Here is a 115,343-nt window from a genome sequence, read left to right on the forward strand (position 1 = left end):
TGTGCTGGGTGATCTCGCCATCAAACGCATCGGGGATGACCCGATCCGCCAGCTCGATGAGACGCACCTCTTTGCCCTGATGGACCAGCGCCTCGACCACTTCCAGCCCGATAAAGCCGGAGCCGATCACCACGGCGCGGCGATTGTTCTTGTCTTGCACCGCCGCTTTGAGCGCCAGCCCGTCGGCCATCCGGCGCAGGCCGAATACCCCTTGCTGCTGCAAACCCGGAATGGGGGGCATCACTTCGCGGGCACCGGTGGCGATCATCAGCCGATCGTAGTGATCGGTGAAGGTGTCGCCGTTATGCTCCACCTGCAGGGTCTGGGCAGCTGCGTCAACGCTCAGCACCCGATGACCAATCTTGACCTCGATCCCCTTGGCGGCGAACTGCTCGGGGGTGAACTCGGCCATGTAGCCGGGCTCCTGAAACTCGTCACCGACGAAGTAAGGCAGGCCGCAGGCACCGAAGGAGATCACCTCGGAGGCTTCATACACCACGATTTCGGCATCCTTGGCCAGACGACGTGCCTTGGCCGCCGCACTCATACCGGCGGCTTCGCCACCGATGATCAGAATTCTCATTGTTTTTCCTCTCAATGGCGCAGGGAGGGCATGCCCTCCCTGCGGTCTATGGCGGGAAAGGGTCGCCCCTTTCCACGCGCAGATCTACCAACGACAAATCAGACGGTGGACTCTTCGCCGTCGAGACTTACTTCGTGATCGCTGTTAAACACATGCATGTCGGTCTCGCCCATCAGGCGGCTGGTGACAGTCCCTGCGGTGATGGAGCCGGAGACGTTCAGCGCGGTACGACCCATGTCGATCAGCGGCTCGATGGAGATGAGCAGACCGGCCAGCGCCACCGGGAAGTCCAGTGCGGAGAGCACGATCAGCGCGGCAAAGGTGGCGCCACCGCCAATCCCGGCCACCCCGAAGGAGCTGACGGTGATGATGGCGATCAGGGTCATGATGAAGCCGGGATCCATCGGGTTGACCCCGACGGTCGGGGCAATCATCACAGCCAGCATGGCCGGATAGATACCGGCGCAGCCGTTCTGGCCGATGGTGGAACCGAAGGAGGCGGCAAAGTTGGCGATCCCCTCAGGAATACCCAGCGACTTGGTCTGGGTCTGCACGTTCATCGGGATGGAGCCCGCGCTGGTGCGCGAGGTGAAGGCAAACGCCAGCACCGGGGTGATCTTCTTGAGGAAGCGGGCCGGGTTGATGCCGACCATGCTCACCAGCAGCAGGTGTACCGCGAACATCAGCGCGATGGCGCCGTAAGAGGCCATCACAAAGCTAAGCAGGTTGATGATGTCAGCGTAGTTGGAGCCGGAGACCACCTTGGTCATCAGCGCCAGCACACCGAACGGGGTCAGGCGCAGCACCAGAGTCACCATGCGCATCACGATGGCATGGGCCACGGCCACGAAGTGGCTGAAGCTGGCGAAGATCTCCGGCTTCTTGCGGGCAATACCGGTGGCAGAGAGGCCGATGAAGATGGAGAAGATCACCACGGCGATGGTGGAGGTCTTTCGTGCCCCGGTCATGTCGAGGAAGGGGTTGGCAGGAATGAACTCCAGCATCATCTTGGCAAATGACATGCTCTCGACGCTGCCGAGGGTGGTCTGCAGCGCGGCGCCACGGGCGCTTTCGGCGGCACCGGAGGTGAGCCCTTCGGCGGTCAGGCCGAACAGATTGGACATCAGGATGCCCGCCCCGGCGGCGATGGCGGTGGTGAAGATCAGCACGCCGATGGTCATGGCGCTGATCTTGCCCAGCGCAGTGCCGCCATTGAGCTTGAGAATGGCACCGATGATGGAGACCATGATCAGCGGGATGATGATCATCTGCAGCAACTTGACATAGCCGCCGCCCACGATATCCAGATAGTCGATGGTCTGGACAATAACCGGTGAACCGGCGCCATAGAGCAGTTGCAGCGCGGCGCCGAACAGAATACCGAGCCCCAGACCGGCAAAGACCCGGCGGGTGAAGCTCACATGTTTTTCCTGTAACCGGTAGAGAAAGAACAGCAAGATGGCGGCGATGGCCAGATTGCCGATAACGCTAAATGTCATGGTATGACTCCCCAAAAAGCGGGCTTGCGCCCGAGAAACAAGAGCAAGCGCCATGCTTGCCCTGGCAACCGTGTCAGACGGTCTGCGCCGTCGTGACAAGAACAAGGGGGTCTATCGCCCCCTTGTCACAGATTCACTGCTTCTGCTGTTTCGCTCGCATGATGTTGATGATTTCGATGTCGGTATCCAGCATCCCCTGTTTGGAGAGGCGGCCCAGATTGGCAATGGTCTCGTCCACGTCATCGGAGACGATCCCCTCGCTCTGGGGGACATGCAGGTTGTTGATGGCCATCAGCGAGGACTTCACCGCTGCCGAGGTGGAGGTGGAAACCTTCATGGAGCAGGCGCTGCCCGCGCCGTCACAGATGATGCCGGAGACATCGCCAATCATGTTGTTGATGCAGTGGCTGATCTGCTGATACTGGCCGCCCAGCAGCCAGGTGATGGCGGCACCGGAGCCCATGGCGGCGGTACTGGCGGCGCACAGCGCCGACAGCTTGTTCTGATAGGTTTTGATGTAGATGGCCACCAGATGGCTCATCACCAGCGCCCTGGTCAGCTGCTCGTCACTCGCCTTGAGGAAGCGGGCGGCGGCGACCACCGGCATGGTGGCGGCAATGCCCTGATTGCCGGAGCCCGAGTTGGACATGGCGGGCAGCATGGCGCCATCCATCCGTGCATCGGAGGCGGCGGAAGAGAGGCGCATCGCCAACGTCATCAGGTCATCGGAGAGCAGCTTGCGCTCCACCTGCTCGGTGAGGATCTTGCCGATCTGCAGGCCGTAACCCTGCAACCCTTCATCTGCCAGCGCCTGATTCATGGTGGCGGCCTCGCGGATAAAGTCGATCTCCGCCAGCGGCACTTGCAAGGCAAAATCGACGATCTCCCGCAGGGTCATGGTCGGTTTGGCGGATTTGGCGGGCTGGATCTGCACGCCGGGGGCACTGTTCTGCTCCATCAGCACCTCGCCATCCTTCTCCATCAGGATGATGCGGGTGTGGTCGGTGCAGATCACCACCCGGGCGCTGTGGCCTGCAACTTCCGCCAGCACCTCGGCGTAGAGCACGTCCGGCACATCCTTCACATCCACCACAATGCAGGGCAGCAACGCCTTGGCCGCCTCGACCTGGGCCGGGGTGAGAGTCTTGAGCACCTCCAGCCCGGCATCGGGATTACCGCCGGTGATGCCGACCGCAGCCGCCACCGGCAGACCGATCATGCCGGTACCCGGCACCCCGACCCCCATGCCGTTCTTGAACAGGTTGCCACTGACCCAGACGCTGATGCGGGTCGGATCCTGCCCCAGCAGCTTGCGGCAGTTGGCCGCCGCCAGCGCCACCGACATCGGCTCGGTGCAGCCCAGGGCGGGCACCACTTCACGCTTGAGCAGGGTAATAAAGTCGGTCCATTGTGCGTTCATCTGTGCATTCTCATCTTGGTGGCGCAATGCCTGTTCATCGCCACAGGCAACAGCATGGCAAAAAAGGGTGACCCTGGGTCAACGTCAATCTGGGAGCGCGTCGCAGAGGCGTCGCGAGAGAGGTGGCAGCCCGATGACGGCCCCATGCAAATCAACTAAATTTGATACTAATATCAATAAAATCAAATTAAGTTGCGCAGCATCGCTTTTTTCAGCGTTATTATGCCCACCTTTTAACAAAGTGCGACAATTTGTGAAGTCGCGCACAGACGGCGCGATGACTCAGAGGTGATAGCGAGCCAGCAGCTGCTGATAGGCGGGTGTCTGCTTGAATGCTTTGAGCGCAGAGGAGAACTGGATGGCCAACTGATCGTGGCCGGGTTTGTGGGTAAACGCGAGGAAGTTGCGGTTGTCGTCGGTCAACAGGCGGCTACCATTGAGCACCTGATCCTGCAGCCCCTGGGTGCGCAGCAGATACCGACCGACCCGCTCGTTGAGCACCACCCCGTCCAGCCTGCCAGCCATCATCAGGTGCAACTGCTTGATCATGTTGCCATCGCCGGTCATGGCAACCCGGATGACCCCCTTATCGGCCAGAAAATCAGGGCTGTAGGCATAGTCGGCCTGAACGCCGATCCGCAGCCCCTTGAGGTCGGAGAGTTGCTCGAATTTCACCCGGCGATCCGCCGGATAGAAGAGCACTTCGCCGCTGAAAGAGAGCGGCTCTTCGGGATAGTGGAACCACTGCTGGCGGGAGGATTCAAAGAAGACGTCGAGTACCGCATCCCCCTGCTTGAGACGAGCCTGCTGCAATACCCGCTTCCAGGGCAGTACCCTCACCTCGGTGCGATAGCCCAGTTGCAGCAACACGGCGCGGGCCAGATCGAGATCGGCCCCCACCAGTTCGTCGTTGTCGCCACGCATCACATAAGGGGGCCACAGCTCGGTCAGTATGGTCAGGGTCGGGGGCTCGTCCGCCAGCGCGCTGCCGCCCAACACCAGCGAGGCCAACAGCCAGCCGCCTTGCCACCCTCGTCGCCACATCCGCCGCCAATCCATGGGCATATCTCCATACCGCCATGGTTTGAGAGTATACAATCCGGAGGTAATAAAAAAGGAGGCCGAAGCCTCCTTGATATTCACTCTCTGAATGGCACTTACAGTGCTTTCAGGATTGCCTCGACGCTGGCCTTGGCATCGCCAAACAGCATCTGGGTATTTTCCTTGAAGAACAGCGGGTTCTGGACACCGGCGTAGCCAGTGTTCATGGAGCGCTTGAAGCCGATGACGTTCTGCGCCTTCCACACTTCCAGTACCGGCATACCGGCGATCGGGCTGCCCGGATCTTCCATCGCAGCCGGGTTGACGGTGTCGTTGGCACCGATCACCAGCACGGTGTCGGTATCGGCGAAGTCGTCGTTGATCTCGTCCATTTCAAGCACGATGTCATACGGGACTTTCGCTTCCGCCAGCAGCACGTTCATGTGGCCAGGCAGACGACCGGCAACCGGGTGAATACCGAAGCGTACCTTGACGCCGCGATCACGCAGCTTCTGGGTGATCTCGGCAACCGGATACTGAGCCTGTGCCACCGCCATACCGTAGCCCGGGGTGATGATGACGGAGCTGGAGTTCTTCAGCAGGTCAGCCACTTCCTCGGCGCTGGTTTCGCGGTATTCGCCCATCTCCTGATCAGCCGTGGAGGCCACGCCATCGGAGCCGAAGCCACCGGCGATCACGGAGATGAAGGAGCGGTTCATCGCCTTGCACATGATGTAAGAGAGGATGGCACCGGAGGAACCCACCAGGGCACCGGTGACGATCAACAGGTCATTGGAGAGCATGAAGCCCGCTGCCGCTGCCGCCCAACCGGAGTAGGAGTTCAGCATGGAGACCACTACCGGCATGTCGGCACCACCGATGGAGGCAACCAGATGCCAGCCAAAGGCGAAGGCGATCAGGGTCATCACCAGCAGAGCGAAGGTGGAGCCACCGGCGTTGACGAAGTAGACCATCAGCGCCAGAGACGCGACCACGGCCAGAAGGTTCAGCTTGTGGCGGTGCGGCAGCATCAGCGGCTTGGAGGAGATAAGACCACGCAGCTTGCCAAACGCCACCACGGAACCGGTGAAAGTCACGGCACCGATGAAGACGCCGAGGAAGATCTCGACCAGGTGGATGTTCAGCATGGCGCCGGTCAGGTGCTCGACCTGGGCAACGCTGGCTGCCTGCTCGAACGCCGCACGGGCGGCTGCCAGAGTGGCATCCAGGTTGGAACCGACGGAGACAACCACTTCAGCCGGTGCGGAGGGGTGCAGATCGATGAAGCTGTTGAAGCCCACCAGCACTGCCGCCATACCCACGAAGCTGTGCAGCACAGCCACCAGCTCGGGCATCTCGGTCATTTCGACCTTGAGCGCCAGACGCACGCCGATGGCACCACCGATCACCATGGCCAGAATGATCCAGTGAACGCCACTGGTCTCCGGGTTGAACACGGTCGCGATCAGGGCGATGGCCATACCCGCGATACCGAACAGGTTGCCATGTTTGGCCGTCTCTTGCTTCGACAGTCCCGCGAGACTGAGGATGAAGAGCACGGCGGCAACGATATAGGATGCTGTTACCAGTCCTTGAGACACGTTAAACCCCCTTAATCCTTACGGAACATCTTCAGCATGCGCTGAGTGACGGTGAAACCGCCGAAGATGTTGATACTGGCAATCAGCACGGCGACGAACGCCAGCGCGGTGACCAGGGTCGACCCTTGCCCGATCTGCAGCAGCGCACCGACCACGATAATGCCGGAGATGGCATTGGTGACCGACATCAGCGGCGTATGCAGGGCATGCGAAACGTTCCACACCACGTAGTAACCGACCACACAGGCCAGGATAAATACGGTGAAGTGGGAGAGGAAGGCAGCCGGGGCAACGGACGCAATCCAGCCGAAGGCGGCGATGCCGAGGGCACCGAACACGAACTTCTTGTTGGAGGGCTTGGCCGCTTCTTTCTTGGCGGCCGGTTTGGCGGCAGCCGGTTTCTGCGGGGCGGCAGAGACGGAGATGGCGGGCGGCGGGAAGGTCACTTCACCGGCCTGGATCACCGTCATGTTGCGCTGAACCACGTCTTCGAAGTTGATGGCAACGTTGCCGTCCTTCTCCTTGCACATCAGCTTCATCAGGTTGACCAGGTTGGTACCGTAGAGCTGGGAGGATTGGGCAGGCAGACGACCCGGCAGATCGGTGTAACCGATCACCTTGACGCCGTTGTCGGTGACATGCAGTTCACCCGGCACTGTGTATTCGCAGTTGCCGCCAGCCTGAGCGGCCATGTCCACGATGACGGAGCCCGGCTTCATGCTGTCGACCATCTCTTTGGTGATCAGCTTGGGAGCCGGCTTGCCCGGGATCAGGGCGGTGGTGATGATGATGTCCACCTCTTTGGCCTGCTGGGCAAACAGCTCCATCTCGGCCTTGATGAACTCTTCGCTCATCACCTTGGCATAACCATCGCTGGATGCGCCATCTTCGCCACCGAAGTCCAGCTTGAGGAATTCCCCACCCATGGATTCGATCTGCTCGGCCACTTCCAGACGGGTATCGAACGCACGCACGATGGCGCCGAGGGAACCGGCCGTACCGATGGCGGCCAGACCGGCGACACCGGCACCGATCACCAGCACCTTGGCAGGCGGCACTTTACCGGCTGCGGTGATTTGACCGGTGAAGAAACGACCGAACTGGTGCGCAGCTTCAACCACGGCGCGATAGCCACCGATGTTGGCCATGGAGGAGAGGGCATCGAGGGACTGGGCACGGGAGATCCGCGGCACCATGTCCATCGCCATCACATTGATGTTGCGCTCGGACAGCTTCTTGACCAGCTCAGGGTTCTGGGCAGGCCAAATGAAGCTCACCAGAGTGGCACCATCTTTAATTTGTGCGATCTCGGCATCGGTCGGCGCATTGACCTTGAAGATAAGGTCGGCTTGCCAGACATTCGGCACCACGCTGGCACCGGCAGCCTCGAAGGCGGCATCATCGAAGCTGGCCAACCGGCCTGCGCCGGACTCGATGGCGACCTCGAAGCCGAGCTTTTTCAGCTGCTCGACGGTAGCCGGGGTCGCTGCGACCCGGGTCTCACCGGCGAGACTCTCTCTCGGTATTCCAATCTGCATGACTATTCCCTGATGGTTAATAAACAATCGCTGCCCAGTGTCTCACTTCTGACGAAACAAGACATGACCAAAGTGCAGGTCCAGGGCTCTTTGTTATGAAAATCAGTAGGCTTTACCTCAACCTCCTGTCATGGTCAGGCCCCCGCTTTTCAGGCGCGAAGGTGATTAGTATCAAATTTTGGAGTTTTATTACAACCGCAGTCCCGACGGCACTCGTACAGAATTCAGCCCATCCCTGGCTACGATTAAAAAAAACAAACCAAATTAGAGGCTTATACCAGTAAAAACGGCTGAAAAAAGTGATCCAACCAGTCAAAAAAAATGTTTTACCGGCCCTCTATCTTAGCGTTTTTTGTTCTTACGAAATCCGCTTTCGTCTCACTTCTCGCAACGAAACGCTGAAAAGTAACATTTTCCCAACAAAAGCGGGGCCGCTCAGCCGCCAGATGGCGGGAGAGGGCCCCGGCAATTCAATCGTTTCGCCCGTGTGGCGCCGATTGGCGGCCCTTACCAGGCCGCTTCATAAATATGCTGGCTCTGCACCAGATCGATATCGCTGTGCTCGCCCAGACGGGTCATGCCGTGCTCCCCCAGCTTGCCGATCAGGGTATCGATACCCAGATCTTTGAGGCCGTAGTCACGCAAGCGGGTCTTGACCCCCATCCGCTCGAAGAAGTCGCGGGTCGCGGCGATGGCATCGTCGATGCGCTCCGCTTCGCTGCCGCTGCGCAGACCCCACACCCGCTCCGCGTATTGCAGCAGTTTGGCATGCTTCTGTTTGCGCTTGGCCTGCAACAGGGCGGGCAGCACCGCCGCCAGAGTCTGGGCGTGGTCGAGACCATGCAGGGCAGTCAGCTCGTGACCCAGCATGTGGGTGGCCCAATCCTGCGGCACACCGGCACCGATCAGACCGTTCAACGCCATGGTGGCGCTCCACATGATGTTGGCGCGCACCTCGTAGTTGTGCGGCTCGGCCAGCGCCTTGGGGCCCTCTTCGATCAGGGTCAGCAGCAAGCCTTCGGCAAAGCGATCCTGCACCTTGGCATTGACCGGATAGGTGAGGTACTGCTCCACGGTATGGACGAACGCATCCACCACCCCGTTCGCCACCTGACGCTCGGGCAGGGTGTAGGTGAGCACCGGATCCAGCACGGCGAAGCGCGGCATCACGAAAGGCGAGAAGAAGTGCACCTTGTCGCCACTGCTGCGACGGGTGATGACGGCCCCCATGTTCATTTCGGAACCGGTCGCCGGCAGGGTCAGCACCGAACCGAGCGGAATGGCGGAGCGCACTTCGCTGCCGACGGTCTCGAGAATGTGCCAGGGCTCTTTGGCCAGATCGTAATGTGCGGCAGCGGCGATAAACTTGGTGCCATCGAGCACGGAGCCGCCGCCGACGGCGAGCAGGAAGTCGACCCGCTCGGCACGGGCCAGCTCCACGGCGCCCATCAGGGTCTCGTAGGCCGGGTTCGGCTCGATGCCGCCAAATTCAAACAGGGTCATGCCAGCCAGTTCGCTGCGGATCTGCTCCAGCAGGCCGCTGCGTATCACGCTGCCGCCGCCGTAGGTGATCATGACGCGGGCATCGCTCGGGAGCTGCTCGCGCAGCTGGGCGATCTGCCCTTGGCCAAACAGGATTTTGGTCGGGGTATGGAGCGTAAAGTTGTTCATCGACATTGCCTTCTTCTGATAGTGAGGGCGGCCAGGCCGCGAAATCATGATTGCATTTTTCTCCAGAACCACCCTACCATCAAGACAACATCCTGCTTTATTCTTGCCTATTTCTACAAAGCAGCGAAAACCGGAACAGTCGAATCAAAGAGCGCCCATGCCAAACCGTTACAGCGACCTCGCCGCCAGAGTGACCCGCCACGTCACCGCCCCCGGCATCACCCCCTCACCGGTGGAGCAGGTGAATTTCATCTATACCACCGAGTACCACGGTCGTACCCCGGTGCTCTACCAGCCGCGGATGATCGTGATCCTGCAGGGGCACAAGGTGGGTTATCTGGCGGATCAGGTGTTTCGCTACGACCCCAACCACTACCTGCTGATGACCTTGCCGCTGCCCTGCGAGTGCGAGTGCTTCGCCTCCCCCGAGCAGCCGCTGATCGGTTTTACCATCGAGATCAACATGGTCACCCTGCAAGAGCTGCTGCTGGAGCTGGGCGATGCCCTGCCCGCTCCCGCCCCGCAGAAGAGCGGCGTCCACTCGGTGCCCCTGTCGGAGGCGATGTTCTGCGCCGCCGAGCGGCTGATCGATTTGATGGACAACCCGCTGCACGCCAAGGTGCTGGGGCCGCAGACGGTGCGGGAGATGCTGTTCCACGCCCTCACCGAAGGGGGCGGCCCGGCGCTGCAGGCGCTCGCCAATCGCCACAACCATGTGGGCCAGATCGCCCGGGTGCTGCGTATGATAGAGTCCCGTTATGCCGACAACCTCACCATGGAGGAGCTGGCGCGGGAGGTGAACATGAGCGTCTCCGCCTTTCACCACCACTTCAAGGCGGTCACTGCCACCTCGCCGTTGCAGTACATCAAGTCGTTTCGGCTGCACAAGGCGCGGATGATGATGTTGCACGACGGCATCAAGGCGGGCACTGCGGCGGCCAGAGTCGGTTACGAGAGCAACTCCCAGTTCAGCCGGGAGTACAAGCGCTTCTTCGGCAGCACGCCGACGGATCAGGCCTCCCGCTTCCGGGATGGCCAGCTGCGCATCATCGAGGGATAACAAGAGAGGGATTACCTATGCGTTCACTGCTTTGCCTGTTCACCGCTTTGCTGCTGACGGCCTGTACCGGGATTGCCGACGGCATCCGCCCCGTCACCGGCTTCCAGCTCGATCGCTATCTCGGCACCTGGTACGAAATCGCCCGCCTCGACCACAGCTTCGAGCGGGGGCTGGAGCAGGTGAGCGCCACCTACAGCCTGCGCGATGATGGCGGCGTCAAGGTGCTCAACCGCGGCAAGCAGAGCGATGGCAGCTGGCGCGAAGCCGAAGGCAAGGCCTACTTCGTCGACAAGCCAGACGAGGCGCGGCTCAAGGTGAGCTTCTTCGGCCCCTTCTACGGCGGCTACAACGTCATCGATCTCGACCCCGACTACCAGCTCTCGCTGGTGACCAGCTACAACCACGACTACCTCTGGATCCTCTCCCGCTCTCCCAATCCGCCCAAAGCGAAGGTGGATGCGCTGATTGCCAAGGCGAAGTCGCTGGGCTTTGCCACCGACCAGCTGATTTGGGTCAAGCAGACCCCCTGAACCTTCAGCGGTGGCGACCCCTTCGCCACCGCACTCACCTGCCAGTCATATTTTCCTGCCTCCGGTCTCCAGCCACCTTTTCCGCCAAATATATAGACGGCATGTTGCTTATATATTACCAAATCGAATGGGCGGTTATTTATCAGGCAGCTGAACTGCCACGCCGGTATCGCTGACATATATCGGGAAAATCATGATGAATAATCAGCATTGATGCACATGGGTACCGTGATAATAGGACTCACCATTTACCAGCGCACGATAAATCAGCAAAAATGTGGTGTCATCAGCCATGCATCTCCTCGCAAACGCTTAATTGTTGCCATCCCTGTCTGCAGATGATAAACAACTCCATCATCAAAAATTACACATAAATATTCACTTGAACGAGGTGGTTAATTGGAATGGATTAAATTGAGTGGCATCCTCATTATTTTGTTAGGATTTTATTTCAAACTCGATACCCTGGCCGTCGTGCTGGTCGCTGCCGTTACCACGGCACTGGTCTCCGGTCTCTCCATGACCGATTGCCTCTCCCTGCTGGGCGAAGCCTTTGTCTCCAACCGCATGGTGACGCTGTTTCTGCTGACCCTGCCGATGATCGGCATCTGCGAACGCTACGGCCTGAAACAGCAGGCCGTCACCCTGATCGAGCGGATCAAAAAGCTCACCCCGGGCAAGTTCATGACCCTCTATATGTTTATCCGCGAGCTGGCCGGTCTCTTCTCGGTGCGGGTACAGGGTCATACCCAGTTTATTCGTCCGCTGGTCAACCCGATGACCCAGGCAGCCGCCAGCAAGGTGCACGGGAAATTAAGCGAAGAGGACGAGGAATATATCAAGGCGCGGGTTTCGGCCACCGAAAACTACGGCAACTTCTTTGCCCAAAATACCTTCGTCGCCTCCGCCGGGGTATTGCTGATTGTCGGCACGTTCGAGTCGCTGGGATATAACGTCTCCGCCGTCGATATTGCCAAGGCCTCCATGCCGATTGCCATCATTACCCTGTTCATGGTCGCCGCCTCCAATATGTGGTTTGACCGTCAGATGGCCAATAAATATGCATCTAGCAACAGCAAGGGAGGTCAACAGTAATGGCTGCACTGATCCCCAATATGCTCGAATTCTTCTATGTGCTGATCGGCGTCATCCTGTTCAGCAGCGCCTGGCGCGTCCTGCGTGACGGCAACCACCCGGCTCGAGTCGGCACCGCCCTGTTCTGGACCATCCTCGGGGTACTGTTCGCCTTCGGCAGCTATATCCCCAACATGATCAACGGGATGCTGATCCTCGCCATGGGAGTCATCACCCTGCTCAAGCAGGTTAAGATCGGCAAGCTGGAGCAGGCGAGCGAGGAGGAGTCCCAGCGCCACGCCAACCGCATTGGCAACCGGATCTTCCTGCCCTGCGTGTTGCTGGCTCTGCTGGCGGTAGTGATCGCCCAGTTCACGCCGCTCGGCGGTCAGGTCGGTATCGGTCTGGCAGCGGTGATCGCCTTCGTCATCACGGTACTGCTGACCCGCGCCACCCCCTCCACCGTGGTGGGCGACTCGGACCGGATGATCCAGCAAGTGGGCATCACCGGCATCCTGCCCCAGTTGCTGGCCGCCCTCGGGGTGATCTTCAACACGTCCGGCGTCGGTGACGTCATCTCCCACGGGATCTCCACCGTGGTGCCGATGGGCAGCCCCTTCGTCGGGGTGGTGGCCTACTGCCTCGGCATGATGGTCTTCACCATGATCATGGGCAACGCCTACGCCGCCTTCACCGTCATCACCGCGGGGATCGGCATTCCCTTCGTGGTCGCGCAAGGGGGTGATCCGGTGATCGCCGGTGCGCTGGCGATGACCGCCGGTTTCTGCGGCACCCTGATGACCCCCATGGCCGCCAACTTCAATGCTCTGCCCGCCGCCCTGCTGGAGATGAAGGATCTCAACAAGGTGATCAAGGTGCAGGTGCCAATGGCGCTGACGCTGGTGCTGATCCATATCGCCCTCATGTACTACTGGGCATTTTGAGAATTCGGGAGACGATGATGAAAGTTCTGATTACCGGTTTTGACCCCTTCGGCGGCGAGCCCATCAACCCGGCGTGGGAGGCGGTGAAGCGCCTGCCAGACACTATTCTGGATGCCACCGTGATCAAGGCGCAGATCCCCACCGTATTCGGCAAGTCGGCTACCCTGCTGGCGGCGCTGATGCACCAGCACCAGCCGGATGTGGTGATCAACGTCGGTCAGGCGGGCGGTCGCTTCGCCATTACCCCGGAGCGGGTCGCCATCAACCTCGACGACGCCCGCATCCCCGACAACGAGTTGCAGCAACCCATCGATGAAGTGATTCAGGCCGATGGCGCTCCGGCCTACTTCTCCCGCCTGCCCATCAAGGGGATGGTGCAGCGCATCAAGGAGAACGGCATTCCGGCTGCGGTCTCCAACACCGCGGGCACCTTCGTCTGCAACCACATCATGTATCAGCTGCACTACCTGATCGAAAAAGAGTTCCCGGCGGTGCGCGGCGGCTTTATCCACGTTCCCTACATCACCGAGCAGGTAGCGGACAAGGTGAACCAGCCCTGCCTCGCCATGAGCGAGATCACCCGTGCGCTGGCGCTGGCCATCGAGGCGGTGGTACTGCAGCAGGATGGTGACATCAAGGTCGTGGGCGGCGAGATCTCATGAGCCTCGGCCAGCCACGCCCGCTGTTCGTCTATGGCAGTCTGATGGATGGGCTGTTCAACTACCGCCGCTATCTGGCCGCTCATGTGAGCCAGCCGCCACGACGCGCCCGGGTGCGCGGCGCCCTCTATCACCTGCAGCACAAGGGCTATCCGGCCCTGCTGCAAGGTGATGACTGGGTCTATGGCGAGCTGTTTGTGCTGGACGACTTCCCCGCCGCCATCGCGGCGCTGGACGAGATGGAGAACTTCCACGGCGAGGATGATCCCCAGAGCGAATATCTGCGCCAGCTGATCGAGGTGGAGCTCTTCGACCCGGCGCAGCGGCGTTATGTCGGCCAGCAGCCGGCCTACCACTACCGCTACGTGGTGCAGCACGACCCCCAGTGGCAGCAGGGCAAGCACTACCTGCCCGACGGCAACTGGCGCGCCTTCCATCTGGCGCAGCTGGAGAGCGCCGCCTGACGGCCACCGGCAATAACAAAGGGCAGCCCGCGGGCTGCCCTTTCTGTTGCTGGAGTGGCGGGATGATCAGAGCCGGAAGCGACCGATCTCCTGCTCCAGCCGCTCGGTCAGCGACTTGAGCTCGGCCGCCTGCGCCGCCTCGTTGCCCGCCTGCTCGGCCAACTCTTGCGAGACGTGGCGGATATTCTCGGTATTGCGGCTGATCTCGCCGGTCACCGAGGTCTGCTCCTCCGCCGCCGCCGCGATCTGGGTCGCCATGTCGCTGATAGAGCCGATCGCCTCGTTGATCCGGCCAAGGCTCAGGTTGGCGGCTTCCGCATCCTCCACACTGGTGCCCGCCAGCTGACGGCTGGTCTCCATGCCACCCACCGCGCGACGGGTGGTCTGCTGCAGGGTCTCGATCATCTGCTGGATCTCGTCGGTGGAGTCGTGGGTGCGGCGCGACAACACCCGCACCTCGTCCGCCACCACCGCAAAGCCACGGCCCTGCTCACCGGCCCGCGCCGCCTCGATGGCGGCGTTGAGCGCCAGCAGGTTGGTCTGCTCGGCGATACCGCTGATGGTGGCCAGGATGCCGCTGATCTTCTGGGCATGGCTGTCGAGCTCGTTGATGATCTGGCTGGCATCGGCCACTTCGTCCGCCAGACCGGTAATGCTGCGCTGACTCTGGCCGACCTGGGATTGCCCGGCGACCGCCAATGCGACCGCCTCGGTGGCGGTGGTGGCGGCAAACTCGGCGTTGCCGGCGATCTCCTGGGTGGCGGAGGCCATCTCGGTCACCGCTGTCGCTACCATCACGATCTCGTCCTGCTGCTGACGCACCCGCTGACTGCGGGCCTGCGCCCCGGCCGCCTGGGTGCGGGACTGGGCCGCCAGCTCGACGGCCACATCCCGCAACCGGCTGACGATGCCGTGCAGCCGCGCCACGAACTGGTTGAAGTTCTGGGCCAGCTGACCCACCTCATCCTTGCTGTGGGTGTTGATGTGAACGGTGAGATCCCCCTCGCCGTGGGCGATGTCGTGCAGGGCGTGCGCCACCCGACCGAGATCGGCGAACAGATATTTGAAGGTGGCGGTGAGCAGGGCGCTGAACACCAGCATCAGCACCAGCGTCAGCCCCACCAGCTCCCACAGCAGGCTGCTGAGCGGCGCCTCCAGCACATCGCGATACATCACCATGGCCAGCAGCCAGTCGGTGCCCGCTACCGGTTGTACTGCCAGCAGCACGTCGCGCCCGTCGAGGGTGGCAGCGTGCAGCTCGCTGTTTTCACGGCCCCACTGCTGGAAAGTGGCGGCAGAGAGTCCCGGCGCCAGCTCGGCGATGGGCTTGAGCGCCAGATCCTTCTGCGGATGGCCGACGATGAGGCCGCTGCTGTCGAGCAGCATGGCGTAACCCTCACCCTGCACCTTCATCGCCAGTACTTCGTCGATCAGCTTGTCGAGCGCCAGATTGGCCCCCACGGCACCGACCAGCTCCCCCTGATGGCGCACCGGCTCGGAGAGGGTGACCACCAGCTTCTGCATGGTGACGCTGACATAGGGGGCAGTGACGATCAGCTGACCCGCCTTCACCGCATCCTGATACCAGGGGCGCTCGCGCGGGTCATAGTTGCCGGTGTTGAGGGAGGGATCCTGCCGGGTCATCACCCCCTGCGCGGAGCCAAAATAGGTGAGGCCGAAGCCGCCCGAGGTGTAGGCCTGCTTCAGGTGCGGCACCAGCTCGGCTTGGGGGTTATCGCTGATCAGGTTGACCAGCGCATGGACTGTGTTCTTGCGATCCGCCATCCATTCGCCGATCGCAACCGAGTAGGCGTGACCATAGTTGACCGCCTCGCTCTGGATGGCGCTCATGGTGCGGGATTTGAGGGTGTGAAAGGCAACGATGCCGAGCAGTGATGCCATCAGCAGCACCACGCCAAGACTGGTGGCCAGCAGCTTGCCGCGCAGAGAGAGGGTCATGACGACGAATCCTTGTTGTTGTGTCAGGCAGGGAAAAGCCTGATGTATCAAAGGCTATCGGCCGCAACATGAACAGACTTTAGTGAATCTGTATATTTTTACATCCATCAACAACAGGGATGGCTATCAGAAGTTGGTTGCTCGCTATTCCATGCTACCGAGCGGCAGAACAATCAGGAGGAGAAACAGAGGGGCGGGAGGGACAGAGGGCGAACGCCGGAGATGCGAAAGGCCAGCTCAATGAGCTGGCCTTTCTGAAAATGGCAGGGGCGGCAGGACTCGAACCCGCAACCATCGGTTTTGGAGACCGCTGTTCTACCAATTGGAACTACGCCCCTGCAACAAACGAGGCGTAGTATACAAAGTGGAGATCAAAGGTAAAGGCTTTTTTCACACTTTTAATGCGATTGCACAAATCCCGAACAAGTTGCGGTTGTTTGTGCAGCAAAGCGGGATAACTTGCTGTATTTGCAGCCCTGCCGGGGTAGGAATGGGACATAAATGGGGGTAGGGTGAAATCAGGTACCGGGAGGCCACTTATGCTCAATTACCGATTGCTCCAACAACTGGCGCCCCTCAACTTCAGGGATGAACGCAAGACAGAGTCCCTGCCCGCCTATCTTGAACGGGTCGCACCGCTGGTGCCCTTTATTCCTGAAAATGTGCTTTCCCAGTGGATTTACCGTCATTGGCGCGGTTTTGAGTCCAACTGGAGCTTTATCGATCTCGCCAGCCATCAGTTCACCTGTGAAAGCTGGCCCACCGCGCAACTGGTGGGTCAGGTGGACTCCCGCCACATGGAGGTGATCGAGCGCTGGGGCGAGATGCTGCGCAGCAATCGCTATGTGCGCCGCTCCTGGCTCGGCGAGAAGATGCTGAGCGAAGGCACCTGGCCCGAACCTGTCATCGTGCTGGCGCCCGCTGAGGGGTGCAGTTACCCGAACGGGCAACCGCTGCCGCAACCCTACTGCCTGCTGGAAGGGCACCACAGACTCGGTTATTTGCGTGCCATGGCCCGCGATGGGGAATCGCTGCAAGAAACGCATAGGGTGTGGATTTGTCGTCCCGTTCCCGCCACTTAAACGTTTTTCATGCTGAAATTGGCATCAGAAATAAAATTTTGACAATTAAAAAACCGGCCCTATAATCTGTCCGGTTTTGAAAAAGGTCGGGACGAAACGATGCAGTTTTTGATTCAGAAAACAGCCTTGCAGACGGGTGGTGCGCACCAGAGCGGCCCCGTTGTTTTCGGTTCCCACCCCAAGGATCCCCAGTTATTTTTAAAAAAAGCCCCTGTTTCAGGGGCTTTTTTTTTGTGCCCGAAAAACCTCCAATGATGTCAAAGGGAATGCAGACGATGACCAATCCACTCTATAAGAAACATGTCATCTCCATTTCGGACCTGACCCGGTCAGAAATGGAACTGGTAGTCTCAACCGCACAACGGTTGAAGGCTGAACCTGACACCAGCCTGTTGAAAGACAAGCTGGTTGCCAGCTGCTTCTTCGAAGCCTCCACCCGCACCCGCCTCTCGTTCGAGACCGCGGTACAGCGCCTCGGCGGCAACATCATCGGCTTCGCCGACGGTGGCAACACCAGCGCCAAGAAAGGCGAGACCCTGGCTGACTCCATCAAGATCATCGGCTCCTACTCGGATGCGGTGGTGATGCGCCACCCGAAAGAGGGCGCGGCCCGTCTGGCTGCCGAGTTTTCCCGCGTGCCGGTCATCAACGGCGGCGACGGCTCCAACCAGCATCCGAGCCAGACCCTGCTCGACTTGTTCACCATCCATGAGACCCAGGGTCGTCTGGACAACCTCAACGTCGCCTTCGTCGGTGACCTGAAATATGGCCGCACCGTGCACTCGCTGGCCCAGGCGCTTAGCCTGTTCAACTGCCGCTTCTTCTTCATCTCCCCGGAAGCGCTGGCGATGCCGGACTACATCTGTGAAGAGCTGGAAGAGAAAGGCATCCCGTTCAGCGTCCACCAGACCATGGAAGAGGTGATGCCTGAGCTGGACATCCTCTACATGACCCGCGTCCAGAAAGAGCGCTTCGACGAGACCGAATACAAGCACATGGCCGCCAAATTCGTGCTGGAGCTGGCGACCCTGGAAGGGGCCAAGCCCACCATGAAGATCCTGCATCCCCTGCCCCGCGTCGACGAGATCGATGTGGCGGTCGACAAGACCCCCCACGCTTGCTACTTCCAGCAGGCGGAGAACGGGGTCTATGCACGCCAGGCGCTGCTGGCACTGGTACTGAACGAAACTGTCTGAGCTTAGGGGAATATCATGTCTGACAAGAACCAACTGCAAGTCGAAGCCATCCGTCACGGCTCCGTCATCGATCACATCCCCGCTGGCCAGGGCATCAAGATCCTCAAGCTGTTCCAGCTGGTTGAAACCCAGGAGCGGATCACCGTCGGCTTCAACCTGAAATCCGGCGCGCTGGGCAAAAAGGATCTCATCAAGATTGAGAACACCCGCCTGACCGAGCAGCAGGCCAACCAGCTGGCGCTGTTCGCCCCGAAAGCGACCGTCAACATCATCGAAGACTTCAATGTGGTGAAGAAGCACCAGCTGGAGCTGCCGGAGTTCATCGCCGGGGTGTTCCACTGCCCCAACTCCAACTGCATCTCCCACAACGAGCCGGTGGACAGCTACTTCCGGGTGCGCGAAGTGAAAGGCGTGGTGCGGATGAAGTGCAAATATTGCGAGAAGTCCTTCACTCAGGACATCGTCAGTGAGCGTGACTAATATCTGATTGGGCCCTGCGGGGCCCATTTTTGAACCCTGTCACATCACCGAATTTCCAGTCAGCTATAATTTGCCATCCCAAGATGGTAATGCCCGTTCATTCCCTGCATATAGATGGATTATCAGTGTTTTTGCCTGATAACTGACAGCTATGGCAGATATCGCGCGTTTACCTCCGGTCATCGTCAAAGGAATTCGCCGTGGTCAAAACCCTCAGTCGTCCCGTTGCCCAAGAGCCCGATCTGGCCCAGCTGGATGCCTGTCGCCAGATCATCGGTCAGCACTGCTACAGCACCCAGGAAGAGATCCGTCGCGAGCTGTCAGAGCGCGGCTTTGCCGACATTAGCCAATCCACCATCTCCCGCCTGCTGCGCCGCCTCGGCGTGGCCAAGGCGCAGAATGCCAACGGCAAGAAGGTCTACACCCTGGTAGACGATCAGCTGGAGCCTGCAGGCAGCACCCGCTCGATCCACGACATGGTGCGCGAAGTGGTGCACAACCAGCAGATGGTGCTGATCCACACCACTCCGGGGGCCGCTACCGTGGTGGCCCGCCTGCTGGATCGCAACGCCAGTCCCGAGATCATGGGCGCCGTCGCGGGCAATGACGTGGTGCTGGTCGCGCCGCGCCACATCAGCCGCACCCGTCAGGCCCACGCTGCCGTGGTGCGCACGCTGGCGCAGGCCCGCTAAGCTCTCTCCCCCAAATGTATTGAGGCGACCCGCGGGTCGCCTTTTTGTTGCCTGCTATTTTGTGCCCATCACTTCTTGCGCCCATAAAAAACGGGAGCCCGCAGGCTCCCGTTTCATCTTGCTTGTCATACCTCAGGAGAGCACGGCCCCCAGACTCAGGCAGACCACGATCAGCACGGTCAGGATACCGAGCAGCGGAGCCACCCACTTCAGCCAGCGCACATAAGGCACCTTGGCGATGGCCAGACCACCCATGACTACGGCGGAGGTAGGGGTCACCAGGTTCACCAGACCGGAGGCAGACTGGTAAGCAGTCACCACCAGATCGCGGCCCACGTTGGCGAAGTCGGCCAGCGGCGCCATGATCGGCATGGTCAGTACAGCCAGACCGGAGGAGGACGGCACCAGGAAGGAGAGCACCACTTCCAGCACGAACATCACGTTGATAAAGACGATGGTGGAGAGGCCGGTCACGATCCCTTCTGCACTGTGCAAAATGGTGTGAGTGATCATGCCGTTGTCCATCACTACCACGATACCGCGGGCGATACCGATGATCAGCGCCACACCCAGCAGGTCGCGGGCACCGTCGATAAAGTTGGAGGTCAGCTCCTCTTCGCTCATGCGGGAGATGATACCGACGATGATGGCGGCAGCCAGGAACACGCCGGAGATCTGCGCCATCCACCAGCCCAGCACGGCCACCCCGTAGATCATCACGGCGAAGGCGGCGACGAAGATACCCAGCACGATTTTACGGGTCAGGGTGAACTCCAGCATCTGGTCGCTCTTGTTGCCAAGGAAGTGGGCACGGTTCTCTTCCCACTTGTCAGCCACCAGAGATTTGCTCGGATCGCTGCGCACCATCTTGGCGTAACGCATGACGTAGGCAACACAGAGCAGCCAACCGGCGACCAGCATGGCGACGCGCAGCCAGATACCATCGGTGAAGGAGATACCGGCGGCGTTGGCCGCGATAACAGTAGCAAACGGGTTGATGGTGGAACCGAGAGTACCGATACCGGCGCCAAGCAATACGGTTGCCGCCGCTACCACAGGGTCAAAGCGCGCGGCCATCATCACCGGCACCAGCAGGGTGTAGAAAGGCAGCGACTCTTCGGCCATGCCGTAGATGGTGCCACCTGCGGCGAACAGCGCCATCAGGATCGGGATCATCCACTCTTCCCGGCCGCGCAGGCGGTCGGTCACACGTTCAATACCGGCATCGATGGCACCGGTCTTGGTCACAATGCCAAGAAAACCACCGATGATCAGGATAAAGAGGGAGACGTCGATGGCGCCTGCCTCATAGGTGTCGTGGTTGTAGAGGCCATCGATAGGTGCCAGCAGCACGTCGACGATCCCCTGGGGATTCCCCTCCACCAGTTTGTAGGTACCCGCCACCGGCACTTCTTTGCCGAGGGCTTCGTTCATGGTCATTTCATATTTGCCGGCCGGCACTATCCAGCTCAGGGCGGCCACCAGGGCGATCAGCACAAACAGTATCGTGTAGGCTGACGGGAACTTGAATTTGGTCATGGTCCAGCTTCCTTCTGTGGGTGTGGTATCCATGCAGGCTGCGGGTCGTAGGGTTAGAGGTATTATGCCGCTGTCACATGGTCGAAAAGCCGGGGGTCGCCCCCCGGCACCACTACTGCGACCTTAGTCGCCCAGCGTAGCAACCATCACTGCCTTGATGGTGTGCATCCGGTTTTCGGCCTCGTCGAACACGATGCTGTGCTCGGATTCGAACACGTCCTCGGTTACTTCCAGGCCTTTCATGCCATATTTGTCAGCCACTTCCTTGCCCATGGTGGTCTCGTCGTTGTGGAACGCCGGCAGGCAGTGCATGAACTTCACATCAGGATTCTTGGTGGCGTTGATGACATCCATGTTGACCTGATACGGGGTCATCAGTTTGACGCGCTGATCCCAGGCCTCTTTCGCTTCACCCATGGAAACCCAAACGTCGGTGTAGAGGAAGTCGGTACCCAGCACACCTTCTTTGACGTCTTCGGTCAGGGTGATGCGCGCGCCAGTCTCTTCGGCGATCAGGCGGCACTTGGCAACCAGCTCCTCTTCCGGCCAGAACGCTTTCGGAGCGACCAGACGGATGTCCATGCCCATTTTGGCGGCACCGACCATCAGGGAGTTACCCATATTGTTGCGGGCATCACCCAGGTAGGCGAACTTGATTTGATCCAGACGCTTGCCCTTGCCGTGCTCCAGCATGGTCATGAAGTCGGCCAGGATCTGGGTCGGGTGGAATTCGTTGGTCAGACCGTTCCAGACCGGGACACCGGCGTAGGCGCCCAGCTCTTCGACGATCTCCTGACCGTAGCCGCGGTATTCGATACCGTCATACATGCGACCCAGTACACGGGCGGTGTCCTTCATGGACTCCTTGTGACCGATCTGGGAACCGCTCGGGCCAAGGTAGGAGACTTGCGCACCCTGGTCGAAGGCCGCGACTTCAAACGCACAGCGGGTGCGGGTGGAAGTCTTCTCGAAGATCAGGGCAATGTTTTTGCCGGTCAGGTGTTTGCGCTCGTAGCCACCGTATTTGGCTTTTTTCAGGTCGATGGCCAGGTCAATCATGTATTGGATTTCGCGCGGGGTGAAGTCCAGCAGTTTCAGGAAGTTACGGTTACGCAGATTAAAAGCCATGATGAGTTCTCTCTATATTTGTTTCAGACCAATTCGGGCAGTAGTGTTGACTACGCATTCTCAGTACAAATTTCGGTAATTACGCATTCACGGTGCGGGTGGCGACGATATTGGTGCCGGCTTCACCCTTGAGGATGGCAAGACCATCTTCCAGCGAGCCGATCCCGACCATGCCGCCGGTCGCTTTGACAAATTCACAAGAGGCTTCGACTTTCGGTCCCATGGAGCCTGCATCGAATTTGACCCCGGCCAGCTCGTCCGGGCTGGTGACCCGCAGCGGGTGCTGGGTCGGCTTGCCCCAATCCAGATAGACGGCATCGGCGTCGGTCAGGATCAGCAGGGCGTCGGCCTTGATCTGCTTGGCCAGATAGGCGGCAGACATGTCTTTGTCGATCACAGCTTCGATGCCGGTCAGGCTCTGGCCATCCCAAGTCACAGGAATGCCGCCACCACCGGTACAGATGATGAGGTGGCCCTGGGCAATCAGGGTTTCGATGGCGTCGCCTTCAACGATGCGCTGGGGCAGCGGGGACGGCACTACACGGCGGAAGAACTTGCCGTCAGCCTTGACCACCCAGTGCTTCTCGGTCGCCAGGGCACGGGCTTCCGCTTCTTCATAGACGGGGCCGATAAATTTGGTCGGATTGGCAAAGGCCGGATCCTTGGGATCAACCTGCACCTGAGTCAGCAGCGCAGTGACGTTGCGGCTCGGCATCAGGTTTTTCAGCTCCTGGATCAGCATGTAGCCGATCATGCCTTGGGACTCGGCACCCAACACATCCAGCGGATAGGGGGATACCTTGGTGTAGGCGCTGTTTTGCAGGGCCAGCAGGCCGACTTGCGGACCGTTGCCATGCACCAGCACCACGTTGTACTCCTGAGCGATCAGGGCGATGGTTTTGGCAGCAGTGGCGATGTTCTTGCGCTGGATATCCGCTTCCAGTGGCTCACCACGACGGAGCAGAGCATTGCCGCCCAGAGCGACGACGACAGTTGGTTTTTTCATAGTGGTTAATCTCGATTTTGGGTCTGTGTGGCGCCAGCCTCTGCCAGCGCCACGCCGTCTCATCAGATGCTGTCGCGTTCCATCGGGCAGCTCATGCAGCGGGCGCCGCCGCGGCCACGGCCCAGTTCATCACCCGGAATGGAGAGAACTGTGATACCGGCCTTGTCATATTTCTCGTTGGTGTAGGTATTGCGCTCGTAACCCACCACCACGCCGGGACGTACGGTCAGCACGTTGTTGGCGTCGTTCCACTGCTCGCGTTCGGCTTCGAAGCTGTCACCGCCAGTGGTGATGATCTTCAGCTGATCCACGCCCAGCGCTTTCTCGATAGCGGTGACGAAGTAACCCTCTTCCTTGATGTTCATGCCAGTGGCGCCGCCCGGAGTCAGGCTCCAGCACTGCACGTCCTTGCGGATCACTTCCGGATAAACGGAGAAGGTATCGACATCCATATGGGTCATGACGGTATCCAGGTGCATGCAGCTGCGGTGTTTCGGCAGTTCCATGGCGATGACCTGTTTGGCCTGACCGTGTTTGAACAGGCTGCGAGCCAGGTGCTCGACCCCTTGCGGAGTGGTGCGCTCGGACATGCCAATCAGCACGGCGCCGCGGCCGATAACCAGTACGTCACCACCCTCGATGGTGGAGTTGTCGTAGTCACGCTCCTCGTCACCGAAGTACTTGATGAAGTCCTGACCGGCAAACATCGGGTGCCAGCGGTAGATGGCCTTCACATGGTTGGTTTCGCGGCGACGAGCCTGTTTGGCCATCGGGTTGATGGAGACGCCACCGTAAACCCAGCAGGAAGTGTCACGGGTGAAGAGGTGGTTGGGCAGCGGCTCGATGATGAAGTCGGTCGGTGCATGCATACCCACTACCATGTTGACGCCGTGATAAGGCATCTCGGAGTAAGTCAGGCCACCGGAGAGAATGCGGGCCAGCTCGCGGTGCGGCATGTCTGCCAGGAAGCAACGCACGTCGTTGGCAAAAGAAGAACCGAGGCGGTAGTCGGAGACCTGATGTTGCAGCAGCCAAGTTTTGGCTTCCGGCACATCCAGAGTCTCGGCCAGCAGATTGGTCAGCAGGAAAACTTCGACATTCTGATCGCGCAGTACCTGAGCGAATTTGTCGTGCTCCTGACCGGCGCGTTCAACTGACAGGACGTCATCGAACAGCAGATCCTGGCAGTTGGAAGGAGTCAGACGCTTCAGACTGAGGTTGGGGCGGTGCAACATGACACGGCGCAATTGGCCAACTTCAGAACCTACATAAAATTTGCTCATGATTATATTCCGTCTAGCAGTGGTCCCTGCGAGTGATTGAATAGATTCCTTCTATTCATGCTCGTGGCTAAGGCGGGATATTCTTTATGTAGGGTACTCGGCTTATGTTCTATCCTGCCCTTGCCTTTCGATGCCGAGGTTAGACCTGCGAACCAATACAAACTTAGACATTGATCACATTCACTCAGAACTGAATATATTCACCGTTCAATCTATGACCCCGGTAGCAAATTGCACATTTCCCACACAGAACACACTGAATAGCCATGCACAACCACCCCACTATATTTCAGGTTGATTCAATTTTTATTCATGCATGCTCACTGGGAAGATTAAATTAAAAAAACAAAACCCGTTAAAAATCATAATAATAAATGGTTTTTAAAATAAAATTTGAATATTACTCCCTGTGTATTGAATACATCGGCGTGACAAGAGGAACTCGGGGGAAATAAATACTCAGATCGAGCACACTCACTGCATAAATCTTTTCTTGTCCCAGATCATGGCATTGATGCCAACCCCATCAGGCAAGGCCTCATCAGCCATCACCTCGTTGTGCAGTTCAACTTAATATGCACAAAGTCCGCATCGAGGCTGGCAACCAGCCTCGTCAGTCACCACAACGCCTTTTGATACTTTTTTCATTAATTGAATTTATTCGTCCCACCTTGCGCTGGCGCCAACCTCGACTTAACTCAGAAAGTGATCCAGATCACACTGAAATGGCACTACCAAGGAGTTGTTATGAAGATGAAACCAATGCTGTTGCTCGCGACTTTGCTGCTCTCTGCGCTCCCGACCTTCATCCAAGCTGAAGGAGCCCCTGCCATGCCCATGGTGGTATGCCATGTCGACCAGGCCCCCCAGATGCTGGTGCCTGACTATGTCTGCCGCTGGCATGGAGGCAGCGTTCATTACTAATCGACACAACGAGAGGAGCATCACTCCTCTCGCCTTGTGATGAGGCTGGCCCCTCCTATACTGAAATCAGCGGTTTTCTTATGGATAGGGGAACGTCATGATCTTGTTGGTCGGTGGAGAGAAGGGGGGGAGTGGCAAGAGCTGCCTGGCACAAAATCTGGCGGTCTACCTCAGATCCCAATTTCAGGGGGAGGTGTTACTGGTCGATTGCGACCCGCAGCGCACCACCTCTGACTGGATTCAGGAGCGCAACGACAACCCGGAGCTGCCACAAATCAACTGCGTTCAGCTTTATGGCAACATTCGCAACGACCTGCTCAGCCTGAAAAACCGCTACGACTACGTCATCGTCGATTGCGGCGGACAGGACAACCGGGCACTGCGCTCCACCATGGCTGTCGCCACCCACGCCCTGATCCCCTTGCGCCCGAAACGCCGCGACCTCAAGACCCTGCCCCATATGGAAGATCTCATCACCACTTGCAAGATGGTCAATCCGACGCTCAATGCCGCTGTAGTGCTGACCCAGTGCCCCGCCCTGCCCAATCAGGTAAAACGCATTCTGGAGGCGAAAGAGGTCTGCGCCTCATTCGGTGTCGATGTGCTGAACGCCATCACCTATGGCCGTAACGTCTACGACGACAGCGAAGAGAAGGGGCTGTCGGTGATGGAGATCGAGCCGGATGGCAAATCCGCCGAAGAGATCCGGGCCATCGCCAAAGAGTTCCTGCAAGTGGGGGTGTGAGATGGGTCTGGCCGATCTGAAGAAAAAGCACCAGCTGCATCACCAGAAGAAGTTCACCGTCGACGAATTTATCGAAGATGCGGAGTTCTACGCCAAGGGCAAACCCAAGGTGGTCAGCCTTGAACTGAGCCTGCATCGTGATGAAGCCCTGTCGGCGCTGGCCTTTATCGAGAGTGGCGAGCATCTGAGGCCCAGCTACAAGAAGGCTACCTTCTCCATGAGCACGGTGGCCATCGACGAGCTGGGCAATCTGACCCAGCAAGATGGCATGAACAAATCCCTGTTGCTGCGCCTCTTTACCCACTACTTCTCCTCGCTCACCCCGGAAGAGCGCCAGACCATCTATGAGCGACTCAACCAGCGCTCATAATTTCTCCATTCAGCCGCTCTTTTTGTGCCTCGCCAACCCATCCCGAATGACCATCATCAGACTGCAGAATCTATTTCCAAAGTAACCAAAAAGCCGTGTAAGAGATCTGCCATTCCATATGTAAGCCAACAGCCGAAAAGATCCTCGAGATAATCGGAAGACAGGATCTTAAAATATGAAGATGACACACTTAACATTATGTTTATAAATGAATAAATCGAAACACACCGCTTTCGGAAAAGCTAATGACAAAAACGTTTTCCAATCTGACGTTGTCGCCGGTAAGAAAATCCTTATAGTTACTCATGCACGGACGCAATGAAGTCGGTCAGGAAGACTGGCTGCCAGGGTTGGGCAAATGGACTCACCACAGGATGTGGTAAAGGACACCTCCCAGGACGGAGAAAGTGCGACGGGACAGGATGACTCGTCAGGCCAAGATGGCTAAAGGACACCCCAAAGGATTGGGAAGGGGAAACCTAAAGGAAGAGGTAAACAGTCAGGGATTGCAGGGAGCAACTTCGTTCAAGGATATGAGCGATACGACTACCGGGGGCGACGCAAGTCGCCCCCATCTTTTTATCTGCGTTTCACCTGTAGTGGTCAACTAAATCCGGACACTTGGTTAGGCCGAACCTCGGCTTTTGCTGGCGGTATCCCGTCATTGTGTTGATGTGGACGCCGCCAGTTGTAGTAAACCATCAGGTAATAACTGATATCCCGCTTTGCTTCCCGCAGACCCATGTACCCCGTTGCCGGGAGCCACTCTGACTTCAGGCTTCTGAACAATCGCTCCATCGGTGCGTTATCCCAGCAATTACCACACCGACTCATGCTCTGGGTCATGCGATAGCGCCACAGTCGTTGCCGAAATGCCCGGCTGCCATATTGGCTGCCTTGGTCAGAGTGAAACAGCACGCCAGATGGGCAACCCCGTTGCTGATAGACCATCTCCAGCGCTTTTATTGCCAATTCTGCATCTGGTTTGTCAGACATCGCCCAGCCCACGACCCGCCGGGTATGCAGGTCGAGCACTGCGGCCAGGTAATGCCAGTGACCACCGGCCCAGACGTAAGTGATATCGCCACACCACACCTGATTGGGTTGCTGGACATCAAATTCGCGGGCCAGCAGATTGGGAATATCCGGTCGTTCAGACTGTGCCACCTTATAACGGTGTGCGCCCAGCTGCCTGGATGCCAGCCCGGCTTCCTTCATCAGGTTACGTACTTTGAATCGACCAATCTGATACCCCAACTCCCGCATCATCGACATCAAGGTGCGGCTGCCTGCCGAGCCTCGGCTCTCTTTGAACAACCGGCGCAACTCGCTGCGTTGCTGTATCCGCTCACGGTTAATCGTCCGCTTGCGAGCCAGATAGTCGTAAAAACAGGATGTTGGAACATCGAAAGCGCAGCAGACCAGGGTAATGGGGGCTTGCTCTCTTAATTGGTCTATCAGCGCGTACGTGTGAACTCGTCCGTCATCAAGAGAGCCGTAGCCTAATGGGATGGTCTGCTCCATCTACCCCGCTATGCTGAAGCCAGCATCAAGGAGGCTGATCATGACCCAATCTCAGATTTACATTTATGGCATCGATTTAGGCAAAAACTGGTTTCACCTGGTAGCGATGGATCGCATGGGGCATGTATTGACCAAGCAAAAGCTCACTCGTTCACAACTGAAACAGTTCATCAGCACGACCCCACCCTGTCGGGTTGCCTTCGAGGCATGTCCTGGTTCGCAATACTGGGGACGACTGTTTCAACAGGCGGGGTTCGAGCCCAAGATTATTCCCGCTCAATTTGTTAAGCCCTACCTCAAATCGAACAAGAATGACTTCAACGATGCCACCGCCATTGCCGAGGCTGGTAGCAGAGGCACTATGCGCTGTGTCCCGTTGAAATCTCATGAACAGTTGGCATTGCAGGCGACTCATCGAGTCCGTCAACGTTTCATCATCGAACGTACCGCCACGGTCAATCAGATGAGAGCGTTGCTGCTGGAATATGGGCTCACCGTACCGGTGGGCAGAAAAGTCTTCGAACGCGCCCTACCGGCGATCCTTGAAGATGCCGAGAATGGCTTGCCTGATTTTATCCGCGCCCTGGTATTGCGCCTGAGAGAACGGTGGCAACAGCTGGATATTCAGATTGATGAGATGAGCCTCATGCTCGGGCAAGCCTCAAGCGCATCGAGTTTGTGCCAAAAAGTCAGCACCGTCCCCGGCATTGGACCGATTGTCTCAACCGCGTTAATTGCCGCGATTGGCAATGGTTCACAATTCAAGAAAGCCCGCGATCTTTCAGCCTGGTTGGGGCTGGTTCCCAGACAATATTCAACGGGTGGCAAATCCTCGCTCGGCGGGATCAGTAAGCGTGGCAATAACTATTTGAGGCAAATGGTTATTCAGGGCGCCAAAGCGCTGAAAATTCACATGAAGCGTGACAAATCATCGTTAGGCGAATGGGTCGCCAGGCTGGAGGTCGGCCATCACCATCATGTGGTCCTTATCGCCCTGGCCAACAAGATAATGCGAATTTGCTGGAAAGTACTGACATCCGGCAGGGATTACCGACCATATCCCAACGCAAGCGCAGCCGTTTAACAGATAGAACTCATACCAGGTTTTGCGAGCCAAAAACAGATGACAGAAGCGTTCACCCCACGACGTTGCAGCCTGGCTAAAAAAGCAGTCTCTCGTGACTGGTAGCTTTATTAGGACGACGACGTGCGGATCCCATCAAGGCCAGAGCCGGAAAACGGCTCACAGACAGGCCGGATACATTGACGCAAACGACTTCTGGAAATCAGTTCACGCTTGCAGATAAGGAGCAGACCATACATTTTTTAGAATGTCCTTTTCGCGCTCGAGCCGATGGATGCGGGCTTCCAGCTCCTGGATTTTCTGCTGCTCCGGGGTCAGCGCTTTGCTGATAGGCGTGGTGCCGGTTCGTTCGGATTGCAGTTGCTGAACCCAGCGGCGAAGTATGGTTTCACCGACATCCAGTGAACGGCTGGCTTCGGGGACAGAATATCCCTGGTCGAGCACCAGGGATGCGGCTTCGAGTTTGAATTCGGCAGTAAATGAGCGACGTAATCTTGTCATTGAACACCTCAGGTCATGGTGGCGACTCTACCACCTAAAATGGTGTCCGGGATGATTAGACCACTACAACCGTCCCCTTGCTTACCTCAGTCCACCACCTTCTTGTCAGACCCTTCCCGACCCGCAGCTTAAGCAAAAATACAAATGAGAAGGGCGCCACGATGGCGCCCCTTTCTGTTTTCTGATCGGCAAACAAGCTTATATCACGCGAGAGAACTGTTGCTGGCGTGCCTTGTTGCGCAAGTACACGTCGAAACACATGCAGATATTGCGGATCAGCAACTGCCCCGTGGAGGAGACCTCCAGGCCATCCTCCGTCATACGCACCAGTCCATCGTTGATGAAGGTCTGCAGCAACTTGAGATCGTCGGCAAAATACTCTCTGAAATTGAGACCGTGCGCCTGCTCGACAGACGCAAAGTTCAGATGGAAATCACAGATAAGCCGCTTGATCACCTCACGGCGGATCAGGTCATCCTGATTGAGCGAGCAGCCTTTCCACTGGGCATGACCCAGCTCTGCAACCTGTGCGTAATATGCCTTGAGCTCTTTCTGGTTCTGGGAGTAGGCATCACCGATCATGCTGATGGAGGAGACACCCAGCCCCAGCAGATCGCAATCACCTTGAGTGGTATAGCCCTGGAAGTTGCGGTGCAGCTTGCCCTCGCGCTGCGCCACCGCCAGTTCGTCATCGGGTTTGGCAAAATGGTCCATGCCGATGAACTGGTAACCCTGACCGGTGAGGAAGGCGATGGTGTCCTGCAGCATGGCCAGCTTCTCCTGCGGCGCAGGCATATCCACCTCTTTCAACTTGCGCTGGGCGGCAAAGCGACTCGGCAGATGGGCATAGTTGAAGATGGAGAGGCGCGCCGGATCGGTCTTGAGCACCTCTTCCAGCGTATGGTGGAAGCTGGCACGATCCTGATGCGGCAGGCCATAGATAAGGTCGAGGTTGGTCGAACGGAAACCCAGTTCTCTGGCCCGTTCCAACATGGCTTTAATAAAGTCGTTGTCCTGCTCGCGGTTGACTGCGACCTGTACATCCTTGTTAAAGTCCTGCACCCCGAGGCTGATGCGGTTGAAGCCGACATCTCGCAGCACATCCAGCATGGTAATGGCAATCTCGCGCGGATCGACCTCGATGCTGAACTCCCCCTCTTCGGCGAAATGGAAGTGCTCACGCAGCATGGCCATCAGACGGCGCGTTTGCGCTTCATCCAGATAGGTGGGAGTACCGCCCCCCCAGTGCAGCTGGGTAACCAGACGATGCTTGAAGAGCGGGGCTTGCGCCTTGATCTCCTGCTCTAGGTAGTCGAGGTACTCGTCAGCCTTGTGCTGATGACGGGTAATGACCTTGTTGCAGCCGCAGTAGTAGCAGAGTTTGTGACAGAAAGGGATATGCACGTAGAGCGACAGATTGCGCTCGGGATACTGGCCGGCAGCGCGGACAAAATCCGAATAGCCGAAGCTCTCGTTGAACTCCAGCGCAGTGGGATAAGAGGTGTATCGCGGGCCACTGTAGTTATATTTTTCGATCAGGGCCTGATCCCACACAATCTGTTCTGCTTGCACGCTCGCTTCCTCTCTTGTTGTTATTGTTGGCTCACCGACCTAACTGAAAATCCTTCAGTTGGGCCACATCCTTGAGGATCTGAGCCTCCAGCTCGGCCTCGTAGCCGCTGCGTTCGAGATCCATCTTCATCACTTCATTGCGTTTAAGTGCGCGTCTGGCCTCATGCGTCGGCATATCTTTCACCTTCTCATACAGCCCGTACAGACCCGGAAACTCGGCAGCGAACGCTCGCCCCCCCTTGATCTGCAACGCATCCAGCAGATTGGTCAGCCGAATGGCGCCTTCGGAGTAATCGCACTGCCCCTCCTGCACCGCATGGGCAATGACCCGCACGCTCTCCAGAATTCGCTCATTGCGAGCAGTTATCGCCTGCCACTGCATCGCTTGCTGCCGTCTCAGTCTGGCCATCAGTATGCCTGCATAGATGGCCAACCCTGACAAAATCAGGCCGCCCAACAGGGCGGCCAGCATCCATCCACTCATCACTTTTTCTTCGGCTCAGGCTTGGGTTCCGGCTTGAAATCGACCTGGTTGAAACGATCCCACAACTCCTCTTCGGAGGCCGGCTTTTGCTCGTCGAACTCGGCGTCATCGCCATCATCAAACGGCAGCTCGTCATCTTCATCATCGTCGTTATCGATGATGCCCAGCTCATCCATCAGCTCCTTATAACGGTCGACGCGCTGATCAACCCAGGCCTGCTCGGCCGCATCCAAGGTTTCACCGGCATCAAGACGATCCAGCAGATCATTCAAGCGATCATCGTTTTCGATGGAGGCCAGCTCCTGCTCGGGCGTCATCACCAGCTGCTTCTCTTTCACTGCCTTGGGTACTGCCGGCTTTTTCTGTTTGTCATCCACCACCAGTACTACCGGCTTGCGGGAACCGATACGCGGATCTTTGGACTGGCTGTTGCCAGACTTGTTGTTCGACTGTTCAACTTGCTGACGAGAACCAGCCTTCAGGCCCTTGCGCTTGGCAGCCCGTTTACGCTCACGACCTTCCTGAGCACTGACATCAGATTCTTTGCGCTTGCCAGTAGGCTTGCGAGTGGGTTGTTTGGCAGACATGAATGGCTAACTCCGAAAAATAACTGGATTGACCCGTACCCGGGATGATCTCACCCGGTGGGATACGATGCGAGGAACAGTAAGGCTGGAACAAGAGCAGGATCCGCACCAATCCGGCCCAATCAGGCCACTGAACACCGCAGGATCGGTATCCTCTGGGCATGTTGCTGGTATTTTGACACAGAATGGCTAATCGGGTTAATGACCCAAAAGAAAAAAGGCAGCCGAAGCTGCCTTGATATGTTCATGCGGGCGCCATCCTGAATGGCAAAACAATCTGTTTCGTCCTCTCCGTGACAACTTGTCGCCGCAGCATATCGTTGTGTGGTCATCCTGACCTTGTATTGGTCGTTCCTGAATGTGCGTGTGCCTGTTTGACCCGTCGCGACCGCATCCTGCCATCGTGCCGGGGAGTCTGCATCCCGCAACCCCATCCCGTTCCGGAGATGGTCACCATCCTGATACTTCAAATCCCTTGCCAGCTCATGCGAGCCCATGGCATCCCGCCACGCCAGCCATCCTCTGCTCACAACATCCTGTTGTGAAACCACCACCCAATCCGTGGGTGAATCCATTGAGCCTACTGTATCAACTCTATAAAACGGCTCAATCCACCCAAAAGATTCTCAACATCTCGAAAAATATCAATATTCACATAATCAATTGATAAGTAATGAATATTTAATATTTTATGCAATTTTATGAGCCTTGGCCTGCCTTGAGAATGGGAGATCTCTTACAGAACGGGGGGATTAAACCGAGAATTATCTGAAAACCATAAAAACAACGGGGAGCAAAGGCTCCCCGTTTCAAATCGAATCGACCGTATCGACTATATCAGTGCAGACCCGCCACATATTTGGAGAGGGCTTCGATATCCTGATCAGTCAGTTTCTTGGCAACGTCCCGCATCATGCCATTCGGATCGTTGTCACGTGTCCCGGCACGGAATGCGGTGAGCTGAGCCTTGATATAGGCAGGATGCTGGCCGGACAGGCTTGGATACTTCGCCTGTTCGACACCCGAGCCACGGGGGCCATGGCAAGCCGTACAGGCTGCCAGACCGCGACTCATGTCACCGCCCATATAGAGTGCCTTGCCCGCGTCGACCACGTCGTCAGGGACCGCGACCGGGGTAACCTTCAGGCCGGAGAAGTAAGCCGCCAGGTCATCCATGTCCTGTTCCGACAAAGGTAACGCCATCGGCCCCATCACTGGCGCAACCCGGCCAATTTGACCAGAAGCGGCAGCCTTCAGTTCAACTAACTGCTTTTTGATATATGATGCGTGCTGACCAGCAATTTTGGGGTACATATCAACCAGGCTGTTTCCGTCCGGTCCATGACAAGCCGCACAAACGGCAGCCTTGGTCTGTCCCGCAGCGGCATCGCCCTTGGCTTGTGCCATCCCCGTTACGCCAACCATCAGAGCAAGAGTAATGACTAGGTTCTTCATGGCGTTCCAACTTTTCGTTATTAGGCTTCCAGATCCCATGCCGCTGAAGGCATGTTAAAATAAACGCGTTTAAGCGACGCTATTTTACACCATTTTACAAAAAAGTAACTCTATAACCCTCTATCTCCATGGGGAATTTACGTTGGATACACAAACTCTGAATTTCAATAAGGTGCATTTTGTGACCAGCGCACCCGACATCCGTCACCTGCCAAATGATGGGGGTGTCGAGATCGCGTTTGCCGGCCGTTCCAACGCCGGTAAGTCATCTGCATTGAACACCTTAACCAAACACAAGAACCTGGCGCGTACCAGTAAGACACCGGGTCGTACCCAGCTGATCAACCTGTTTGAGCTGGAACCGGGCAAGCGTCTGGTCGACTTGCCGGGTTATGGTTATGCGCAAGTTCCGCTGGAAATGAAGCTCAAGTGGCAAAAGTCACTGGCAGAGTATCTGCAGCGCCGTGAGTCATTGAAAGGCCTGGTGATCCTGATGGACATCCGCCACCCGCTCAAAGATACCGACATGAACATGCTGGAGTGGAGCTCACACCGTCAGTTGCCCGTCATGCTGTTGCTGACCAAGGCTGACAAACTGAGTCCGGGTCCGCGCAACAACCAGGTGATCAAGGTGCGCCAGGCCGTTGCCAACCTAGGCTCCCAGATCCAGGTTGAAGCGTTCTCCTCCCTCACCAACATCGGTGTGGAGAAGCTGGCGCAAACCCTGAGCGAATGGTACGTCAGTGGTGACGATACCGACCTGCTGGACGCTGACGAACAGCAACCTGTCGAGGAGTAATCCACTCCTCGCTTTCCTTGCAATTGGCGGAGCACTCCTCCGCTGATTGAAAGGGTTTCAGATTGCCGCTTTCACCTGCCTCACGACAAACACCCCGCATTCGCCTCCCCAGTTATATCCATTACCGCTTACAGTTCATATAGATAGATCGTTAATTCATTGTGGGAATTAACTTAAGGAGGCGTTGATAGCGTTTTCAAATCTTTTCTTTCAAAACGAACCAGAATTACAAAAAGAGACCAAAATGAAATTTAATTACAAGATCTAACCGAGAGGGATAAAAATGAGGCCGGACGACAGTGATGCCATCCAGCCTGAAATAATAAGTTCAAAAAATTGGGAAGAAGCTGAATCTTGAGTACCAGACGACAGGTATTCCTCAAGAATCAGCCTCATTCTATCAAATACATCGCCAATTTAAAGCATTTACTCTAAATACCGCGCATAAAAAAACACCCCGACGAGAACCTCATCGGGGCAGCTATTCAGCCACATTCAATTACGTGAAATAAAAGGTCTGAAAGATAGAACATCTTACCTCTGTACCCTACGCAGACAACTGTACAGCAAAGCAGCAGAAAGTGAAAGTAATTTATGTAATTTAGTTTCACAACTTATTGCTTAAGAAAAAATCTTTTATTTTCATGCAGATAAAAAAATCCCCAGTACGAATACCGGGGAGTTATAAAGGTGACTAGCTAGCACTTCCTCAACTATCTAGTTAGTCAGCGCCATTCCAAAGTAGTTCCGCTACAAAACAAAAAAACTTTGAAAAATCAGAGATAGATAGCACCATCCTCAGCAAACTCTTGTTCTTCAATGAGTTTTTCAGCCATGTCTTCAATATCAAAGCGCACGCTTTCGAAGGCCCTGACGATGTCATCCTCCCTCGTCAGCGCCAGACCGGTCATTTTCTCCAGTCGCCGCTGGCTGATGTAACAATCTATCAGTGCCCCCATCTGCTGGGCGGGAAAGCGAACCCGCTGTTCGCCAGCCTGCCACTCCATCAGATCGGGAAACAGAATACCTTGGTTCATATCACCCCCAAGTTACGCTTCAATTCTCTCAATACCTGTTTAGTCCCGGGACGAATTCCGCGCCACACGGTAAACGCTTCGGCGGCCTGTTCCACCAGCATGCCGAGTCCATCCATGGTTTGGCGGGCTCCCTGCTGTTTGGCCCAACTAATAAACGCCGTATCCGATGAGCCATACATCATGTCGTAGATGGCAATATCGGTGTGGATCAGGGCGGGAGCCAACGGCGGCAGCTCCCCTTGCAGGCTGGCGGAGGTAGAGTTGATGACGAGATCGAACGGCCCTGCCAGCTGCTCATAGGTCTGGGCGGTCACGGGCCCCAGATCGCAGAATTCGGCAGCCAGCTGCTGCGCTTTTGCGTGGGTGCGGTTGGTGACCACCAGCTCGCTCGGCAGCTCGGCCAGCAGCGGCGCCAATGCACCGCGAGCCGCCCCGCCGGCACCCAGCAGCAGGATCCGGCTATCCGCCAGCGTCACACCATGAGACTTGAGATCGGCAACCAATCCGGCGCCATCGGTATTATCCCCCAGCAACACGCCATCATCGGTCAGCTTGATGGTATTGACCGCGCCCGCCCGCTTGGCCCTCGGGCTCAACCGATCGACCAGGGTAAATGCCTGCTCCTTGAAGGGAACGGTGACATTGCACCCCTTGCCCCCTTGGGCAAAAAAGGCCCGCAGGGCGTGGGCAAACTCGTCGACGGCGGGTTCAGCCAGCCCATACTCCAGCTCTTGCTGGGTCTGTCTGGCAAACAGGGTATGAATGAAGGGGGACTTGCTGTGGCGCACCGGGTGGCCAAAAACCAGATAACGATCCATCAAAGAGTTCCATCAGAGGGCAATATTCTGATTTAACGGGTTTTCGCACTCGGGAACAAGCCGAATATCGGCCAGCAAAAAGGGGCCATCATGGCCCCTCGAGTCACAGCCACTCTCGCGGTGTGAGGTAATCGGTGTAGAGCAAGGCTTCAGGAGTGCCCGCTTCCGGCTGCCAGTCATACTCCCAACGTGCCAGCGGTGGCATCGACATCAGGATCGACTCGGTACGTCCGCCGGTCTGCAGCCCGAACAGGGTGCCCCGGTCATACACCAGATTGAACTCCACATAACGACCGCGACGATAGAGCTGGAACTCCCGCTCCCGCTCGCCATAGGGCAGCGCCCTGCGTCGTTCGATGATCGGCAGGTAGGCATCGAGATATCCCCGACCGACCGCCTGCATAAAGGCAAAGCAGTCGGCAAAAGGCCAGCGATTCAGATCGTCGAAGAAGAGGCCGCCTACCCCCCGTGTCTCATTGCGATGCTTGAGGAAGAAGTAGCGATCGCACCAGGATTTGAACTCGGGGTAGATCTCATCACCGAACGGCAGGCAGAGATCACGGGAGACCTGATGCCAGTGCTGCACATCCTCGGCAAATGGGTAGAAGGGCGTCAAATCGAAGCCACCGCCAAACCACCAGATCGGCTCTTCGCCTTCCTTCTCGGCGATGAAGAAACGGACGTTAGCGTGGCTGGTCGGCACATAGGGGTTGTGCGGATGGATCACCAGCGATACTCCCATCGCCTCGAACTTGCGACCGGCCAACTCGGGGCGATGTGCTGTAGCAGAGGCAGGCATGGCATCGCCATAGACATGGGAGAAGTTGACGCCCCCCTGCTCGATCACCGCGCCATGGCGCAGCACGCGGGTACGACCGCCGCCACCGCCTTCACGGCTCCAGGCATCTTCCACAAAGTGTCCACTGCCGTCGGCCTGCTCCAGACCACGGCAGATCTCGTCCTGCAACTGCAACAGGAAGGCCTTGACCTGGGCCACATCCGGTTTGCTCATCTTGTCTCCAGTCAGGCAGGATCGTGAACGCCCTGTCCATTTTTATAGTTGAATCAATCCGCTGAGCGGTGAGCTCACCGCTCAGCGGATTGAGGATGACGTATCCGCCCGCTCAGGAGGGGCGAATAATGGCGCCGGTACGGGCGTCCTTGATCTCGGATGGGTTGGCTTGACCACCCACTTCACCGGGCAGGATATAGGCCAGCTTGCTTGCCAGCCGCTCACCAATATCGGCGACCCGACGGGCGGGCTCCTCACCGGTAAGGTTGGCGCTGGTAGAGACCAGCGGCTTGCCAAAGGCGCGGCACAACGCCTGCACCTGAGGATGAGCGGTCACGCGCACAGCCAGGGTCTCGAACTGCCCAGTCAGCCAGGCCGGCGTCGTCGCGCGGGCAGGCATGATCCAGGTAAAAGGGCCGGGCCAGCTGGCTTCAACCCGAGCCAACTGCTCACCGCCAAGCTGACTCAGATCGATGTAATCCTGCAATTGCGCCATGTCGGCGGCAATCAGGATCAGCCCCTTCTCCACCGGACGCTGCTTGATGGCCAGCAGTCGCTGCACCGCAGCTTCGGAGTCGGGATCACAACCCAGACCAAACACGGCCTCAGTCGCATAAGCAATCACCCCTTCCAGCTGGAGGGCGGCGACTGCCTGTTCAAATTCATTTGGCATAGGAAAAATGCGGCAGCCAGGCTGCCGCCTCGTCACTTAGTAGCAAGTTGAATTCGTACGGCGGCGACCATGACAAAGTGACGTTTTGCTGTAGCACAGGAAAAATACGACACATCCGGATCGCCACCCGTTCACTTACTTGAGTTGAGCCTGCAGGGCGGCATCCTTGGCCATCACCTCTTCGGCATTCTTCTGGCGTTCGGCCCGAACCTTGGCCGCCAGTTCATCATCGGCTACTGCCAGCATCTGGGCTGCCAGATAACCTGCGTTCTTGGCACCGGCTTTGCCGATCGCCACGGTCGCCACCGGTACACCACCCGGCATCTGCACGGTGGAGAGCAGTGCATCCAGCCCCTTGAGCGGGCCGCCATCGATGGGCACCCCAATCACGGGACGAGTCGTGATGCCGGCTACGGCACCCGCCAGATGCGCCGCCAGACCGGCAGCACAGATAAAGACCTTGCAGCCACGGGCCTCGGCATCGGTCACATACTGATGGGTCGCAGCCGGCGTGCGGTGCGCGGAGGTGACTTTGACTTCCACTGCGATATCAAATGACTTGAGCACCTCAAGGGTGGTCTGCATCACGGGGAAATCAGAATCAGAGCCCATCAATACGGCAACAAAGGGTTTAATCATGGTGGGAATTTCCTTACTCCAAGTGGGGGGTTGAAGTTCGCCGAAAACGTTTCAATCCGGTTGCGGCGGCGGGATTATACCTGCTCACTTTGGTGGCCGCATTTCTTTTGCGGACAGACCCAACGCAGCGTTCCCCTCACTTTTTTCTCAACCATGATGCCCCAGCCGCACGCGGGACAAGGCATGGGGATCGGCTTGTCGTTCACCACGTATTTGCAATGGGGATAGCCATCACAGGAGTAAAACTGCTTGCCGTAGCGGGAGGTGCGGCTCACCAGATGACCCTTGCCACACTCGGGGCAGAGGATCTGGGTATCGTCGCTCTCCTGCAGGGATTCGATATGCTGACAGGCCGGATATTGGGTGCAACCGACAAACAGACCGTAACGCCCCTTCTTGATCGCCAGCGGCTGTCCGCAATCGGGACAGGCAGAGCCTTCGAGCACCTTTTCGATGTCACGGCCAGATGGCGTCAGGGAGCGAATGTAATCACAGGCAGGATAGGCAGAACAGCCGAGAAAAGGGCCATGTTTGCCCTGGCGGATCACCAGCTCGGCCCCGCACTGCGGGCACGGCTCGCGCTCGAAGGCATGTTCGTGGGCTGAAAAGAGATGATGATCGATTTTTGACATGGGCCGCGCCTTGAAATCCAGATGGTCTGAATTCTACCAGCGCGGCACCGGACTGTCAGTGAATGACGCCGTCTGACTCATCAAACACCAGCTCTTCCATCTGCTGGTAGGCATTTTCACTGCCCGGTACGTTGAACAGCACCATCATGACCACCCACTTCAGGTCATCCAGCTCGATATCCGGCTTGTCCAACTCGAGCAGACGCTCGATACAGATCTCGCGAGTTTCGGCATTCAGCACCTGGGCCTGTTCCAGAAAGAGCAGGAAGCCGCGGCACTCGGTGCTGAGGCGTGCCAGCTCTTGCGGGGCATAGATACGCATCGAGCCTTGCGCGCTGGCGGTGACATAGACCTCCCGCTCGCTATCGTGCAGATTGGCCAGCCGCTCCAGCCAATCGAGCGCCTTGTCGATTTCGGCTTTATCGAAACCGGCCCGGCTCAGCTCGTCGGTGAGCTCATCCTGCTCGACCATCACATCTGCATCGCTGTGGATGTAGGTCTCGAAAAGGTACATCAATACATCAAACATGATTCGCCCTCCTCGCTCTGACGTATCCACCGGCTACCGCCATCACTGCACCGGCCAGCTCCAGCTCTACCAACCTGCCCAATACCACTTCGACAGGAAGCTGGGCCCGCTCGGCAACGGTATCCACGCTCGTGGTCTCATAATCTACGTTATCCAACAAATCGGCATAAGGCAATTCGCTATTATGCGGTTGCTCAGATGATGTAACCGACGGATGTGGCCGTGTGACCCACTCTGGCAGCTCTTCCACTATATCGGCCGCACTCAGCACAAGTTTGGCTTCCTGCTGAATTAATCTGTTGCACCCTATCGCCTGGGCATTTTGCGGGGCGCCAGGAACCGCAAACACGTCGCGCCCCTGCTCCAGCGCATAGCGGGCGGTGATCAGCGAACCGCTCTGCTCGGTCGCCTCCACCACCAGGGTTCCCAGCGACAGACCACTGATAATACGGTTGCGACGCGGAAAATGTTCAGCCAACGGCCCTTTGTCAGGCGCCAGCTCGGAGATAAGCAAACCACCCTTTTCCAGAATCTGGCCAGCCAGCCCCTGATGACGTTTGGGATAGAGGCTATCAAGACCCGAGCCCAGCACGGCGAGGGTGATACCGCCAGCAGCCAGCGCCTGCTGATGGCAGACGCCATCGATACCAAGCGCAAGGCCCGAGGTGATGGCCAACCCGCACCCAACCAGCTCGCTACAGAGACGGGAAGCATTATCCTTGCCTGCGTAGGTGGGATGGCGCGTCCCCACCATCGCCAGCTGAGGCAGTGACAAGGCGGCGAGATCACCACGACAGTAGAGCAATAAGGGGGCAGCGGGGATCTCCCGCAGCAAAGAGGGGTAAACCGGGTGATCTTGCGGAATAAGGACGTTGCCAGGCAAAGCGGCCCAAACCAGGCTCTGCTCGACAAGCGGCGAGGGCCAACGCAGTTGCTTGATCTGCTCTGACGATAGCCCCATGCCATGCAGTTGCGCTTCATCGCACTGGAACAGGGCATCAATGCTTCCCCCAACCCGCTCCAGCAGGCGGGTTGCGGTCACCGGACCGATACCGGTAACCGCATCAAGGGTTAACCAGAGCGCCAGACGCTCGTCGGGGTAGCTCACGTCAGAAGTGAGTGACCTGATAACCCGAACTCACCATGTCGTTACTCTGCATGATGAGGCCGTAACTCACCTTGTCATACACCTTGAACAACATGACGCGGGCAATCGCTTCGGAAGGCAGTGGTGCCTTGTTATTGCTGCTATAAAACACCTTGTTGTAGACCGACGAGAACTCCTTGTACTGCACATCGCCATTTTTGGTCACCAAGGCAGCACCGGGCCGCCTGACATCCAGCACATCCCCGGCGACCAGTTGATCACGGCCACCCCGATTGATCAGCACCACATCAAACTTGCCACCGCCTCGGGTCTTGTTCGGCAAGTCGATGATATAACCCGGTGTGATAGCGGGTGCCGCCTTCGGCGTGAAGACGGCGGGCATGTTCTCCTGAGCGGGCAGCGACATCACCTTGTCGCCCTGCAGCACCTCCCGCTGATTATGAGTCAGCGTCACTTCGGTCCGGTCACCATCAAGACGCGCAACGGCCCGTACCACACCGGCAAAGATGGCCTCCTGGCCAAGTTGTTCACCGGTTTCACGATCCTTGTAGACCACCCCTGGGTGATAGATGCCATACATCTGGCCCGGTGTCAGGGAGCCCTGTACATAGAGAGTGTCCCCCTCCAGCATGCCGATATGTTTCTGGTCCGAGCCCAGCAGATAAGGCAGGGTTTTCTGCTGCTGGCTGTCTGCCAGAATATGGTCGGTTTGCAAGAAGGGGCCGATCTCGCTGATGGGCAGGGTCGGAATGGGGTTGGCCTTGTTCTCGTAACGGGTTTTCGGACCGAGACGGATAACTTGCTTGCCCCCCTGCATCGCCTTGCCGAGCCGGGGTTCACCATTGACCCAGCTCAGGTGCAGCACATCACCGGGGTAGATCCAGTGAGGATTGGCAATCTGCGGATTGATGTTCCAGAGCCGGGGCCACAGCCAGGGCTCGGAGAGATACTTGCCGGAGATATCCCACAGGGTGTCGCCTTTTTGCACCACATAGCTTTCGGGATAGCCCGCTTTTAGCCTCAGCTGGTCGGCCAGAGCGGAGTGGCTCACGGTCACCAGCAGGCAGGCGAGGATGGTTTGCTTCAGATACATAACACTCCCTGTTACTTCTGCACGCAAAGTGTTGCTGTTTTTTGTCGGCGTAAATGACTAGAATTACGCCAATATTGACTGCATTTATACGAAACTAAAGAAAAAACTATGGCCATTCTAGATGTATTGCGTTTTCCCGATGAACGCCTGCGCACTGTCGCAGCCCCTGTCGAGACCTTTACACCCGAGTTACAACAGATTGTAGATGATATGTTCGAAACCATGTATGCGGAGGAAGGCATTGGCCTGGCCGCGACTCAGGTCGACGTTCATCAACGCATCATAGTGATCGATGTCTCTGAAAACCGTGAAGATCCTCTGGTATTGATCAATCCGGAGATCATCGAGCAGTGCGGCAGCACCGGCATCGAAGAGGGTTGCCTCTCCGTGCCCGGCAGTCGTGCTCTGGTGCCACGCGCCGAACAGGTCAAAATCCGCGCCCTGGATCGCAACGGCAAGCCGTTCGAGCTGGAAGCCGACGATCTGCTCGCCATCTGCATCCAGCATGAGATGGATCATCTGGTCGGCAAGCTGTTTGTGGATTACTTGTCCCCGCTCAAGCGCCAGCGCATTCGCCAGAAGCTGGAAAAGATGGCCCGTGAAGATCGCAAAGTCCTCTGAGGATCTGCCCCATTGAATAAGCTGAAACTGATTTTTGCCGGTACTCCCGACTTCGCCGCCCGTCACCTGGCGGCGTTGTTGTCTTCCGACCACGAGGTCGTTGCCGTCTATACCCAGCCGGACAAACCCGCCGGTCGTGGTCAGAAGCTCACTGCCAGCCCGGTCAAAGAGCTGGCCCTGACCCACAATCTGCCGGTCTATCAACCGGCAACCCTGCGCAAAGAAGAGGCGCAAGCCGAACTGGCTGCTCTGGGTGCCGACCTGATGGTGGTGGTGGCCTATGGCCTGATCCTGCCCAAGGTGGTACTCGATACCCCGCGGCTGGGCTGCATCAACGTCCATGGCTCCCTGTTGCCCCGCTGGCGCGGTGCCGCACCGATCCAGCGCTCTATCTGGGCGGGCGATGCCGAAACCGGCGTCACCATCATGCAGATGGATGTGGGACTGGATACCGGCGCCATGATCCGCAAGGTAAGCTGCCCCATCGCCGCCGACGAGACCTCCTCCAGCCTCTATGACAAGCTGGCCGAGCTGGGCCCGCAGGCACTGGTCGACACCATCAATGCCATGGCCGTCGGTGAAACCGCTGCCGAGGCGCAAGATGATGCCCAGGCCAACTACGCCGAAAAGCTCTCCAAGGAAGAGGCCCGCATCGACTGGTCGATGGAGGCTGTTGCCATCGAACGCTGCATCCGTTCGTTCAACCCCTGGCCCATCAGCTGGTTTGAAGTGGCTGACCAGACGATCAAGGTATGGCAAGCCGCAGTGGTGGACAGTGACCACGGCCAGCCCGCCGGCACCCTGCTCAAGGCCGACAAACAGGGGATCGACATCGCCACCGGCAAAGGGGTACTGCGCCTGCTGACCCTGCAACCGCCCGGCAAGAAGGCCATGTCCGTTTCGGATCTGCTCAACTCTCGCCGCGACTGGTTTGAACCCGGCACGCAATTGAATTGAACTGAATTGACACAAGCGGGGCCCAGGCCCCGACTTGCGCATCTAAGGTAACTCTATGAAAACACGTGCACAGGCCGCTCTCGTTATTCAACAGGTGCTGGATCAGGGTCAATCCCTCTCCGCTGTTCTGCCTGCTGCCCAGGAGAAGGTCGCGCCTCGCGATCGCGCTCTCCTGCAAGAACTCTGCTACGGCACCCTGCGCTGGCTGCCCCGCCTCGATGCGGCAGTCAACGAGATGATGGACAAGCCGCTCAAGAACAAGAGCCGCATTTTCCACTACCTGATCCTGGTCGGTCTCTATCAGCTCATCTACACCCGCATTCCGGCTCACGCCGCGGTGGCCGAGACCGTCAACGCCGTCAAACTGCTCAAGGGCACCTCCCTGCGTGGCCTCATCAACGGCGTGCTGCGCAACTTCCAGCGCAGCGCCGAAGTCATTCTGCTGCGCATCGACCGCGTCCCCAGCATTCGCCTCGGTCATCCGGAGTGGCTCACCAAGCGCCTGCGTCAGGCCTATCACGATGAGTGGGAATTCATCATGGAGGCCAACAACCAGCGCCCCCCCATGTGGATCCGCAACAATAGCCAGCGCCAGAGCCGCGATGCCATGCTGGCTCGCATGGCCGAAATCGGCATCAATGCCGTGGCCGGTGAAGAGGGCGAGGATTGCATCCTGCTGGAGCGTCCCTGTGACGTGACCAAGCTGCCCGGCTTCGAAGTGGGTGACTGCTCGGTACAGGATGGTGCCGCACAACAGGCTGCGGCACTGCTCGACCCGCAACCGGGCGAGTGGGTGCTGGATGCCTGCGCCGCCCCCGGCGGCAAGACCGCCCACCTGCTGGAGCGTCAACCCAAGCTGGCCGGCGTAGTCGCCGTCGATGCCGACGAGAACCGCCTCAAGCGGGTGCAGGAGAACCTGGATCGCATCGGCCTGAATGCCAAAGTGATCCACGGCGATGCCGCGGCACCGGAACAGTGGTGGCCGGAGGGTCAGTTCGATCGCATCCTGCTGGATGCCCCCTGCTCCGCCACCGGCGTGATCCGCCGCCATCCCGACATCAAGTGGCTGCGCCGGGATCAGGACATTCGCGAGCTGGCCGAACTGCAACGTCGTATTCTCAATGCCCTCTGGGGCAAGCTGAAGAGCGGCGGCACCCTGCTCTACGCCACCTGCTCCGTATTGCCGGAAGAGAACCGCGAGCAGATCCGCGCCTTCCTTGCGGCGACCAAAGATGCCAAATTGGTGCCATTGCACGAACAGGACACCCCGGACTGCCCGGGTCGCCAGTTCCTGCCGGGTGAAGCCGAGATGGATGGCTTCTACTACGCCAAACTGTTCAAGCTGTGAGTCTGGCCAGCTTCTCCCGGGGTAGCCGCCATGCTGGCGGCACGCCCCTTTACTGCATCAACGTGAGTAGACGTTCCCTATGAAGATCATCATTTTGGGAGCCGGCCAGGTCGGCGGCACCCTGGCCGAGAACCTGGCCGGGGAGAACAACGACATCACCATCGTCGATACCGACAGCGAACGGCTGCGCGAGCTGCAGGACAAGTTTGACCTGCGGGTGGTCAACGGTCACGGCGCCCACCCCAGGGTGCTGCGCGAAGCGGGGGCCCAGGATGCCGACATGCTGGTTGCCGTCACCAACAGTGACGAGACCAACATGATCGCCTGTCAGGTGGCCTACTCCCTGTTCAACACCCCGAACAAGGTGGCGCGGATCCGCTCGCCCGCCTATCTGACCGAGCGGGATCGTCTGTTCCTGCCGGAATCGGTGCCGGTGGATCACCTGATCGCGCCGGAACAGCTGGTGACCGACTATGTACGTCGCCTGATCGAGTATCCGGGTGCCCTGCAGGTGGTTGATTTTGCAGGTGGTCGTGTCGGTCTGGTCGCGGTCAAGGCCTACTACGGCGGCCCGCTGGTGGGCAATGCCCTCTCCACCCTGCGCGAGCACATGCCCAACATCGAGACTCGTGTAGCGGCCATCTTCCGTCAGGGCCGTCCGATCCGTCCGCAAGGCACCACCATCATCGAAGCGGATGACGAGGTCTTCTTCGTTGCCGCCGCGGGCCATATCCGCGCCGTGATGTCGGAGCTGCAGCGCCTCGAGAGCCCTTACCGCCGTATCATGATCGTCGGTGGCGGCAACATTGGCGCCGGCCTCGCCCGCCAGCTGGAGAAGCGTTACAGCGTCAAGCTGATCGAGCGCAACCAGAAGCGGGCGGAGCAGCTCTCCGAACTGCTGGAGAACACCATCGTCTTCTGCGGCGATGCGGCGGATCAGGAGTTGCTGGCAGAGGAGCACATCGATCAGATCGACGTCTTCATCGCCGTGACCAACGAGGACGAGGCCAACATCATGTCGGCGCTGCTCGCCAAGAAGATGGGCGCCAAGAAGACCATGGTGCTGATCCAGCGCGGCGCCTACGTCGATCTGGTGCAGGGTGGTTCCATCGATATCGCCATCTCGCCGCAGCAAGCCACCATCTCGGCGCTGTTGACCCACGTGCGCCGGGCCGATATCGCCAACGTCTACAGCCTGCGCCGCGGTGCGGCCGAGGCGATCGAGGCGATCGCCCACGGCGACGAGAACACCTCCAAGGTGGTCGGCAAGACGGTGGGCGAACTCAAGCTGCCGCCGGGCACCACCATCGGTGCCGTGGTACGCGGGGATGAGGTGCTTATCGCCCACGATCGCACCAAGATCCAGCAGGATGACCACGTGGTCATGTTCCTGGTGGACAAGAAGTACATCCCGGAAGTGGAGCGGCTGTTCCAGCCAAGCCCCTTCTTCCTGTAACGTCTTCATGCGCACAGGCTGTCAAACCAGACCCGGCTCAGCTCCTCCAAGGGGATGGTCCGGGTCTTTTGTTAATCAACGACCAGGTTATCGAACATGATCAAGCTGCGTCCCATTATCTTCACCCTGGGGCTGGTGCTCTCCAAGCTGGCGCTCTTCATGTGGCTGCCCACCTTGCTGGCACTGCTCACCGGGTCAGAGGGATTTGTCGAGTTTCTCAAGTCCGTGCTGATCACCCACGGCGCCGCCCTGCTCTGCCTCCACTACGGCCGCAAGGCGGAGTTTCATCTGGGGGTGCGGGAGATGTTCCTGCTCACCACCTCGGTCTGGGTGGTGGCCTGTGCCTTCGGCGCGCTGCCCTTTGTCTTCATCACCCACATCAACTTTACCGACGCCTACTTCGAGACCATGTCGGGAGTGACCACCACGGGCTCCACCGTGCTCTCCGGCCTCGACAACATGGCTCACAGCATCCTGTTGTGGCGATCCATCCTGCAGTGGCTGGGCGGGGTCGGCTTTATCGTGATGGCGGTTGCCGTACTGCCCTACCTCAACGTCGGCGGTATGAAGCTGTTCCAGACCGAGAGCTCGGACTGGTCAGACAAAAGCGCGCCGCGGGCCAAGACGGTGGCCAACAACATCGTTGTGGTCTATCTGGTGCTCTCCATGCTCTGCTTCATGGCCTACTGGGCCAGTGGCATGAACATGTTCGAGGCGATCAACCACGCCATGACCACCCTCAGTACCGGCGGTTACTCCACCTCCGATCAATCCATGTCCCACTTCTCCAACTCGGCACACTGGATTGGCACCCTGTTCATGTTCCTTGGCGGCCTGCCCTTCCTGCTCTATGTGCAGAGCCTCAACCACAGGGACTACAGCCTGTTCAAGGATGCCCAGGTGCGCGGCTTCTTCTGGCTGGTGGTGTGGGTCACCGCCATCATGACCCTCTATCTGTGGCAGCGGGATCTGTTCAGCTTTATGGATGCCCTGCGCATCAGCTGCTTCAACATCGTCTCGGTACTCACCACCACCGGCTTCGGTCTCGGTGACTTCGGCACCTGGGGCCCGCTCGCCAGCATCGTCTTCATCGTGCTGCTGGCACTCGGTGCCTGCTCAGGCTCCACTGCGGGTGGTCTGAAGATCTTCCGGGTACAGGTGGCGTTTGCCCTGTTCAGAAAGCAGATGCGTCAGCTGATGCACCCCTCCGCCGTATTCCCGCAGAAATACAACGGCCGGACGGTCAATGACGCCATCATCCGCTCGATGATCTCCTTCGTGCTGGCCTACTTCGCCATCATTCTGGTGATCGCCGCGCTGCTGGCCGCCATCGGGCTCGACCCCCTCACCTCCATCTCCAGCTCCATCACCGCCGTCGCCAACGTCGGCCCGGGCATGGGCCCGGTGGTTGGCCCCAGCACCAACTTTGCCAGCCTGCCGGAATCAGCCAAGTGGCTGTTGTCGTTTGGCATGCTGCTGGGACGGCTGGAGATCCTGACGGTCGCCGTGCTCTTCTTCCCCTCCTTCTGGCGCCAGTAACCCCTTACTGCATGTCAGCAAAAAGCCGCCGCGTTCACCCGCTGCGGCTTTTTTATCTCAAGCATTCTCACGACTTTGCTCAGCGCTTATCAGCCCACTCATCACCCATTGCCGGATGGCCTGAACGACCTCACCTAGATGGCCAGAGCGGATCACAAGCATAAAAAAACGGACCCAAACCAGAGGTTTGGGTCCGTTTATCAGTGAACCGTCAGCAGCCGCGAGGGCTACCGAGACTCAGCGCATGGCATTAACCACGGCCGGAGCGCTTGCGGTCCATCTCGGTCAGCAATTTCTTGCGGATACGGATGTTCTTCGGAGTCACTTCTACCAGTTCATCGTTGTCGATGAACTCGAGAGCCTGTTCCAGAGTCATGCGGATCGGCGGAGTCAGCACTTGGGCTTCGTCGGTACCGGAGGCACGCATGTTGGTCAGCTGTTTGCCCTTCAGGCAGTTAACAGTCAGGTCGTTGGAACGGGAGTGAATACCGATCACCTGGCCTTCGTACACTTCGGTCGCGTGACCGATGAACAGACGACCGCGGTCTTGCAGACCGAACAGGGCGTAAGTCAGGGCCTTACCGGTTGCGTTGGAGATCAGCACGCCGTTCTGACGCTCGCCGATGCTGCCACCCTTGTGCGGACCGTAATGGTCGAAGGTGTGGTACAGCAGACCGGTACCGGAGGTCATGGTCATGAACTCGGTCTGGAAACCAATCAGGCCACGGCTCGGGATCATGAAGTCAAGACGGACACGACCCTTGCCATCCGGCGTCATGTTGGTCATTTCGCCTTTACGCAGACCCAGTTGCTCCATCACGGAACCCTGGTGCGCTTCTTCAACGTCCACGGTTACGGTTTCGAACGGTTCTTGCAGAACGCCATCAACGGTACGCAGGATTACTTCCGGACGAGACACAGCCAGTTCGTAACCTTCGCGACGCATGTTTTCGATCAGGATGGAGAGGTGCAGCTCACCACGACCGGATACGCGGAATTTGTCCGGATCATCAGTCTCTTCCACGCGCAGGGCCACGTTGTGGACCAGCTCCTGGTTCAGACGCTCCAGAATGTTACGGGAGGTCACGAACTTGCCTTCTTTACCGGCGAACGGTGAGGTGTTGACCTGGAAGGTCATGTTCACGGTCGGCTCGTCAACGGAGAGCGGCGGCAGGGCTTCAACGGCACCGTTGTCACAGATGGTGTCGGAGATTTTCAGCTCGCCCAGACCGGTGATGGCGATGATGTCACCCGCTTGCGCGTCGGTAACTTCAGTACGGGACAGGCCCAGGTAACCCAGCACCTGGCCGACTTTACCGTTACGGGTTTTGCCGTCAGCACCAACGATGGTGACTTGCTGGTTGGTCTTGACGCGACCACGGGTGATACGGCCGATACCGATAACGCCGACGTAGGAGTTGTAGTCCAGCTGGGAAATCTGCATCTGGAAACCACCGTCGGCATCCGCCGCCGGGGCTTCTACGTTGTCAACGATAGCCTGGAACAGCGGCTCCATGTTCTCGGACTCGACGTCCTGATCCATGGTGGCCCAACCGTTCAGTGCAGAGGCGTAAACAACTTTGAAATCCAGCTGTTCGTCAGTCGCGCCCAGGTTGTCGAACAGGTCGAATACCTGATCCATTACCCAGTCAGGACGAGCACCCGGACGGTCAATCTTGTTGATGACCACGATCGGCTTCAGACCCTGAGCGAACGCTTTCTGGGTCACGAAACGGGTTTGCGGCATCGGGCCATCTACGGCGTCAACCAGCAGCAGCACGGAGTCAACCATGGACAGTACGCGCTCAACTTCACCACCGAAGTCGGCGTGACCCGGGGTATCAACGATGTTGATGCGGTAGTCGTTCCAGCGGATCGCAGTGTTCTTGGCGAGAATGGTGATGCCACGTTCCCGTTCCAGATCATTGGAGTCCATGATCCGTTCCTGACCTTCGCTGGTGCGATCCAGAGTACCGGATTGCTGCAGCAGCTTATCAACCAGAGTCGTTTTGCCGTGGTCAACGTGCGCAATAATCGCAATATTGCGTAAATTCTCTAACATTCTCGCCTCAAATCACCGGGTAAAATTGGGCGCTAATTGTACTCTCGCCTTTGTGATCTGCCTAGCAGAATTGCAGTTCATTCGCGCACAACAACGGATCTGGATCATAGACCTCCCTGACAAACCCTGCTTAGATGGGCGGTGGCCGTATTTTGCGCACCATTACAGCGCACCAAAACGATCCACCACTGCACTAAATTGATGCAACACGAGTCGAGAACGCCTGATTTTGGGGAGCCTCATCAGCGGGATTGCCCTGAAATCAAGCTGTCACAAACTTGGCACGATACTGGCTTATGTGAATGTGACGACGCATTCACCCAGAGAGTTTTAACACCGGAGGTTACTTAGCATGTCAGCCCAGAACGTATTGGCCCTGATCCAGGAACACGAAGTCAAGTTTGTTGATCTGCGCTTTACCGACACCAAGGGTAAAGAGCAGCATGTATCCATCCCTGCTCACCAGGTTGATGAAGATTTCTTCGAAGACGGCAAGATGTTCGATGGTTCCTCCATCGGTGGCTGGAAAGGCATCAACGAATCCGACATGGTACTGATGCCGGACGCAGCCTCCGCCAAACTGGACCCGTTCACCGAAGAGACCACGCTGAACATCGTGTGTGACGTGCTGGAGCCTGCCACCATGCAGGGTTACGACCGCGATCCGCGCTCCATCGCCAAGCGTGCAGAAGATTTCCTGAAGTCCAGCGGCATCGCTGACACCGTGCTGTTCGGGCCGGAGCCGGAATTCTTCATGTTCGACAACATCACTTTCTCCAACACCATGGGCCACAGCTTCGTGAAAATCGAATCTGAAGAAGCCGCATGGAACTCCGGCACTGCCTATGAGCATGGCAACAAGGGTCACCGTCCGTTCGTGAAAGGCGGTTACTTCCCGGTTGCGCCGGTCGACTCCTCCCAGGATATCCGCGCCGCCATGTGTCTGGTGCTGGAAGAGATGGGCCAGGTCGTTGAAGCTCACCACCACGAAGTGGCTACTGCCGGTCAGAACGAGATCGCCACCCGCTTCAACACTCTTACGCTGAAAGCGGACGAAGTGCAGGTACTGAAGTACGTGATCCACAACGTGGCCCACGCCTACAACAAGACTGTCACCTTCATGCCGAAACCCATGTTCGGTGACAACGGCTCCGGCATGCACTGCCACCAGTCTCTGGCCAAGAACGGCGTCAACCTGTTCGCTGGCGACCTGTATGGCGGCCTGTCCGAAATGGCTCTGCACTACATCGGCGGTATCATCAAGCACGCCAAGGCCATCAACGCCTTCGCCAACCCGACCACCAACTCCTACAAGCGTCTGGTTCCGGGTTATGAAGCACCGGTCATGCTGGCCTACTCTGCCCGCAACCGCTCTGCCTCCATCCGTATCCCGGTGGTACCGAGTCCGAAAGCCCGTCGTATCGAAGTACGCTTCCCTGATCCGGCAGCCAACCCGTACCTAGCCTTCGCTGCCCAGCTGATGGCCGGTCTGGACGGTATCATCAACAAGATCCATCCGGGCGATGCCATGGACAAGAACTTGTATGACCTGCCGCCGGAAGAAGCCGCAGAAGTGCCAACCGTTGCCGGTTCTCTGGACGAAGCGCTGTCCGCACTGGATGCAGACCGCGAGTTCCTGACTCGTGGTGGCGTGTTCAGCGATGACTTCATCAACTCCTATCTGGAACTGAAACAGCAGGATGTTGACCGTGTGCGCATGACCCCGCACCCGCTGGAGTTCGAACTGTACTACTCCGTCTAAGTCGGAACAGACTGCCCGTTTAAATCCGGTCAGCTTGCTTAATCGTGACAAAACCCGCCATCTGGCGGGTTTTTTCTCTGATAGGATTAAGCAAGATACCGTCAAGGAGAGATGGATGAACAACAAGCATGGCATAGGGGTGCTCACCCTCCTGTTGCTGACCTCATTCAGTGCCGATGCGGCCAAGGTTTACTCCTGGGTCGATGGCAATGGCGTCACCCACTACACGGATGCACCGCCTCCGGGCAAGAAGGCCAGGGAGGTCGATCTGCGGGTCGCACCGCTCATCAGCGGCTCACCCAACTCGGTACAGGTCGATAACTTCAACAGCCTGACCGGTGTCGACGCCAACAAGAAGAAAGAAGCCGCCAAACTGGTGATCGAACTACTCTCCCCGGAACAGGGCAGCACCTTGCGCGATAACACCGGCAACATCGTCTTTCAGGGCCAGATCAGCCCCAAACCGCCAACCCAGTATGATGTGCGCCTGACTCTGGATGGCAAAGCCGCCCCCATCGTCAGCAACAGTCTGTCGATCCGCGTCGAAAACGTCGATCGCGGCGCCCATGAAGCCCAGCTCGAGCTGCTCGCCAAAGACGGTACGATCCTTGCTAAATCTAGTGCAGTCACCTTTTACCTGCATAGAGCAAGCGTGACGCCGCCTCCCAAACCCACCCCCAAAGCGGACTAGGGGTGATATAGCGCACCGATGCGGGTAAACTCCATGCACCATATCGGTGCATAACAGGTGTGTAGCACCGTTTTAGGGAGAAACCTGTGCCAACCCGCTCGGACAACGCCAAAACACTCTTGGATAATTTGCTGACCGCCGTGATCCTGATGGATGAGCGGCTCTGCATCCAATTCGTCAACCCGGCGGCTGAACAGCTGCTCTCCCTCAGTGAGCGGCGGCTGATCGGTATCGAACTGCCCCATCTGCTGGAACATATCTCCCTCGACCTGCAACGACTGAAACAGTGCCTCATTTCAGGGCAGGGCTTTACCGACAGCGAAGTGACCCTGGTGGTGGAAGGAGAACCGCGACTGGTGGAACTGAGCGCCACCCCCATGGCCGACCACGAACAGCGTCTGCTGGTCGTGGAGCTGCGCAAGATCGACCAGCAGAAGAAGATCAGTCAGGAGCAGCAGCAGCATGCCCAGCAGCTGGCAGCCAAGGAGCTGGTGCGCGGCCTGGCCCACGAGATCAAGAACCCCCTCGGTGGCCTGCGCGGCGCGGCCCAACTGCTGCAAAAAGAGCTGCCAGACCCGGCCCTGCGCGAATATACCGGCATCATCATCGAACAGGCCGACCGGCTGCGGGTACTGGTCGATCGGCTGCTCGGCCCCCAGCGCCCCGGCCGCCACCAGATGCACAATGTCCATTCGGTGCTGGAGCAGGTACGCCGCTTGGTGGAGCTGGAGCTACCGCCCTCTGTTCGCATCGAGCGAGATTACGACCCCAGCATCCCCGAATTCGAGATGGAGCCGGATCAGCTGCAGCAGGCGTTTCTCAACATTGTGCGCAACGCCGCCGAAGCGCTGGGGGATCAGACCGGGCTTATCCGTATCAAGACCCGCACCGCGTTCCAGATCACCATCCACGGCCAGCGTTACCGGCTGGCGGCGGAGATCAAGATCATCGACAACGGCCCCGGCATTCCCGATGCCATCCGCGACACCCTGTTCTACCCGATGATCACCGGCAAGGAGGGGGGCACAGGGCTCGGCCTCTCCATCGCCCAGAACCTGATCGACCAGCACAAGGGGCGGATTGACTGCATCAGCTGGCCGGGTCACACCGAATTCACCATTTTTCTACCGCTTCGCAAGTAAGGGAACCCCATGACCGCCAAAGTGTGGATCGTCGATGACGACAGTTCTATCCGCTGGGTGCTGGAGCGCACTCTCGGCAGCGAAGGCTTCAACTGCGAGAGCTTTGCCGATGGCGAAGCGCTGCTGCACGCCCTTGAGATGCGCTCGCCCGATGTCATCCTCTCCGATATCCGGATGCCCGGTATCGACGGCCTGAGCCTGCTGGAGCAGATCCACCGCCGTCAGGCCGATCTGCCCATCATCATCATGACTGCCCACTCAGATCTCGACAGCGCGGTCAACGCCTACCAGCGTGGTGCCTTCGAGTACCTGCCCAAGCCGTTCGATATCGACGAAGCGGTGACCCTGGTGCGCCGCGCCGAGAATCACCTCAAGGAGCAGCGCACCAAGCGCAAGGCTCGCCAGCAGGAGGCCACCGCCACCCCGGAGATCATCGGTGAAGCACCGGCAATGCAGGAGGTATTCCGTGCCATCGGCCGCCTGTCGCGCTCCAGCATCTCGGTACTGATCAACGGCCAGAGCGGTACCGGCAAGGAGCTGGTCGCCCATGCGCTGCACAAGCACAGCCCGCGCGCCCACAAGAACTTCATCGCCCTCAACATGGCGGCCATCCCCAAAGATCTCATTGAATCTGAGCTGTTCGGTCACGAGAAAGGGGCTTTCACCGGCGCCAACAACATCCGTCACGGCCGCTTCGAGCAGGCCGACGGCGGCACCCTGTTCCTCGACGAGATCGGCGACATGCCGCTGGATGTGCAGACCCGGCTGCTGCGGGTATTGGCCGATGGCCAGTTCTACCGGGTCGGTGGCCACCAGCCAGTGCAGGTGGATGTGCGGATCATCGCCGCCACCCACCAGAATCTGGAGAAACGGGTCGCCGATGGCGAGTTTCGCGAGGATCTGTTCCACCGCCTCAACGTCATCCGCATCCACATCCCCGCCCTCAAAGAGCGCCGTGAGGATATCCCTCAGCTAGCCCGCCACTTCCTGCTGCGCGCCGCCAAGGAGCTGAACGTTGAGGCGAAAAGCCTGCACCCCGATACCCAGGCCTATATCAGCCGCCTACCCTGGCCGGGCAACGTGCGCCAGCTGGAGAACGTCTGCCGCTGGCTTACCGTCATGGCGTCCGGTCAGGAAGTGCTGGTCGGCGACCTGCCTGCCGAGCTGCTTACCCCCATCACCAACAGTGCCGAACCCGGTCAACCGGCGATGCCCGGCTGCTGGCAGCAGCAGTTGCAGGAGTGGGTGGCCAGCAAACTGGCGCTGGGCGAGATCGATATCCTGGCCGATGCCATGCCCCAGTTCGAGCGGATCATGCTGGAGACGGCGCTGGAACACACCCACGGCCACAAACAGGAGGCGGCACGCCTGCTTGGTTGGGGTCGCAACACCCTGACCCGCAAGCTGAAGGAACTAGATCTCTCCTGAGTCCCCGGGAAAAACGATTCCCATCACGCCCTGACAAATCACTGCCCGCAAGCACCCCGTTTAACCGTAAACGGGGTATCTTTTTTGAAAGCCCCGCCTAGAATGGCAGGCTTTCAAACCTGACTCGACGAGGGCGCCAACCATGATTGACAGATCTCTCCCCCTGACCGACCTGCACCGCCATCTGGACGGCAACATCCGCCCGCAAACCATCCTCGAGCTGGGTCGCCAACACAATATCCAGCTGCCAGCTTTTGAGCTGGGAGCGCTGCGCCCCCACGTCCAGATCGTCGATAACGAACCGAGCCTGGTCGCCTTCCTGAAGAAACTGGATTGGGGTGTGGCGGTGCTGGCCGACTATGACGCCTGCCGCCGGGTCGCCTACGAGAACGTGGAAGATCTGCTGCGCGCCGGTATCGACTATGCCGAGCTGCGTTTCAGCCCGGCCTACATGGCGATGGCCCACAAGCTGCACCCGCAGGGCGTGGTGGAAGCCATTATCGACGGCGTGGCCGCTGGCAGCCGCGACTTCAGTATCAAGGCCAACCTGATCGGCATCATGAGCCGCACCTTCGGCACCGAGCAGTGCAATCAGGAGCTGGCCGCCTGCCTGGCCCACCGCGACAAGCTGGTCGCCATCGATCTGGCCGGTGACGAGCTGGGTTTCCCGGGCACCCTCTTTACCGACCACTTCCGCAAGGTGCGCGATGCGGGCATGCACGTCACCGTACACGCCGGTGAAGCCGCTGGCCCCGAGAGCATGTGGCAAGCCATTCGCGAGCTGGGTGCCGAGCGTATTGGCCACGGCGTCAAAGCGATTCAGGATCCGGCTCTGATGGCCTATCTGGCCGAACACCGCATCGGCATCGAGTCCTGCCTCACCTCCAACATCCAGACCACCACGGTAACGAGCCTGACCGACCACCCAATCCGCCAGTTGCTGGCTGCCGGGGTGCTGGCCTGCCTCAACACCGACGATCCGGCGGTGGAAGGCATCGACCTGCCCCACGAATATGAGGTGGCCGCTCCGGCCGCTGGCATGACGTCGAGCGAAATCCGCACTGCCCAGCAGAACGGCCTGACCCTCGCCTTCCTGAGTGATAGCGATAAAGCAGCGCTGAGCGCCCGCGCCGCCAGCCGCTGATCCACACCGGCACTGCAAATAACAACGGCCCACTTCGGTGGGCCGTTTGCTTTGCAGACTTCTGATGATGGGTAAGCACTGGGCCAGCAGGCAGATAGCAGAAGGCCCAAACCATGTTTGGGCCTTTTGCTGATGGCGGTGCAGGGGAAACTACTCCCGCTCCTTGTCGCGCTCCAGCGCGCGCTCCACCAGCGGCTCGGGCAGACTCTTGGTCACCTCCACCCCCAGCTCGCGGAAACGCTCGACCTGCGCAATCAGGTTGCCACGGCCGTTGACCAGTCGCCCCATCGCCTTGTCGTAACTCTCCTGCGCCTTGTGCAGGCTGCCCCCCATCTGCTGCATCTCCTCGACAAACAGCCGCAGCTTTTCGTAGAGACGACCGGCCCGCTCGGCAATCTGGCGGGCATTCTGGTTCTGCCGCTCGTAGCGCCACAGGTTCTCGATGGTGCGCAGCGCCACCATCAGGTTGGTGGGGCTGACCAGCAGGATGTTGTTGTCGAGACCGTAACGCACCAGCGAGGGATCGGCTTCCATCGCGGTGAGGAAGGCGGGCTCCACCGCTACAAACATCAGCACATAGTCGAGAGTGCGCACCCCGGGCAACTGCTGGTAATCCTTGCGGCCCAGCTCGCGGATATGGTTGCGCACCGAGGCGACGTGCTCCTTGAGTGCCACCGCCTTCTCCAGCTCGTCATCGGCGTTGTACCAGCGCTCGTAGGCGGTCAGCGACACCTTGGCGTCGATGATGATGTCTTTCTCTTGTGGCAGATGGACGATCACATCGGGCTGGTAGCGCTTGCCCTTCTCCACCTCGATATTGACCTGGGTGTGGTACTCGTGACCCTCGCGCAGGCCGCATTCGCTGAGGATCCGCGCCAACACCACCTCACCCCAGTTGCCCTGCTGCTTGCTGTCACCCTTGAGGGCGCGGGTCAGTGCCGCCGCCTCTTCGGTCATGCGGGCATTGAGCTCGGCGAGGCGCTCCAGCTCGAACTTGAGGCTGTGGCGTTGGGCCGTCTCCTGGGCGTGAGTCTCACCCACCTGACGGCGAAAGCCCTCGAGCTGCTCTTTGAGCGGGGTGAGCAACAGATCGAGGCTGTTCTGGTTCAATTCGCGGAAGTTGCCGGAGTTTTGCTCGAAGATCCGGTTGGCAAGGTTCTCGAACTGCTGGCTGAGGCGCTGCTCCGCCTCCTGTTGCAGTTGCAGCTTCTCGGCGGCGGCCAACCGTTCGCTGCGCAGGGTCGCTTCCGCATCCTTGAGGCGGGCAGTGAGCTTGATGAGCAGGGTCTGCTGCTGATCCAGCTTCTGCTGGCCCTGCATCCGCTCATCCTGCAACTCGTCGAAGCGATCCTGCAGCGCCTGATAACGCTCCTGCGCCAGCATCAGCTCCTGAGCCTGCGCCGTGGCGGCTCGCCGCCCGATCAGCCAGCCCAGTCCGAGGGCCAGCACGGCGGCGGGCAGCAAGATCCCCCAGAGCCCGGGGTCGATCATTTGCGGCTCCGTTGGCGCAGGAACAGCTCGAGATAACGGTTAACCAGAATCCAGATCACCACGTAGATGAGATAGGCGGCCAGCACCACCCACTTGTGGGTGTTGACGCCGGTGTCGAGCTCGGCAAACTCGATATCCTTGATGCGGCAGTAGGCCCACATCAGCAGGGGAAAGACATAGAGCAGGGACGCACGCCAGAGAAATAACCACATATGTTTTCATTCAACCACGTAAAAAGACCCGCCTAGCTTACACAAGGGCAACTGCGCTTGCGATCCTGACGGCCGCTATTCTCTGGCCTGCTTCCCGAAACTTCGATAAAATTAACCCCTAATAGGTATCAGGGGCGAGCATGACTCACTATTTCCTCCGTTGGCTGACACAAGGTTGGCAAGCTTCCCGCAAGCCCGCCGTGGTTTGCCATGAAGCGCGCCCGCCGTGGGCCATCGAGGAGTCCCAGTACCTCTCCCTCTGCACCCGCTGTGGCGAGTGTTTCAAGGCCTGCCCGCGCGGTCTGCTCAAACCGGCCACCCAGGAGGAGTACGAGGGGAGCCCCATCGCTGGCACCCCGGTACTCGATCTCGCCTGCGGCCAGTGCAGCTACTGCGGCAGCTGCGCCAGAGCCTGTCCCACCGGCGCCCTCGACCTGCAACTGGGTCGACAGGTGCAGACCCGGGTGCAGATTGAAGAGAGCTGTCAGGCACGGCAGGGCTTCTACTGCCTGCTCTGTGAAGATGCCTGCCCGCAACAGGCGATCAAGGCCACGGCCGACGGCATCAACGTCAATATGGATGCCTGCAATGGCTGCGGTGCCTGCGGCCTCGCCTGCCTGCACGGCGCCATCACCCTGATCCGCCAGCCGGGCAGTCGCTAAAAACCATCTGCGTACAAAAGCAGAAGGGGCCATCAGGCCCCTTTCACATCTTGTTCGCTATCCCGCGCCCCGTCAGGCCATGGTCACAATCGTCTCTTGCTCGATACCCAGCAGGTGGCAGAGACGGTTGGGATCGCGCACCGCATCGGCCAGGGTGTACTCGCCCAGCACTTCGAGGAAGGCGTTCATAGCGCGGCGCAGAATGCCCTGAATGCGGCAGCCGCCGGAGAGTCGGCAGTTCTCGCGCTTGCAATCGACCGGACAGAGCACATGCTCCATGTCCATCACCACATCCCTCAGGTTGATAGAGACCGCAGAGCGACCGAGGCGGATGCCACCGTGCTTGCCGCGTACCGTCTCGATGTACCCCTTGATGCCAAGCTGGTGCACAATTTTGACCACGTGGTTGCGAGAGATGCCGAAGGTATCGGCCACTTCGGTAATGGTCGACAGACGATCCCCCGGCTGAACCGCCAGGAAGGTCAGGGTACGCAGGGCGTAGTCGGTAAATCGTGTCAGTTGCATGGTCGCACTTGCCTCTTACTACAAGCCAGGAATCAGGACGACAACGTTGAGCTAAGAGGCAGGAGACAACCGGTTTGCCTCTGTTTGCTCATTGGTGCGCCAGAGGGGGGGCCTGTCTCTTAATCTGAGTTGCGGAGTGACAGGTTAAGAGCAGCACAACCGGGTGTCGATGAAGATGCACATAAATCGACACTTTCTTTGATTGATCGCAAACTTGCCGGGTTAGCCCGGCGTTTACCCGCTTTATGGCGGGTAAATCTCCCGAACAGTCCCCCTCACCAAGCCCTTTCGACCAGCCGCCATATGGCCCGCGAACCGCCCCTCAATCGACCGGCAGATAGGTGGTTCAGTGAGGCTGTTTCAGCCAGTTTTTCAGCGCGACCGAGGGGATGGAGCTCTCGGAGGCGACGGCAAACGCGCCCCAGTCCACCGCGCACTGCAACGCATCCTTGATGGCCATGCCCCGCGCCAGACCGTGGATCAATCCGCCGGCGAAGGCATCCCCCGCCCCCGTGGTATCGACCACCGAGACCGGCCGGGCGGCGACCCGGATCTGCTCCTCACCGTGGATGGCGACCGCCCCCGCCTTGCCCTCGGTCAGCACCAGCCACTCGAGCTGCTCCCCCGCCAGCTGGCGGGCATGTTGCCAGGGGTCGCTCACCTCGCCGAGGTCGGAGCGGGAGGCCACCAACACATGGCAGGGACGGCGCGCTTGGCCGCCCTTGGGATACTGAGCTACCACGAAACTCTTGCCGAGCATCTGGCGCATGTAGCTGATGATGGCGGTGCCGGGATAGTTCACATAGAGGCAATCTACCCCCTCCAGCGGCAGATCGCCGGGCAGATCGGGACGCCGCGGGCGGCGCAGTATGGTGCGCTCGCCGGTGGAGTCCACCAGAATAAGCAGCTCGCCGGTCTCGCCGCCAAAGCGCTCCACATGGCTGCAATCCAGCCCGTAACCGGCCGCCTGCTCCAGCAGCCAGTCGCCGGTCTCATCCAGCCCGATGCGGGAGGCGATGGTCACCTCATGGCCCGCCCACACCAACCCGATGCCGGTGTTGGCAGCGCCACCTCCCAGCCTGCGCCCCTGATCCACATATTGCAGCCGGGCTCCGGCAACCAAGGGTTCGGAGAGGGAGAGCACATGATCACAGTTGAGATTGGCAAGCAGCAGAATGCGGGACATAGAGACCTCGGACGATGGAGATAGCCCAAAAGAGACAGGCTGAACCCCGAGTAGAGCCCAGCCTGACAGAAGAGACAACCAGCAGCGATCGGGAATCCGATCGGGATCAATAGATGGGCAGTTCCACCCCGGCCAGCAGCTCGTCGATACGCGCCTGACTCGGCTGCTGCATCACGCTCTGGATCACCTCCTTGGTGAGGTGGGGCGAGAAGGAGCTGATGAAGTCATACATGTAGTTCTGCAGCAGTATGCTCTTGCTGAAACAGATCTGCGCCGGACAGGGCTTGAACAGGTGCTCCAGATTGATGGAGACCAGCCCGGGGGCATCGGTGTCGTTGGCGACCAGTGAGGAGATGATGCCGATACCAAAGCCCAGCTCCACGTAGCGCTTGATCACGCCGGCATCCATCACCGTCATGTAGTAGCTCGGGGTGAGACCTGCCGCTTGAAACACCTCGTCCTGTACCTGACGACCGGTGGCGCCACTCTCGTAGCTGAGGATCGGGTAGTGGCAGAGTTGCTCCAGCGTTGGCTTCTTCACCTTGGCCAGCGGGTGATCCTGCGGCACCACCAGCGAGAGAGTCCAGAGGTAGGCGGGCAACGCGATCAGCTCCTTGTCGAAGCCAATCTCGTGGGCAACGATGGAGAAATCGGAGTAACCCTTGCTGATCTGCTCCTTGCTCGCCGACATCACCGGATGGAGGTGGAACGAGATCTTGGGATACTTCTTGGTGAAGTAGGTGACCGACTTGGGCAGCAGGTAGCGGGCGATGGTGTGGGTGGTGTGAATATTGAGGGTGCCCACGGTCGGGTCCAGATACTCGCGGGAGATCGCCTTGATCTTGCTCTCGATGTTGAGCATCGCCTCGGCACACTTGATGATCTCTTCCCCCACCGGCGTGATGCGGTGCAGATGCTTGCCACGGCGCTCGAAAATCCGCACCCCCAGCTCGCTCTCCAGCAGGCCAATCTGTTTGCTGACCCCCGGCTGACTGGTGAACAGCGCATCGGAAGCCACGGACACATTGAGGTTGTGGTCCCGGATCGCGATCAAATACTTCAATTGCTGTAGTTTCAAGGCGTCACACTCTCACACTGGTTTGGCTCAGACAGGTTTGGCTCAGGCCGGGACGGCAATCAAGCCAGACAAACAGGCCGCCACATGGGCGGCCAGTGTACCATCCGATCCCGACATCTCAGCGCTTGATCCTTCATTTTGCTACAAAATCTAGCATCCGAAGGGGTGGCTGACAAACCGGGCTCAGGCCGCGCCAGCCCGCAGCGGCAGGATCCCCAGAAACTGCAGCAGCCACTGCATCATGGTCGCCGAATCCACCTCCCCCTCCAGCGAGGAGAGGCTGCTCTGGTAGCGTTCGTCGGGCAACAGGCCACGGCGCCGCTCGATCAGCGCCCGGTTGTACTCCACCGAGAACTCCGGATGCCCCTGAATGGCGACGATGTGATCCCCCTGCAAAAACATGAAGTTGGGGCAAAAATCATTGCCCGCCAGCCGGGTCGCCCCCGGTGGCAGCAGGGCCACCTGATCCTGATGGCTGGCCAGAATGCGGATCTGATCCCGCGCCGGCGCCATCCAGGGCGCATCCGCCAGCATAGGGTGAACCGCCACTCCCAGCCCCCACCCCTTGGTGGACTTCACCACCTCACCACCCAGCGCTTGGGCGATCACCTGATGACCGAAACAGATCCCGGCCAGCTTGACGTCGGCATCGTGTGCCTGGCGGATCCAGGCTCGCAACGCCTGAATCCAGGGGATATCGCTGTAAGCATCGTGGCGTGAGCCGGTGATAAGCCAGGCATCGCACTCGTGCAGATCATCCGGCAATTCCCCATCAAGAGCCGACCAGACCCGAAATTCCAGTTCGGGGGCCAGGGCCGCGAAGCCCCTGATAAACATCTCGGAGTAAACGGGGCCAAAACGATCCGCCAGATCGGGATCGAGCCGGTCACAATCGAGAATTCCCAATCGCATCTGTTGTTCCTTTACAGAGTTCGCCCCCGCCAATCAACGATCGGCGGGGGCAAGAGGTTAGGCCATGAACACGCGCCAGCGCGTCACTTCATGGTCGGCATGGAGAACTCGGCACCACTGCGCAGGCTCTGGGGCCAGCGCGCCGTGACCGTCTTCATCCGGGTATAGAAACGAACCCCGTCCGGCCCGTGCATGTTGAGCGGCCCGAAGATGGAGCGCTTCCAGCCGCCAAAGCTGTGAAACGCCATCGGCACCGGAATGGGGACGTTCACCCCTACCATACCGACCTGCACCCGCGCCGTGAAGTCCCGCGCGGTGTCGCCATCGCAGGTAAATATGGCGGTGCCGTTGCCGTACTCGTGTTCGTTGATGAGCCGCAGCGCCGTCTCGTAGTCCGGCACCCGCACGATGGAGAGCACAGGGCCGAAGATCTCCTCGCGGTAGATACGCATCTCGGGCGTCACCTCGTCAAACAGGCAGCCACCGATGAAGTAACCCTCCTCATGGTTCAGGGTGCGGCCATCGACTCTCAACGTTGCCCCTTCGGCTACCCCCTGATCCACGTAGCCGCGCACCTTGGCCAGATGCTCCCGGCTGATCAGCGGCCCCATCTCGTTCTCTGGGCTCTGGCCCAGCCCCGGGCCCACCCGCAGTTTTTCCACCAGCGGCGTCAGCTTGGCCACCAGCGCATCGGCGGTCTCGTCACCCACCACCACCGCCACCGAAATGGCCATACAGCGCTCGCCAGCGGCACCATAAGCGGCCCCCATCAGGGCGGAGACCGCCTGATCGAGATCCGCATCCGGCATCACCACCATGTGGTTCTTGGCGCCGCCCAACGCCTGCACCCGCTTGCCGTGGGCAGAGGCGGTGGCATAGATGTACTGGGCGATGGGGGTAGAGCCGACAAACGACACAGCACCGACCCGCGGATCGGTCAGCAGCACATCCACCACCTCCTTGTCACCGTTCACCACGTTGAGCACGCCGTCAGGCAGACCAGCCTCCTTGAGCAGCTCGGCCATCCGCAGCGAGAGAGAGGGATCCTTCTCGGAGGGTTTGAGAATAAAGGTATTGCCGCAGGCGATGGCAACCGGGAACATCCAGAGCGGCACCATGGCCGGGAAGTTGAACGGCGTAATACCGGCGCAAACCCCGACCGGCTGCATCATCGAGTAGCTGTCTACCCCGCGGCCGACGTTGAGGGAGTGCTCCCCCTTGAGCAGATGGGGAATACCGCAGGCAAACTCCACCACTTCCAGCCCGCGGGTCAGCTCACCCTGCGCATCGGAGAAAACCTTGCCGTGCTCGCGGCTGATGAGCTGGGCCAGCTCGTCCCTGTGCTGCTCCATCAACTCCTTGAAGCGGAAAAAGACCCGGGCCCGCACCAGCGGCGGGGTTTGCGACCAGTCGGCAAAGGCCCGCTCGGCGATGGCTATCGCCTCCTGACACTCGGCGGCGCAGGAAAGCCCGACGCTCCCCTGCTGCTTGCCGCAGGCGGGATTGAAGATGGCACCTTGCCGCTCGCTACGACTCTCCTGCAGCTGGCCGTTGATGAAGTTGCTGACCCTGTATGTCATGTATCCTCCGTGATGACTGATGTCGTGGTAGCGCAGCGCTCGTCAACACGAGGCAACGCAAGGCCCCGCCAGAGCGGGGCCACCAAATGGGTTAGGGTTGGGCCTGCAGGACATCCTGCAGCAGGGTGAAGAGATCGTCGATCTGGCTGCGCTCGATGATAAGGGGTGGCGACAGGGCGATGATGTCGCCGGTCACCCGGATCAGAGCTCCCTTCTCGAAGCAGCGCACGAACACCTCGTAGGCGCGCTTGCCCGGTGCATCCGGCATGGATTCCAGCTCGATGCCCGCCACCAGCCCGTAGTTGCGCACATCCTTCACATGCTTGCAGCCCTTCAGCGAATGGGCCGCCTCCTCCCAGTAACCCGCCAGATCGGCGGCGCGGCTGAGCAGGTTCTCGTTGCGATAGATCTCGAGGGTCGCCAGCCCGGCTGCGGCGGCCACCGGGTGACCGGAGTAGGTATAACCGTGGAACAGCTCGATGGCCCCCTTGCCTGCCGCCATCATGTCGTCATAAATGTGCTTCTGCACCAGCACCGCCCCCATGGGGATGGCGCCGTTGGTGAGCCCCTTGGCGCAGGTGATCATGTCGGGGATGACATCGAACTCCTGGGCCGCAAAGGGGGAGCCGAGGCGACCGAAACCGGTGATCACCTCGTCAAAAATCAGCAGGATGCCGTGTTTGGTACAGATCTCGCGCAGCCGCTTGAGGTAGCCTTTGGGCGGCATCAGCACGCCGGTACTGCCAGCGATGGGCTCGACGATCACCGCCGCGATATTGCTGGCATCGTGCAAAAAGACGATCTTCTCCAGCTCGTCAGCCAGCGCCACATCCTCCTCAGGCAGCCCTTTGGTGAAGGCGTTTTTGGCGATGTTGAGGGTATGAGGCAGATGATCAACGCCAGTCAGCAGGGAGCCGAACCACTTGCGGTTGCCGGGAATCCCCCCCACCGAGATGCCGCCAAAGCCGACCCCATGATAGCCACGCTCGCGGCCAATCAGCCGGGTGCGGGTGCCCTGACCGCGAGCCCGCTGCCAGGCCAACGCGATTTTCAGCGCGGTATCGACCGACTCGGAACCGGAGTTGGTATAGAAGACGTGGCCAAACCCCTTGGGTGCAATCTCCACCAGCCGGTTGGCCAGCTCAAACGGCAGGGGGTGGCCCATCTGGAAAGTGGGGGCAAAATCGAGGTGGGAAATCTGTTGGGAGACCGCCTCGGCAATCTCGCGCCGACCATGGCCCGCGTTGCAACACCAGAGTCCGGCTGTGCCATCCAGTATCTTGCGGCCATCCTCTGAGTGATAATACATCCCCTCTGCCGACTTCAGGATGCGCGGCGCCGCCTTGAACTGCTGGTTGGCGGTGAACGGCATCCAGAACGCGGACATGTCGGAGGGCGTATTGATGTCGCTGATCGGTTTCATGGTCACCTCATCCTTAAGGTGTTTAGCAACTGTCGGCTGATGCCTATTAAATTAAACACCTGAATCCATAAAAAAGGGCTCGATATTGCCCTGTCTGGTGCCACCCCTAGCTAGATGCATCAACAGGGTGGTATAAGATATTTAACACAATTTTAATAATAGTAAACAGTCAAGGAGTGTCTATAGATGGATATCGGTCACCGCCTCAAGGCGGTTCGCACCAAGGCAGCCCTCTCCCAGCGCGAGCTGGCCAAGCGCTCCGGTGTGACCAACGGATTTATCTCCCAGATCGAGAAAAATCAGGTGAGCCCCTCTGTCGCCTCCCTGCGCAAGGTGCTGGAAGGCATCCCCATGTCGCTGGCCAGCTTCTTCACCGAAGAGACCGAAATGGGCACCGAAGTGATCTTCCGCGCCGCGGATATGCCGGATCTCGGCACTCATCCCATCAGCTATCGGCTGGTCGGGCACAGCCGTGCCAACCGCGCCATCGGCATGTTGCAGGAGGTGCTGCCACCGGGCGCCGACACCGGTGACGACATGCTGAGCCACGAGGGTGAAGAATGCGGTATCGTCATCAAGGGCGAAGTTGAAGTGACCGTGGGCGAGCAGCTCTACCTGCTGGGCGCCGGGGATGGCTACTACTTTGACAGCCGCACCCCCCACCGTTTTCGCAATAGCGGCGAGCAGGAGTGCGTGCTGATTTCGGCCAACACCCCCGCCAGTTTCTGACATTCAGACGCGCGTCGGCCAGGGGCCAATGTTTAATGAATTGTTACAAGATGGATTTACAAGCGGCAGGATGTTTAGCATATTGATACGCGGAAACTGACTTTTGCCGGTTCAAGGAGTGAACATGAGTGACCTGACCCTGGCCCAGTGGCAACACAAGGCCTCCCATCTGACCCTGCCCTCGCAAGCCTTTATCAACGGCAGTTATCGGGATGCCGTCAATGGCGCCACCTTCGATTGCATCAACCCGGCCAACGGCAAGCTGCTGACCAAGGTGGCGGCCTGCGATGCCGCCGATGCCGAACTGGCGGTGCAGGCCGCCCGTGCCGCTTTCGAGGACAAACGCTGGTGCGGGCTGGCCCCGAAACAGCGCAAGCAGATCATGCAGCGTTTCGCCGAGCTGATGCGCCTGAACAAGGTAGAGCTGGCGCTGCTGGAGTCGCTGGATATGGGCAAACCCATCGGCGATGCCATGGGCTATGATGCCCCCGCCGCCGCCAACTGCATCGCCTGGAACGCCGAAGCGATCGACAAGATTTACGATCAGGTCGCCCCGGTGGAGGAGTCCGCTCTGGCGCTGGTGACCCGCGAAGCGCTCGGGGTGGTTGCCGCCATCGTGCCCTGGAACTTCCCGCTGGTGATGGCCTGCTGGAAGCTGGGCCCGGCGCTCGCTACCGGCAACTCGGTCATTCTCAAGCCTTCCGAAAAATCCCCGCTGACCGCCCTGCGCATCGCGGGTCTGGCCAAGGAGGCGGGCATTCCGGACGGTGTGTTCAACGTGCTGCCGGGCTTTGGCCACACCGTGGGCGAGGCGCTGGCCATGCATATGGATGTGGACTGCATCACCTTCACCGGCTCAACCAAGATCGGCAAGCATCTGGTGCAGTGCTCCGGCAAGTCCAACCTCAAGCGCGCCTTTATGGAGTGCGGCGGCAAGAGCCCCAACATCATACTGGCGGATGCGCCGGATCTGGACGCCGCGGCCAAGAGCGCCGCTGGCGCCATCTTCTACAACCAGGGCGAGGTGTGCACCGCCGCCTCTCGCCTGCTGGTGCAAAACAGCATCAAACCGCAATTTATGGAGCGGCTGCTGGCCCATGCCCGCGAGTGGATCTCGGCCAACCCGCTCGACCCTGCCACCCGCATCGGCGCCATGGTGGATCACATCCAGATGGAGCAGGTGCTGCGCTATATCGAGATTGGCAAGCAGGAGGGAGCCAAGCTGCTGCTAGGGGGCAACCGCACCAATATGGAGAGTGGCGGCTTCTATATCGAGCCCACCATCTTTGACGACGTGACCCCCGAGATGCGCATCTTCCGCGAAGAGATCTTCGGCCCTGTGCTGGCGGTGACCGGCTTCGATACGCTGGAAGAGGCCATTGCCCTTGGCAACGACAGCGACTACGGGCTGGCGGCGGCAATCTGGACGGCGGATCTCAACAAGGCGGTGAAGGGTTCCCGCGCCCTGCGCGCCGGTACCGTGTTCGTCAACAACTGGGATGGTGGCGACATGACCATGCCGTTTGGCGGATTCAAGCAGTCCGGCAATGGCCGCGACAAGTCACTGCACGCGCTGGAGAAGTACACCGAGCTGAAAAGCACCTGGATCCAGCTGGAGTAACGCCATAAAGCAGCACTACCGGATCAAAAAGGGGGAGAAATCCCCCTTTTGCATTTTTGGCCTTCCATCACCGGCCCCAATCCTTATAATGACAAAAAAGCCAACATGTTAAATATAAAGACAAAAATGCTATTTTTTCTGGGAAGCGTACTTTTTCTGGTGATCGGTTTGCCCCTGCTGTTCTTCGTGCTGGGGCACGGCGAGGCCTACGTGACCTGGGGCCCCTGGATCTCCGCCATCGCCCTGATGTTGTGGCTGTTGATGGATGTCGACAAGATCCGCCGCGGTAAAGGCTGACCGGCCAGCCACTCGCTTCCTTCCCCTCAAACTTCGTTTATTCGCTTCTTTCCCCGCAAAAGGATCGCTACACTGATTTTTTGCGATGTTTTCCCGCATCCAACGCTTCAGTAAAGGTCATCCGCATGCCGCAACAGATCCAGCGTCAGGGCGTCATCTACGCCCTGTGCGCCTATACCCTTTGGGGCATAGCCCCCATCTATTTCAAGACCATCTCTGCCGTCCCGGCCGCCGAAATCCTGACCCACCGGATGATCTGGTCCTGCGTGCTGCTGATGGTGCTGACACTGGCAGGCCGTCAGTGGCACAAGGTGCAAGCGGTGCTGCGCCAGCCAAAAGTGCTGCTGACCCTGGCGTTTACCTCGGTCACCGTCGGCGGCAACTGGCTGCTGTTCATCTGGGCCATCAACAACGGTCACATGCTGGATGCCAGCCTCGGCTACTACATCAACCCGCTGTTCAACGTGCTGCTGGGGATGGTGTTTCTGAGCGAGAAGCTGCGCCGCCTGCAGTGGTGGGCAGTGGCGCTGGCCTTTGCCGGGGTGGCGATCCAGCTCATCGCCTTTGGCTCCTTGCCCTGGATTGCGCTGGTGCTGGCGTCGAGTTTCGCCATCTATGGTCTGGTGCGCAAAAAACTGGCCCTCGATGCCCTCACCGGTCTGCTGATCGAAACCATGATCATGCTGCCGCCAGCGGCCATCTATCTGTGGGGCTTTGCCGACAGTCCGACCAGCCATCTCACCCAGAACGACTGGCACCTCAACCTGCTGCTGATCGCTGCAGGCGCCGTCACCACAGCCCCCCTGCTCTGCTTCACCGCCGCCGCGACCCGGCTCAAGCTCTCCACCCTGGGCTTCTTCCAGTACATTGGCCCCAGCATGATGTTCATCCTCGCCGTCACCCTCTATGGCGAGGAGCTGGCGATGGACAAGCTGCTCACCTTCGCCTGCATCTGGAGCGCGCTGGTGCTGTTCAGCCTCGATGGCTTGCGCAGCGGCAGAGCCGCGCCAAGCCGGACCTGACACCTCCCCGCCCCCCTCGACCCCGGCTCATCAGCCGGGGTTCTTTTTTATGCCACCCACCCCTTCCTGACAGCGACCACCCATGCCTCAGAGCCGACGCGCCATCAACTGGTCACAACCGAGTCGCATCATCCCGCCAGAGAGCTATGCTATCCATGAACGGAGCCGAATGGAGGCAGCATGCTCAAGCACATTCACGACAGATCCCTGCTTTTTAGCCAAATTCTGGGGGTCATAGTTATTATCACGCTGATCTCCATCAGCTTTTTCGGACTTTACTCGGTCAGGAGCGCAGCCGACCAGATGGGACAGGGAAAGGACGTGGTGGCCGATATTCTGCCGCCGCCCCTCTACCTCATCGAATCCCAGTTGCAGGTCTACACCCTGCTCCATGCCAAACCGGAGGAGCGGGAGGCCCTGCTGCAAACCCTCGCTCGGCTGCAACAAGAGTTCGAGAGCCGCAACCGCTTCTGGCAAGAGAGCAATCTAAACGAGCCCCTCAGGGAGCGGCTACTGGGGGAGCAAAAAGTACAGGGAGAGCTGTTCTGGCAACTGCTCAACGCCAAGTTTGTCCCCGCGATCAAGGCGGGCGATTTGACACAGGCGGGTGCGATTGCCGCGCGTCTGCACACCCTCTATAACGCCCATCGGCTCGGGGTGGACGCCACCGTCATCAGCGGCAACCAGTATGCCGCCGAACAGATGGCCCATCTCGCCAACACCACCCGACTCTGTTACGGCCTGTTGTTGTGCGCCGCACTGCTGGGGGCCGGGCTCATCTTCTGGCTGGGACGCCCCACCCAGCAGCGACTGCTGGCCGCCGGTAAGGCCACCGCCGCCATCGCCGAAGGGGAGTTGAATCGCCCCATGCCGGAGCCGGGCCTCGACGCCATTGGCGAGCTGATCCGCCAGATTGGGGCCATGCGTGACCAGCTTGCCACCCTGGTGGAGTCGCTGCAGCGCAGCGCCAGTACGCTGGATGAGCGCGCCACCAACCTGACGTCGATGGCGCAACGGCACGCCGATGACAGTCAGGCGCAGGTCGGGGCGGCCCACCATATCGAGCAGGCCATCGAACAGCTCACCCACTCCATCGAGCAGGCGGGTAGCCAGCTGCATCAGGTTGGGGAGCAAACCCTGCAGTCCGCCACCCGCGCACAAGAAGCCACTCACGCTATTCACACCGTTGAACAGGTGATCGAGGAGCAAGCAGCGGGGGTGAAGCGGGTCTCGCGCACCATTTCGGATCTGGCCGGTCTTTCGCAGCAGATTGCCGGGCTGGCGGGCGCTATCCATGGCATTGCGGAACAGACCAATCTGCTGGCACTGAATGCCGCCATCGAAGCCGCCCGAGCGGGCGAACAGGGGCGCGGTTTTGCCGTGGTGGCCGATGAAGTGCGCTCGCTGGCGACCCGCACCGGCAGTGCCACCACCGAGATCAACACCATCATCGGCAAGATCCAGGATGTCAGCCTGCGTGCCGCCAGCGAGATGGATACCGAGCTGACCCGGGTCGAACAGGCGGTCGCCCACGCGATGACAGCAGGCCAGAGCGTCGCCCGGATAGCGCAGAGCTGCGAGGAGATCAACCAGCGCATCGCTCAGGTCGATCAGCTGATGACCGATGAAACCCGGCTGGTGCAGGGGATCCACCATCAGGTCGGCGAGATGTCGCGGCTGGCGGCCGAGGTCAACCAGAGCGCCAGTCACGCCGCCGAAGAGGCGACCATGGTCGCCCAGCACGCCCGCATCCTGACCAGGCAGACTCGTCACTTCCATCTCGACACCCCCCGCCACTGATCCGGGGCGCTGACGGGCGTCAGCGCCGCCATTTTCCTCTGCGTTGGCAAAATGGGTAGCATTGGACTCCATGAGGGAATAGGATCCGCCCCTCTAAAAAACCAACTGCAAGGATCAACTGACATGACTCGAAAATGGTCGCTCCCCATCGTGGCACTCGCGGGGGGAGCGTTACTCTGGCTAGGCAACACCTTTGGTATGAAATGGGCTCTGATGGCCCTGATCGGATTCGGATTCGGCTTCACCCTCTCCTTCAGCCGCTTCGGTATCGTCTTTGGTTGGCGCGAAATGCTGACCAAGCGCAACAGCTACTATGTGCGGGTTCACCTGCTCACCATCGCCATCGAAATTCTGCTGTTCACCTGCTTCCTCTCCTTTAGCCACGCCCTGTTTGGCGATGCCATGGTGGGCAACGTGATGGCTATCGGCATTCCCTTTATTGTCGGCGCCTTCCTGTTCGGCATCGGCATGCAGCTGGCAGGCGTCTGCGCCACCGGCACGCTCTACTGCTGTGGCGAGGGGCAACCCCGCTTCTGGCTGGTGTTGATCTGCTACGGCATCGGCACCCTCATCAGCAACCAGTTCCGCCCCGAGCTGACCGCCACCTTCTCCAGCCAGGTAGTGCTGGCCAAGGATCTGACCGGCAACATCTGGAGCGGCATGCTGCTCAACCTGGCGCTGGTTGCCGTGCTGTTCATGCTGTTTCGCAACAGCGAACTCAAGCGCACTGGCGAGCTCAAGCCCCTCTTCAGTGGCGGAAACCTGTTCTGGCGCGATGGCCGCTTCACCGTGCTGACCGGCGGCATCATCATCGCCCTGCTCAACTCTGCCGTGGTCGCCCTGCACGGCTCGGCCTGGACCATCACCGGCGCCGTCTATGACATGGCGCTACGCGGTGCCTCCCTGTTCGGCCTGTTCGAGGGGAACCCGAAACTGGCCCAGCCGCTCTTTATCAACCCCATGGTCGGCATGTTCTGGCTCGGCATTCTGGGGGCCATGCTGGCGCGCTGCCTGAGCGGTGGCGGCAACTTCGCCCCGATGCGGCTCGGCAACAGTCTGGCATCCATCATTGGCGGCCTGCTGATGGGGATGGGGGCCATGTACGCCGCCTGCAACCTCGGCGGCTTCTTCGATGGCACGGCGTCCGGCAGCCTGCACGGCTGGGTCTGGATGCTGATGGCCCTGGCTGGCAGCCTGATTGGCATTCGCCTGCGCCCGCTGTTCGGGCTCTGACGCTCAGCATCGCAGTGCACGCCATAGAAAACGGGAGGCCTGGCCTCCCGTTTTTCGTTTATCGATCCCGTCGCTCGGCTTATTGAGCGGGCTGGGACACCCCTTCCAGATTGATCTCCACCCGGCGATCCGGTGCCAGACAAGCGATCAGTTCCTGTTTGGAACGGCTGGCACAGCTGTTGCCAGTGACCGGGTTGGCTTTGCCACGACCCTCGACCCGCACCTTGTCGGCATACAAGCCTTTGGAAACCAGATAGCTGGCCACGCTCTGGGCGCGCTTCTCGGAGAGGGCCAAGTTGTAGTTGTCGGAACCGATGCGGTCGGTATAACCCACCACAGTCGCGACGCCATCTTTCGGATTGGCCGCCACAATCTGGCTAAACAGGGCATCGAGCGCCTGATTGGCCGCCGGTTTCAGGGTCGCCTTGTTGAACTCGAACAGCACATCGGAACTCAGGCTGAAGGTCTTGGGCGCCACCACAACCGCAGGGGCCGGTTCGGCAGCCGGAGCAGGCGCCGGTGCGGCAACCTCGCCCCCTTGCTGGCCGAAGCGATAGAGCATGCCGAACGAGATCAGACCGTTATCCAGCTCGATGCCGGAGCGATCGAGCGAGGTATCGCCCAGCGGCGTGGTGTACTGGTACTCCAGACGGGCAGCCCAGTCACGATCGATGGTGTATTCGGCACCCAGCGCCCCGACGAAGGCGGCACCATGCTTCTTGCCAGTCTCACTGACATTGGCGAAGCTGATTTCATTTTCAGTCCAGGCATAAGCACCACCCAGTCGACCATAAAGATCGAGCACATTGGTGGCCGGGAAGCTGATCTTCATGGTGGCCTGAATCATCTGGCCTTTGGCTTCGGTATTGAGGGTATTGCTACCAGTCCCCGCCTTGCCTTCATATTTACCGAGCCAGTCATAACCCAGCTCGAAGCCCAGATTGGGGTTGAGCTGGTAACCGGCGAACAGGCCCAGTCCCAGATCATCCGTGTTCTCGCTGGTATTGCCCAGGGATTGGGAAATCGCCTCGGCATACTCGTTGTGATCAACACCGTAATAGTTCGACCAACCGGCCTTGCCACCGACATACCAGGTATTGTCCTGAGCGGCGGCCTGCACGGCCCCGGCCGCCAGCAAACCACTGACCAATACCGCAAGCATGGATTTATTCATATGTTCGCCTCTGCAATAAGTCGTTATGGGCGCCTGAGTGCGCACTATCCCTGTGTGAAGCCGTCAGGCGGCCTCTCCGTCAATCAGGGTATCCCATCCGAACGCAGCCTCAAATGACCAAGCCACCAGGAGTGTGAGCTTGGCTACATTCTCCGCTGCAAAAACCATCGGTCATGGGGCCGCCATCTTGAAAAGAGGAGGGAGGCCTTGGCCCCCCTCCTCCGTCATTGACCCGTCAACTGGCCAGAAACAGCCGGTAGGCGGGGTCGTCGCTCACCTCTTTCCAGCCGTAACCAATCTCGTGCAGGTAGTCGTGAAAAGCCGCCACGTCCTCATCCGGCAGCTCGAAGGCGCACAGCACCCGGCCGTAGTCGGCGCCGTGGTTGCGGTAGTGGAACAGGCTGATGTTCCAGCGGCAACCGAGGGTCTCGAGAAAGCGCATCAAAGCGCCCGGCTGCTCCGGAAACTTGAAGCTGTAGAGCCGCTCGCCCAAAGGCCGGGCTGGGCGGCCGCCAATCATATAGCGCACGTGGTTCTTGGCCAGCTCACTCTCGGTCATGTTGACCACTGGATAGCCGTTGCCACCGAGCTGATCGATGATCTGGCCCAGTTCCTCGTCACCGCCGGTGAGGCGCACCGAGACGAACAGCGAGGCTTGCTCGGCATCGGCGTAGCGGTAGTTGAACTCGGTCACCATGCGGGGACCAAGCTGACGGCAGAAGTCGAGGAAGGCCCCCTTGCGCTCGGGGATGGTCACCGCCAGCATGCCCTCGCGCTTCTCGCCGATCTCGCAGCGCTCCGACACATAGCGCAGGCTGTGGAAGTTGACGTTGGCGCCGGACAGAATGGCCGCCATCCGCCCGCCCTTGACCTGCTCCCGCTCGCTGTAGGCCTTGAGGCCCGCCAGCGACAGGGCCCCCGACGGCTCAGCAATGGCGCGGCAGTCGTCGAAGATGTCTTTCAGTGCGGCGCAGATCTGGTCGTTGGAGACGGTTACCACCTCGTCCAGATACTGGTTGCAGAGGCGGAAGGTCTCCTCGCCGATGCGCCTGACCGCCACCCCGTCGGCAAACAGCGAAACGCGCTCCAGATTGACCGGTTCGCCCGCCGCCATGGCCGCCTTGAGGCAGGCTGAGCCTTCCGCCTCCACCCCGATCACCTTCACATCCGGCAGCAGCTGCTTGATATAGACCGCCACCCCGGCGGCCAGACCACCGCCCCCCACCGGCACGAATACGTGGGTGAGATGAATGTCCTGATCCAGCAGCTCCTTGCCGATGGTGCCCTGCCCCGCAATCACCTCGACGTCGTCAAACGGCGGGATCAGGGTGTAGCCCTCCAGTTCGGCGAGGCGGCGACTCTCGCCATAAGCCTCATCGAAGCTGTTGCCAAACAGCATGACGTTGCCGCCCTGACGGCGCACCGCATCGATCTTGATGTCCGGCGTGGTCTTGGGCATCACGATGATCGCCTTGATGCCGAGCTTGGCGGCAGACAGGGCGACCCCTTGGGCGTGGTTGCCCGCAGAGGCGGCGATGACGCCGTGATCTTTCTGCTCCTGAGTCAGGGTGGCGATCTTGTGATAAGCGCCACGCAGCTTGAAGGAGTGAACCGGTTGCAGATCCTCCCGCTTCAGGCTGACGTGGTTGCCGAGCCGCTCGGATAACTTTTTAAGGGTCTGCAAAGGGGTGACCCGCGCCGCCTCATAGACGGGTGAGAGCAGCACCTTGCGTAGATAATCAGCCGCAGAGACCATGGTTTATTCCCCCAGCATCGAACGATCGCGCCACACCAACCCTTTGTCGGCGCAAAGACCGACCAATCGGGTCGATTGCTCATATTTCATATTGGAATTCATCTTTATTCCCCCAGCATCGAACGATCACGCACCGCACCTTTATCGGCGCTGGTGGCAAACATGGCGTAGGCGCGCAGGGCAAAGGAGACCTGACGCTGACGATCGAGCGGCTTCCAGCCACGAGCCTCGACGGCAACGCGGCGGGCGGCCAGCACGCTGTCGGCCACCTCCAGCACCATGCTGCGGGCCGGGATATTGATACTGATGATGTCGCCATCCTCCACCAGACCTATTGTGCCGCCGGAAGCGGCCTCCGGCGAGACGTGACCGATGGAGAGACCCGAGGTACCGCCGGAGAAACGGCCGTCGGTAATCAGGGCGCACGCCTTGCCGAGGCCCATGGATTTCAGATAGGTGGTGGGGTAGAGCATCTCCTGCATGCCCGGGCCCCCTTTCGGCCCTTCGTAGCGGATCACCACCACCTCGCCCGCTTTCACTGTGCCGTCCAGAATGCCGCTCACCGCGCTCTCCTGGCTCTCGAACACCCGGGCCGGGCCACGGAAGGTGAGGTTCTCCTCATCCACCCCGGCGGTCTTGACGATAGCGCCGTTGAGCGCGAGATTGCCGGAGAGCACGGCGAGGCCGCCCTCCTGGCTGTAGGCATTTTCCAGCGAACGGATGCACCCTTCGGCACGGTCCAGATCCAGCTCCGGCCAACGGCAATCCTGACTGAACGCCTTGGTGGTGCGAATACCGGCTGGCCCGGCGCGGTAGAAGTCCACTACCTCCTGACTCGGCTGGCGGCTGACATCATACTCATTGAGCTGTTCGACGAGGGAGCAACCCAGCACAGTGCGGGTATCGCCATGCACCAGACCCGCTTTTTCCAGCTGACCCAGAATCGCTACCACGCCGCCGGCGCGGTGCACATCTTCCATATGATACTTCTGGGTAGAGGGCGCCACCTTGCACAGCTGCGGCACCTTGCGGGACATGCGGTCGATATCGGCCATGGTGAAGTCGACACCCGCCTCCTGCGCCGCCGCCAACAGGTGCAGCACGGTATTGGTGGAACCGCCCATGGCGATATCGAGCGCCATGGCGTTCTCGAACGCCGCCTTGGTGGCGATATTGCGCGGCAGGGCTGTCTCGTCATCCTGCTCATACCAGCGCTTGGCGAGCGTCACGATACGCTGACCCGCCAGCTTGAATAGCTGCTCGCGGTCGCTGTGGGTCGCCAGCATGGAGCCGTTGCCCGGCTGGGAGAGGCCGAGCGCCTCGGTCAGGCAGTTCATGGAGTTGGCGGTAAACATGCCGGAACAGGAGCCGCAGGTGGGGCAGGCGCTGCGCTCCACCTGTTCGCTCTGGGCATCGGAGACCTTGGGGTCGGCCCCCTGGATCATGGCATCCACCAGATCCAGCTTGATGATCTGATCGGAGAGCTTGGTCTTGCCTGCTTCCATCGGGCCGCCGGAGACGAAGATCACCGGGATGTTGATGCGTAGGGCGGCCATCAGCATCCCCGGGGTGATCTTGTCGCAGTTGGAGATGCAGACCATGGCATCGGCGCAGTGGGCGTTGACCATGTACTCCACCGAGTCGGCGATCAGCTCCCGCGATGGCAGCGAATAGAGCATGCCGCCGTGGCCCATGGCGATGCCGTCATCCACCGCGATGGTGTTGAACTCCTTGGCCACGCCGCCGGCGGCTTCGATCTCCCGCGCCACCAGCTGACCCAGATCCTTGAGGTGGACGTGGCCCGGCACAAACTGGGTGAAGGAGTTGACCACGGCGATGATGGGTTTGCCGAAATCCTGATCGGTCATTCCGGTGGCGCGCCACAGGGCGCGGGCCCCGGCCATGTTACGTCCGTGGGTGGTGGTGGCGGATCTCAACTTCGGCATTGTCTCTACTCCCTGAATGCCCAGCGGGCTCATTATCTTTGGAAATGAAAAAGTGACTCTCGGATCGGGAATCGATCCTGGTGAGGGCACCGCGCAGTGCCCTCACCGGAAGCGACTCGGGGAGGCATAGCGCCTCCCCTCTCTCATCAGTCGTTGACTGGGGTCAACCAGCCCCACTTGTCCTCGGTCTGGCCGTTGAACAGGCCGAAGAAGGCGTTTTGCAGCTGCTCGGTCACCGGGCCACGGCTGCCAGCGCCCACCTTCATTCGATCGACGGAGCGCACCGGGGTCACTTCGGCGGCGGTGCCGGTCATGAAGATCTCGTCCGCCACATAAAGGGCTTCGCGGGGCAGCGCCTGCTCGCGCACCTCGTAACCGAGATCACGGGCCAGCGTCATGATGGTGTCACGGGTGATGCCGGGCAGGATGGCGGCAGTAGCGGGCGGGGTAAACAGCACGCCGTTCTTCACCAGGAACAGGTTCTCCCCCGCCCCTTCGCTCAGGTAGCCGTTCACATCCAGCGCCAGCCCCTCGGCAAAGCCGTTGCGCTTGGCCTCCCGGCTGATCAGCTGGGAAGACAAATAGTTGCCGCCCGCCTTGGCGCCGGTGGGAATGGTGTTGGGCGCGAGCCGGTTCCAGGAGGTGACGCAGACATCCACCCCGTTTTTCAGCCCCTCTTCCCCCAGATAGGCGCCCCACGGCAGGGCGGCTACCATCAGGTCGGCCTTGGCATCCAGCGGCGGATGTAGCCCCAGCCCCACGTTGCCGACAAAGGCCAGCGGGCGCAGGTAGCCACTCTTCAGGCCGTTCTCGCGCACCACGGTGCGGCAGGCTTCATTCACTTCGGCCTCGCTGTAGGGAACGTCCATCCAGTAGATCTTGGCGGAGTCGAACAGGCGGCGGGTATGCTCCTGCAGACGGAAGATGCAGGTGCCTTTGGGGGTATCGTAGGCGCGCACACCCTCGAACACCGAGGAGCCGTAGTGCAGGGCGTGACTCATGACGTGCACCTGGGCATCTTGCCAGGGCACCAGTGTGCCGTTGAACCAGATGTACTTGGGTTGAGAGGCGGATTGGGAAGGCTGTGACATTGGCTTGGCTCCTTAAGCTCTGATCCGGGGTTGCTGTTCCAGTGCATCGACCCGGGAAACGTCAACCAGCTTCACCAGCTGGCTCCACAACTGCTGGATGGGACGCACCGACTCGACAGTAACCGTGATCCGCAGCTGTTGGCAATCCTGCTCCATGTTGAGGGCGCAGAGAGCGAAGCCGCGGTGGCGCACCACCCGCAGCACCCGCTCCATCACTTCGGGTCTGGGCTGGGCGTGGATATGCAGGGTGTGTTGTGCAAATACTGGCTGGGCAAGGGTGTGCGGGTTCATGGGCGTTGCTCCATCATCTTGTGGTTGGCGACTCCCGGTGGAACCAGGGGCCAGACGTTTTCTTCCTCTGAAATAGCCACATGCAGCAGATAGGCACTCTCGCTTGCCAGCAGGCGATCGAGGGCACCGGCTATCTGCTCCTTGCATGTGATGGTCTCACCCGGAATGCCGAAAGCGGCAGCCAGGGCGACGAAATCGGGGTTGTCGGAGAGGATGGTCTCGCTGTAGCGGCCGTCGAAGAACAGCTCCTGCCACTGGCGCACCATGCCGAGGCGCTGGTTATCCAGCAGCACCATCTTCACCTTGAGCTGGGCACGGCGGATGGTACCGAGCTCCTGCACGTTCATCATGAAGGAGCCGTCGCCGCTCACCAGCACCACTTCATCCTGCGGGCGCGACATCTTGGCGCCGATGGCGGCGGGCAGGCCGAAACCCATGGTGCCGAGACCGGCGCTGGAGAGGTGGTTGCGCGGGCTGGTGAAGCGCATGTGCTGGGCCACCCACATCTGGTGCTGACCGACGTCGCAGGCCACCACGCTGGTCTCCGGCAACCGGGCGGAGAGCTGCTTGAGCAGGGCCGGAGCGTAGATGGCCTGACCCGGATGGTCGTAGCGAAAGGCATATTCGCGGGCCATGGCGGCGCAGTGTTCACGCCAGGGGTCGATGTCGAGACTCATGGCGAGGGCGGGCAACACCCGCTTGAGATCCGTGGTGATCCCTACCTCGGCAGCGCGGCGCTTGCCGAACTCGGCGGCGTCCACATCGAGATGGATTACCTTGGCCTCGGGGGCGAACTCCTCCAGCTTGCCGGTCACCCGATCATCGAAACGGGCGCCCACCACCAGCAGCAAATCGCACTGCTGCACCGCGTAATTGGCGGCCTTGGTGCCATGCATGCCGAGCATGCCCAGATAAACGGGGCTGTCGGGGTCGAGTGCACCGATCCCCTTGAGGGTAGTGACCGCAGGCATGCCGGTGACGGCAGCAAAATCGCGCAATTGCTGCTCTGCGTTGGCCATGCCCACCCCGCCGCCGACGTAGAGCACCGGACGCTCGGCAGCAGCCAACAGGGTACGGGCTGCGGCCAACTCAGAGGGGTTGAGCGCTTCCGGCTCTTCCACCGCAAACAGCGGGCTCTGGGGCGGCACGGCAGTCAGCTGCACATCCTTGGGAAAATCGATCAGCACAGGGCCCGGACGCCCTTCGGAGGCGATGGCGAAGGCTTCTGCCAGCACGCGCCCCAGATCGGCGGCATCGGTCACCATGAAGGAGTGCTTGGTGCAGGAGAGGGACATGCCGAGCACGTCGACCTCCTGAAACGCATCGGTGCCGATGGCGGAACAGGGCACCTGACCACTAATGGCCACCAGCGGCACGGAATCGAGCAGCGCCTCCGCCAGACCGGTCACCAGATTGGTGGCGCCGGGGCCAGAGGTGGCGATACAGACCCCCACCTGACCGGAGGCGCGGGCATAACCGACCGCCGCCATGGCGGCGCCCTGCTCGTGGCGGCAGAGCTGATGGGCCAGACCACCGTCATACAGGGCATCGTAGACCGGCATGATGGCCCCGCCCGGGTAACCAAACACCTGGGTCACACCCTGTTTCTTGAGAGCCTGTACCAAAAACTGCGCGCCGTTCATGTGGAAAATCCTGTCCTTTGGTCGAAAAAAAACCCCCGAGCTGTGAGGCTCGGGGGTCGCTTGTTTCGTTCTGTCCGGTGGTGGGTCTATCCCTTGTTCCGTGCAGCTAAACGAGCCCCGAGCGGTGAGATAATAATCACCACTAGGACCACAATAATGCTGACGAAACGGGAGGCCATGTTCATAGTTACAACCGGAAATCCTGTGAAATTGGGGCGGTTTCAACCGCGAATGGCTATTAGAACTAGCACGGTGATTTTTATTGGGCAAGCCTTTTTTATGTGACAACCCACTGATTTTGGCTATTCCCCAGCCGGAACTCTGGAATAAAAAACCAACAACAAGCAGTTAGTCAGAACATATATCAACTCAAGGACGGGATTTATGTCATTAGCTGTGGTTTATAGCCGTGCCAGCCTCGGGATCGCGGCTCCGCAAGTTACAGTGGAAGTTCATCTCTCCAACGGCCTGCCCGCCTTCAACATGGTCGGCCTGCCGGAAACCTCGGTGAAGGAGTCACGGGATCGGGTGCGCAGCGCCCTGCTCAACGGCAACTTCGAGTTCCCGAGCAAACACATCACAGTCAATCTGGCCCCCGCCGATCTGCCCAAGGAGGGCGGTCGTTTCGATCTGGCCATCGCCATCGGCATTCTCGCCGCTTCCAAGCAAATACCGGCAAAATACCTGCTCAATCACGAATTTTTAGGGGAGTTGGCTCTGACCGGCGAGATCCGTCCCGTGCTTGGGGTGCTGCCCGCCGTGCTTGCCTGTCGCGATGCAGGGCGCACCCTGCTGGTACCGCGGGAGAACGGCCCAGAGGCCTCGCTGATCCAGGATGCCGAGGTGCGCACCGCCCACCAGCTGCTGGCCGTCACCGCCTGGCTGGCGGGACAATACGAGCTGCCGCTGCCGGATCCCCAAACCACGGATGCCCTGCCCGACGTGCCGGATCTGCAGGATGTGATCGGCCAGTCACAGGCCAAGCGGGCGCTGGAGATCGCCGCCGCCGGCAGCCACAACCTGCTGTTCATCGGCCCGCCCGGCACCGGCAAGAGCATGCTGGCCAGCCGCCTGCCCGGCATTCTGCCGCCACTCAGCGAGCAGGAGGCGCAGCAGACCGCCGCCATCCACTCCATCGGTGGCCTGACCCCGCGCGCCGGTCACTGGCACCACAGACCCTATCGCACGCCCCATCACAGTGCCTCCGCCGTGGCGCTGGTGGGCGGCGGCAGCCACCCGCGCCCCGGCGAAATATCGCTGGCTCACAATGGCGTGCTGTTTCTCGACGAACTGCCCGAATTCGAGCGCAAGGTACTCGACTCTCTGCGCGAACCGCTGGAGACGGGCCACATCACCATCAGCCGGGCCGCCCGTCAGGTGGATTTCCCCGCCCGATTCCAGCTGATCGGCGCCATGAACCCCAGCCCCTGCGGCCACTATGGCGACGGCCAGACCCGCTCCAGCCCGGATCAGATCCTGCGCTACCTCGGCAAGCTCTCCGGCCCCTTTCTCGACCGCTTCGACCTCACGGTGGAGGTGCCGCTGCTGCCCAAGGGGAGCCTCACCGGCAAAGCGGAGCGGGGGGAGTCGAGCCAGCAGATCCGCGATCGGGTGCTGGCGGCGCGGGAGCGGATGCTGAGCCGCAATGGCAAGCTCAACAATCTGCTGGATAGTCGTGAAATCGAAGATATTTGCCGATTATCGCCGCAAGATGCCGAGTTTCTGGAGAACGCCATCCAGAAGCTGGGACTCAGTATCCGGGCCTGGCACCGCATTTTGCGGGTGTCGCGCACCATCGCCGATCTGGCGGGGCAACCGGCCATCGGCAAGGAGCATCTGATCGAGGCACTCGGTTATCGCGCCATGGATCGGCTACTGTCGCGGCTGCGCAGCAGCTGATAGAGGGGAAAGGGTGAGTCCGGCACTGTGACGGCTCTTAATGGTCTCACGGGCCAGCGGCTGATATTATGGCCACAGATCTGACCACTTGATGGCCCTTTATCGACAGCAAGACGGACCCGAACTCATGCCCAACAAGCTGACAGAGCGACTGCGCGGCAGCCTCTCCACCCTGCTCTATTTTTTCAACACCCTCTTCTGGTTTATCCCCATCTTCTTGCTGGGTCTGCTCAAGCTGCCGTTACCGCTTAAAGGGTGGCGAACCCTCTGCAATGCCCTGCTGGATGGCTGTGCCAGCTGCTGGATCGGTTTCAACAATCTGATCCAGAAAACCATCATCAAAACCCCTTTCGAGGTGGTCGGAGTGGACAAAGGGCGCCGGAATGAGTGGTATATGGTGATTGCCAACCATCAATCCTGGGTCGACATACTGGTATTGCAGCGGGTTTTTAACCAAAAAATCCCCTTCCTGAAGTTTTTTCTCAAGAAAGAGCTGATTTGGGTGCCTTTTCTCGGTCTGGCCTGGTGGGCACTCGACTTCCCCTTCATGCGGCGATATTCCAGAAAATTTCTGGAAAAACACCCGCATCTGAAGGGAAAAGACATTGAAACGACCCGTAAGGCCTGCGCCAGGTTCCGCCACATTCCGGTGAGTGTGATGAACTTCGTCGAAGGCACCCGCTTCACCGGCAGCAAGCATCAGAAGCAGGGCTCGCCCTATCGTCATCTGCTGCTCCCGAAAGCGGGGGGCATCGCCTTCACCCTGGCCGCCATGGGTGATCAGTTGCATCAACTGGTGGATGTCACCATCGCCTATCCGGACGGCATTCCCAGTTACTGGGATTTCATGTGCGGCCGGGTCGGGCAAATCAAGGTTCAGGTCCGCTATTTGCCGATCGACCGCAAGCTGGTGGGGGATTACTTCAATGACCCCGACTTCCAACAAGAGTTTCAACAGTGGTTGAACGGGATCTGGCACGAGAAGGACCAGACCCTGAGCCAACTGCTGGCAACCAAGGCGCAGTAAACATCCATGCTATCCCTGCTTCCCGGCCCGCTGGTGCTGATCATCAGCGCGGGCCTGACCATCCTGTTCACCGCCTTGTGCGCCAGCCTGATCCTGCTGGTATCGCTGGCCAAACTGCTGCTGCCTGTTCCGGCTTTTGGCAGCGCCTGCAGCCGCCTCAACAACCGCTTTATGCGTCTGTGGCTCGCCTGCAATGCGCTGGTGATCCGTCTCACGATGCGCATCGACTGGCAGATCGAAGATAAGACCCGACTGCGCAAGGATGGTTGGTATCTCATCATCAGCAACCACATGAGCTGGACCGATATCGTGGTGCTGGGTCATCTGTTCCGGGACCGGCTGCCGGTGCCCAAGTTCTTCATGAAGCACGAGCTGATCTACATCCCGCTGCTGGGGCTCGCCTGCTGGGGGCTCGACATGCCCTTTATGCGCCGCTATTCACGGGAATTCCTGCTGCGCAACCCGCACCTACGCGGCAAGGATATCGAAACCACCCGCAATGCCTGCGAGAAGTTTCGCCACATCCCCACCACCGTCATCAACTTCGTGGAAGGGACCCGCTTCACCGAGCAAAAAAGGGATGCGGCCCGTTCCCGCTACCGCCATCTGATGCCGCCCAAGGCGGCGGGGCTGGCCTTTACGCTGGCCGCCATGGGGGAGCAGTTTGACAGCCTGATCAACGTCACCATCCGCTATCCGAACAACGCAGAGACCCCGTTCAAGGACTTCCTGATGGGGCGGGTAAAGCGCATTCAGGTGCGGATCGAGGAGCTGCCGGTGGATGAGGCGCTGGTGGGTGACTATTTCAATGACAAGCAGTTCAAGCGCGGTTTTCAGGAGTGGCTAAACCAGCGCTGGCAGGAGAAAGACGAGGTGCTGGAGGAGTGGCAGAACAGTCAGGCGCCGCTGCCGGTTGCTGCCGAAGAGATATCCAGCAAAGAGGCTTCTAAAGAGAGCGCAGAGGCCAGCTCGACCAGCTGAACTTCGGAAAAGACCGCAATCCCGTGGCGGCGCAGCAGGGCGGTGGTCTTGCCCTCGCCCGCCACTGAGACACCCTCGAAGCGGCCGTTATAGATACGGCCGCTGCCGCAAGAAGGGCTCCCCTCTTTCAGCAGCGCGAAGCGAATGCCCTGCGCCTGACAGATCGCCAGCGCCAGCTCGGCGCCGCGATCAAACTCTTCAGTCACATCCACTCCGCTCGCCGTTACCACCCGCTCGCCCTGCCGCTCGGCAGGAGGGCGCGGGGTCGGCAAGCCGCCCGCCACTTCCGGACAGAAGGCCAGCGCCCGCCCTTCGGCACCCAGCTCGCTCAGCCAGTCGCTGACAATCCCCTTGCTCTGGCCATCGTAACGCACTGGCTGGCCCAACAGGCAGGCGCTGACCAGCACACGAACGGGATTGGTACTCACGCTTCCGCTCCGTGCATCACCTGATCGAACATCACGCAGCAGGGGCTCTCCAGCCGGTAGAGGATGGCGGGGCGCTGTTTGCCGGTACGCTTGCGGCCGGTATCTACCAGAATATCGGCACGATGGATCCGCTTGCGAAACGCCGCCGTATTCATGGGGGTTTGCAGGATGATTTCGAAGGCACGCTGCACCTCGGAGAGGGTGAACTCGGGCCCCAGCAGATGCAACGGCAGGGTGCTGTAGCGACTCTTGATCCGCAGCCGCTCCAACCCCTTGGCGATGAGCTGGACATGGTCGAAGGCGAGGCTCAGCCCCGGCAGATTGGAGAACGGATGCCAGCAGCCGTGGGTCACTTCCACTTCCGGATCGACCAGGCAGAGATAGACCAGGGTAGTGGACCAGCCGCGGGGATCCCGCTCCAGATTGCCGAGGGTGCAGACCTGCTCGCTGTAGCAGTGGCCGAGCCCCCACTCCGCCAGCAGGCGGCGCTGGGCGGCGTCCAGATCCCGATCCAGTGCCTCGTCGATACGCAAACCGGGTAGCTGCCAACAGTGGGCAAAGGGGGGGCGATCGCGGGTCTCGAGCAGCAGCTCGAGCCGCTCGTCATGCAACCGCAGCACCACCATATCCAGACTCATTCTCAGCATGCCGATCGCCCTGCTCGCCTTCCATTAATGTTTGGTAGATAATATCACACGAATAGTATGTGCAGGAGCCAATCATGGGAACCGTCGCCAGCCTGGATATTGATGCGCAGAAGGGCTTTACCCCCCTCTGCCCGAACGAACTGCCCGTCGCGGGCGGTGATGATATTGTGGCTGCGCTCAACGCTCAGGCCACCCTCGCCACGCTGCGGATCGGCAGCAAGGACGCCCACCCCGCCAATGCCGACTGGGCCGTCTCTGACCCTGCCGGTATGCTGCTGCCGCTGGATCTGCCGAACGCCGACCTCACCTGGTCGGTGCACTGCGTGCCGGGCAGCAAGGGCTTCGAGCTGCTCGACGGCCTGCCCGCCCCCATCGACTATGACTTCTTCGTCTGGAAGGGGGTCGAACCGGATCTGCACCCTTACGGCGCCTGTTATCACGATCTGGCCGAACGGCGCAGCACCGGACTCATCGAATTCCTGCAAGCCCGCAAGGTCGACACCGTACTGGTCGGCGGCCTCGCCACCGACTACTGTGTCAAAACCAGCGTGCTGCAACTGTGCCGCGCCGGTTTCCGGGTGATCGTCCATCTCGATGCCTGCCGTGGCATCGCGCCCGAGACGGTTGCCAGCGCCCACACCCAGATGATCGAGGCTGGCGCCGAACTGGCCCAGACCCTGATCGATGTACAACGCCTGCTGGACGCCTGATATGCCCCCAATCCTCACCAGCCTGTCCGATAGCGGCGCCTGCAATCTACATATGCGACAGGGGAGTGCCATCGCGCTCGCCAGCCTGCAGGGAGCCTGATATGCCACCCATACTCACCAGCCTGCTCGACACCGATGCCTGCACGTTACACATGCGGCAGGGGTGCACCATCGTGCTCACCAGTCTGCGAGGAGCCTGATATGCCTCCAATCCTCACCAGCCTGCTCGACACCGATGCCTACAAGTTGCATATGCAGCAGGCGGTGTTCCATCGCTATCCGGATGCCGAGGTGGTGGCCGAGTTTCACAGCCGCAATGAAGAGGATCTGCTGCCCATGATGGGGCAGATCGAGGAGCAGCTGCGCCTCGCCGGATCCCTGCGACTGACCAAGCCCGAGCTCGATTTTCTGGCCGAGCGCCCCTTCTTCACCCCTGACTACCTTGACCACCTGCGCCGCAAGCCGCTCGATGCCTCTCTGCTCAAGGTGTTCGAGCAGGATGGCCGCATCAATGTGCGGGTCGAGGGGCCCTGGCAGGATGTGATCCTGTGGGAGATCCCGGTGCTCGCCATCATCAGCGAGATGCGCAACCGCTTCCGCTACCCCCAGTTCGGTATCAGCCATGCGCTGGAGCGGCTCGATCAGAAGATCGACAAGCTGGAGCAGGAGCTGAGCCCGGAGGAGATGAACGAGTTCAACCTCATCGACTTCGGCACCCGCCGCCGCTTCTCCCACGCGGTGCAGGATGCCGTGGTGGGTCGCCTCAAGGAGCGGCTGCCAGCGTTTCGCGGCACCAGCAACTACATGCTGGCCCAGAAGTACAAGCTGCCCGCTGTCGGCACCCAGGCCCACGAGTGGTTCCAGGCGCACCAGCAGCTCGGCTTCCCGCTGGAGCACAGCCAGCGCGCCGCCCTCACCAGCTGGCTGGACGAGTTTACCGACCATCTCGGCATCGCCCTGACCGACTGCATCACCATGGATGCCTTCCTGCGGGACTTCGACTTCGAGCTGGCCAGCAGCTATCAGGGCTTGCGCCACGACTCCGGCGATCCCGTGGTGTGGGGCGAGAAGGCAATCAGCCATTATCAGCGGCTCGGCATCGACCCCACCGACAAGACCCTGGTCTTCTCAGACGGGCTCAACCTCGACAAGGCGGTGCAGCTGTTCCGTCACTTCCGTGGCCGCATCAACACCAGCTTCGGCATCGGCACCAAGCTCACCTGCGATCTGCCCGGTGTCAGCCCGATGAACATCGTCTTCAAGCTGATGGAGTGCAACGGCGGCCCGGTCGCCAAGATCTCCGACAGCCCGGGCAAGACCCTCTGCCGGGATGCGGAGTTTATCCGCAACCTCAAGCAGGCGTTCCACGTCGGGGTCTGATCTTTCCGAGCACCAGAAAACAAAAAGCCCGCCGGTTCGCACCGGCGGGCTTTTTTATCGACTCAAGGGGTATCAGTCCTTCTTGGCCAGCAGGAACTGCACCAGCTGGTTGAACTGCTCTTGAGAGGTGATGGATTCAATCTTCACCATGTACTTGCCGTTCACCAGGAAGGCCGGTACACCGCGAATGTTGTAGCTCTCGGTATTGCGATCGAACTGGGAGACCATGCCGGAGACGGCGAAGCTGTCGACGGCACCGTCGAACTCTTCAGCCGGTACGCCGTTGTCCACGAAGATCTGCTTCACCTCGTCACGGCTCATCGGCGGCTGACGCTGGGTGTGGATCTTGGTGAAGATGGCCGGGGTCAGCTTGGCTTCGGCGTTGAGCAGGCTGGCAACGGCATAGGCACGCTGCATCTCGGGGCCCATTTCGCGGCCGAGGAAGGCAACCGGGTTCTTCTTCAGGGTGACGCCTTTCGGCAGACCAGCTTGCAGTTGCTCAACGATCGGTTCGAAGGTGGCGCAGTGCGGGCAGTAGTAGGAGAAGAACTCCATCACTTCCGGCTGGGCACTGCCAGTCTGTTTGACCACATCGTAGTTGACGCCTTCCTTGAACTCGGGGGCGGCGTGAACCATGGGGATCATCAGCATGGCAGCAAGGAAAAATAGAACTTTTTTCATGATGTTTCCTGTTAAGGGATCACTGTGAGGCACGCCCGGCGAACCGAAGCAGTGCCAAGCCTATTGTTTCGCCATGCTGACGTCAATGGTCAGGGCCGGAGATCGAGCCCCGCTTGCCACGCAAGATCCCTTCTATTTCACCAGTTTGGCATCAGGCTCAACGGTGGCGCCTTGAGCGCTTCCAGCTGATCGTGCAGGGTTGCTATCTGCTGACGCCAGTAGTGATCGGTATTGAACCAGGGGAAGTGACGGGGGAACGCGGGATCGTCCCAGCGCCGTGCCAGCCAGGCCATGTAGTGAACGATGCGCATCGCCCGCAGCGGCTCGATCAGCGCCAGTTCCCGCGAGTCGAACTCCATAAACTCCTCGTAGCCCGCCAGCAGGGTGTCGAGCTGGATCTGCTGCTCGTGGCGCTCGCCGCTGAGCATCATCCAGAGATCCTGAATCGCGGGGCCGGTGCGGCAATCATCGAGGTCGACAAACATGGGGCCATCACGCCACAGGATGTTGCCCGGGTGGCAGTCGCCATGCAGGGAGATCTGCGCCACATCGAGGGTCATGGCGTCACTGACATGCTTGATCAGCTCGTCGAGCACCCCGAAAAATTGCTTCGCCAACCCGCTCGGCAGCCATTCGCCGGACGCCAACAGCTGACGCGGCTCGTGCAGCATGCTATCCACGTCGAGGCGAACCCGATGGTGAAACGGCTTGCTGGCGCCGATCTGATGGATGCGGCCGAGGAAACGCCCCACCCACTCCAGCTGGTCGAGGTTATCCACCTCGAACTGGCGACCACCGACGCTCTGCCAGATGGCAAAGGGGTAACCCTCGTGCTCCAGCAGGGTCTCGCCCGCGAAGGCGAGCGGCGCGGCGACCGGGATCTCCGCCTCGGCGAGACGGGTGGCAAACTCGTGCTCCTCGAGGATCTGGGCCCGACTCCAGCGGCCGGGACGGTAGAACTTCACCACATAGCGGCGACGATCCTCATCCTGAAACTGGTAGACCCGGTTTTCGTAGCTGTTGAGCTCGATAAGACCGGAGTCGAGCCGCAGGCCGCTGAGATCGAGCGCATCCATGATGAGGTCGGGATTGAGGTCGGAATAGTTGAAACGCATGTCATCCACCATAAGAAAGGGGCGCCGTTGCGCCCCATTCTATCACTACTGACCGGCATTGCCGTGTTCGCTGGTGACCGGACGTGTGTCACGTCCGGCCCGCCGCCGCACTCAGTTACAACCGGCTGATAAACTTGCTGCCCTGACGCAGGTTGCCCTTGCTGTCATCGGGCGCCGCCCCCTCCCGTTTCAGCACGAACTGGATATCCAGCGTCGGCCGTTTCAGGTTGTAGGGGTCGACCGCCAGACTGACCGGCAAGGTATAGATCTCGCCCGCTTTCAGGGTCACTTCACGGGGGCCGAACCACTGATACTCGGGCAAGCCCTCCACATCCAGCTGGTAGGTCTGGGGCTGCAGGGTCTTGTTGAGGATCTTGAGGGTGTAGGTGTTCTCGATAAGCCCCTCGCTGTTTTCACGGAACAGCTGGTTGCGATCCCGCAGGATATCGAGCCCCATCGGCATGATGGACATGGCGTTGTAGACAAACACCCCCAGCATCACCGCCATCACCAGCCCGTAGCCAATCAGCTTGGGCCGCGCCACATGGGTGGAGTCGTTGGCCAGCTTGTGCTCGGTGGTGTAGCTGATGAGTCCTTTCGGATAGCCCATCCGATCCATGGTCTGGTCGCAGGCATCGACGCAGGCGCCGCAGTTGATGCACTCGTACTGCAGGCCATCGCGGATATCGATGCCGGTCGGACAGACCTGCACGCAGAGATCGCAGTCGATACAGTCACCCAACCCCAGCGCCTTGGGGTCCGCCTTGCGGGAACGGGCACCACGGGTTTCGCCGCGCTTGGTGTCATAACCGACGATGAAGGTGTCCTTGTCGAACATGGCGGACTGGAAGCGGGCATAGGGGCACATGTGGATACACATAATGGCGCGCATCCAGCCTGCGTTGCCATAGGTGATGATGGTAAAGAAGCTCACCCAGAACAACTCCCAGCCCCCCGCCTGCAAGGTGAAGAAGTCCGGAACCAGCTCAGTCACATCCTGGAAGTAGGCGACGAAGGTCAGACCGGTCACCAGCGAGATCGCCAGCCAGGCCAGATGCTTGGCCCCCTTGCGGGCCAGCTTCTCGCCGCTCCAGGGCGCCTCGTCCAGCTTGCGCCGCTTGTTGGCGGGCCCTTCCAGCTTCTCTTCAAACCAGATGAACATGAAGGTCCAGACCGTCTGCGGGCAGAGATAGCCGCACCAGACCCGGCCGAGGAAGGTGGTCACGAAGAAGAGGGCGAAGGCGGCAATCATGAAGAGCCAGGCGAGCAGGGTCAGATCCTGCGGCCAGATGGTGGCGCCAAAGATATGGAATTGCTGGTGACCGAGGTCGAACAGCACCGCCTGTCGCCCCTCGTAACGCAGCCAGGGCAGCAGCACGAAGAGGGCGACGAAGAACCAGCCCATCCCCTTGCGCACCCGCTGCCAATACCCTTTCTGGGCCCGCACATAGATGCGGTTGCCCGGGTTGAATCTGTCGTCGCTGGCTTTGAACGTATGGGGGTTGAAGGTCCCGGTTACGTCCTTGTCGGTGACGTCCTTGATATCGATTTTATCGTGGTCGGCCATTGCAAGACATCGCTCCCTTATTTGTTATGGAGCGGATTATATCTTAAACAGCATGCTAATTGTGTGGATTAGATGTATCTAATATTGGCGTTTGATCGCAATTTTCGGCAACAAAAAAGCGCATCACCCCAAGGTGATGCGCTTCCGCTAAAGATTCACTTGATTCCGCGGGCCTTGAGCAGTGCCTCTTTGAAATCGGGCACATGATCCTTGGCCAGACCGGGGATCATCGCCTGCTTGTCGGATTCCCGCATTTTGAGGTGATAGATCAGCATGTCGTCGGTCAACTCGGACAGAGAACCTTCAAATCCCGCTTCGTTGGCCAGTTTGGCAACAAACTGCACCAGGCTGAGATCCTGTTCCTTGATCCAGGCAGGCTGCAACAACTCCAGCAGCTCTTCGATACGATGACATTGCATAGACAACCTCTTTAAATCTGTCACGTTAAACTCAGGCAACCTTACCCATCAAGGCTACTTCGATTCGATCCCGCCCATTATGCTTGGCCTGATAGAGTGCCGCATCCGCTTTCTGGATCAAATCGGCGATTTTCATGCTGTTATCCGGTATCAGTGTCGCAACACCAAAACTACATGTGACCCGACCGGAGACCAGTGACTTCTGGTGCGGGATAGCCAGCTCCTTGAGCGCCTGCCGCACATTGTCCGCCACCTGCAACGCCCCCTGCATGCCGGTGCAGGGCAGCAGCAGGGCGAACTCCTCGCCCCCATAACGGGCCGCCAGATCGTCCTCGCGCCGCTCCACCTCGGCCAGCAACCCAGCCACCTGTTGCAAACAGTCATCCCCCAGCTGATGACCGTAGAGATCGTTGAACTGCTTGAAGTAATCCACATCCACCAGCACCAGCGACAACGGTGCGCGGGCGCGGTGACAGCGACGCCAGGCCCGCTCCAGCGAGTCGTCGAGGTGGGCGCGGTTGGCGATGCCGGTCAGGCCGTCGAGGCGGGAGGTGAGGCGCAAATGCTCGGAAACCACCTTCAGCTCGGCCACCAGTTCGGCGTTGGAGAAACGGTGGTGGAGCGAGGCGATCTGATCCCGCCGCATCCGCCGCAGCAGGGTCGGCAGAAAGACAAACAGATAGCCCGCCAGCATGCAGGAGACGATCCGCTCTTGCTCGTTGCCATTGCCCAGCTCGAACAGCATTGCCATGCCCAGCGGCAGGGCAGAACCATAGAGGGTGCGGCGGCTGCCAAACAGCATGATGGCGCTGCCGGTGAGAATGAGGCTGGCGAGCATCATCATGGCGGCCCGATAGGTATCGGGCAGCTTGTCCATGTAGAGCAGCACCCCCAGCGCCCAGATGATGGAGGTGATAGTCACGCCGATGAAAAGTTCGCGCTCCAGCACCGGCAGCGGTGTCTGGTGCAGGCGGGATCGGCGCCAGCGCAGGTGCCAGCCCCGGCCAAGCAGCCACAGGAAAGTCCCTGCCAGCCAGCCAAGCGCTTCGGTGGCGGGCAGATAGTCGTGAAACAGCAGACTCCAGCCAAATGCCAACACGCCCAAACAGGGGAGACTGAACGATGCGTGGGTATAGAGCTGAGCCATGATGGCCTGCTTAACCTGGCGTGTCACACTCTGGGTCAACTGAGTACTCCTGTACAAGAGCCGAGCAGTCTACCACTACCCCCTGACCAGCAACAATAAAGCACCGTTTATTAAGAAGTTAGTCAATCAACTGGGGCTTACTCTGCGCTGGAAGGTGAGCCCTTGCTCACCCCTTCTCCAGCTCATCGAGGATCGGGCATTCGGGATTCTCATCCCCGTGGCAGCAGCAGACCAGCCCTTCCAGCGAGCTGAGCATGGCCTGCAGACCGGCAATGCGGGCGCGCAGATCAACGATCTTCTCCTGCGCCAGCTTCTTCACCTGGGCGCTGGTTCTGTGCTCGTTGCGATAGAGCGCCAGCAGCTCCTGACACTCCTCCAGATTGAAACCGGTCTCCCGCGCCCGCTTGACGAAACGCAGCTCGCGCAGCGCGCCTTCCGTGTAGCTGCGGTAGCCGTTGTCGCTGCGTACCGGGGCGGTGATGAGGCCGATGCTCTCGTAGTAACGGATGGTCTTGGCGGTCAGCCCCGTGGCCTTGGCAACCTTGCTGATGTTCATTTATGCCTCCTTACTGATCGGGTTGGATGCTGGCCCGTGCGCCGCCCTGGGCTGCCAGCGTTTCAATAACAGGGAATTGCTCAAAACGGTAATGCTGCTCAGGGCCATGGCCGCCCCCGCCAGCTCGGGGCTGAGGTAGCCCAGCGCCGCCAGCGGAATGCCGATGATGTTGAACACGAAGGCCCAGAACAGATTCTGCTGGATGGTGCGCCAGGTTGCCGCCGAGATGTCGATGGCATCGGCCACCAGCCGCGGGTCTGATCGCATCAGGGTGATGGAGGCGGTCTCCATCGCCACATCGGAGCCGGAGCCCATGGCTATGCCGACATCCGCCGCCGCCAGTGCCGGGGCGTCGTTCACCCCGTCCCCCACCATGGCCACCAGCCCGCGAGTTTGCCCCCGCAGCGCCTCGACCTTCGCCACCTTGCCCGCTGGCAGCACGGAGTCAAACGCCCCGTCCAGCCCCAGCTTGGCGGCGATATGGGCCACCGGCGCCGGTGCATCGCCGCTCACCAGCCAGCTGGCGATACCGCGCTGACGCAGGGTGGCGATGGCTTCCGCACTCTCGGGGCGCAAGGTATCGGCCAGTGCGGCGATACCGGCGACCGCACCGTCGATGGCGACCCAGACCCGGGTCGCCCCATCGGCGGTTTGTTCATTCTGTTGCGGCGGTTCAATGCCGAGCTGGGTCAGCAGGGAGCCATTACCGATGGCGACTGTGTGACCCGCTACCTGACCGACAATACCGGCACCGACCCGCACCTCCACCGCCTCCGGCTGGGGCAGCACCACCTCTTTGTCGACCGCCTCGCGCATCGCCAGCGCCAGCGGGTGCTCACTCGCCTGCTGCAAGGCTGCGGCGAGGCGCAACTGCTCGCCGTTGCCGCTCCAGCTTGCCAGCACCGGCCGCCCCTGCGTCAGGGTGCCTGTCTTGTCGAAGATCAGCGCCTTGATGGCATGGGCCTTCTGCAGGGTATCGACATCCTTGATCAGAATGCCGTGGCGGGCCGCCACCCCGGTGCCGGTGACGATAGCGGCAGGTGTCGCCAGCCCCAGCGCGCAGGGACAAGCGATCACCAGCACCGCCACCGCTGCCAGCAGCGCCTGCGCGAAGTCATTGCTGATGGCGTACCACACCAGCAGGGTAAACAGGGCGATGGCCATCACCACCGGTACGAACACGGCGGAGACCTTGTCCACCAGTTGCTGCAACGGGGCCTTGCCCATCTGGGCACTCTCCACCAACGCGATGATCTTGCTGAGGCTGGAATCCTCCCCCACGGTAGTGGCTTCGATCTCCAGCACGCCGGAGCGGTTGATGGCACCGCCCAGTACCTTGTCGCCCTCACCACGCGGCACCGGCAGGCTCTCGCCGGTGAGGATCGACTCGTCCAGCTCGCTCTCGCCGCTCACGATTCTGCCATCCACCGGCACCCGCTCGCCCACCAGCACCCGCAGTCGATCACCGCGCAGCACCTCGTCGATGGCGACGCTCTGCCACGCTTCGCCACGCCAGACGGTAGCGGTTTCCGGCCGCAGCGCCATCAGTTCGCGAATGGCGGACTGGGTGCTGCGTCTGGCTCGTGCCTCCAGCAACTTGCCGAGGGAAATCAGGGTAATGATGATGGCACTCGCCTCGAAATAGAGCTGGCCGCTGGCAGCCATGCCCAGAGTCAGCAACAGATAGAGGCTGTAGAAGTAGGCGGCGCTGGTGCCGGTCGCCACCAGCACATCCATGTTGGCTGCGCGGTTCTTGATGGCGAGCCAGGCGCCACGATAGAAGCGGGCTCCAATCCAGAACTGCACCGGGGTGGCGAGCAGCAGCTCCAGCCAGGCGGGCAGATGCCAGGGGAACAGTCCCGCCATGGCCAGCATCCCCACCAGCAGCGGCAAAGTGAGCAAAGCCGAGACGATGACCCGGGTCTGCGCCTTACGGGCAGTGGCGGCCTCCTGCGCTTCGCGCTCCAGCAACTGCTGGCGGCGGCCGCTGGCCGAGCTCTGCGCCAGTTTGGCGCCAAAGCCGAGCGCTTCTATATGTTCACGCAGGGCGGCGGGGCTCTGGGCGCCCGGCACCAGCACGATACGGGCCTGCTCGATGGAGAAGTTGACCTCGGCGGAGATGACGCCCGGCAGTGCCGCCAGCATCTTGTTCAGCCGAGCCGAGCAACCGGCACAGGTCATGCCGGTGATTTGAAACTGGATGGTCTCGCTGCCGTAGTCGTAACCCTGACTCTTGATACTGTCGAGCACCACAGGCAGGCGATCGGGGCTGGCCAGCTCAATGGCCGCCTGCTCCAGCGCGAAGTTGACGGTGGCCGATACCCCGTCGAGTTTGTTGAGGCTGGCCGCGATGCGGCTGGCGCAGTTAGCGCAGCTCATGCCACTGAGCGGCAATTGCAGATGAATGAGGTGTTGCTGTTGAGTCGTCATGCTGTTCCTCCCGGGAACCCGTCGGCACCACGAAACGCCGACCGGCAAACCCTAACCTTTACTGTAAGGGCAAGCTCAAGCAGTTCACACCCGCTTTTTAAAACAGTGTTGGAAAACGCGGATAAAAAATGGCGCCACCCTCGACGAGGGTGGCGCCATGATCCAGCTCATTCAGATGCCGTATTGGGCGCGATAAGCCTTCATGGCCGCCAGTTGTGCTGCCAGCTCCGGCTGTTCGGCCTGCTTCTCTTCCAGATAGGCGATGAGATCGCTCATCTGGATGATGGCGATGATGTGGGCGCCGTAGTCGCGCTCCACTTCCTGAATGGCGGAGAGCTCGCCCTTGCCCTTCTCCTGACGGTCCAGCGCGATCAGCACGCCTGCCAGCGAGGCACCGTTGGCCTGGATCAGGTCCATAGATTCGCGGATGGCGGTACCAGCGGTGATGACGTCGTCCACCAGCATGATGCGCCCCTTGAGCGGGCTGCCCACCAGATTGCCGCCTTCACCGTGATCCTTGGCCTCCTTGCGGTTGAAGCACCAGGGTACATCCACATCATGTTGCTCCACCAGCTGCACTGCAGTGGCAGAAGCGATGGGGATCCCCTTGTAGGCCGGGCCAAACAGCACATCGAACTCGATGCCGGCATCCATCAGGGCGGCGGCATAGAAGCGGCCGAGGCGGGCCAGATCGCGGCCGCTGTTGAACAGACCGGCGTTGAAGAAGTAGGGGCTTTTACGACCGGATTTCAGGGTAAATTCACCGAATTTGAGGACCTGTTTCTCCAGGGCGAACTCGATAAATTGACGCTGGTAGGCTTTCATTCTGGCTCCTTGCTTGGCTTGTCGTTGTCTTGTGTGGGGGTATAAAAAAACGCGGCCAATGCCGCGTTTGTAAAATCAGGAGAGTGACTGCTTCTGCAGCGCAATAATCTCTTCAATGCCGCCCTTGGCGAGCCCCAGCATCGCCAGCAGCTCCTCATGGGTGAAGGGCTCGGCCTCCGCAGTGCCCTGTACCTCGATGATGCGGCCATCTTCGGTCATCACCACGTTCATGTCGGTCTCGGCGGCGGAGTCTTCGATGTACTCCAGATCGCAGATGGCTTCGCCCTGATACATACCGACGGAGACGGCGGCGATCATCTGCTTGAGCGGGCTCTGCTTGAGCATGCCCTTCTCAACCATCCAGTTCAGCGCATCCACCAGCGCCACGCAGGCACCGGTAATGGAGGCGGTGCGGGTGCCGCCATCGGCTTGCAACACATCACAGTCAACGGTGATGGAGTGCTCGCCCAGTGCGGTCAGGTCTACTGCTGCGCGCAGGGAGCGGGCGATCAGACGGGAGATTTCCAGCGTACGGCCACTCTGCTTGCCGGAGGCCGCTTCGCGGTTCATCCGGGAGTGGGTGGAACGCGGCAGCATGCCGTATTCGGCAGTGACCCAACCCTGGCCCTTCCCTTTCAGGAAGCGCGGAACGCTGGTGTCGACGCTGGCGGTGCAGAGCACGCGAGTGTTACCGAACTCCACCAGCACTGAGCCTTCTGCATGTTTGGTGAAATTGCGGGTAATGGTAACCGGGCGAAGTTGCGCGGCACTGCGATCGCTGGGACGTGACATGGAACGGACCTCTGGGCTGGCTCAAATTGGCGGGGGATTATAAGTGATCCCGCCCCAAATATCAGCCGCTAAAACCACGGCATCGGCTGACGAGCAGGGCCGGGCTGAGTATACTGGCCGCACACTTCATCAAGCCCGGAACAATCAATGATTCACAGCATGACCGCCTACGCCCGCAAGGAATTCAAGGGCGACTGGGGCACAGCCGTTTGGGAAATTCGTTCGGTAAACCAGCGCTATCTGGAAACCTACATTCGCCTGCCGGAGCAACTGCGCAGCCTGGAGCCGGTACTGCGTGAGCGTTTCCGCGCCAAGCTGCAGCGCGGCAAGGTGGAGTGCAACCTGCGTTTCGAGGCCGCTCAAGCCGATGCAAAACAGCTGCATATCAATGAAGAGCTGGCCAAGCTCATCATCGACAGCGCCAACTGGGTAATGAAAGAGGCGGGCCAGGGCCAGCTCAACCCGGTCGATGTACTGCGCTGGCCCGGCGTCATGGCCGCCGCCGAGCAGGACATGGACGCGGTCGCCACCGAGCTGCTCGGCGGCTTTGACCAGACCATGGAAGATTTTCTCGCCTCCCGCGCCAGCGAAGGGGCCAACCTCAAGACGCTCATCGAACAGCGTCTGGCCGGTATTCAGGTGGAAGTGAAGAAGGTGCGCGTCCATCTGCCGCAGATCATCGAGTGGCAGCGCCAGAAGCTCACCGACCGTCTGGCCGAAGCCAAGGTTGAGCTGGATCCGGCCCGCATCGAGCAGGAGATCGTGCTGCTGGCCCAGAAGATCGACGTGGCCGAAGAGCTGGATCGTCTGGAGATGCACATCAGCGAGACCAACAAGATCATGAAGAAGGGTGGCGCCTGCGGTCGTCGTCTCGACTTTATGATGCAGGAGTTCAACCGCGAGTCGAACACCCTCGGCTCCAAGTCCATCAACGCCGAAGTGACCCAGTCCGCCGTCGAGCTGAAGGTCCTCATCGAGCAGATGCGCGAGCAGATCCAGAACATCGAGTAACGTTTTTCGGCGTTTATCGCTGGTTCAGATGACTCACAAACCCCTGATTTTCAGGGTTTTTTTGTTTTTGGATGTCTGCATCGTTCTGGATTGTTCGAGCAAAGTGGTATCACCATACGACGCAACTCCCCTTCCCCATAACGTGATACTGAATCGCTGAATCAGGCAATCAAGAAGCCGCTCACACAGAACGGCCTCTCGTTCGAGAAGCGATGGGTCCATGACCTGTGTGATACCGCAAGGTCACTGCCAGACCAAGCAGGATGTGATGATGCCCTTGCCAAACCCGGCAGACCTCACATCAGGAGCTTGTTCGGACCCTTCTGACGCGAGGGCTTATTAGCGCGATGATATTGGCTGAAAAGAGGGCTGCGAATTCGGCGCAGCCTTGCGACCTACCTCGGGCCGTAAGCCAGCATAAAGACGTTAATGGCACGCTCCACGACCTCTGCCATCTCCTTATCATCTGGGCATGCTCTTGCTCCGAGCAGGAGAGGCTCGAGCATCTCGACTTCTAGCAAGCCTTTGAGGTGCATGGCTGCCGCCCAGCTGTTTTCGATGACACAGAGTTGGCCACTGCGAGATTGCTGTTCAATATATTGGCTGATGTATTGCCAGCCGCGTTGTGGCCCAAGGCGATAATATTCGCGGCCAATATTGGTACGGGCGGACTCATGGACAATCACCGCGCGCAGGCCAATGACGTCCGGATTGAGGATAAAACGCAGGTAGTGAAGGCCTAAACGGGTGATCTCTTCGCGCACCGGCTTGGCCGGATTCATCGACATGAACGCTTCCGCAATCCGCTGCCGACCAAACTCGTCTATCACTGCGGCAAACAGCTCTTCTTTCGAGCTGAAATAGTTATACAGCGTGGCCTTGGACCCACCAGTCCGGTTGGCGATCTCCGACATGGTGGTGTTTTCAAACCCAAGCTGGGTAAACGCTTCCCTGGCCACATCGAGGATCGCCTGTCGCCGTTCTTCGCTTTTAACTCTCATTGCAAACCTTCATTAATGAACTCATCAGTCTAGTTTTGCTTGACGAAGAGGCTTTGTCAAATTATAACCAAACCGTACAGTTCAGTTATCAGGAGTACATGTGTCATTCCTCTCTCGTGACGTTGCAGACAACCATTCGCAGGGTTGGCGAGTCTGTTGTTGGTCCCTGTTTGCCCTGCTCAGTGGTTGTGCCCATCAACCTGATCTGCCCAGCGATGCCCTTGCCAGCGCCGATACCCTCGAGCACAGCAAGAGTTTGCTGGCGACGCGTCAGGACAGCTGGCCTCAATCCCACTGGTGGCAGCGTTACCATGATAATCAGCTCGATCAGTTGATCCGGGAGGCACTGCACCATGCGCCGTCTCTGGCCATCGCACAGGCCCGTCTGCGCAGTGCCGAGGGGATGGCAAGACAAGCCGGAGCCAGTGAGATGCCGCAGCTCTCTGTGAGTGGTGATGTCACCCGGCAGCGGGTGAGTTACAACTACAGCTCACTGCCCCCGCATGGCTGGAACACGTTTGGCAGCGGTATGGCGAACTTTAGTTATGAGTTCGACTTTTGGGGCAAGAACCGGGCCACGGTGGAAGCCGCGCGCTCGACGCTGGCTGCCAGCGAAGCGGAGCAGGCCGATGCCGAGCGGGTGCTGGTCAGTGCCCTGATGCAGTCTTATGTCGAGCTGGCCCGTTTGTACGCCAATCGCGACACAGCCGCAGAAGCGCTGAAGATCCGCAGTGAGACCGTCAGCCTGTTCCAGCAGCGTTACAACAACGGTCTGGAAACCCTGGGGTCAGTGCGTCAGGTCGAATCACTCAAGGCGAGTGCCGAGCAAGAGTTGCTGGGAGTGGAAGAGACCATAGTGCTGCAGAGCCATGCCATTGCCGCCCTGCTCGGTAAGGGGCCGGATCGCGGACTGGCTCTGCAGCGCCCGGCGCTGGCCATGACCTCGGTGTTTGGTTTGCCGGACAGCGCCGGTATCGACTTGCTGGGGCACAGACCGGATGTGACCGCTGCCCGCTGGCGCGTTGAAGCTGCCGCCCAGGAGGTCGGTGTCGCAGAAACCCTGTTCTATCCGAACGTCTCGTTGTCAGCCTTCTTTGGTAACCAGTCGATGGGGCTCGACAAGCTGCTCGAGTCCGGCTCGCAAACGGCGGGGGTCGGTGGAGCCCTCTATCTGCCGATCTTTACCGGCGGCAAGCTGGAAGGTCAGCTGGACAGTGCCCGTGGTCGCTATCAAGAAGCCGTTGCGCAATATAACCAAACGCTGACCCAGGCCATGCAGCAGGTGGCCGATGCCGTCACCAGCCAGGATGCGCTCAAGGCACGGTTGATCCAGTCCCGGACTGCGGTGGATGCGGCCGAAGATGCCTACCGGATTGCCAATAACCGCTACAAGGGCGGGTTGTCTACCTACCTGGATGTGCTCAGTGCCGAGGCAGCCTTGCTGCAGAGCCGTCAGGTACTGGTCAACATGCAGGCCCGTGCTCTCTCCATTGATGTCTCGCTGGTCCACGCACTGGGTGCGGGTTACAGCGTTGCCCACTCTTGATAAAAGACAGGAAATTCAATTGTATGTCGCAACAAGTTCAACACTCCGACTCCGCTGCCGAGCAGACGTTTGATGCCCGTGAGGCCAATGCCCGGCGGCGTCGTGGCTTTATCGGGCTGGCGGCCGCCGTTGCGGTCGCGGCCGGTGGTTATGGCGCTTACTGGTATTTCGTCGGCTCGCATTATGTCTCGACCGACAACGCCTACACCGCGGTCGAGCTGGCCGAGGTCACTCCGGCAGTGGGCGGGATCATCAAGCGTATTCAGGTGGTCGATACCCAGCATGTCCGTAAGGGTGACCTGCTGGTCGAGATCGATGACACCGATGCCCAATTGGCATTGGCACAGGCTGAGGCCGATCTGGCGCTGGCCAAGCGGCGGGTACACAGCTACCAGGCCAATGACGAAGGGCTGGCGGCGCAGGTGAAGGCGCGCGAGGCCGACCAACTGCGAGCCCAGGCGCAACTCCAGGCGGCTCAAGCCGATCTGGATCGGGCCCGGGTGGATTTTGACCGTCGTGCCGCCCTGCAGGCCTCCGGCTCGGTATCGGGCGAAGAGCTGACCAATGCCCGCAATGGATTGATTCAGGCCCAGGCCAATCTGAGCGCGGCGCGCGCCTCCTCGGCGCAAAGCGTGGCCAACGTACACTCGACCATCGGCTCGCAAAAGGCCAATGCGGCGCTGATCCAGGACACCACGGTGGATACCAACCCGGAAGTGCTGCTGGCCAAGGCCCGTCTTGAGCAGGCCAGAGTCGATCTGTCACGGACCCGCATTTTTGCCAACGTCGATGGTGTGATCGCCAAGCGTCAGGTACAGGTGGGTCAGCGCGTACAGATTGGCGCACCGTTGATGAGCGTGGTGCCCCTGCATACCGTGCACGTGGATGCCAACTTCAAGGAGGTGGAGCTGCGTAGCGTCAAGATCGGCCAGCCGGTCGAGATCACCGCTGACCTCTATGGCAACGAAGTGGTCTATCACGGCACGGTGAGCGGCTTCTCCGGCGGCACCGGCTCGGCGTTTGCGATGATCCCGGCCCAGAACGCCACCGGTAACTGGATTAAGGTGGTGCAGCGTTTGCCGGTTCGTATCGAGCTCGATCCCGCCGAGCTTGCCAGTCGTCCGCTGCAGGTGGGGCTGTCGATGATCGCCACCATTGATACCCGCGCCGAGGCGCCCGGTCCGGCACTGGCCGAGCGTACCCACACCGATGACCGCAAGCAGGGCTGAGGAGATACGTGATGCAACACGTCGCTGAGCCGGCCCCGCTGCGCGGAGCACAACTGGCATTAGGCGCTGGCATCCTGGCGATGGCCAACTTCCTGGCGGTGCTCGACACCACCATCGCCAACGTGTCTGTCTCCAACATTGCCGGTAGTCTGGGCACCTCGACCAGCCAGGGCACCTACGTCATCACCTCTTATGCGGTAGCCGAGGCGATCTCGGTACCGCTGACCGGCTGGTTGGCGTCGCGCTTTGGTCCGATCCGGGTGTTTGCTACCTGCTTTATCCTGTTTGGTCTGTTCTCGCTGCTGTGCGGCATGGCCACCAGCATGAACATGCTGGTGCTGTTTCGGGTCTTTCTCGGGTTGTGCGGGGGGCCGCTGATGCCACTGTCGCAGACCCTGATGATGCGCATTTTCCCCAAGGACAAGGCGCACGCAGCGATCGGGATCTGGAGCATGACCACGCTGGTCGCACCAATCATGGGGCCGATTCTGGGCGGGATCCTGTGTGACCAATACAGCTGGCCCTACATCTTCTATGTGAAGGCGCCGTTTGCCCTGCTGGCCGGGGTGATGTGCTGGAAGCTGTTGCGACCGTTCGAATCAAAGACCCTCAAGCTGCCTATCGACAAGGTGGGACTGGTGTTGCTGATCGTCTGGGTTGCGGCGCTGCAAATCATGCTCGATGAGGGCAAGGATCACGACTGGTTCGAGTCGACCCGGATTGTGACCCTGGCGATCATCGCGGCCATCGGCTTTGTCGCCTTCCTGATTTGGGAGCTGACCGAACGCAATCCGGTGGTCGATTTGCGGGTGTTCCGTCATCGGGGCTATCGCACCAGTATGCTGACCCTGTCACTCGGTTTTGGTGCCTTTTTCGGCATCACGGTACTGACCCCGCTGTGGCTGCAGATCTACATGGGCTATACCGCCACCATCGCCGGTTATTCAACGGCCATGATGGGGATTCTGGCGGTGTTCCTGGCGCCCTTGATTGCCAATCTGGCGACCAAGATCGATCCGCGGCCCATGGTGTTTATCGGTGTGCTCTGGCTGGGCAGTTGGACCCTCTACCGCAGCCACGCCAACATGGACATGACCTTCTGGCAGATAAGCTTCCCCATGCTCTTCCAGGGGATCGGCATGCCGCTGTTCTTTGTGCTGCTCACCGGCATCGCGCTGGGCAGCGTGCTCGCCCGTGAAATGGAGTCCGCCGCCGGTTTGATGAACTTTATCCGGACGCTCTCCGGCGCGGTGGCCACCTCCATGGTCAACACCGGCTGGGAGCGCGAGACCCGCTATGTGCGGGCTGAACTGGCCGGACTGACCGACCGCGCGGGTGACACTACCCAGGCGATGCAGATGGCAGGTGCCGGGGAGCAGAGCAAAGGCACCCTGGAGTGGCTGTTGCAAGGCCAAAGCGTGATGGTGGCCACCAACAAGATCTTCATGATTATTGCCGTGCTGTTTTTCGTGGCTGCGTTTGCCATCTGGCTGGCGCCCCGCCCGAAAACACAGGTAGACACTTCCGTAGTGCACTAGGTCCCTCAGCCCTGAGGGGACTACGCCTGGACAGGTCGTTCTGTTCAGGCTTTTTTTCATTTTTCGGCCAGAGGGTTTGCCGCCAGCCGCCGGAGAGTCAGCGGCTGGGAAGCGCCCTAGCCTCTCGGCATCACCAGTGCAGGTTGGTGAGGGTCGCTCAGCCGCTCGGCCAGATAGTCCACCAGCAGTCGCACCTTGGGGGAGAGGTGGCGGTTGTGGGGATAGAGGGCCCAGATCCCCTCGGCCGGGGCCCGCAGTTCGGGCAGCAGCTCGATCAGCTCCCCTCGCGCCAGATGGTCGCTCACGTAGTAGTCCGGCAGCTGGATGATGCCGATCCCCTTGAGCGCCGCATCCAGCAGGGCGTGGCCGCTGTTGCACTGCAGCAGGCCGCGCACCCGCACGCTGTGGGGGCGACCATCCAGAGTGAAGTGCCACTCGTCGCTGTTGCCCACCAGACAGGTGTGGCGAGTCAGCTCGGAGAGGCTGTTGGGCATGCCGTGGCGGGCGGTGTAAGCCGGCGAGGCGCAGACATAGGGCACCCGCTGCGCCAGCTTGCGCGCCACCAGCGTTGAATCCTTGAGGTGGCCGAGCCGCAGCGCCAGATCGTAGCCTTCGTGCACCAGATCCAGCAGCTGGTTGGTGAGGTTGAGGGTCACCTCCAGCTGGGGGAAGCGCACCATGAAGTCGTTCACCAGCGGGGCGATGCGGCTCTCGCCGTAGGAGACGGGGGCCGTGATGCGCAGCGTTCCTTGCGGTACCGCCTGATGGCGCCCCACCGCCAGCTCCGCCTCGTAGAGGTTGTCGAGCAGCTGACGGCAGTGGCGATAGTAGATCTCACCAAGCTCGGTGAGCCGCACCTGGCGGGTGGTACGCAGCAGCAGCTTGGCCTGCAGCCGATCTTCCAGCTGCGCCACCTGACGGCTCACTTGCGCCACCGATACTCCCAGCTTGCGCGCCGCTGGGGTAAAGCCCCCCTGCTCCGCCACGCTGACAAATTCACAGATCCCTTCCCAGCCGAACATTATTACCTGTGTGTAAAAGTGATTTGAGATTTGCCCTCATTATCACCAAATCGGCGGGAAACTACACTGAATGTCCGAACTCATCTCTGTTCACCCTGCTCAACAAGAAGGATGTCATTCATGGCACAGGTTCAAAGCATCAAGTGTAAGGCCGCCATCGCCTGGGGCCCGGGTCAGCCCCTCTCCATCGAAGAGGTCGACGTCATGCCACCGCAAGCAGGCGAGGTGCGGGTGCGCATCGTCGCCACCGGTGTCTGCCACACCGATGCCTTCACGCTGTCCGGTGAGGATCCGGAAGGGGTCTTCCCCTGCATCCTCGGTCACGAGGGGGGCGGCATCGTCGAATCCGTCGGCGAAGGGGTCACCAGCGTCAAGGTGGGGGATCACGTAATCCCGCTCTACACCCCCGAGTGCGGCGAGTGCAAATTCTGCAAATCCGGCAAGACCAATCTGTGCCAGAAGATCCGCGCCACCCAGGGCAAGGGGCTGATGCCGGACGGCACCACCCGTTTCTCGAAAGATGGCCAGCCCATCTATCACTACATGGGCACCTCCACCTTCAGCGAATACACGGTACTGCCGGAGATCTCCATCGCCAAGGTCGACCCGGCCGCCCCGCTGGAAGAGGTCTGCCTACTCGGTTGCGGCGTCACCACCGGCATCGGCGCCGTGATGAACACCGCCAAGGTGAAGGAGGGTGAGAGCGTCGCCATCTTCGGGCTGGGCGGTATCGGCCTCTCCGCGGTGATCGGCGCCCGTCTGGCCAAGGCCGGTCGCATCATCGCCATCGACATCAACGAGAGCAAATTCGAGCTGGCCCGCAAGCTGGGCGCCACCGACTGCATCAACCCGAACGATTACGACAAGCCGATTCAGGAGGTGATCGTCGAGCTGACCGATGGCGGCGTCGACTTCTCGTTCGAGTGCATCGGCAACGTCAAGGTGATGCGCGCGGCGCTGGAGTGCTGCCACAAGGGTTGGGGCGAGTCGGTCATCATCGGCGTCGCCGGCGCGGGTCAGGAGATCAGCACCCGTCCATTCCAGCTGGTGACCGGTCGGGTCTGGCGCGGCAGCGCCTTCGGCGGGGTACGCGGTCGCAGCGAACTGCCGAACTATGTGCAGCGCTACATGCAGGGGGAGTTCCGCCTCGATGACTTCATCACCCACACCATGCCGCTGGAGCAGATCAACGAGGCGTTCGAACTGATGCACCAAGGCAAGAGCATCCGCACCGTCATCCACTACTGAGCATAATCACCCCGCCCGCTACCACGGGCGGGGTGCAGGAGCCCTTCGATGAATCTGGAAATTATCAGCAGCAACAAGAGCTTCGGCGGCTGGCACAAGCGCTATCGTCACAGCGCCAGCGTGCTCGGCTGCGAGATGAATTTTGCCATCTATCTGCCGCCTCAGGCCCTCACCGGCCAGAAAGTCCCGGTGCTCTACTGGCTCAGCGGCCTCACCTGCACCGATGAGAACTTCATGCAGAAGGCGGGCGCCCAGCGCATCGCCGCCGAGCTCGGCATCGCGCTGGTGGCACCGGACACCAGCCCGCGCGGCGACGGCGTAGCGGACGATCCCGGTTATGACCTCGGCATGGGGGCAGGCTTTTACGTCAATGCCAGCCAGAGCCCCTGGCAGGCTCACTACCAGATGTATGACTACGTCACCCGCGAGTTGCCTGAGGTGATAGAGACCCACTTCCCGGTCTCGACCCGACGCGCCATCAGCGGCCACTCCATGGGCGGTCACGGTGCGCTGATCGCCGCGCTGCGCGAGCCGGGTCGCTACCGCTCGGTCTCGGCGTTCAGCCCGATCTGCCACCCGAGCCGCTGCCCCTGGGGCCAGAAGGCGCTCGGGGCGTATCTCGGCAGCAATCCGCTGTTGTGGCAGGAGTGGGATGCCTGCCAACTGCTGCGCCACCAGCCGGTCACGCCGCTACCAACCTTGGTGGATGTGGGGCTGGATGATCCCTTCCTCGCCGAGCAGCTGCATATCGATGCGCTGGCAGAGGTGGCCGCCAGCAAGGGGTGGCCGCTAGAACTCAACCGCCACGAGGGCTACGACCACAGCTACTACTTCGTGGCGAGCTTTATCGAGGCGCACCTGCGCTTTCACGCCCGCCATCTCTGATCAACACAGGCCCGTAACGGGCCTGTTTCAGTTGGGGGTTGTGGTGATCGGTTGGCATCAGCTGCCGACACGACTCACATCGCCGGAACCGGCGATCTCGCTACGCAGCCGGGGATCGCCCCAATAGCTGACCGACCCCGAGCCCGCGATGCCGACCTTGAGCAGATCCTGCGCCCGCACCTCCACATCTCCGCTGCCAGCGATATTGACCTCGACCTCCTCACCCTTGAGATTGCCCCCCTGAATATCACCCGAACCGGCGATGTTCAACGTGAGCGCTTTGGCCGATCCCTCCCCCAGATCCAGACTGCCCGCCCCGGCAATATTGCCTTCCAACCGATTCATCTCCAGCCCGCTGGCTGTCAGGTCACCGACCCCGGCCACCGACAGTACCAGCGAATCCCCCTTGAAGCCGCTCAACTCGCCGCTGGCAATGCCCGCCAGCGCCAATTCGTGGAGCTCGGGCAGGGTAATGGTGAGCTCCAGCGGCTCGGTGGGGTCGAGCCGGTAACCCTCCTTCACCTCGATCTCCAGCTTGTCGTCCCGCTCGGTCAGCACCAGATAGGGCAGCAGGTTCTCCTGCCCCTTGATCAGGATGCCGCGCGGCTCCCCCGCCACCAGATAGAGGGTGGCAGGCACGCCTGCCAACACCCGGGTCACCCTCTCGCCCAACGGTTGCTGGCGCTCGATCACGGCGCCAGCACCGCGGATCCGGGTTTCGTCCAGCCAGTGACACCCACTGAGCCCCGCCATCAACATGACAACCATCATCCATTTCATCGCTACTCTCCTCCTTATGTGTTGGCCATCCAGGGCCAGTTGGTTTTCATGCTTTGCAAAGCGCGAGCCAAAAATTAACTTAATGATTCAAAAGGAAATAACCATTAAACCCAGAACAAACCGAAGAATTCAGAGAGCCATTTAGACCATATTTTGGTGAAAATAACCATTCTCGAACGGATATGATCGTGGCTGATTGGCGGGTCGTCCTGCCGGTCACTATGCTGACAGCCCGTGGAAGTTTTTAATTGCCCTGCCTGTCTGTTGAGCCAATAGTGGTACTTCGTGCGTACCAAGCTCTCCATTGCGGTAATGTCATTACCACTGTCTTGTCAGTCTTCACTGCCAACAAGGAGCCAGAGCGTGACCCAAGCAAGCCCTCTCTATGCCACCGCCACCGGTCTGCCGGAACCGACTCGCACCCCGCTGCTGACCGGCAGCGATCCCGAGCAGAAACGGCGCGAACTGCTCGCCTACTTCTGCCAGACCTTCGATCTCTACGACTCACTGTTCGACTGTCTGGCCGATGAGCGGGCCTGGTTCAACAAGGCGATCCCGCTGCGCCATCCGCTCATCTTCTACTACGGCCACACCGCCGCCTTCTTCATCAACAAACTGCTGGCGGCACGCCTGATCGAGCAGCGGCTGGATGCCCGCATCGAGGCCATGGTCGCCATCGGGGTGGACGAGATGAGCTGGGACGATCTGGACGAGACCCACTATGACTGGCCAAAAGTCGCCGAGCTGCGCAGCTATCGGGCCAAAGTCCGTTCGCTGGTGTGCGACTTCATCCGCCAGATGCCGCTCATCCTGCCCATCGACTGGCAGAGCCCGGCCTGGGTGATCCTGATGGGGATAGAGCACGAGCGCATCCACCTCGAGACCTCCAGCGTGCTGATCCGCCAGTTGCCGCTCGCCTGGGTGCGGCAGCAGCCTTATTGGCCCGCCTGTACCGAAGCCCGCCACCACATTGATCAGGTGCCCGCCAACAGCCTGCTGCCGGTGGCCGGCGGCAAAGTGCGCCTTGGCAAGCGGGACGCCACCTACGGCTGGGACAACGAATATGGCGAGCGCCAGATCGAGCTGGCCCCGTTTCAGGCCAGCCGCATGCTGGTGAGCAATGCCGAGTACCTCGCCTTCGTCCAGGCGGGCGGCTACGGCCAGCAACAGTGGTGGGATGAGGAAGGCTGGGGCTGGTGTCAGTACGCCAAGGCGCAGATGCCCACCTTCTGGGTCGGCGACCCCGCCGAGCCCGAACAATTGCAGCTGCGGCTGATGACCGAGCAGGTCGCCATGCCATGGGACTGGCCGGTCGAGGTGAATCAGCTGGAGGCGGCTGCCTTCTGCCGCTGGAAGGCGGCCCGGACCGGGCTCCCCATCCAGCTGCCGAGCGAGGCGGAGTGGCAGCTGCTGCGCGAACAGCTACCCGGCGATCAGCCGGACTGGACGGAGGCACCCGGCAATATCAATCTGGCCCGTTTCGCCTCCTCCTGCCCGGTGGATGCCTGCCCGCAAGGGGAGTTCTTCGATTTGGTGGGCAATGTCTGGCAGTGGACCAGCACCGCCATCGATGGCTTCGACGGCTTTAAAATCCACCCGCTCTACGACGACTTCTCCACCCCCACCTTTGATGGCAAGCACACCCTGATCAAGGGCGGCAGCTGGATCAGCACGGGTAACGAAGCGCTCAAATCATCCCGTTACGCCTTCCGGCGTCACTTCTTCCAGCATGCGGGTTTCCGCTATCTGGTCTCCCGTTATCAGGAACCCGTTATCGTGAATCCCTATGAAACCGACACGCTGGTCGCTCAGTACCTCGACTTCCAGTACGGCCCGAGCCACTTCGGGGTAGCCAACTACGCCAAGACGCTTGCTGATCTTGCTGGCGAGCTGTGCAGCAACCACCAGCGGGCGCTGGATATCGGTTGTGCCACCGGCCGCGCCAGCTTTGAACTGGCCCGCCACTTCCAGCATGTGGACGGGGTCGACTACTCGGCCCGCTTCATCGATGTGGCGCTGGCCCTCGCCAGTCAGGACAGTTTCCGCTACGCCATTCCGCTGGAGGGTGAACTGGTGGAGTATTGCGAGGCACGCCTGTCGAGCCACGGGCTGGGGGCGAGTCAGGCTGAGCGCATCCACTTCAGTCAGGGGGATGCCTGCAACCTCAAGCCCAAATATGACCACTACGATCTGGTGCTCGCCTCCAACCTGATCGACCGGCTACGGGAGCCCGCCCGCTTCCTGCGGGATATCGCCCCCCGGCTGCGCAGCGGTGGCCTGCTGGTGCTCACCAGCCCCTACACCTGGCTGGCGGAATATACCCCGCCAGCCAACTGGCTCGGCGGCATTCGCGAAAACGGCGAGGCGCTCACCACCTATCAGGCGCTGCAACGGCTGCTGGCGGCAGAGTTCGAGGAGCACTGCCCGCCGCGGGATGTGCCTTTCGTCATCCGCGAGACAGCCCGCAAATACCAGCACACGGTGGCGCAGCTGACCGTCTGGCGCAAACGCTAGCACGCCGGTCAGCATGCAGATGAGAAGAGGGAGGCCAACGGGCCTCCCTCTTGTTATGGCAGCAAAAACGGCGCGAGTATCAATGCCCTTGCTCGTGGTAGCGGCGAGCCAGCACGGCGCAGACCATCAGCTGGACCTGGTGGAAGATCATCAGCGGCAGCACCATGACCCCGACACTGGCGGCGGGGAACATGACGTTGGCCATCGGCACCCCGTTGGCGAGGCTCTTCTTCGAGCCGCAGAAGACGATGGTGATCTCGTCCGCCTTGTTGAAGCCGAGGCGGCGGCTGATCCAGACGTTCCAGCCCAGCACCAGCGCCAGCAAGACGCAGCTCAGCAGCACGATGCTGGCCAGATCGTACCAGCCTACTTGACGCCAAATCCCCTGCACCACCGCCTCGCTGAAGGCGACGTAGACCACAAGCAGGATGGAGCTCTGATCCAGCTTGCCGATGAGCGGCCGATGGCTATCTACCCAGCGGCCGATCAGCGGGCGCGACAGGTGGCCCACCACGAACGGCAGCATCAGCTGCACCATGATGGCCTGAATGGAGTGCCAGGTATCGACCCCCTCCCCCTGCACGTGGATCATCATCCCCACCAACACCGGCGAGAGAAAGATGCCGAGGATGCTGGAGGCCGAGGCGCTGCACACCGCCGCCGACACATTGCCCCCCGCCATCGAGGTGAAGGCGATGGCCGACTGCACGGTGGCAGGCAGAGCGCAGAGATAGAGGAAACCGAGGTAGATGGCTGGGCTCAGCCAGCTCGGCACCAGCGGCGTAAGCAGCAGCCCGAGCAGCGGGAACAGCACAAAGGTACTGGCCATCACCACCAGATGGAGCCGCCAGTGGCCGAGGCCCGCCAGCAGGTTCTGGCGCGACAGCTTGGCGCCATGCATGAAAAAGAGCAGCGCCACCGCCAGCTTGGTCAACAGACCGAACCAGACGGCCACCTGCCCCTCGCAGGGAAAGAGGGAGGCCAGGGTGACCACCGCAATCAGCACAACAGTAAAGGGATCCAGACGCACGAAAGGTCTCCATCAGAAGGGTATCCTGCTGCCGTGGCGGCAGTCAGGATTGGGGAGGACAAGAAACGGAGCGGGAGATGTCTGGCACCTCCCGCTAAAACGACCCCCCAGCTTACCCCGATAACGGAGAGGCGCAAAGTTGAGCGGCGGCTAATTGTTCATCAATGCTTAACGCCTTTGCTTTGTCGAATAGCGGAAGTTGACGACCCGCGGCCAGATAGCGCCAAACCGGCGATAAATGGATAAAAAAACGGGCGACCCAGGCCGCCCGTCTCGTTTTTTCGCTCCGCCGATCAGCGCTGGCTGGCCAGCGTGCCGTTGCCGGTTTTCTTGTCATTGCCGCCGAGCTTGCGGGCCTGCCGCTTCTCGAAGCGGGAGATCCACCAGTAGGCCAGCGCCGAGAAGACCGCTGTCATAAAGACGTTGATGAAGAAGGCGCGTACCAGATCCACCCCGCTCGGGAAGGCTGAGGCGCTCATGCTCACCACGAAGATGGTGATCAGCACCGATACCACGCCCATCCCGAAGGTACGCGACCCCATGCGGAAGTCGCGGGGGGTGTCATCATGTTTCCAGCGGAACACGAAGTAGGCCACCATGATGAAGATCGGCGGCAGCATGGCGGTACCGGCAGTGAGGTTGATGGCAGTGTTCATCATCTGCTGCACCGACTCTGAGCCAAAGCCGTTGACCACCAGCATCACGAACACGAAGACAAACTGCCACCAGGCGGCGCGCACCGGCACCCCGTGCTTGTTGAGGCGGGTGGTCTTGTCGCCGTAGACACCCTGCGGGATCTCGGAGAAGTGGATCTTCACCGGCGCCGAGGTCCACATCATCATGGAGCCGAACATGGCGATGAACAGCACGATACCGACCGCACGGCCTACCAGCGTCTCGGAAAGCCCGAAGTACTGCGCCATGCCGGTGAAGATCTCCACCATGCCGCCGGCATAGGTGAGGCTCTCGCGCGGTACGAACACGTTCACCAGCAGGGAACCCAGCGCATACATGGCACCGATGACAATACCGGCGGTGATGATCACCTTGATAAAGGACTTCTGGCCGCCCTTCACGTCATTGAGATAGGCCGCCGCGGTTTCGGCACCGCCCGCCGCCTGGAAGATCCAGCACATGATGCCGAGGGTCGCCCAATTGACGGTGGGGGTCATGGCTTCCAGCGTGATCGGTTGGGCCGCCACATGGTCACCACCGAGCGCCATCAGGGCGCCCAGCACATAGATGGCGAACAGGGCAAAGACGCCGTAGGCCACCAGTTCGGCAATCTTGCCGAGCCAGCTCGCCCCCTTGGTGGAGATATGGGTCGCCGCCGCGAACAGCACGATGGAGATGATCGAGGTGACGGTCGGCGAGAAGCTGTACTCATAGCCCAGCATGGCGTAAGAGGCGTAGGCGATGACGTTGGGCAGCAGGGAGACGAACCAGAACAGGTTCACAAACCAGTAGAGGAAGGAGCCCAGATAGGCCATCCGGGTGCCGAGCGGCTTTTTCAGCCAGTCGTACATCCCCGACTCGGAATCTTTGTTGGCCGAGACGAACTCGGCAATGATGAAGACGAATGGCACGAAGTAGACCAAAGTCGCCAGCAGGAAAATGGGGGCGGAACTGAGCCCCAGCTCGATGTTGTTGTTGACGATGTTGCGCACGTTGAACACGGCGGCAAAGGTCATCGACAACAGGGCAAACTTGCCGATGGTGCCGCGTACTGATTCAGACATGATGTCCTCCGGTGGATTCACGCCCCTTCGCACTGGGGCGCTATGACTCTGAATGTGTTCGGCGCCAGCCTGCGGGCCGCGCCGTTTACTCTCTTGTTATGGTCAGAGGGGCAGCTCATGGCGCCCCTTCACACACCGGCGCAGCTCTGCTGCCCCGGCGTTCAATCCGTGATTCAGACGATCGGGGTGCCCGGTGCCATCGGCACCCGTGGCTGCAGCAGCACGCTCTGGCTCTCGTCCGGGGTCTCGGCGCAGAGCAACATGCACTCGGATCGCTCGCCGCGCATCTTGGTGGGCTTGAGGTTGGTCAGCACCACCACCTCGCTGCCCATCAGCTCTTCTTCGCTGTAGTAGGGCACCAGACTGGTGACGGTCTGCAGTGGCCGCTCACCGCCCACGTCGATCTGGACGATGTAGAGTTTGTCAGCCCCGGGGTGACGCACCACCTCCAGCACCTTGCCCACCTTCATCTCGACCCGTTTGAATTCGGCAAACTCGATCGTCTCGCTCATTCTTTTCTCCTTGTGTTCGGTTCTTGTGCTCAATGGAGCAACGGGTAACGGGTGGCCGCAGCCACCCGGTTGATCGCGCCTGGCCACGGGGGCCGGTTTGGTCAGGGTTATCGTCAGGATGCCCGGACGGAAATCTGGCTGGTCGGCTGGGCCTCTTTCACTCGCGCGTCAGCACTCAGGGAGGCTTCGTAGCGGTTGTACTTCCACCAGGCGAAGCCGAGGAAAATCACGATCCCGCCAACGTTGTAGAAGATGATGGTCATGATGTCGGCGCCAGTCGGGAAGGTGGAGGCGAGGAAGCCCACCGAGAAGATGGCGATCAGCACCGAGACCACGGCGATGCCGGTGGTGCGCGAGCCCATCTTGAAATCCCGTGGCAGGTGGTCGAGCTTCAGGCGCAGATTGAGGTAGGCCAGCATGATGAACAGCGGCGGCAGCATGGAGGCGGCAGCGGTCATGTTGATGACGGTGTTCATCAGATCCTGCGCGGTGTTGGAGCCCAGGGTCGGGATCACCATCAGCGGCAGCACGATGAGGTACTGGATCCAGGCTGCACGGGCAGGCACGCCGTTCTCGTTCAGCTCGACCGTCTTCTTGCCGAAGATGCCAGCCGGAATTTCGGAGAAGAAGATCTTCACCGGGGTCGCCGTCCACATCAGCAGGGAGCCGAACATGGCGGTAAAGGAGACCAGACCGACGAAGCGGTTCATCAGCACGGTGGGCAGACCGAAATAAGCCGCCAATCCCTCGAACACCTGCACCGAGCCACCGGTAAATTTCAGGGTGTCGCTATGGACAAAGACGTTGATCAGCAGGGAGGCGATGGAGTAGAGCACACCAATGAAGAGCCCGGCGACGATGATCACCTTCACGAAGGATTTGGAGCCCCCTTTCACGTCATTGACGTAGACCGCCACCGACTCGGCGCCACCGGCTGCCATAAAGATCCAGGTGGTGATACCGAGGAAAGCCCAGCTGAAATCGGGGACCATGGCCTCTACCGTGATGGGGTCGGCCGGTTGTACACCACCGACTAACGCCACACCAGCCAGCAGAATGTAGGAGAGGGTCAGCAGCAGCATCAGGGACGAGGTCACCGAGGTGATGGGGCCAAGCAGCTTGGCGCCATTGGTGGATACATAGGTGGCAAAGGCAAACAGCACCATGCTTAAGAAAGTGGTCGCCAGCGGGGTGAAAATGTATTCGTAGCCGAGGAAGGCATAGGAGGCGTAGGCGATGACCCGCGGCAGCAAGGAGGTGAAGAAGAACAGGTTCACGAACCAGTAGGTGTAGGCGGAGATAAAGGCCCAGCGACCGCCGAGGGAGCTCTTCACCCAGGCATACACCCCCGCTTCGGAGTTTTTGTTCAGTGACACAAATTCCGCAATGATCAGACAGAACGGAATGAAGTAAAAAATGGTGGCCAGAAAGAACATCGGAGCTGACGCCAGACCGATTTCGATGTTGTTGTTGATGACGTTGTTGAAGCTGAATACCGCCGCGAAGGTGAGCGACAGCAGACCAAACTTGCCTATCGTATTCCGTTTGGAATCAGACATGGTGCATCTCCAGACCTGTAGTTATTACCGCGAAAGGGCGGGGCATGAGTTGTAGGGTGAGCCCCGCCCTTCCGGCTTTTATCAGTGCAAAAACAGCGGCTTGTTATTTGTTTTTGAAGTAGCCGCCTTCGACCGTGACCTTGATGATCAGCTTGCGCACCGGCCCGTCGCCGACGAAGCGGTAAGCCTCGTCGTTCTCGAAGATCACCACCTGACCGTTGCCGACTTTCTGGCGCTCACGCACCTCACCGGCCAGCCACTCGCGATCCGTGGTGTCGTCATAGGGCTGCTCGACACCCAGCTCGCTCTTGGCAGCCCACTCCACCGTCTCTGTCCCTTCCAGGTAGTAGTGGACGTCGAAGTAGCGGCGCTGCCCCTCGAACAGGGAGGTGGCCGGGCTGGCCCCCTCCTGCAAGCGGTAGGTGAGGGAGTCACCGATGGAGTGGCAGATGCCGGGCTTCAGGTTGGCCAGGTTGTTGATGGCCTCCACGCAGCGGCCCCACTTCTTGCCCTCCCGGTAGATGTTTTTGAACAGGGTCAGGTTGTCCAGGGTGATCATGCGAGGTTCCTCCCGCCGTTGATGGTGAGATCGAGCCCGGCCAGGGCAGCCGGATTGAGGTTGCCGCGAGCGATGGGCAGCAGGGTCAGGCCGAAGCTGAACGGCTCGAAGCGCACCCGCCAGGAGTCCAGTACCTCGGAGCCCCAGGAGTTGGAGCCGAGCCCCAGCACCTTGTGATCCAGATTGAGGGTGAGATAACCGCTCGGCTCCAGCTCGTTGATGTGCTGCGCCGCATGGATATGCTCCCAGCTGTAGGGCCAGACGCTCAGGTTGATGGGGGCATCGGGCCGCACGTAGAGACCGGCGCCGTGGCGGTTGGTCAGGGTCGCCCAGCGCACCTGCTGGCGGTTGCCGTTGTCCTGCGGGAAGGGGTAGTGCTCCCACATCTCGCCCACCGTACTGTTGAAGCGGTCGATCCAGTTGCTCTGGCGGCTGTCCTGATAGTTTTCACCCGGGCCCATGCCGTAGTAGTGCACCCGGTCGAGATCCTGACGAATACCCAGCTCGAAGCCGATCTTGGGAATGATGTCGTCATAGCCGCCGTAGGGCTGACCGGACAGTGCCACGTGCAGCTGGCCATTCGGGCTCAGGGTGTAGACGTAGCGGCAACGCATGCCGAAGTCGAACACCGGCGGCGCGATCAGGCTCTCCACCGTCACCTCGACCGCGCCACCCAGCTGACGCCAGCTCAGAGTGCGGAAGTGCTCCT

Annotated in this window: 104 protein-coding genes, 1 tRNA gene and 2 pseudogenes (2 of these 107 running past the window's edge); 44 read left to right on the forward strand and 63 right to left on the reverse strand. The window is 60.1% G+C overall.

Annotated features, from left to right (window positions below):
• The 7 genes from OKC40_RS00285 to yqhD form a co-directional block, all read right to left on the reverse strand.
• Positions 1 to 583 carry the 5' end (the start) of a CoA-disulfide reductase gene (locus OKC40_RS00285; RefSeq protein WP_182970199.1) on the reverse strand. 746 nt of this gene lie to the left of the window's left edge, so 583 of the gene's 1,329 nt are visible here — the first part of the coding sequence; it begins with the start codon at positions 581 to 583; its stop codon lies off the left edge, out of view.
• A 98-nt stretch (positions 584 to 681) separates the two neighbouring features.
• On the reverse strand, positions 682 to 2,082 hold the full coding sequence (locus tag OKC40_RS00290; RefSeq protein ID WP_042063787.1) for an L-cystine transporter: 1,401 nt from the start codon (positions 2,080 to 2,082) through the stop codon (positions 682 to 684).
• A 133-nt stretch (positions 2,083 to 2,215) separates the two neighbouring features.
• Positions 2,216 to 3,502, reverse strand: coding sequence for an L-cysteine desulfidase family protein (locus OKC40_RS00295; protein WP_270793796.1), 1,287 nt, complete (start codon positions 3,500 to 3,502; stop codon positions 2,216 to 2,218).
• Positions 3,503 to 3,784: 282 nt separating this feature from the next.
• Positions 3,785 to 4,561, reverse strand: coding sequence for a substrate-binding periplasmic protein (locus OKC40_RS00300; protein WP_333563258.1), 777 nt, complete (start codon positions 4,559 to 4,561; stop codon positions 3,785 to 3,787).
• Between the two features lie 98 nt (positions 4,562 to 4,659).
• Positions 4,660 to 6,144, reverse strand: a complete 1,485-nt coding sequence (gene pntB / locus OKC40_RS00305; protein WP_185228107.1) for a Re/Si-specific NAD(P)(+) transhydrogenase subunit beta — start codon at positions 6,142 to 6,144, stop codon at positions 4,660 to 4,662.
• Between the two features lie 11 nt (positions 6,145 to 6,155).
• The gene (pntA, locus tag OKC40_RS00310) at positions 6,156 to 7,682 is read right to left on the reverse strand and encodes a Re/Si-specific NAD(P)(+) transhydrogenase subunit alpha (RefSeq protein ID WP_270793798.1); all 1,527 of its coding nucleotides are present in this window, start codon (positions 7,680 to 7,682) and stop codon (positions 6,156 to 6,158) included.
• A gap of 507 nt (positions 7,683 to 8,189) precedes the next feature.
• On the reverse strand, positions 8,190 to 9,353 hold the full coding sequence (gene yqhD / locus OKC40_RS00315) for an alcohol dehydrogenase (RefSeq protein ID WP_182970195.1): 1,164 nt from the start codon (positions 9,351 to 9,353) through the stop codon (positions 8,190 to 8,192).
• Positions 9,354 to 9,510: 157 nt separating this feature from the next.
• Here yqhD and OKC40_RS00320 point away from each other — a divergent pair, with 157 nt between their 5' ends.
• From OKC40_RS00320 to OKC40_RS00345, 6 genes are all read left to right on the forward strand, one after another.
• The gene (locus OKC40_RS00320) at positions 9,511 to 10,413 is read left to right on the forward strand and encodes an AraC family transcriptional regulator (RefSeq protein ID WP_042657309.1); all 903 of its coding nucleotides are present in this window, start codon (positions 9,511 to 9,513) and stop codon (positions 10,411 to 10,413) included.
• Positions 10,414 to 10,430: 17 nt separating this feature from the next.
• Positions 10,431 to 10,943, forward strand: a complete 513-nt coding sequence (locus tag OKC40_RS00325; protein ID WP_234601355.1) for a lipocalin family protein — start codon at positions 10,431 to 10,433, stop codon at positions 10,941 to 10,943.
• A gap of 399 nt (positions 10,944 to 11,342) precedes the next feature.
• A complete protein-coding gene (locus OKC40_RS00330; RefSeq protein WP_270793799.1) occupies positions 11,343 to 12,038 on the forward strand; it encodes a DUF969 domain-containing protein in 696 nt (231 codons plus the stop codon).
• Positions 12,038 to 12,961, forward strand: a complete 924-nt coding sequence (locus tag OKC40_RS00335) for a DUF979 domain-containing protein (RefSeq protein ID WP_270793800.1) — start codon at positions 12,038 to 12,040, stop codon at positions 12,959 to 12,961. The genes OKC40_RS00330 and OKC40_RS00335 overlap by 1 nt, the downstream gene beginning before the upstream one ends.
• A 17-nt stretch (positions 12,962 to 12,978) precedes the next feature.
• Positions 12,979 to 13,623, forward strand: a complete 645-nt coding sequence (gene pcp / locus OKC40_RS00340) for a pyroglutamyl-peptidase I (RefSeq protein WP_270793801.1) — start codon at positions 12,979 to 12,981, stop codon at positions 13,621 to 13,623.
• A complete protein-coding gene (locus tag OKC40_RS00345; RefSeq protein ID WP_270793802.1) occupies positions 13,620 to 14,084 on the forward strand; it encodes a gamma-glutamylcyclotransferase family protein in 465 nt (154 codons plus the stop codon). Before pcp ends, OKC40_RS00345 begins: the two co-directional genes overlap by 4 nt.
• Before the next feature lie 66 nt (positions 14,085 to 14,150).
• Here the strand turns inward: OKC40_RS00345 and OKC40_RS00350 are convergent, their stop codons facing one another.
• Together OKC40_RS00350 and OKC40_RS00355 are read right to left on the reverse strand one after the other, a co-directional pair.
• Positions 14,151 to 16,043 carry a methyl-accepting chemotaxis protein gene (locus OKC40_RS00350; protein WP_270793803.1) on the reverse strand — a complete coding sequence of 631 codons (1,893 nt, stop codon included), beginning with the start codon at positions 16,041 to 16,043 and terminating at the stop codon, positions 14,151 to 14,153.
• Positions 16,044 to 16,304: 261 nt separating this feature from the next.
• A tRNA-Trp gene (locus OKC40_RS00355) sits at positions 16,305 to 16,381 on the reverse strand.
• 201 nt (positions 16,382 to 16,582) lie between these two features.
• Here OKC40_RS00355 and OKC40_RS00360 point away from each other — a divergent pair.
• The 4 genes from OKC40_RS00360 to OKC40_RS00375 all read left to right on the forward strand — a co-directional run bounded on the left by OKC40_RS00360 (position 16,583) and on the right by OKC40_RS00375 (position 19,493).
• On the forward strand, positions 16,583 to 17,125 hold the full coding sequence (locus OKC40_RS00360; protein ID WP_270793804.1) for a hypothetical protein: 543 nt from the start codon (positions 16,583 to 16,585) through the stop codon (positions 17,123 to 17,125).
• A 275-nt stretch (positions 17,126 to 17,400) separates the two neighbouring features.
• Positions 17,401 to 18,321, forward strand: coding sequence for an aspartate carbamoyltransferase (pyrB, locus tag OKC40_RS00365; RefSeq protein ID WP_042063824.1), 921 nt, complete (start codon positions 17,401 to 17,403; stop codon positions 18,319 to 18,321).
• A gap of 15 nt (positions 18,322 to 18,336) precedes the next feature.
• Positions 18,337 to 18,801 carry an aspartate carbamoyltransferase regulatory subunit gene (pyrI, locus tag OKC40_RS00370; RefSeq protein WP_042063767.1) on the forward strand — a complete coding sequence of 155 codons (465 nt, stop codon included), beginning with the start codon at positions 18,337 to 18,339 and terminating at the stop codon, positions 18,799 to 18,801.
• A 200-nt stretch (positions 18,802 to 19,001) separates the two neighbouring features.
• A complete protein-coding gene (locus OKC40_RS00375; RefSeq protein WP_270793805.1) occupies positions 19,002 to 19,493 on the forward strand; it encodes an arginine repressor in 492 nt (163 codons plus the stop codon).
• Positions 19,494 to 19,625: 132 nt separating this feature from the next.
• Here OKC40_RS00375 and OKC40_RS00380 read toward each other — a convergent pair whose 3' ends face one another.
• The 4 genes from OKC40_RS00380 to arcA form a co-directional block, all read right to left on the reverse strand.
• A complete protein-coding gene (locus tag OKC40_RS00380; RefSeq protein ID WP_042063764.1) occupies positions 19,626 to 21,032 on the reverse strand; it encodes a YfcC family protein in 1,407 nt (468 codons plus the stop codon).
• A gap of 123 nt (positions 21,033 to 21,155) precedes the next feature.
• Complete coding sequence (gene argF / locus OKC40_RS00385; protein WP_017409770.1) at positions 21,156 to 22,160, reverse strand: ornithine carbamoyltransferase; 1,005 nt, start codon at positions 22,158 to 22,160, stop codon at positions 21,156 to 21,158.
• 79 nt (positions 22,161 to 22,239) lie between these two features.
• Positions 22,240 to 23,166, reverse strand: coding sequence for a carbamate kinase (arcC, locus tag OKC40_RS00390; RefSeq protein WP_042063763.1), 927 nt, complete (start codon positions 23,164 to 23,166; stop codon positions 22,240 to 22,242).
• A gap of 62 nt (positions 23,167 to 23,228) precedes the next feature.
• On the reverse strand, positions 23,229 to 24,449 hold the full coding sequence (gene arcA, locus OKC40_RS00395; RefSeq protein ID WP_042063762.1) for an arginine deiminase: 1,221 nt from the start codon (positions 24,447 to 24,449) through the stop codon (positions 23,229 to 23,231).
• A gap of 747 nt (positions 24,450 to 25,196) precedes the next feature.
• Here arcA and OKC40_RS00400 point away from each other — a divergent pair.
• From OKC40_RS00400 to OKC40_RS00410, 3 genes are all read left to right on the forward strand, one after another.
• Positions 25,197 to 25,373, forward strand: a complete 177-nt coding sequence (locus tag OKC40_RS00400; RefSeq protein WP_167335554.1) for a hypothetical protein — start codon at positions 25,197 to 25,199, stop codon at positions 25,371 to 25,373.
• A gap of 97 nt (positions 25,374 to 25,470) precedes the next feature.
• Positions 25,471 to 26,118, forward strand: a complete 648-nt coding sequence (locus tag OKC40_RS00405; RefSeq protein WP_042063761.1) for an AAA family ATPase — start codon at positions 25,471 to 25,473, stop codon at positions 26,116 to 26,118.
• A 1-nt stretch (position 26,119) separates the two neighbouring features.
• The gene (locus tag OKC40_RS00410) at positions 26,120 to 26,488 is read left to right on the forward strand and encodes a CopG family transcriptional regulator (RefSeq protein ID WP_075111914.1); all 369 of its coding nucleotides are present in this window, start codon (positions 26,120 to 26,122) and stop codon (positions 26,486 to 26,488) included.
• A 603-nt stretch (positions 26,489 to 27,091) separates the two neighbouring features.
• Here the strand turns inward: OKC40_RS00410 and OKC40_RS00415 are convergent.
• Positions 27,092 to 27,991: pseudogene (locus OKC40_RS00415) on the reverse strand (IS3 family transposase); the annotation flags it as partial.
• A 61-nt stretch (positions 27,992 to 28,052) separates the two neighbouring features.
• Between OKC40_RS00415 and OKC40_RS00420 the strand changes: the two are divergent.
• Positions 28,053 to 29,096: an IS110 family transposase gene (locus tag OKC40_RS00420; protein WP_042650017.1), complete on the forward strand. Its 1,044-nt coding sequence runs from the start codon at positions 28,053 to 28,055 to the stop codon at positions 29,094 to 29,096.
• Positions 29,097 to 29,336: 240 nt separating this feature from the next.
• Here OKC40_RS00420 and OKC40_RS00425 read toward each other — a convergent pair.
• The 5 genes and pseudogenes from OKC40_RS00425 to OKC40_RS00445 form a co-directional block, all read right to left on the reverse strand.
• A pseudogene (locus OKC40_RS00425) lies at positions 29,337 to 29,597 on the reverse strand (transposase); the annotation flags it as partial.
• A gap of 198 nt (positions 29,598 to 29,795) precedes the next feature.
• On the reverse strand, positions 29,796 to 31,169 hold the full coding sequence (hemN, locus tag OKC40_RS00430; protein WP_270793806.1) for an oxygen-independent coproporphyrinogen III oxidase: 1,374 nt from the start codon (positions 31,167 to 31,169) through the stop codon (positions 29,796 to 29,798).
• A 31-nt stretch (positions 31,170 to 31,200) separates the two neighbouring features.
• Complete coding sequence (locus tag OKC40_RS00435; protein WP_270793843.1) at positions 31,201 to 31,641, reverse strand: DUF2489 domain-containing protein; 441 nt, start codon at positions 31,639 to 31,641, stop codon at positions 31,201 to 31,203.
• An 11-nt stretch (positions 31,642 to 31,652) separates the two neighbouring features.
• The gene (gene yihI, locus OKC40_RS00440; RefSeq protein WP_234602992.1) at positions 31,653 to 32,240 is read right to left on the reverse strand and encodes a Der GTPase-activating protein YihI; all 588 of its coding nucleotides are present in this window, start codon (positions 32,238 to 32,240) and stop codon (positions 31,653 to 31,655) included.
• Between the two features lie 837 nt (positions 32,241 to 33,077).
• Entirely contained in the window at positions 33,078 to 33,695 is a 618-nt protein-coding gene (locus tag OKC40_RS00445; protein ID WP_270793807.1) for a c-type cytochrome, read from the reverse strand.
• Between the two features lie 142 nt (positions 33,696 to 33,837).
• Between OKC40_RS00445 and yihA the strand changes: the two genes are divergently transcribed.
• Positions 33,838 to 34,494: a ribosome biogenesis GTP-binding protein YihA/YsxC gene (gene yihA / locus OKC40_RS00450; protein WP_270793808.1), complete on the forward strand. Its 657-nt coding sequence runs from the start codon at positions 33,838 to 33,840 to the stop codon at positions 34,492 to 34,494.
• A gap of 776 nt (positions 34,495 to 35,270) precedes the next feature.
• Here the strand turns inward: yihA and OKC40_RS00455 are convergent.
• The 9 genes from OKC40_RS00455 to OKC40_RS00495 form a co-directional block, all read right to left on the reverse strand.
• Positions 35,271 to 35,531, reverse strand: a complete 261-nt coding sequence (locus tag OKC40_RS00455) for a DUF1488 domain-containing protein (protein ID WP_197928448.1) — start codon at positions 35,529 to 35,531, stop codon at positions 35,271 to 35,273.
• Positions 35,528 to 36,349: a shikimate dehydrogenase gene (aroE, locus tag OKC40_RS00460; protein WP_213392451.1), complete on the reverse strand. Its 822-nt coding sequence runs from the start codon at positions 36,347 to 36,349 to the stop codon at positions 35,528 to 35,530. The genes OKC40_RS00455 and aroE overlap by 4 nt, the downstream gene beginning before the upstream one ends.
• A 103-nt stretch (positions 36,350 to 36,452) precedes the next feature.
• On the reverse strand, positions 36,453 to 37,361 hold the full coding sequence (hemF, locus tag OKC40_RS00465) for an oxygen-dependent coproporphyrinogen oxidase (protein WP_213392452.1): 909 nt from the start codon (positions 37,359 to 37,361) through the stop codon (positions 36,453 to 36,455).
• Between the two features lie 112 nt (positions 37,362 to 37,473).
• Positions 37,474 to 38,034 (reverse strand): Sua5/YciO/YrdC/YwlC family protein, encoded by a 561-nt coding sequence (locus tag OKC40_RS00470; protein ID WP_213392453.1) that lies wholly within the window; start codon positions 38,032 to 38,034, stop codon positions 37,474 to 37,476.
• Positions 38,035 to 38,169: 135 nt separating this feature from the next.
• On the reverse strand, positions 38,170 to 38,673 hold the full coding sequence (gene purE, locus OKC40_RS00475; RefSeq protein WP_042062405.1) for a 5-(carboxyamino)imidazole ribonucleotide mutase: 504 nt from the start codon (positions 38,671 to 38,673) through the stop codon (positions 38,170 to 38,172).
• A gap of 74 nt (positions 38,674 to 38,747) precedes the next feature.
• Positions 38,748 to 39,305 carry a DNA topoisomerase family protein gene (locus OKC40_RS00480; RefSeq protein ID WP_042054851.1) on the reverse strand — a complete coding sequence of 186 codons (558 nt, stop codon included), beginning with the start codon at positions 39,303 to 39,305 and terminating at the stop codon, positions 38,748 to 38,750.
• Between the two features lie 55 nt (positions 39,306 to 39,360).
• Positions 39,361 to 39,834 (reverse strand): DUF494 family protein, encoded by a 474-nt coding sequence (locus tag OKC40_RS00485; protein WP_042062407.1) that lies wholly within the window; start codon positions 39,832 to 39,834, stop codon positions 39,361 to 39,363.
• A complete protein-coding gene (dprA, locus tag OKC40_RS00490; RefSeq protein ID WP_270793809.1) occupies positions 39,827 to 40,942 on the reverse strand; it encodes a DNA-processing protein DprA in 1,116 nt (371 codons plus the stop codon). The genes OKC40_RS00485 and dprA overlap by 8 nt, the downstream gene beginning before the upstream one ends.
• Position 40,943: 1 nt before the next feature.
• On the reverse strand, positions 40,944 to 42,035 hold the full coding sequence (locus OKC40_RS00495; protein ID WP_270793810.1) for a LysM peptidoglycan-binding domain-containing protein: 1,092 nt from the start codon (positions 42,033 to 42,035) through the stop codon (positions 40,944 to 40,946).
• 108 nt (positions 42,036 to 42,143) lie between these two features.
• Between OKC40_RS00495 and def the strand changes: the two genes are divergently transcribed.
• The 5 genes from def (at position 42,144) to OKC40_RS00520 (ending at position 47,956) form a co-directional block, all read left to right on the forward strand.
• Positions 42,144 to 42,656, forward strand: a complete 513-nt coding sequence (gene def / locus OKC40_RS00500; RefSeq protein ID WP_042062412.1) for a peptide deformylase — start codon at positions 42,144 to 42,146, stop codon at positions 42,654 to 42,656.
• Between the two features lie 12 nt (positions 42,657 to 42,668).
• On the forward strand, positions 42,669 to 43,613 hold the full coding sequence (fmt, locus tag OKC40_RS00505; protein ID WP_270793811.1) for a methionyl-tRNA formyltransferase: 945 nt from the start codon (positions 42,669 to 42,671) through the stop codon (positions 43,611 to 43,613).
• A 55-nt stretch (positions 43,614 to 43,668) separates the two neighbouring features.
• Entirely contained in the window at positions 43,669 to 44,961 is a 1,293-nt protein-coding gene (gene rsmB / locus OKC40_RS00510) for a 16S rRNA (cytosine(967)-C(5))-methyltransferase RsmB (RefSeq protein WP_270793812.1), read from the forward strand.
• A gap of 79 nt (positions 44,962 to 45,040) precedes the next feature.
• Complete coding sequence (gene trkA, locus OKC40_RS00515) at positions 45,041 to 46,417, forward strand: Trk system potassium transporter TrkA (protein ID WP_042062417.1); 1,377 nt, start codon at positions 45,041 to 45,043, stop codon at positions 46,415 to 46,417.
• Between the two features lie 96 nt (positions 46,418 to 46,513).
• On the forward strand, positions 46,514 to 47,956 hold the full coding sequence (locus OKC40_RS00520; RefSeq protein ID WP_042657333.1) for a TrkH family potassium uptake protein: 1,443 nt from the start codon (positions 46,514 to 46,516) through the stop codon (positions 47,954 to 47,956).
• 250 nt (positions 47,957 to 48,206) lie between these two features.
• Here the strand turns inward: OKC40_RS00520 and typA are convergent, their stop codons facing one another.
• The gene (gene typA / locus OKC40_RS00525; RefSeq protein WP_042062420.1) at positions 48,207 to 50,018 is read right to left on the reverse strand and encodes a translational GTPase TypA; all 1,812 of its coding nucleotides are present in this window, start codon (positions 50,016 to 50,018) and stop codon (positions 48,207 to 48,209) included.
• A 352-nt stretch (positions 50,019 to 50,370) separates the two neighbouring features.
• Here typA and glnA point away from each other — a divergent pair, with 352 nt between their 5' ends.
• The 5 genes from glnA to add all read left to right on the forward strand — a co-directional run bounded on the left by glnA (position 50,371) and on the right by add (position 56,185).
• Complete coding sequence (glnA, locus tag OKC40_RS00530) at positions 50,371 to 51,780, forward strand: glutamate--ammonia ligase (RefSeq protein ID WP_033135368.1); 1,410 nt, start codon at positions 50,371 to 50,373, stop codon at positions 51,778 to 51,780.
• A gap of 115 nt (positions 51,781 to 51,895) precedes the next feature.
• Positions 51,896 to 52,471: a DUF4124 domain-containing protein gene (locus tag OKC40_RS00535; RefSeq protein ID WP_270793813.1), complete on the forward strand. Its 576-nt coding sequence runs from the start codon at positions 51,896 to 51,898 to the stop codon at positions 52,469 to 52,471.
• 86 nt (positions 52,472 to 52,557) lie between these two features.
• The gene (gene glnL / locus OKC40_RS00540) at positions 52,558 to 53,613 is read left to right on the forward strand and encodes a nitrogen regulation protein NR(II) (RefSeq protein WP_270793814.1); all 1,056 of its coding nucleotides are present in this window, start codon (positions 52,558 to 52,560) and stop codon (positions 53,611 to 53,613) included.
• A 9-nt stretch (positions 53,614 to 53,622) separates the two neighbouring features.
• Positions 53,623 to 55,041 carry a nitrogen regulation protein NR(I) gene (gene glnG / locus OKC40_RS00545; protein WP_270793815.1) on the forward strand — a complete coding sequence of 473 codons (1,419 nt, stop codon included), beginning with the start codon at positions 53,623 to 53,625 and terminating at the stop codon, positions 55,039 to 55,041.
• Between the two features lie 142 nt (positions 55,042 to 55,183).
• The gene (gene add / locus OKC40_RS00550) at positions 55,184 to 56,185 is read left to right on the forward strand and encodes an adenosine deaminase (RefSeq protein WP_270793816.1); all 1,002 of its coding nucleotides are present in this window, start codon (positions 55,184 to 55,186) and stop codon (positions 56,183 to 56,185) included.
• Between the two features lie 150 nt (positions 56,186 to 56,335).
• On the opposite strand, the gene rmuC is transcribed toward add, so the two are convergent.
• Both rmuC and OKC40_RS00560 read right to left on the reverse strand, forming a co-directional pair.
• Positions 56,336 to 57,676, reverse strand: a complete 1,341-nt coding sequence (gene rmuC, locus OKC40_RS00555) for a DNA recombination protein RmuC (RefSeq protein WP_019445769.1) — start codon at positions 57,674 to 57,676, stop codon at positions 56,336 to 56,338.
• Positions 57,673 to 57,888 (reverse strand): hypothetical protein, encoded by a 216-nt coding sequence (locus OKC40_RS00560; RefSeq protein ID WP_021231493.1) that lies wholly within the window; start codon positions 57,886 to 57,888, stop codon positions 57,673 to 57,675. Before OKC40_RS00560 ends, rmuC begins: the two co-directional genes overlap by 4 nt.
• Positions 57,889 to 58,028: 140 nt before the next feature.
• Between OKC40_RS00560 and OKC40_RS00565 the strand changes: the two genes are divergently transcribed.
• A complete protein-coding gene (locus OKC40_RS00565; protein ID WP_005339657.1) occupies positions 58,029 to 58,550 on the forward strand; it encodes a ferredoxin-type protein NapF in 522 nt (173 codons plus the stop codon).
• 72 nt (positions 58,551 to 58,622) lie between these two features.
• Here OKC40_RS00565 and OKC40_RS00570 read toward each other — a convergent pair whose 3' ends face one another.
• The 6 genes from OKC40_RS00570 to OKC40_RS00595 all read right to left on the reverse strand — a co-directional run bounded on the left by OKC40_RS00570 (position 58,623) and on the right by OKC40_RS00595 (position 65,254).
• Positions 58,623 to 59,075 (reverse strand): Rrf2 family transcriptional regulator, encoded by a 453-nt coding sequence (locus tag OKC40_RS00570; protein WP_005339654.1) that lies wholly within the window; start codon positions 59,073 to 59,075, stop codon positions 58,623 to 58,625.
• A gap of 346 nt (positions 59,076 to 59,421) precedes the next feature.
• Positions 59,422 to 60,261, reverse strand: a complete 840-nt coding sequence (locus tag OKC40_RS00575) for a PfkB family carbohydrate kinase (protein ID WP_042062429.1) — start codon at positions 60,259 to 60,261, stop codon at positions 59,422 to 59,424.
• Positions 60,262 to 60,367: 106 nt separating this feature from the next.
• Positions 60,368 to 61,339 (reverse strand): LysR substrate-binding domain-containing protein, encoded by a 972-nt coding sequence (locus OKC40_RS00580; RefSeq protein WP_042062431.1) that lies wholly within the window; start codon positions 61,337 to 61,339, stop codon positions 60,368 to 60,370.
• Between the two features lie 183 nt (positions 61,340 to 61,522).
• On the reverse strand, positions 61,523 to 62,251 hold the full coding sequence (locus OKC40_RS00585) for a glutamine amidotransferase-related protein (protein WP_197928428.1): 729 nt from the start codon (positions 62,249 to 62,251) through the stop codon (positions 61,523 to 61,525).
• An 83-nt stretch (positions 62,252 to 62,334) separates the two neighbouring features.
• Positions 62,335 to 63,831: a CoA-acylating methylmalonate-semialdehyde dehydrogenase gene (locus tag OKC40_RS00590; RefSeq protein WP_270793817.1), complete on the reverse strand. Its 1,497-nt coding sequence runs from the start codon at positions 63,829 to 63,831 to the stop codon at positions 62,335 to 62,337.
• Between the two features lie 91 nt (positions 63,832 to 63,922).
• The gene (locus OKC40_RS00595) at positions 63,923 to 65,254 is read right to left on the reverse strand and encodes an aspartate aminotransferase family protein (protein ID WP_042062437.1); all 1,332 of its coding nucleotides are present in this window, start codon (positions 65,252 to 65,254) and stop codon (positions 63,923 to 63,925) included.
• 186 nt (positions 65,255 to 65,440) lie between these two features.
• On the opposite strand from OKC40_RS00595, the gene OKC40_RS00600 reads away from it, so the two are divergent.
• The 6 genes from OKC40_RS00600 to OKC40_RS00625 all read left to right on the forward strand — a co-directional run bounded on the left by OKC40_RS00600 (position 65,441) and on the right by OKC40_RS00625 (position 71,956).
• On the forward strand, positions 65,441 to 65,983 hold the full coding sequence (locus OKC40_RS00600; protein ID WP_075111937.1) for a cupin domain-containing protein: 543 nt from the start codon (positions 65,441 to 65,443) through the stop codon (positions 65,981 to 65,983).
• Positions 65,984 to 66,107: 124 nt separating this feature from the next.
• Complete coding sequence (locus OKC40_RS00605) at positions 66,108 to 67,604, forward strand: aldehyde dehydrogenase (RefSeq protein ID WP_075111938.1); 1,497 nt, start codon at positions 66,108 to 66,110, stop codon at positions 67,602 to 67,604.
• 126 nt (positions 67,605 to 67,730) lie between these two features.
• On the forward strand, positions 67,731 to 67,901 hold the full coding sequence (locus OKC40_RS00610; protein WP_005341999.1) for a hypothetical protein: 171 nt from the start codon (positions 67,731 to 67,733) through the stop codon (positions 67,899 to 67,901).
• Positions 67,902 to 68,026: 125 nt separating this feature from the next.
• Complete coding sequence (gene rarD, locus OKC40_RS00615; RefSeq protein WP_042657341.1) at positions 68,027 to 68,923, forward strand: EamA family transporter RarD; 897 nt, start codon at positions 68,027 to 68,029, stop codon at positions 68,921 to 68,923.
• 180 nt (positions 68,924 to 69,103) lie between these two features.
• On the forward strand, positions 69,104 to 70,723 hold the full coding sequence (locus OKC40_RS00620) for a methyl-accepting chemotaxis protein (protein ID WP_075111939.1): 1,620 nt from the start codon (positions 69,104 to 69,106) through the stop codon (positions 70,721 to 70,723).
• Positions 70,724 to 70,846: 123 nt separating this feature from the next.
• Positions 70,847 to 71,956, forward strand: a complete 1,110-nt coding sequence (locus tag OKC40_RS00625) for a YeeE/YedE thiosulfate transporter family protein (protein WP_232254368.1) — start codon at positions 70,847 to 70,849, stop codon at positions 71,954 to 71,956.
• A 79-nt stretch (positions 71,957 to 72,035) separates the two neighbouring features.
• Here OKC40_RS00625 and ompA read toward each other — a convergent pair whose 3' ends face one another.
• From ompA to ilvG, 6 genes are all read right to left on the reverse strand, one after another.
• A complete protein-coding gene (ompA, locus tag OKC40_RS00630) occupies positions 72,036 to 73,130 on the reverse strand; it encodes a porin OmpA (protein WP_075111940.1) in 1,095 nt (364 codons plus the stop codon).
• Positions 73,131 to 73,365: 235 nt separating this feature from the next.
• Entirely contained in the window at positions 73,366 to 74,886 is a 1,521-nt protein-coding gene (gene ilvA, locus OKC40_RS00635) for a threonine ammonia-lyase, biosynthetic (protein WP_042062445.1), read from the reverse strand.
• Between the two features lie 104 nt (positions 74,887 to 74,990).
• The gene (gene ilvD, locus OKC40_RS00640; protein ID WP_234664094.1) at positions 74,991 to 76,832 is read right to left on the reverse strand and encodes a dihydroxy-acid dehydratase; all 1,842 of its coding nucleotides are present in this window, start codon (positions 76,830 to 76,832) and stop codon (positions 74,991 to 74,993) included.
• A gap of 146 nt (positions 76,833 to 76,978) precedes the next feature.
• Positions 76,979 to 77,923, reverse strand: a complete 945-nt coding sequence (locus OKC40_RS00645; RefSeq protein WP_270793818.1) for a branched-chain amino acid transaminase — start codon at positions 77,921 to 77,923, stop codon at positions 76,979 to 76,981.
• A 12-nt stretch (positions 77,924 to 77,935) separates the two neighbouring features.
• Complete coding sequence (gene ilvM / locus OKC40_RS00650) at positions 77,936 to 78,214, reverse strand: acetolactate synthase 2 small subunit (protein WP_270793819.1); 279 nt, start codon at positions 78,212 to 78,214, stop codon at positions 77,936 to 77,938.
• Positions 78,211 to 79,857: an acetolactate synthase 2 catalytic subunit gene (ilvG, locus tag OKC40_RS00655; protein WP_270793820.1), complete on the reverse strand. Its 1,647-nt coding sequence runs from the start codon at positions 79,855 to 79,857 to the stop codon at positions 78,211 to 78,213. Before ilvG ends, ilvM begins: the two co-directional genes overlap by 4 nt.
• Positions 79,858 to 80,241: 384 nt before the next feature.
• Here ilvG and OKC40_RS00660 point away from each other — a divergent pair, with 384 nt between their 5' ends.
• The 3 genes from OKC40_RS00660 to OKC40_RS00670 all read left to right on the forward strand — a co-directional run bounded on the left by OKC40_RS00660 (position 80,242) and on the right by OKC40_RS00670 (position 83,764).
• The gene (locus tag OKC40_RS00660; RefSeq protein ID WP_270793821.1) at positions 80,242 to 81,756 is read left to right on the forward strand and encodes a YifB family Mg chelatase-like AAA ATPase; all 1,515 of its coding nucleotides are present in this window, start codon (positions 80,242 to 80,244) and stop codon (positions 81,754 to 81,756) included.
• Between the two features lie 127 nt (positions 81,757 to 81,883).
• Positions 81,884 to 82,783, forward strand: a complete 900-nt coding sequence (locus tag OKC40_RS00665; protein ID WP_139409837.1) for an acyltransferase — start codon at positions 81,884 to 81,886, stop codon at positions 82,781 to 82,783.
• 6 nt (positions 82,784 to 82,789) lie between these two features.
• The gene (locus tag OKC40_RS00670; protein WP_270793822.1) at positions 82,790 to 83,764 is read left to right on the forward strand and encodes an acyltransferase; all 975 of its coding nucleotides are present in this window, start codon (positions 82,790 to 82,792) and stop codon (positions 83,762 to 83,764) included.
• On the opposite strand, the gene OKC40_RS00675 is transcribed toward OKC40_RS00670, so the two are convergent.
• A complete protein-coding gene (locus OKC40_RS00675) occupies positions 83,680 to 84,192 on the reverse strand; it encodes a DUF523 domain-containing protein (protein ID WP_270793823.1) in 513 nt (170 codons plus the stop codon). The two genes, OKC40_RS00670 and OKC40_RS00675, sit on opposite strands and share 85 nt — an antisense overlap.
• Entirely contained in the window at positions 84,189 to 84,839 is a 651-nt protein-coding gene (locus OKC40_RS00680; protein ID WP_270793824.1) for an NUDIX hydrolase, read from the reverse strand. Before OKC40_RS00680 ends, OKC40_RS00675 begins: the two co-directional genes overlap by 4 nt.
• 74 nt (positions 84,840 to 84,913) lie before the next feature.
• On the opposite strand from OKC40_RS00680, the gene OKC40_RS00685 reads away from it, so the two are divergent.
• Complete coding sequence (locus OKC40_RS00685) at positions 84,914 to 85,549, forward strand: nicotinamidase (protein ID WP_270793825.1); 636 nt, start codon at positions 84,914 to 84,916, stop codon at positions 85,547 to 85,549.
• Positions 85,550 to 85,750: 201 nt separating this feature from the next.
• Positions 85,751 to 86,929, forward strand: coding sequence for a nicotinate phosphoribosyltransferase (gene pncB / locus OKC40_RS00690; RefSeq protein ID WP_270793826.1), 1,179 nt, complete (start codon positions 85,751 to 85,753; stop codon positions 86,927 to 86,929).
• A gap of 72 nt (positions 86,930 to 87,001) precedes the next feature.
• Here the strand turns inward: pncB and OKC40_RS00695 are convergent, their stop codons facing one another.
• The 9 genes from OKC40_RS00695 to rph all read right to left on the reverse strand — a co-directional run bounded on the left by OKC40_RS00695 (position 87,002) and on the right by rph (position 96,461).
• Positions 87,002 to 87,610 carry a thiol:disulfide interchange protein DsbA/DsbL gene (locus OKC40_RS00695; protein WP_042655883.1) on the reverse strand — a complete coding sequence of 203 codons (609 nt, stop codon included), beginning with the start codon at positions 87,608 to 87,610 and terminating at the stop codon, positions 87,002 to 87,004.
• A 137-nt stretch (positions 87,611 to 87,747) separates the two neighbouring features.
• Positions 87,748 to 88,737, reverse strand: coding sequence for a serine/threonine protein kinase (locus OKC40_RS00700; RefSeq protein WP_270793827.1), 990 nt, complete (start codon positions 88,735 to 88,737; stop codon positions 87,748 to 87,750).
• 103 nt (positions 88,738 to 88,840) lie between these two features.
• On the reverse strand, positions 88,841 to 90,292 hold the full coding sequence (ccoG, locus tag OKC40_RS00705) for a cytochrome c oxidase accessory protein CcoG (RefSeq protein WP_270793828.1): 1,452 nt from the start codon (positions 90,290 to 90,292) through the stop codon (positions 88,841 to 88,843).
• A 155-nt stretch (positions 90,293 to 90,447) separates the two neighbouring features.
• A complete protein-coding gene (locus OKC40_RS00710; RefSeq protein ID WP_042062469.1) occupies positions 90,448 to 90,711 on the reverse strand; it encodes a YihD family protein in 264 nt (87 codons plus the stop codon).
• 31 nt (positions 90,712 to 90,742) lie between these two features.
• Positions 90,743 to 91,897: a GGDEF domain-containing protein gene (locus tag OKC40_RS00715; protein ID WP_197928404.1), complete on the reverse strand. Its 1,155-nt coding sequence runs from the start codon at positions 91,895 to 91,897 to the stop codon at positions 90,743 to 90,745.
• A gap of 127 nt (positions 91,898 to 92,024) precedes the next feature.
• Positions 92,025 to 92,414 (reverse strand): Cu(I)-responsive transcriptional regulator, encoded by a 390-nt coding sequence (gene cueR / locus OKC40_RS00720; protein ID WP_270793829.1) that lies wholly within the window; start codon positions 92,412 to 92,414, stop codon positions 92,025 to 92,027.
• Positions 92,415 to 94,844 (reverse strand): heavy metal translocating P-type ATPase, encoded by a 2,430-nt coding sequence (locus OKC40_RS00725; RefSeq protein ID WP_270793830.1) that lies wholly within the window; start codon positions 94,842 to 94,844, stop codon positions 92,415 to 92,417. It abuts the gene before it with no gap.
• A 171-nt stretch (positions 94,845 to 95,015) separates the two neighbouring features.
• Entirely contained in the window at positions 95,016 to 95,669 is a 654-nt protein-coding gene (pyrE, locus tag OKC40_RS00730) for an orotate phosphoribosyltransferase (protein WP_005356114.1), read from the reverse strand.
• A 75-nt stretch (positions 95,670 to 95,744) separates the two neighbouring features.
• Complete coding sequence (rph, locus tag OKC40_RS00735; protein WP_021138508.1) at positions 95,745 to 96,461, reverse strand: ribonuclease PH; 717 nt, start codon at positions 96,459 to 96,461, stop codon at positions 95,745 to 95,747.
• Between the two features lie 147 nt (positions 96,462 to 96,608).
• Between rph and OKC40_RS00740 the strand changes: the two genes are divergently transcribed.
• Positions 96,609 to 97,472, forward strand: coding sequence for a YicC/YloC family endoribonuclease (locus OKC40_RS00740; RefSeq protein WP_270793831.1), 864 nt, complete (start codon positions 96,609 to 96,611; stop codon positions 97,470 to 97,472).
• 395 nt (positions 97,473 to 97,867) lie between these two features.
• On the opposite strand, the gene OKC40_RS00745 is transcribed toward OKC40_RS00740, so the two are convergent.
• Entirely contained in the window at positions 97,868 to 98,473 is a 606-nt protein-coding gene (locus tag OKC40_RS00745; protein ID WP_075111956.1) for a TetR/AcrR family transcriptional regulator, read from the reverse strand.
• Between the two features lie 100 nt (positions 98,474 to 98,573).
• Here OKC40_RS00745 and OKC40_RS00750 point away from each other — a divergent pair, with 100 nt between their 5' ends.
• The 3 genes from OKC40_RS00750 to OKC40_RS00760 are packed head-to-tail and all read left to right on the forward strand — an operon-like array spanning position 98,574 to position 102,786.
• On the forward strand, positions 98,574 to 100,019 hold the full coding sequence (locus OKC40_RS00750) for an efflux transporter outer membrane subunit (protein WP_270793832.1): 1,446 nt from the start codon (positions 98,574 to 98,576) through the stop codon (positions 100,017 to 100,019).
• A 23-nt stretch (positions 100,020 to 100,042) separates the two neighbouring features.
• A complete protein-coding gene (locus tag OKC40_RS00755) occupies positions 100,043 to 101,248 on the forward strand; it encodes an HlyD family secretion protein (RefSeq protein WP_270793833.1) in 1,206 nt (401 codons plus the stop codon).
• Positions 101,249 to 101,259: 11 nt separating this feature from the next.
• Entirely contained in the window at positions 101,260 to 102,786 is a 1,527-nt protein-coding gene (locus OKC40_RS00760) for a DHA2 family efflux MFS transporter permease subunit (protein WP_270793834.1), read from the forward strand.
• Between the two features lie 116 nt (positions 102,787 to 102,902).
• Here OKC40_RS00760 and OKC40_RS00765 read toward each other — a convergent pair whose 3' ends face one another.
• Positions 102,903 to 103,808, reverse strand: coding sequence for a LysR substrate-binding domain-containing protein (locus OKC40_RS00765; protein WP_042062478.1), 906 nt, complete (start codon positions 103,806 to 103,808; stop codon positions 102,903 to 102,905).
• Positions 103,809 to 103,928: 120 nt separating this feature from the next.
• Between OKC40_RS00765 and OKC40_RS00770 the strand changes: the two genes are divergently transcribed.
• Both OKC40_RS00770 and fghA read left to right on the forward strand, forming a co-directional pair.
• Entirely contained in the window at positions 103,929 to 105,056 is a 1,128-nt protein-coding gene (locus OKC40_RS00770; protein WP_042062480.1) for an S-(hydroxymethyl)glutathione dehydrogenase/class III alcohol dehydrogenase, read from the forward strand.
• 48 nt (positions 105,057 to 105,104) lie between these two features.
• A complete protein-coding gene (gene fghA / locus OKC40_RS00775; protein WP_270793835.1) occupies positions 105,105 to 105,941 on the forward strand; it encodes an S-formylglutathione hydrolase in 837 nt (278 codons plus the stop codon).
• A 57-nt stretch (positions 105,942 to 105,998) separates the two neighbouring features.
• On the opposite strand, the gene OKC40_RS00780 is transcribed toward fghA, so the two are convergent.
• Positions 105,999 to 106,721: a head GIN domain-containing protein gene (locus tag OKC40_RS00780; protein WP_270793836.1), complete on the reverse strand. Its 723-nt coding sequence runs from the start codon at positions 106,719 to 106,721 to the stop codon at positions 105,999 to 106,001.
• 363 nt (positions 106,722 to 107,084) lie between these two features.
• Between OKC40_RS00780 and ovoA the strand changes: the two genes are divergently transcribed.
• Positions 107,085 to 109,235, forward strand: coding sequence for a 5-histidylcysteine sulfoxide synthase (ovoA, locus tag OKC40_RS00785; protein WP_270793837.1), 2,151 nt, complete (start codon positions 107,085 to 107,087; stop codon positions 109,233 to 109,235).
• A gap of 79 nt (positions 109,236 to 109,314) precedes the next feature.
• On the opposite strand, the gene OKC40_RS00790 is transcribed toward ovoA, so the two are convergent.
• The 6 genes from OKC40_RS00790 to ebgA form a co-directional block, all read right to left on the reverse strand.
• Positions 109,315 to 110,265 carry a bile acid:sodium symporter family protein gene (locus OKC40_RS00790; RefSeq protein WP_270793838.1) on the reverse strand — a complete coding sequence of 317 codons (951 nt, stop codon included), beginning with the start codon at positions 110,263 to 110,265 and terminating at the stop codon, positions 109,315 to 109,317.
• A 293-nt stretch (positions 110,266 to 110,558) separates the two neighbouring features.
• Complete coding sequence (locus tag OKC40_RS00795; RefSeq protein WP_270793839.1) at positions 110,559 to 112,004, reverse strand: amino acid permease; 1,446 nt, start codon at positions 112,002 to 112,004, stop codon at positions 110,559 to 110,561.
• Positions 112,005 to 112,177: 173 nt separating this feature from the next.
• Positions 112,178 to 112,516: a tRNA-binding protein gene (locus OKC40_RS00800; RefSeq protein ID WP_005342042.1), complete on the reverse strand. Its 339-nt coding sequence runs from the start codon at positions 112,514 to 112,516 to the stop codon at positions 112,178 to 112,180.
• Between the two features lie 113 nt (positions 112,517 to 112,629).
• Positions 112,630 to 114,075: an amino acid permease gene (locus tag OKC40_RS00805; protein ID WP_042012844.1), complete on the reverse strand. Its 1,446-nt coding sequence runs from the start codon at positions 114,073 to 114,075 to the stop codon at positions 112,630 to 112,632.
• Positions 114,076 to 114,178: 103 nt separating this feature from the next.
• Positions 114,179 to 114,634, reverse strand: coding sequence for a beta-galactosidase subunit beta (locus OKC40_RS00810; RefSeq protein WP_270793840.1), 456 nt, complete (start codon positions 114,632 to 114,634; stop codon positions 114,179 to 114,181).
• Positions 114,631 to 115,343, reverse strand: the 3' portion of a protein-coding gene (gene ebgA, locus OKC40_RS00815; RefSeq protein WP_270793841.1) for a beta-galactosidase subunit alpha. It continues 2,362 nt past the right edge of the window; the window shows 713 of its 3,075 coding nt (coding positions 2,363–3,075); its start codon lies beyond the right edge, outside the window; its stop codon occupies positions 114,631 to 114,633. The genes OKC40_RS00810 and ebgA overlap by 4 nt, the downstream gene beginning before the upstream one ends.

The organism is Aeromonas sp. QDB11 (assembly GCF_027705265.1).
Classification (GTDB): Bacteria; Pseudomonadota; Gammaproteobacteria; order Enterobacterales; family Aeromonadaceae; genus Aeromonas; species Aeromonas allosaccharophila.

Coding starts and splice junctions, on each gene's coding strand:
- OKC40_RS00290 (WP_042063787.1), bottom strand. CDS start 2,082: ATGACATTTAGCGTTATCGGCAATCTGGCCATCGCCGCCATCTTGCTG.
- OKC40_RS00295 (WP_270793796.1), bottom strand. CDS start 3,502: ATGAACGCACAATGGACCGACTTTATTACCCTGCTCAAGCGTGAAGTG.
- OKC40_RS00300 (WP_333563258.1), bottom strand. CDS start 4,561: ATGGATTGGCGGCGGATGTGGCGACGAGGGTGGCAAGGCGGCTGGCTG.
- pntA (WP_270793798.1), bottom strand. CDS start 7,682: ATGCAGATTGGAATACCGAGAGAGAGTCTCGCCGGTGAGACCCGGGTC.
- yqhD (WP_182970195.1), bottom strand. CDS start 9,353: ATGAACAACTTTACGCTCCATACCCCGACCAAAATCCTGTTTGGCCAA.
- OKC40_RS00320 (WP_042657309.1), top strand. CDS start 9,511: ATGCCAAACCGTTACAGCGACCTCGCCGCCAGAGTGACCCGCCACGTC.
- OKC40_RS00325 (WP_234601355.1), top strand. CDS start 10,431: ATGCGTTCACTGCTTTGCCTGTTCACCGCTTTGCTGCTGACGGCCTGT.
- OKC40_RS00335 (WP_270793800.1), top strand. CDS start 12,038: ATGGCTGCACTGATCCCCAATATGCTCGAATTCTTCTATGTGCTGATC.
- pcp (WP_270793801.1), top strand. CDS start 12,979: ATGAAAGTTCTGATTACCGGTTTTGACCCCTTCGGCGGCGAGCCCATC.
- OKC40_RS00345 (WP_270793802.1), top strand. CDS start 13,620: ATGAGCCTCGGCCAGCCACGCCCGCTGTTCGTCTATGGCAGTCTGATG.
- OKC40_RS00350 (WP_270793803.1), bottom strand. CDS start 16,043: ATGACCCTCTCTCTGCGCGGCAAGCTGCTGGCCACCAGTCTTGGCGTG.
- OKC40_RS00360 (WP_270793804.1), top strand. CDS start 16,583: ATGCTCAATTACCGATTGCTCCAACAACTGGCGCCCCTCAACTTCAGG.
- pyrB (WP_042063824.1), top strand. CDS start 17,401: ATGACCAATCCACTCTATAAGAAACATGTCATCTCCATTTCGGACCTG.
- pyrI (WP_042063767.1), top strand. CDS start 18,337: ATGTCTGACAAGAACCAACTGCAAGTCGAAGCCATCCGTCACGGCTCC.
- OKC40_RS00380 (WP_042063764.1), bottom strand. CDS start 21,032: ATGACCAAATTCAAGTTCCCGTCAGCCTACACGATACTGTTTGTGCTG.
- argF (WP_017409770.1), bottom strand. CDS start 22,160: ATGGCTTTTAATCTGCGTAACCGTAACTTCCTGAAACTGCTGGACTTC.
- arcC (WP_042063763.1), bottom strand. CDS start 23,166: ATGAAAAAACCAACTGTCGTCGTCGCTCTGGGCGGCAATGCTCTGCTC.
- arcA (WP_042063762.1), bottom strand. CDS start 24,449: ATGAGCAAATTTTATGTAGGTTCTGAAGTTGGCCAATTGCGCCGTGTC.
- OKC40_RS00400 (WP_167335554.1), top strand. CDS start 25,197: ATGAAGATGAAACCAATGCTGTTGCTCGCGACTTTGCTGCTCTCTGCG.
- OKC40_RS00405 (WP_042063761.1), top strand. CDS start 25,471: ATGATCTTGTTGGTCGGTGGAGAGAAGGGGGGGAGTGGCAAGAGCTGC.
- OKC40_RS00410 (WP_075111914.1), top strand. CDS start 26,120: ATGGGTCTGGCCGATCTGAAGAAAAAGCACCAGCTGCATCACCAGAAG.
- OKC40_RS00420 (WP_042650017.1), top strand. CDS start 28,053: ATGACCCAATCTCAGATTTACATTTATGGCATCGATTTAGGCAAAAAC.
- OKC40_RS00435 (WP_270793843.1), bottom strand. CDS start 31,641: ATGCTGGCCGCCCTGTTGGGCGGCCTGATTTTGTCAGGGTTGGCCATC.
- yihI (WP_234602992.1), bottom strand. CDS start 32,240: ATGTCTGCCAAACAACCCACTCGCAAGCCTACTGGCAAGCGCAAAGAA.
- OKC40_RS00445 (WP_270793807.1), bottom strand. CDS start 33,695: ATGAAGAACCTAGTCATTACTCTTGCTCTGATGGTTGGCGTAACGGGG.
- OKC40_RS00455 (WP_197928448.1), bottom strand. CDS start 35,531: ATGAACCAAGGTATTCTGTTTCCCGATCTGATGGAGTGGCAGGCTGGC.
- aroE (WP_213392451.1), bottom strand. CDS start 36,349: ATGGATCGTTATCTGGTTTTTGGCCACCCGGTGCGCCACAGCAAGTCC.
- hemF (WP_213392452.1), bottom strand. CDS start 37,361: ATGAGCAAACCGGATGTGGCCCAGGTCAAGGCCTTCCTGTTGCAGTTG.
- OKC40_RS00470 (WP_213392453.1), bottom strand. CDS start 38,034: ATGCCAAATGAATTTGAACAGGCAGTCGCCGCCCTCCAGCTGGAAGGG.
- purE (WP_042062405.1), bottom strand. CDS start 38,673: ATGATTAAACCCTTTGTTGCCGTATTGATGGGCTCTGATTCTGATTTC.
- OKC40_RS00480 (WP_042054851.1), bottom strand. CDS start 39,305: ATGTCAAAAATCGATCATCATCTCTTTTCAGCCCACGAACATGCCTTC.
- OKC40_RS00485 (WP_042062407.1), bottom strand. CDS start 39,834: ATGTTTGATGTATTGATGTACCTTTTCGAGACCTACATCCACAGCGAT.
- OKC40_RS00495 (WP_270793810.1), bottom strand. CDS start 42,035: ATGTATCTGAAGCAAACCATCCTCGCCTGCCTGCTGGTGACCGTGAGC.
- def (WP_042062412.1), top strand. CDS start 42,144: ATGGCCATTCTAGATGTATTGCGTTTTCCCGATGAACGCCTGCGCACT.
- rsmB (WP_270793812.1), top strand. CDS start 43,669: ATGAAAACACGTGCACAGGCCGCTCTCGTTATTCAACAGGTGCTGGAT.
- trkA (WP_042062417.1), top strand. CDS start 45,041: ATGAAGATCATCATTTTGGGAGCCGGCCAGGTCGGCGGCACCCTGGCC.
- OKC40_RS00520 (WP_042657333.1), top strand. CDS start 46,514: ATGATCAAGCTGCGTCCCATTATCTTCACCCTGGGGCTGGTGCTCTCC.
- typA (WP_042062420.1), bottom strand. CDS start 50,018: ATGTTAGAGAATTTACGCAATATTGCGATTATTGCGCACGTTGACCAC.
- glnA (WP_033135368.1), top strand. CDS start 50,371: ATGTCAGCCCAGAACGTATTGGCCCTGATCCAGGAACACGAAGTCAAG.
- OKC40_RS00535 (WP_270793813.1), top strand. CDS start 51,896: ATGAACAACAAGCATGGCATAGGGGTGCTCACCCTCCTGTTGCTGACC.
- glnG (WP_270793815.1), top strand. CDS start 53,623: ATGACCGCCAAAGTGTGGATCGTCGATGACGACAGTTCTATCCGCTGG.
- add (WP_270793816.1), top strand. CDS start 55,184: ATGATTGACAGATCTCTCCCCCTGACCGACCTGCACCGCCATCTGGAC.
- rmuC (WP_019445769.1), bottom strand. CDS start 57,676: ATGATCGACCCCGGGCTCTGGGGGATCTTGCTGCCCGCCGCCGTGCTG.
- OKC40_RS00560 (WP_021231493.1), bottom strand. CDS start 57,888: ATGTGGTTATTTCTCTGGCGTGCGTCCCTGCTCTATGTCTTTCCCCTG.
- OKC40_RS00565 (WP_005339657.1), top strand. CDS start 58,029: ATGACTCACTATTTCCTCCGTTGGCTGACACAAGGTTGGCAAGCTTCC.
- OKC40_RS00570 (WP_005339654.1), bottom strand. CDS start 59,075: ATGCAACTGACACGATTTACCGACTACGCCCTGCGTACCCTGACCTTC.
- OKC40_RS00575 (WP_042062429.1), bottom strand. CDS start 60,261: ATGTCCCGCATTCTGCTGCTTGCCAATCTCAACTGTGATCATGTGCTC.
- OKC40_RS00585 (WP_197928428.1), bottom strand. CDS start 62,251: ATGCGATTGGGAATTCTCGATTGTGACCGGCTCGATCCCGATCTGGCG.
- OKC40_RS00590 (WP_270793817.1), bottom strand. CDS start 63,831: ATGACATACAGGGTCAGCAACTTCATCAACGGCCAGCTGCAGGAGAGT.
- OKC40_RS00595 (WP_042062437.1), bottom strand. CDS start 65,254: ATGAAACCGATCAGCGACATCAATACGCCCTCCGACATGTCCGCGTTC.
- OKC40_RS00600 (WP_075111937.1), top strand. CDS start 65,441: ATGGATATCGGTCACCGCCTCAAGGCGGTTCGCACCAAGGCAGCCCTC.
- OKC40_RS00605 (WP_075111938.1), top strand. CDS start 66,108: ATGAGTGACCTGACCCTGGCCCAGTGGCAACACAAGGCCTCCCATCTG.
- OKC40_RS00610 (WP_005341999.1), top strand. CDS start 67,731: ATGCTATTTTTTCTGGGAAGCGTACTTTTTCTGGTGATCGGTTTGCCC.
- rarD (WP_042657341.1), top strand. CDS start 68,027: ATGCCGCAACAGATCCAGCGTCAGGGCGTCATCTACGCCCTGTGCGCC.
- OKC40_RS00620 (WP_075111939.1), top strand. CDS start 69,104: ATGCTCAAGCACATTCACGACAGATCCCTGCTTTTTAGCCAAATTCTG.
- OKC40_RS00625 (WP_232254368.1), top strand. CDS start 70,847: ATGACTCGAAAATGGTCGCTCCCCATCGTGGCACTCGCGGGGGGAGCG.
- ompA (WP_075111940.1), bottom strand. CDS start 73,130: ATGAATAAATCCATGCTTGCGGTATTGGTCAGTGGTTTGCTGGCGGCC.
- ilvA (WP_042062445.1), bottom strand. CDS start 74,886: ATGGTCTCTGCGGCTGATTATCTACGCAAGGTGCTGCTCTCACCCGTC.
- ilvD (WP_234664094.1), bottom strand. CDS start 76,832: ATGCCGAAGTTGAGATCCGCCACCACCACCCACGGACGTAACATGGCC.
- OKC40_RS00645 (WP_270793818.1), bottom strand. CDS start 77,923: ATGTCACAGCCTTCCCAATCCGCCTCTCAACCCAAGTACATCTGGTTC.
- ilvM (WP_270793819.1), bottom strand. CDS start 78,214: ATGAACCCGCACACCCTTGCCCAGCCAGTATTTGCACAACACACCCTG.
- ilvG (WP_270793820.1), bottom strand. CDS start 79,857: ATGAACGGCGCGCAGTTTTTGGTACAGGCTCTCAAGAAACAGGGTGTG.
- OKC40_RS00660 (WP_270793821.1), top strand. CDS start 80,242: ATGTCATTAGCTGTGGTTTATAGCCGTGCCAGCCTCGGGATCGCGGCT.
- OKC40_RS00665 (WP_139409837.1), top strand. CDS start 81,884: ATGCCCAACAAGCTGACAGAGCGACTGCGCGGCAGCCTCTCCACCCTG.
- OKC40_RS00670 (WP_270793822.1), top strand. CDS start 82,790: ATGCTATCCCTGCTTCCCGGCCCGCTGGTGCTGATCATCAGCGCGGGC.
- OKC40_RS00680 (WP_270793824.1), bottom strand. CDS start 84,839: ATGCTGAGAATGAGTCTGGATATGGTGGTGCTGCGGTTGCATGACGAG.
- OKC40_RS00685 (WP_270793825.1), top strand. CDS start 84,914: ATGGGAACCGTCGCCAGCCTGGATATTGATGCGCAGAAGGGCTTTACC.
- pncB (WP_270793826.1), top strand. CDS start 85,751: ATGCCTCCAATCCTCACCAGCCTGCTCGACACCGATGCCTACAAGTTG.
- OKC40_RS00695 (WP_042655883.1), bottom strand. CDS start 87,610: ATGAAAAAAGTTCTATTTTTCCTTGCTGCCATGCTGATGATCCCCATG.
- OKC40_RS00700 (WP_270793827.1), bottom strand. CDS start 88,737: ATGGTGGATGACATGCGTTTCAACTATTCCGACCTCAATCCCGACCTC.
- ccoG (WP_270793828.1), bottom strand. CDS start 90,292: ATGGCCGACCACGATAAAATCGATATCAAGGACGTCACCGACAAGGAC.
- OKC40_RS00710 (WP_042062469.1), bottom strand. CDS start 90,711: ATGCAATGTCATCGTATCGAAGAGCTGCTGGAGTTGTTGCAGCCTGCC.
- cueR (WP_270793829.1), bottom strand. CDS start 92,414: ATGAACATCAGCAAGGTTGCCAAGGCCACGGGGCTGACCGCCAAGACC.
- OKC40_RS00725 (WP_270793830.1), bottom strand. CDS start 94,844: ATGACGACTCAACAGCAACACCTCATTCATCTGCAATTGCCGCTCAGT.
- pyrE (WP_005356114.1), bottom strand. CDS start 95,669: ATGAAAGCCTACCAGCGTCAATTTATCGAGTTCGCCCTGGAGAAACAG.
- rph (WP_021138508.1), bottom strand. CDS start 96,461: ATGTCACGTCCCAGCGATCGCAGTGCCGCGCAACTTCGCCCGGTTACC.
- OKC40_RS00740 (WP_270793831.1), top strand. CDS start 96,609: ATGATTCACAGCATGACCGCCTACGCCCGCAAGGAATTCAAGGGCGAC.
- OKC40_RS00745 (WP_075111956.1), bottom strand. CDS start 98,473: ATGAGAGTTAAAAGCGAAGAACGGCGACAGGCGATCCTCGATGTGGCC.
- OKC40_RS00755 (WP_270793833.1), top strand. CDS start 100,043: ATGTCGCAACAAGTTCAACACTCCGACTCCGCTGCCGAGCAGACGTTT.
- OKC40_RS00760 (WP_270793834.1), top strand. CDS start 101,260: ATGCAACACGTCGCTGAGCCGGCCCCGCTGCGCGGAGCACAACTGGCA.
- OKC40_RS00765 (WP_042062478.1), bottom strand. CDS start 103,808: ATGTTCGGCTGGGAAGGGATCTGTGAATTTGTCAGCGTGGCGGAGCAG.
- OKC40_RS00770 (WP_042062480.1), top strand. CDS start 103,929: ATGGCACAGGTTCAAAGCATCAAGTGTAAGGCCGCCATCGCCTGGGGC.
- fghA (WP_270793835.1), top strand. CDS start 105,105: ATGAATCTGGAAATTATCAGCAGCAACAAGAGCTTCGGCGGCTGGCAC.
- OKC40_RS00780 (WP_270793836.1), bottom strand. CDS start 106,721: ATGAAATGGATGATGGTTGTCATGTTGATGGCGGGGCTCAGTGGGTGT.
- OKC40_RS00795 (WP_270793839.1), bottom strand. CDS start 112,004: ATGTCTGAATCAGTACGCGGCACCATCGGCAAGTTTGCCCTGTTGTCG.
- OKC40_RS00800 (WP_005342042.1), bottom strand. CDS start 112,516: ATGAGCGAGACGATCGAGTTTGCCGAATTCAAACGGGTCGAGATGAAG.
- OKC40_RS00805 (WP_042012844.1), bottom strand. CDS start 114,075: ATGTCTGATTCCAAACGGAATACGATAGGCAAGTTTGGTCTGCTGTCG.
- OKC40_RS00810 (WP_270793840.1), bottom strand. CDS start 114,634: ATGATCACCCTGGACAACCTGACCCTGTTCAAAAACATCTACCGGGAG.